This window comes from Alkalicoccobacillus murimartini (assembly GCF_030813245.1).
GTDB classification, from domain to species: Bacteria; Bacillota; Bacilli; order Bacillales; family Bacillaceae_D; genus Alkalicoccobacillus; species Alkalicoccobacillus murimartini.
Genome location: NZ_JAUSUA010000005.1, coordinates 56,946 through 172,288, shown reverse-complemented (window position 1 = coordinate 172,288; position 115,343 = coordinate 56,946). Strand labels below are relative to the sequence as shown.

Sequence of the window (115,343 nt, the reverse complement as noted above, 5' to 3'; positions counted from 1 at the left end):
AGTAGAAGACTACAAAGCACAGATTGCAAACGGCGAGATAGAAGTTCCTAAAAGTGATGAAGAATATGAAGCATTTCTTGATGCTCAATAATCAACACATGTAAAGAAGACAAAGGCTAGTATCTGCTAGCCTTTGTTTCATGTATACCATTGTGGAAGGATTGTTGATGAATGGCTACGGCCCTGTTCATCAGCGATCCTTTTAACAACCTATAGGAAGAAATAAAATGCTGCTATTCATAGCTAGGAGTGAACATAATGAGCTACGTCATTGAAATGAACGGAATCCGTAAAGAATTTCCGGGCATCGTTGCTAATGACAATATCACGCTTCAAGTGAAAAAAGGAGAGATCCATGCCTTGCTTGGTGAAAATGGAGCAGGAAAATCAACACTGATGAATGTTCTCTTTGGTTTGTATCAGCCCGAGAAGGGTGAAATCAAGGTCCGTGGTGAAAAAGTGAACATCACTGATCCAAATGCAGCAAATCGTTTAGGCATTGGTATGGTGCATCAGCATTTTATGTTAGTGGATAAATTTAATGTAACTGAAAATATCATCCTTGGCAGTGAGCCAACTAAAGGCGGACGAATTAATCTTCGCGAAGCAGCGAAAGAAGTAGCGGAGATTTCAAAGAAATACGGACTAGCCGTTGATCCTTATGCAAAAGTTGAAGATATCTCAGTAGGTATGCAACAACGCGCTGAAATACTTAAGACATTATATCGTGGTGCGGATATTTTGATTTTTGATGAACCAACAGCGGTTCTAACGCCACAAGAAATCAAAGAGCTAATGGACATTATGAAAACACTAGTGGCTGAAGGCAAATCGATTATTATGATCACACATAAGCTCAAGGAAATTAAAGCGATCTGTGACCGGTGTACGGTTATTCGTCGTGGTGTTGGAATTGGTTCTGTTGATGTTGCCGATACAGATACGCAACAGCTGGCAAACATGATGGTAGGGCGAGAGGTCAATTTTAATGTAGAAAAAGGACCAGCAGCACCTAAGGAAACCGTTCTTGATGTCGTTGATCTTACGGTGAAAGACAGCAGAGGCATTGAAATGGTTAAATCACTGAGTTTAAATATCCGTGCTGGTGAAATTGTTGGACTGGCTGGTGTAGAAGGTAATGGACAGTCTGAGCTGATAGAAGCCATAACTGGACTTAAAAAAGTGCATTCCGGTTCAATTAACCTAAATGGTAAAAAAATCACTGGCTTATCTCCTCGGAAAGTAACTGAAGCGGGAGTAGGGCATATACCTGAGGACCGTCATAAGTTAGGACTCGTACTAGATTTTTCTGTTGGGGAAAATATTGCACTACAAACGTATTATAAAAAACCTTTATCTAAATACTTTATGATGAACTATAAAGCTTTATATAAAAAAGCGGAGGAGTTAATCGAAGACTACGATGTGCGAACACCTAGTGCACATACACCTGCTAGGGCACTCTCTGGTGGGAACCAGCAAAAGGCTATTATTGCCCGGGAAGTCGACCGATCTCCAGATCTTTTAATTGCAGCCCAACCAACCCGAGGGCTGGATGTAGGTGCAATTGAAACCATTCACAAACGACTGATTAAAGAACGAGACAAAGGACGTGCTGTTTTACTCATGTCTCTAGAGTTAGATGAAGTATTAAATGTCAGTGACCGAATTGCAGTCATCTATGATGGTGAAATCGTAGATATTGTGAATGCTCATGAAACCAATGAGCAACAATTAGGGCTATTAATGGCTGGCGGAAAAGCGAAAGCAGGTGAAACAGAATGAAGTCGTTTTTCATGAGCCGTGGTCGCTTGTTTAATCTGGCCATCCCACTCATCGCCATTTTTCTAGGCATGTTAGTTGGAGGTATTATTATGCTTGTCAGCGGCTATGATCCGATTGGCGGATATAGTGCGTTGTTTAATGGAATTTTTAGTGAGTCTTTTTATATTGGTGAGACCGTTCGTGCGATGACGCCACTAATTCTCTCTGGTCTTGCGGTTGCCTTTGCTTATCGTGCAGGATTGTTAAATATCGGGGTAGAAGGACAAGTCTTAGTAGGGTGGCTTGCCGCAGTATATGTCGGTATTGTTGTAGAAGCTCCTATGATCATTCATTTACCTCTAGCGATTTTTGCTGGTGCTGCAGCTGGAGCATTATGGGCATTTGTTCCCGGGCTCCTTAAAGCTAAGTTTCATGTGAATGAAGTGATTGTCTGTATCATGATGAACTACGTTGGTTACCATGTAGTCAATTCAATTATCCGTGCCTATCTCATTGTTCCAGGCGAACGAACGGAATCGATTCAGCCAACAGCTTCTCTTCAGTCGGCTTTTCTTGAATCAATCACTGATTATTCACGATTGCACTATGGAATTATTGTTGCGATTCTTGCGTGTTTGTTTATGTGGTTCCTTTTATGGAAGACGTCGCTTGGATATGAGCTTCGTTCCGTAGGATTTAACCAACATGCATCACGTTATGCAGGCATGAGTGTAGGACGTAATGTTATGATCACAATGATTGTTTCAGGTTCATTTGCCGGACTTGCCGGAGCTATGCAAGGACTTGGTATGTATGGATATATGACGATTTTAACCGGATTTACCAACATTGGATTTGATGGAATCGCAGTGGCCCTTCTTGGTGCCAATTCTTCCATCGGTATCTTTTTATCTGCTTTCCTATTTGGTGGTCTAAAATCAGGAGCAAGTGCTATGCAGTCACAAGCAGGGGTTCCTGTCGAACTGATTGATATCGTCATTGCCCTTATTATCTTTTTTGTCGCATCTAGTTATATTATTAGATGGGTGTTACTACGAATTCAGAAGAAGAAGGAGGGGAATCAATAATGAGTATTATGGCGATTTTAGCTCTTGTTGTTCCTGCTGCGATCTTTGCGGCAGCCCCCCTTATGCTTACCGCACTTGGCGGATTGTTTAGTGAACGTTCAGGTGTCATTAACATTGGACTAGAAGGACTAATGGTTGTCGGGGCTTTTTCAGCCATTGTGACAACCTTGACCCTTGAGTCAGCCGGTATGGGAGCTGCCTCCACATGGATTGGTTTACTTGCAGCCATAGTGATTGGAGCTTTGTTCTCACTCATACACGCTGTTGCATCCATTCATTTTCGTGCCGATCAAGTTGTTAGTGGTGTAGCCATCAACCTTTTGGCAGTTGGGCTATGTGTCTTTCTTATAAAATTAATTTACAACAAAGGACAAACCGATTATATCCAAAACCGTTTCTACCGTTTTGATGTTCCATATTTGAGCGATATTCCGTTTATCGGACCTTTATTCTTCTCAAATACGTACATCATTTCATTCATCGCAATTGGTTTGGCGGTTATTGTGTACTTTGTGATCTACTTTACTCCATTCGGTTTGCGTCTTCGCTCTGTAGGGGAACACCCACAAGCAGCAGACACAATGGGAATTAACGTTACTCGTATGCGCTATATCGGTGTGATGCTCAGTGGTGCATTTGGTGGACTAGGAGGAGCAGCTCTAGCTGTAACGCTAACAGCTAACTTCTCCGGTACCACCATCGCAGGACAAGGATTTATGGCGTTAGCCGCCTTGATCTTCGGAAAATGGCATCCACTTGGTGCTATGGGAGCAGCTCTCTTCTTCGGATTTGCGCAGGCCCTCAGTGTCACTGGAGCACAGATTCCGATGCTTTCAAGCATTCCATCTGTCTTCCTATTGATTGCACCGTACGTCTTGACTATCCTCGCACTCGCTGGATTTGTCGGACGCTCAGAAGGACCAAAAGCTCTCGGATCTGCCTATCTAAAAGGATCGAGATAAATATACTACTAGATATCCCCGTCTGCCTGAGAAGGTTGGCGGGGATTTTTGTGTGGGTTGGGTGATGGGGAAGAGGGTGTGAAACGATGAGTGGTGGAGTGAAACGATGGAGGGGGAAGTGGAGCGATAGGAGGCCAAATTGAAACGATGGAGGGAGAAGTGGAACGATGGAGGGAGAAGTGAAACGATAGGAGGCCGAATTGAAACGATGGAAGGAGAAGTAGAACGATAGGACGCCAAATTGAAACGATGGAGAGTAAAGTGAAACGATAGGACTCCAAATTAAAACGATGGAGAGTAAAGTGAAACGATAGGACGCAGAATCGAAACGATAGAATAAAATAAGTAGCTCATCCGAAATTACTCTGTTTAATAACCTATTTAGAGCAATACACGAACTAAATTCTATAGAATATGTCTAGATCTATAATCTAATTATCCTTTTTTATACTTATATTTACTAATTCTCTCAGATAATGATTTACATTATATAGGAATCGGATTATGATCCTCTTAGTAACACATTTTATAAAGTAAAAGGAGTTACATTATGAAGCATAGTGTTCATATATTTTGTGTACTCATTGCTATCACTCTTGTTGGTTGTCAAACAGATTCAATGAACAATTTTGCGAATGAATCGATGGAAATGAATGAAAAGATGCCAGAACCATCTACTAAAGAATATCTGTCCATTCGAGATTTCAGAGACACGTTTAACGGACAGACCTTAAAGAACGATGCATTAGTGATTACGACTAAAGAGGATCAACTCATTCTAAGTATGGAAATAGTAGTGAAAGACGAATTATTAGCCAAACTCCAAAATACCCCTAATGATTTTTGGTTCAATTTTGCTGATATTGATGGAAATGATCAAGTGAGAGAGGCTTTACTCAATATACCAGAGCTAGTAGAGGGTCAGTTATTAATCGATGCTCTTGATCAATACAACAATCATGTAACCATTACACAAGAACTATCGCTTCAAGATGGCTTAACAGATAGCCAATTGAACTTTCTGGAACAACCAGAGAACTACAAATTTCAAATAATAGATGAAAATAGAGAACCTGTAAATGAGATCATCGGGATTGATATTAGTACATTTGACACTCTTTAAATTTTTAACGAGAAGCACCCTTTTCAGCGGTGCTTCTTTAGTATTGAACATTTACTTCAAATCACCCTCACGCATCACCACGTCACAGAAATAAAGTCATAGGTACTCTACGGACACCGAAACCCTGATTCTTCAAATACTTTTTGTTTATTTTCATAGTAAAACATCTTTAGCCCTTTGTTGCTTGCCCAGCTTTAATTTGATATAGTAAATAGTATTGTCAACATGCGATTTTGGAGGTGGAATGAGATGTCTCGAATCTCAACAGATCAAGTGAAACACGTGGCGAATTTGGCGCGTCTTGCGATTACGGAAGAGGAAGCTCAAATGTTCACAAAGCAATTGGATGACATTATTTCATTTGCTGAGCAGTTAAATGAATTAGATACAGAAGGTGTAGAACCAACTACACATGTGTTGAACATGACAAATGTTCTTCGCGAGGACAAGCCGGACGCTGGGTTACCAGTAGAGGAAGTCTTGAAAAACGCTCCTGACCATGAAGATGGTCAAGTGCGAGTGCCGTCTATAATGGAATAGCAGGGAGGATCCGGAATCATGTCTTTATTTGACCATTCAATTAAAGAGCTTCACGCGAAGCTTACTCAGAAAGAAATAAAGGTAACAGATCTTGTAGATGAATCCTACAAGCGTATTGCAGAAGTGGATGGTAAAGTTCAATCTTTCCTAACACTTGATGAAGAGAAGGCTCGTGCGTATGCAAAAGAGCTAGATGAAGTGGCTCCAGAGGGTTCACTTTTTGGTTTGCCAATTGGTGTGAAGGATAATATCGTCACAAAGGATCTGAGAACCACGTGCTCAAGCCGTATCTTAGAAAACTTTAACCCAATATATGATGCAACGGTTGTGCAAAAACTACGTGCGTCTCAAGCTGTGACAATCGGTAAGTTAAATATGGATGAATTTGCAATGGGTTCTTCAACAGAGAATGCAGCTCTTGCAAAAACAAAAAACCCATGGAATCTTGACTATGTTCCAGGTGGTTCTAGTGGTGGTTCAGCTGCGGCTGTAGCAGCTGGAGAAGTGTTATTCTCTCTTGGTTCGGATACAGGTGGCTCGATTCGTCAGCCAGCAGCATATTGTGGAGTGGTTGGATTAAAGCCTACATATGGTCGAGTATCACGTTATGGCTTAGTAGCATTTGCTTCTTCTCTTGATCAAATTGGTCCAGTTACACGCCGTGTTGAAGATAATGCTTACCTGCTTCAATCAATCTCTGGAGTAGACCCAATGGATTCAACATCTGCTCAAGTAGACGTTCCTGACTTTCTTTCTGGCCTAACAGGAGATGTAAAAGGACTTAAGATTGCTGTACCTAAGGAATACCTTGCAGAAGGTGTTCAGCCTGAAGTGAAGCAGTCTGTACTTGATGCGTTAAAGGTTCTTGAAGCACAAGGCGCAACTTGGGATGAAGTATCCCTGCCGCATTCAAAATATGCTCTTGCAACGTACTATCTAATCTCATCTTCTGAGGCTTCAGCTAACTTATCGCGTTTTGACGGGGTACGTTATGGCTATCGTACGGACAATGCAGACAACTTACTTGAAATGTACAAGCAGACTCGTGCGGAAGGCTTTGGTAACGAAGTAAAACGCCGTATCATGCTTGGAACATTTGCACTAAGTTCTGGTTACTATGATGCGTATTATAAAAAAGCCCAGCAAGTTCGTACGTTAATCAAAAAAGATTTTGAAGACGTATTTGAGAACTATGATGTGATTGTTGGACCAACTACACCTACACCAGCTTTTAAAATTGGTGAAAAGACAGATGATCCATTAACGATGTACGCGAATGATATTTTAACCATTCCAGTAAACCTTGCTGGTGTACCAGCAATCAGTGTACCGTGTGGTTTCCAAGATGGACTTCCACTTGGTCTGCAGATTATTGGAAAGCATTTTGACGAGAAGACTGTGTATCGTGTAGCCCATGCCTATGAGCAGGCAACGGATTTTGCCGATGCTAAGCCATCGTTGTAAAGGGGGTCAGTGAACATGACGAATTTTGAAACGGTAATTGGATTAGAAGTACACGTAGAATTAAAAACCGACTCTAAGATCTTTTCTGCCAGCCCAAACCATTTTGGAGCAGAGCCGAATGCCAATACAAGTGTAATTGACCTTGGTTATCCTGGAGTATTGCCGGTATTGAATAAAAAAGCAGTTGAATTTGCGATGAAGGCCTCTATGGCCCTAAACTGTGAAGTTGCAACTGACACAAAGTTTGACCGCAAAAACTACTTTTACCCAGACAATCCAAAAGCGTATCAGATCTCTCAATTTGATAAGCCAATTGGTGAGCATGGATGGATTGAGATTGAAGTAGATGGCTATAAAAAGCGTATAGGTATTACGCGACTTCACCTGGAAGAGGATGCTGGTAAATTGACGCACTCGGCTGGCGGCTATTCACTTGTCGATTATAACCGTCAAGGAACACCACTAGTTGAGATCGTATCTGAGCCAGATATCCGTACCCCAGCAGAGGCGTATGCGTATCTTGAAAAGTTAAAAGCAATCATTCAGTACACTGGTGTGTCTGATTGTAAAATGGAAGAGGGTTCTCTTCGCTGTGATGCCAACATCTCGCTTCGCCCAATTGGACAAGAGCAGTTTGGTACAAAAGCAGAGCTGAAGAACCTGAACTCCTTTAACTTTGTGCGCAAAGGTCTTGAATATGAAGAGAAGCGTCAAGAGCAAGTATTGCTTTCTGGCGGCATCATTGAGCAAGAAACACGTCGCTTTGATGAAGCTGGTGGCAAAACAATCCTGATGCGTATCAAAGAAGGATCGGATGACTACCGTTACTTCCCAGAGCCGGATCTAACTGCTCTTCATATTGATAATGAGTGGAAAGAACGCATTCGTGCTGAAATTCCTGAACTTCCAGATGCCAGAAAGCAGCGTTATGTTCAAGAATTAGGCTTACCTGTATACGATGCTATGGTTCTGACACTAACTAAGGAAATGTCTGATTTCTTTGAAGCGACGATCCAAATCGGTGCAGATTCGAAGTTAACATCAAACTGGTTGATGGGTGGCGTGTCTGAATACTTAAATGCTGAGCAGAAGGACCTTGACGAAACAGCGATTACACCTGAGTCATTAGCAGGGATGATTGCACTGATCGAAAAAGGAACCATCTCATCTAAGATCGCTAAAAAAGTATTCAAGGAATTGATTGAAAACGGTGGCGACGCAGACCAGATTGTTAAGGATAAAGGTCTTGTTCAAATTTCTGATGAAGGTGAAATTCGTAAAATGGTTGTGGACGTACTTGACCAAAACGAACAATCCATCGTCGATTACAAAAATGGAAAAGACCGCGCAATCGGCTTCCTCGTTGGACAGATTATGAAGGCAACCAAAGGAAAAGCCAACCCGCAGTTGGTGAACCAATTCCTTATGGAAGAAATAAATAAGCGTTAAAAGAAGAAGGAGCTGACCTGTTGGGTCAGCTCTTTTTTTTGATGCATACGAAGATTGTCGGAAGGGTACAGTTTAGTGTAGGAGGGGTTTGATGTGGCGTTTAGTAAAAACGAAGTGATTCTCGGGATACTAGCCATTCTCTTTTTTGTGGCTAGCCTGTTTCAGCCATGGTTTATCATTGGTATGAATGCAGTCTTTGTTCTTCTCCTAACAGTAGGAGTAATTGCTGGATTTAAGGGGAAGGAAAGCAAATATAATCGAGTGGTCTTTATTTTGATGATTGCTCTTGTGGCGAATGGTTTGATTCGTGCCGTTTTGTAAATGAAAAGCCAAATTCCTGCGTAGAGGAATTTGGCTTATTTTATATGGCTGGAATCAGTATTTTTTCATCCGACCCATCAATAATACTTGTAAATGAATAAACAGGTTGATAGAAGCCTTTTGAATCTAAGAAGTAGGTAAGCTCGACATCTTTAACTTCAATCTTGTTGATGTCCCCATATGCCCAGTCAAAAGATCCATCCATTAGTTGATTAAATGCTTGTTGCTTTGTCTTAATTGGTTTGTCTGTTACTTTGTCGTATGTAATTATGGATTGCACAATGGATTTTATCGTATCGTCTGAGAAATATTCAACAGATAATGTGCCATCAATTAATTGATCACCAGTTTTGTATAAATGTGTTCTCCACTCGTATTCACCCATCCCTAGATGATTAAGCTCAGCAGCGTCGGGGAGAGTAATGCCAAATCGATTAAGTTCATTTAATAGATTAGATTCATCTGTGTCTAGAGGTTGTATATTTTCCTCGAAAAAGTAGTTGTTTAATGTGTAGCTTCCATCCTTAAACTCAAACCAAAGAGAATAGCTTGGCTCGCCTTGGACGCTAAAAAAGCCGGTTTCAGCATCTCTGTTTACATCTATATCACTCGTATCTATATCCATCTGTTCAAAGAAAGATTCAACAAATTCTCTTGCTTCCTGCTCTGAGTACGGAGTGACTTTATAAACAGGTACGGGTAAATGATTTTCTCCCTCTAACATCACATCCAGAATCACAGTCGTTTCAATCATATCCACCTTTTTATTTGGCACAATACTAAGATTGCCAAATTCCTTTAATGAATACGTAACAAAAATAATCCCAAAAGCGAGTGAGGTAAGAAGCAATGGTGTTAGATAGCCAACTGCTTGTAGAAATCTCTTGTTCCATAATTTCATCACACTCATGGTCAATCCATATCCAATGATGGCCCCTAGAGTATTGTTAAATAAATCATCGAATTCAAAGACGCCGAAGCCAGTGAAATATTGAAAGGTTTCAATCGATAAAGTAAGGAGAATTCCCGCTGCAATGGTCCAAACAGCGTTCTTAAATCGATCATGTAACAGGGGCAATAGAATGCCTAAAGGAAGGAACATAACAATGTTTAAAATGACGTACTGCCAGTTTCTTACGCTAAAATTGTTCCAAGCCTCAATGTATGAACCGAACAAGGTAAGGTCCATGGCTTCAAATTGAGCACCTCTATTAAAGATTGTAACCCCAGATACCATAATTAAATAACCAATCAACACAAAGCTAACAATCGTTACTTTAATGGGAAGATTGGTAGTTCCTCTTAACAGCTTTTTGTAAACAAGAAAATAGAGGATAAAAAAAAGTAAAGCTAACATGATAATGAAGAATAATGCGGTAGTAAAATGATCTCTGATGATAGATAAGACTGTCTCTGCTGTCATAATTCTGGTGCGATCTTCCTTTCCTGTATGTTCAAATCAATTATCTATCAATATGGAAATAAAAGCTAGGAATGATTTTCAAGAGAGAGGCGGTTAGAACGATAGGCGCAGAGTATCGATGATTAAATGGTTTAAAATCATTTAATCAATTCTTTACATTACGTCAAATCGTCCTTAACTTTTGTAACAATTTGAGAAATAGGCAGAAAGGATTGTTTTTCGTCTTTTTTGCGATACAATACAAGAAGAGATTTTATTGCGGTATACCTTGAAGCAAAGTGGGAGAGCCAAATGAAAACAGCACGTTTAATATATAATCCAACCTCAGGACGCGAGCAGATTCGCAAGAACTTAGCCTATGTCATGGAACGACTTGAAAAAGCGGGATACGAAACCTCGGCTCACGCTACTACACCAGAAGAAGGCTGTGCCAAGCGCGCAGCTAGACGTGCAGCAGAACGTGGGTATGATTTAGTGATTGCAGCCGGTGGGGATGGTACGATTTTTGAAGTAGTAAACGGATTAGCGGAGCTTGATGATCGGCCGATGCTTGGCATCATTCCAGCAGGAACAACAAATGATTTTGCCCGTGCCCTTGGTATATCGAAGGATATTACCAAAGCGTGCGATGTGTTGTGTGGCGATCATATTGAACCAATTGATATTGGAAAAATGAACGATAAGTATTTTATTAACATCGCGGCAGCAGGAGCACTGACAGAGTTGACATACGAAGTGCCAATTAAGTTGAAGACTCTTGTAGGACAACTGGCCTATTACATTAAAGGACTGGAGAAGCTCCCACAAATTTCACCAACCTCCGTTCGTATTGAATACGATGGAAAGTTATTCGAAGGCGATATCATGATGTTCCTTATCGCCAATACGAATTCCGTTGGAGGATTTGAGAAGCTTGCTCCACGCGCTTCCTTACAAGATGGGATGTTTGACTTTTTAATCGTCAAAAAAACAACGTTCACTGAATTTATTCAAGTAGCCGGATTAGCCTTACGTGGAGAGCATATCAATCACCCAAAGGTTATGTACGCGCAAGCGAATCGAGTGAAGGTGGAAGTACTTGATGGAGAAGCAGAGATGAAGCTCAACCTTGATGGTGAACGCGGCGGTAGTCTGCCAGCCGAATTCGTTAACCTTTATCATCATTTCCAAATGCTAACACCCGTAGAACGAGATAAGAAAAAGCTTGAAAATGCAGAAACCGACCACTAAGGTGGCGGTTTTTTTGTTGAGGATGAGCTTATGTTAATTGGCCCAATAAAAAACAGCTGCAATAAGTACGACCAAAATTCCTAAAAATGTTGCATCCTTTGGCAAATCTGCACGCCATTTTTTTGCATCTAAGGATAGTGGGACATTCTGTATTCTAACGAGCTTTCGATAGAGTAGGTGAAAGTAGATGGAAGCAAGGGTCCAAAGAATAACAACAACTCCGGCATTAACTAAATGTATCGTTAGTCCTGTCATAGAGAATAAAGCAATTAGTAGAATAAAAGTAATGACAAAAACAAAAGATATATCTCTTAACCGCTTGGCTACAATACGACACCAACTGTCCTCCTGTTCCTCTTTTGTCCATCGTAGCGTCACAATAATCGGAATCAAGGCAAGTAAGATGCTTATACCAGCTACAGATTGAATGATTGGATCACTAAAGGGATGTAGCATAACTTGTATTCCCAGCAATGCTGCTGCGTTTAACACTAGTTGAAGCTTACTTGTTTCATCGTGATAAGGTATTCCTTGATCTTTTGTCATATTCAAACCTTCTTTCTAAACAATTTTGATAAAATAAAACCCTAAAATAAGAACAAACAAAATGGGGATAGTGATCCTCAACAATTTCTTATCTTTCACAGGCCATCGATCACTTGCTCTGTCAGCCTGCTGAATGTGGGCTAAGTGATGATATAGTTTTCTGAAATAGATCGCATTAATGAAAAGTAAGATTGAAGTAACAACAGCTACGCCTCCTCTTATCACATTGTGTGACATAGTATTAAATAAGCTAAAAAGGAAAATAAGCAGAACAACTGCAGCAAAAGCCGAACTAACTTCATACATGCTTTTTGCGACCAGTCTACGCTTCTTTTCTTGGCTATGTCTGTTTTGATAAGCGGATATAAAAGGGATAGAAGCAAGAATCACACCAGGAATGCTAACATAAACATACAAAAGAGGGTTGCTAACCACCCATATTTGAATGTTATAAAACAATATACCTGAAATGATTAAGACATTCAGAGTCCAGTGTTGCCGCTCTTTTACTTTTCTCCGATTTTCTACACGTTGCTCTTTAGATGGAAGGATCGACACTGTATTCATTCCTCTCTATTCAAACACTACAAAACAAGATAAAAGTACGCGCCAATTCCAACTACGGCTACACTTGTTGCGAGTCCTATTTCTGTTTTCCTTTGTTTTTTAGTTAGATTATCTTCTTTTGCGGAAACACCTTGATTGTTCACTAGCTGCTTATATACGAAACGGCAGATGAAACCAAGGATGATCCAATACGTAATAGCCAATAACCCCGCAAGTATTCTTGTAATAGATAATTCATCCATTCGAAACGAGCCTAATAAGAAGGATAGTAAGAGTATAGCTACCAATGAAAAGCTGACGGTAGTTGCATTTTTTGTCGCCAGTCTTCTTCGTATCATCTGACTTTTTCGTGCTCGCCATATGAAAAAGAGTGGAATAAGTCCTGCTATCATGCCAATTATAACGTTCCAGAAAACTACGGAATCACTTCTATCTAAAAGAAATCCATTATTCATAAAAATCCCAGTTGCTAATAAAAAAAATGAAGTCCAGTGTGATTGTTCTTTCACTCTCCTACGATTCTCCACACGTTGCTCTTTAGACGGAAACACCCGAATCAACTCCTTTTTATTCCAATACCTCAAATGACACCCAAGCAAACATTCAAAAATAACTATTGAAAATGATTCTCATTATTAATACAATGGAATAAGATTAAGTTAGTGGAGAGGATGAGACGATGTCTAAAATTGTATTGGTTTTTGCAAGCATGTCTGGTAATACCGAGGATATCGCTGATTTAATAACGAGTAAGCTTAGAGATAAAGGCTACGAGGTGGATCTAGAAGAGATGGAAGACTATGATCCAGCCGAGCTTTCAACATATGATGGTATTGTAATTGGTTCATATACATGGGGGGATGGAGATCTTCCATATGAGGCAGATGATTTCTTTGAAGCAATGGATGATGTAGATCTCTCAGGGAAAACCGCGGCTGTATTTGGCTCTGGAGATACCGTCTATCCTGAATTTTGCGAGGCGGTCCATACTTTTGAGCGTAAGCTAGAACAGTGCGGGGCAGTGCTTGCTACAAAAGGATTAAAGATTGAATTTACACCAGAATCTGAAGAAGATTTTGAAGCGTGCGATCAATTCGTTCAAGGATTTACTGAGAAGCTTAAAATCCATGCATAGCATTTTATAAAAAAGAATCTGAGAAATTACTCGTTGATTGAAATGCAACAACTACAGAGTACTAACCTGTAAGTAACCCACCTCTATTTACTATCGATTAGCTAAAACCAGCGAGTGTATGTCCGGAGCGGTAGCGGCCATCCTCAGACTTGGACAAATAACCCTAACCACTATGCTCGTTATACAGCATAATGGTTAGGGTTTTATAATCTTTTTTAATACAAATTGCTTTAAATAAACCAAATAAAAACTAGAAAGAGGAGTAATGTTATAGTGAATTGGCTTCCAACAAATTGTGCATATCCCATACGAACTTTCTCGTTTTGTAAGAACTCATTACGGTTACTAAAATTTTGCTGGTGATTTCGTTCATAATGTTTAATAACAAAAAATTCAGTCGCAAAACACGAAATGTTTACAAGAAATAAGAAAATAAGCGTAATCGCTAATCCATTCTCATATCGAATGAAAGAAGGTGAAAACATAAGAGTGGTAAAAAACAAGAAGAAGTAGGAGAAGTGAAACTTTTTTAAGACGATCATGTATGCACACCTCGTAATCTAGTAGACATTCATCTTTAGTATATCTGAGAGTAAGTTAACATGAAACATTACATTGACAGAAATGATCCTATCAAGTAATATGCAAGTAACTACTTGCATATTTAAAGGTGGGCAAACATGTCGGCAAAAGAAAAGACAAAGCAGCGTATCCTTACTGCTGCACTTGAGCTTTTGAAGGAACATGGTTACCAGGGAACAACAACTCGGCTCATTGCAGAACAGGCTGGCTGTAATGAAGTGACACTCTTTCGACACTTTGGAAATAAGCAGACCATTCTTGAAAAGGTCGTCGAAGGGTTAACGTTTGGACCAAGTTTAAAAGAAACGATTGATCAGGCTATTACGTGGGACTTAGAAAAGGATTTATATAAAATTGCTCATGGCTATTTGCATTTTATGCGTAGCATCGAGGATTTTGTGATGCTTGGCTTCAAAGAGTTTTATAAGGTCGAGGAGCTGAATGATGAGATGTCTCGTGGCCCTAAGGAATTTAAGCTATATTTGACCAATTATTTTGAAGAAATGCAGAAACGAAATTTGATGATAACGACGGATTGCGAAACCTTAGCTCTTAATTTTATTTGGATTAACTTTGGCTATTTTGTTTCCAAAGCTAGATTTGGAGATCGAGTAACAGCTATGCCTGATGAAACGTTCCTAAGAGAAAGTGTTCAGCTATTTGTGCGCGGGGTCAGGACCTAAAAGCATTCATAGGAATGCTTTTTCTTTGCTTAATAATGCAAGTAAGTACTTACTTTAATTAAAAAATGATTGGAGAAATGAATGAATACGTTTAAAGAATTGCTCAAACAACCTACTACTAAAGCAGGTATTATCATTGCCCTTGTGTTTCAAGTCGTTTTTTTCTGTGTCTGGCTAACCGCTTATGATGGCGTCCAAGAACGCATAACGGAGCTAGATGTAGCTCTTGTCAATGAAGATACACAAGCAGGGATGATGATAGCTGATCAAATAGAAGAGAATTTGCCACTTGCAATAGATACTACATTAACGGAAGCAGAGGCAGAAGAGGCGCTTCAAGATCGTACGATTCATATGATCGTGCACATCCCAAGTAACTTTACAGAAACATTAAGCTCTAATGAAAAAGCCGAAATTACGTACTCAATAAACCAAGCATCTGCAACAGTTGGTAAGCAGGCTCTAGAGCAAATAGCGACAAAGCTCACTACGACTATTAATGAACAGGTTGCTACACAACAGTTAGTAATGGGAGGGGAGCAATTTGCGAGTCAGCTCTCAGATAGCGGTCTACCAGAGCAAGCAGTTTCAACGATTCAAGAGCAGCTAACGGCGACTCTAGATCAAGTTGACCTTTCGCCAATTACTGCAGATATCAACCGCGTGAATGAAACAGAAGGCTTTGCCGCAACAATGATTCCAATGATGCTTGTGCTTGCGTCGTTTGTTGGATCGATGACCATGAACATGCAAATCCAAGTATCTGTCATGGGATTGGCTCGAAAAGGACTAAATAAATGGAACGTCTTTTGGTCACGCCAGCTACTGAATGTATTGGTTAGTGCAGGACTTGCCTTCCTCACTTATGGATTAATAGCTATCTTTGATATTAGTGTAACCTTGCCATTCTGGACAGTCTGGTTCTATCAGTTCCTGGTCTTCCTATCGTTCCTACTTGTCTCACAAACATTCTTAATTCTGCTCGGTCCAGCAGGGATGATGGGAAATATTGTGCTACTTTCTATGCAACTTGTGACTTCAGGAGTTATCGTACCAGTTGCGATGCTGTCACCTTTTTATCAAACAATCTCAAGCCTGCTACCAGCAACCTACGCGGCAGACGGATATTTCACAGTAATCTTTGGAGGAACAGGGGTCACCGAAGAATTCCTACCATTGTTACTGATTATGGCTGTTGTGCTTATCATTTGTGTGGGTCGAGTTGCGTTGCAAAAACACCCAGAAGCTCAAAAAGGTCTCATTCAACCTTCTAAATAACAGACGTCGCCCCTTTACGATATAATAAACAAAAAAGGGGCGAATCAATTGAACAAAAAAACATTGCACGATTTCTGCCTAACTATACAGGGCGCTACACATGACTACCAACCAGACTGGCAGGCGGACCGATATTTTATCGGTGGAAAGATGTTTGCCTTAATGGGTGAGAAACCAATGATTATTCTAAAATGCGACCCTATCCGTGCTGAGGAACTACGAGAGCAATACGAGGGGATTACAGCTGGATATCATATGAACAAAACCCATTGGAATTCGATTTACTTTAACTCAGATGTGGACGAGCAGATGGCCCATGCGTTAATTCAACATTCGTGTGAGCTTGTCTTAAATAAGCTGCCTAAAAAAGTTCAAAAGCAGATTAATGAGCAATGAGAGTTGAGAGAAGCAAGTATCTATTGATGCTTGCTTCTTTTTTTGAGGTGGTGGGGTTACCAAGAAGAATGAATGTGACATCAAGTTGGATAGAGATTTGTCACGAGATAGATGTCGTTGACAAGAGAGTTGTGCTTGTTAATAAGATGGATTGAGATTTACCAAAGGGAGAAGAACGACATCAAGAGGAATCGTCCTGAAACTATGAAGGATCCAATTTTACCAAGAGAGCTAGAGCCTTCTCAAGAGAGATCCCGGCTTTAGCAAGACCTCAATCCAGTTCAAAGTGACCATCACATAAAACACCCCAAAACCAATTGGGGTGCAGGGCCTCGTATTAGGTATTTTGGGATTGCGGTTGCGTAGTTTTACTTGATACAAGCTTTAACACACCAAATGAAACGGCAAAAATAAGAAAAAGCTCGATCGACTGATAAACCCAGCCAGACAAACTTGTTTGCATCGAAGTCCCTACCATAACAAGGCTAATCGTGAAGGCAGTCAAAGCTAAAAAAGTATTACTTGATAACCAAGACAAGGTGAATCCCTCCTTTAAAGAAGTATTCTTTTATTTTATAACCTAAAATAATCCATCTGAAACATAGATCCGTGTACAGTACTTTACGATCGATTAAGCTTTCGATAAGCTAAATGACTGATACAGTTGAAGACAAAAGCAATGACAAAAAACACGACTGTAGCTATTAGACTGGAATCTCCAGTTACATAACGGGGGATAGAAATGATGATTGAAAAGAGGACAGCAAACAAAAGAGCATACAAAATGATGTTCCTTGTTGACGTATCTTTCACAGTCTCACCTCAAATAGTTGAATTTGTAGTCATTCAACCATACCACCCACTAAAAATCAATTCAATAGGTTCGTCCATTGCCATGCCCAATGTATCAACGACCCATCTTTCATGGTAAAATGAACCCAGCACCCAAATTTAGACGTAAAGGAATTACCCATAGATGAGTAAAATGACACCACCCGTACACAAAAATCAAACCTTAGATGTAACGATTACGGACCTCAGCCACCAAGGAGCGGGGGTTGCTAAACATGAGGGCTATACGTTATTTATCCCAAAAGCCTTGCCTGGTGAGACCTGTGAAGTGAAGGTCACTAAAACAAGCAAAGGATACGGTTTTGCGCGCTTAATGACAATTCATAAGCCTAGTCCCGACCGCACAGAAGCACCCTGTCCCATCTACAGCCAATGCGGTGGCTGTCAGCTGCAGCATATGACCTACGACGGTCAGCTGCGCTATAAGCAAAAACAGGTTCAAGATGCATTAGAAAGACTTGGAGGCATCACGGATGTTACTGTTCAACCTACACTTGGTATGGACAACCCGTGGCGCTACCGTAACAAGTCACAGGTCCCAGTTGGCGAACGAGATGGAGAAGTGATCGCTGGATTTTATCAAGAGCGCAGTCACCGAATCGTTGATATGGAAGAATGTATCATTCAAAACGAGCATAGTGATGCAATCGTACAAAAGGTCAAAGAAATGGCTAACCAATACGGCATTCGTGGTTATGATGAAGACAAACACCGTGGCACTCTTCGCCATGTTGTTGTACGTTATGGACGCCAAAGTGGAGAGCTGATGGTTGTTTTTGTCACACGTGACGAAGCTCTACCAAATAAAAAGAATATCATTGAAGATATCCGAACAGCCTTTCCAGCTGTAAAATCGATTGTGCAAAACGTCAATCCAAAACGCACAAATGTTATTTTCGGTGACAAAACCAAGGTCCTCTGGGGCGAAGAATACATCTATGACTCAATCGGAGAGATTAAGTTTGCGATCTCAGCCCGATCCTTTTACCAAGTTAACCCAGAACAAACCAAGGTACTATACGACAAGACACTTGAATATGCCAAGCTAAGTGGCTCAGAAACTGTCATCGACGCCTACTGTGGAATTGGTACAATCTCATTATTCCTAGCCCAACAAGCCAAACACGTCTATGGAGTCGAAATCGTACCCGAAGCCATCAGTGATGCCAAGCGTAACGCCGAACTAAATGGCCTCACCAACACTGACTTTGCAGTAGGCGAAGCCGAAAACGTCATCCCATGGTGGGCAGCCCAAGGCATCCGCCCAGACGTCTTTGTTGTCGATCCACCAAGAAAAGGCTGTGACGAAAAGCTATTAATGACGATGCTTGAAATGAAGCCAAAGCGTATTGTGTATGTCAGCTGTAACCCAGCTACATTAGCAAGAGACTTGAAGGTGCTTGAAGAAGGCGGATATAAAACCAAGCAAGTGCAGCCAGTGGATATGTTTCCGCAGAGTACACATGTGGAGTGTGTGGTGGAGATGGAGTTAAACTAAACTTCTACTTGCTAGTTTGCCCCTGATTTCGTAAAATCGAAGTCGGGGTCTTTTAGATAATCCCTATGTATCAATATGTACACTTATAATAATTCAGAGCAATAAAATATATAGGCAAAACCTGAAATATGAAAGGATATGAATGTGAAAATGAGTTCTAATTTTTGGCGTGATCTACCACGACCATTTTTTATACTAGCACCAATGGAAGACGTAACAGACGTTGTTTTTCGCCATGTTGTGAGTAAAGCAGCAAGACCGGATGTTTTTTTTACGGAATTTACAAATTCAGAAAGCTACTGTCATCCAGACGGGAAGCAAAGTGTACGTGGGCGCTTAACCTTTACAGAGGATGAGCAGCCGCTTGTTGCTCACATCTGGGGGGACAAGCCTGAATTCTTCAGAGAAATGAGTATTGGCATGGCGGAGATGGGTTTTAAGGGAATCGATCTTAACATGGGCTGCCCTGTTGCGAATGTAGCTGGAAACGGAAAGGGAAGTGGTTTGATCCGTCGTCCTGACGTCGCCGCAGAACTGATTCAAGCAGCAAAAGCAGGTGGCTTACCTGTCAGTGTGAAGACAAGGCTTGGATATTCTAAAGTGGAAGAGTGGCGCGAGTGGTTAACTCACATCTTAGAACAAGACATTGCTAACCTTTCCATTCACCTGCGCACTAAAAAGGAAATGAGCAAAGTTGAGGCCCATTGGGAACTAATCCCTGAGATCAAGAAGCTTCGCGACGAGATAGCACCAGACACTCTGTTAACAATCAACGGAGACATTCCTAACCGTCAAGTCGGCATGGAACTTGTTGAAAAATATGGTGTCGATGGTGTCATGATTGGCCGTGGTATCTTCACAAATCCATTTGCTTTTGAAACAGAACCAAAAGAACATACGAGTGATGAGTTACTTGATCTCTTGCGTTTACAATTAGATCTCCATGATCACTATCATGCGATCGAATCCCGTGCCTTTAAGCCTCTCCATCGATTCTTTAAAATCTATGTCCGTGATTTCCGCGGAGCAGGCGAGTTGAGAAATCAATTGATGAATGCAAAATCAACGGATGAGGTTCGTGGGTTGTTGGATGAGTTTAGGGTAGAGGAAGAGGTAAAATAGGATAAAGAATAACAGCTTCCACTGTCTCTGATAGGATTATTGGAAGCTGTTTCTTTTAATTTTTACGTTACAATCTGATATGGGGGAATACATATGAAGTGGATAAAAGGAATCATGATCTTTCTGGGAATTATTGTCTCAGTTTTATCCGTCTCCCGTTATGTAGGCGGCATAAATCAAGCATGGTACACGATTGTAACCTATTTACTGATAGCGGTCGCTTTGAGTTTACTTTTGATTGTGTTCCAAAGGGAGCGGAAGCGAAACAGGCTTTTACTCATAGGCTGGATTCTGCCAATATGGTTTGTTGTGGATGCCATTTATGAGATGACTCAGCTTTAAAAAGAGGGGATGCGCGGAAACCTAAGATTAATGCGCGGAATATCTTCATTGTGCTCAAAAACTTTTATTATGCGCGAAAAACCATTGCTGGTGGGCGGTTAACCATGCAAACTGCTCAAAAATCTCCAGAATGCGCAAAAAAGAACCAACTGTGCGCGAAATCGCAGACAGTTGGTTGAACTGATAGTCTTAACCTGATCATTCTCCGGAAATTAGAGACGTTAAGGGGAGTAACTCGGTACTACGTATTTAAAAGGCTTGAAAACGTAATACCGAGCACCATTCCGGAAATGGAAGGTTTCCTTAATTCCCTAACCTAACATCCTTTTTTATCGAACTCCACCCATGCTCCCGCAAATGCTCCGCATATTCTTCAAACGTTATCTCTTGTAGCTCTACCACAAGAGGGGATAATGAAACCAAACATTCGTTATTTGAATAATCTAGTGTTACTTTAACCACTTCATATCCATTATGGAACTTTGAATGGAAACCTGGGTCATGAATAATGTCACCAATTATAGGGCGGATATCAGATTCGTATGTTTTACCCATGAGTTCCTGTTTTGAGTGATCACTTGAGTGAAAAAAAACTAATAATTGAATGTTCATTCATAGTCCTCCTCATTCACATCTATTCTTCTACAATAACCTTAACCTCAAGCTCCACTTCCACATTTCCCTGAATCGCGCGACTAATCATACAGGATGTTTCTGCCTTTTCCGCAAGTTTATGAGCAAGCTCAATATCTTTTTCGGATGCATCTGCTTTTAGCACAATCTCAGGACGGTGGATGATTGTTTTGTAGGTAATTACACCTTTTGTGACATCTACAATTCCCTCGGATGTCATCGTGAGCCCACTCTTATCAAGTTTACTTCGCTCCATCATCGCGGCGAGGGTAATAATATAGCAGGTGGCTGCGGCTCCAAGTAGCATTTCGTCAGGGTTGGTCCCCACACCTGGTCCGTCCATTTCTGGTGGAATGGAGATCTTAGTCACGAGATTACCTGATTCTATTTGTCCCACATCATTTCGTAATCCTGGCCAGTTGGCTTTTAAATGAAAGCTATGTTCTGCCATCGTTATTCCTCCTTACGTAGTAGGTGCTTTTATTCTATCATTTGGTCATTTTAAAAGATAATAAAAGGGAAAGCCTGTGATGTTGTCGAAACGGGTAATGATCCATCAGAGTTCGTAAACTATGGGGGAGCCATCTTAATGAAAAAAATCCTATCAATTTTAACTCTTTTGCTCATTTTAAATGGTTGTCATTTCTTCAACAAAGAATTACCGAGAGAAAAACCGGATGACTTTGCCTTTTCTTTGAAATATGGAGTGACGCTTGGGAATGAGTTAAATGCCTATAACGATACCTACACAAAGGACTTAGTATCTGATGGCAAAGCAACAACAGATATGGAACTATCAAATGAAGAATTAGTTATGATCTATGAGGAATTTCGGGAAGTTGATCTATTTACGTTATCAAGTGAAGCAGGTTCTGGTTGCTCTGAACCTAATGATAAGTACGAGCTATCAATGACAGCAGATGGGGAAGAATATCACTTATTTTGGAGCACAGCTTGTGACACAGAAAAAGTTCATGAATGGCAAGAAGCTATGAACTTTCTATATACTGAATTGATTTATCAAAGAGAGGAATATCAAAAACTCCCCGAAGCGAATGGTGGGTATGAGTGATTTTAATATTCTCAGTTCTATCCCCGCTAAGATAGTGCAATCAGTAAGCACAGTATACATAAAAGACCTGATAGTGGAGTCATGACTAGTCTTTCTTTTTTACTTCTTGATACGAGGTTAGCTAACGTGTTTAATCCTAAGAATACAGTAAAAAACCAGACTAATAGTGTAGTAGGTATAAAGGAGAAACTCGATATCACATTTGTATGGACTAAAAACACCAAACCAATAAATAACAACATAGCAGCATTAAATAGGCTTATCAAGCGCAACTTTTTAGGTAGAGTTTTATGGAAGCCTCCCATTGCAAATTCACCAAGCGGAAAGCCAAGTGCGAGGGTCAGTTGGAAACATGCGATCAGCACAAACAAACTCATAACGACGATAGCTAAGATATAGGTACTTTCCATGCTTCATTCCTCCTAAATAATAGATGTAACATATTTACTTTTTAGGTTATTATGAATATAGATAATCTAAATGCTGAGAGGAGAGCTTATGAAACATTTGTTGTTCTGGTTTTTATTTGTTTTGGTTTTGAGTGGGTGTGAATCTTCTTCGCAAGATAGTTTACCAAAACAAAAGCCAAACGATTTTGCCTTCTCTTTAAAATATGGAGTCAGGATGGGCAATGAATTAAATACATTCGATCATACGTATACAAAAGATTTAATCAATGATGGTTCGGCTACAACTATAATGGAGCTTTCTGATGAGGAACTTGATGCGATCTATGAGTTGTTCCAAAGCGCAGACCTCTTTCACTTACCAACAGAAATAGGTTCCTTATGCAGTCAGCCTTACGAAAAATATGATTTGACCATGATTGCTGATGGGGAAGAACACAACATTGAGTGGAATACCTCTTGTGATACAGAAAAACTCAATAAGTGGAATGATACGATGAATCATCTTCATAATAAGATCATTTATCCAAGAGACGAATACCAAGAGTTACCAGAGACGAACGGTGGTTATTTATAGTTACCTGCGTCTAGTGTGAGCATAAGTAGTTAGGAACGAAGGGTCGAGGTTGGGTCCTTCTAAAATCATCACAGTCATTCCTGCATCTGATCCTGATTCATGTTCCTCGCCCACTTCCCAGAATGCAGCAGTCCCTTTTTGTATATGTATTTTCTCGTTTCCAGGAGTTTTAACCCACCCCTCACCGGATACAACTAAGAACAATTGATTACTTGCTGCGGGATGCATACCTAAAACACTGTCCTCCCCCAAATACATGGTGCCAACAGAAACGGGCTTATTTCTGGATAAAGGGACAAACGTGCTATTCTTGCTGTTAAAATGAGTTACGTTTTTACCTACATCAGAGTCGAAACGGTATAATTTCATAAAAAACCCTCCTTTTGGAATGAGTATATCATGTTTATGAGACGTGATCTCTAGGCTAGACAGATATAGGAAGGGCGTGCGCGAAAAAAGAGTCCGTGTGCGCGAAAAACAGTAGAGAGTGCTCAAATACTTAAAAAATGCGCGAAAACGCCTTCCGTATGCGCGAAAAAAATGAATGATGCGTAAAATAAGGTAAAATGCGCGAAAGAGAATGGATTATGCGCAAAAATAATAAAGAGACACCAATCCTTGTTCTTTAAGCATCCATAAATTAAGCACCAGTTAAAAAACTGTCACCACCCAAAATGGAGACAGTTTTTTTTATGCGGAAATCACTTCATTTGAATCAACGTTTGCTTCGAAATTTCAAATACGTGATCAGCGACACGGTCGACAAATCTGCGATCATGAGAGACAAGAAGCACGGTTCCTTGATAAGCTGAAAGGAATGATTCTAGTGCTTCGAGACAGCTGATGTCTAAGAAGTTTGTAGGTTCGTCAAGGACTAGAACGTTGTAATTGCCAAGAAATAATTCGCATAATACGAGGCGAATGGCTTCTCCTCCACTTAAGTCTTGTACATTCTTTTTCAGATCATTACCACTTAGATCCATGGCATGTAGGATAGATCTTATTTTGCTCTCATCATAGTCACTTTTACTTTTCATAAAAGCCATAACTGTTTGTGGTTCTGTGAAATGATACGCATGTTGAGTATAGATTCCAAAAATCACTTTTGGAGAAAGAGTGATTGATTCTTTTTGTTCGGTGATATGTTTGATGAGTGAGCTTTTACCAGAGCCATTGGCCCCTTGAATAGCAATCGTTCTCCCTAATGGAAATTGAAAACGCACATCTGTTAATAGAGTTTTCTCTCCAGCAGTGACAGTCAGTTGATCAGCCATTATTGGAAATTTATTATGCAGCTTTAATGTAGGTGATTGATAGAATCGAATCTGCTTGATGACCTCTGGTGCAGGCACATCATCCAATTGTTCGACTCGTTTTTCAATTGCTTTTGCCGCACGTTGCATTAATTTTTGGCTGGTATCCTTTGATTTTGTCATGAACATTCGATTCGCTTTCGCTTTTGTTTCTTTTTTAGACATAGAAGAGTTTGCTTGAGTAATTTTTTCAGCTTTTTTCATTTTTTCTTCAGCGGCACTCAGCAAACGTTGTTTATCCTTTTGATATTTTTCGTATGTTTCCTTCTGTTGCTTTGATTCAAGTTGCTTCTGTTTCTCATAGTCTGTGTAATTCCCAACATATTCGGTTACCCGCCCATCAGCAACTTCCCAGATTTTTGTGACCAATTGATCTAATACATACCTGTCATGGCTGATAAGAACGAGAGATCCATAATAATATCTCAATTGTTCCAATAAAAAATGAGTACCCTCAGCATCTAAATGTGTCGTTGGCTCATCAATCAAAAGCCCCTCGTAATAGTGAGAAAATAAGCTAGCTAACTTAAGGCGAGTTTGCTCTCCACCACTTAAGCTGTCTACCTCTGAATCAGGGATTGATAGTCGAGCTAGTAACTCGTAATCATCCACATGGTGATCTGGCTTGGTTGTCTGTTCAAAATAACCAAAGTCAACAAATCGTTGAACGTTCCCACTTGTCGGATTAAGCCCACCCTGTAAAACGTTCAGTAACGTACTTTTTCCACTTCCATTTTTGCCTACAATGCCAATTCGATCAAACTGATAAATGGACAAGGACTGTAAGTCTAATACCTTCTGATCTAAAAATGTGACCTCAACATTGGATAGTTCTAAATTTAATTGTTCCATTAAACGTTTCCTCCCGATACTTTTCATCTTTTTTTAAAAGACATCTGGTATCAAAAAAACCACAGACCGGCGTCTGTGGTTAGCGAGTAAACAAAAAATGTATGTCAGGTAGCTATCATAAATAGTCTTACCAAAGTAAGATATATAGCCATACCTATGCATGTAATTTATAAGAAATAGTCGCACAACAAATATGCAAAATAGGTATTAAAAATGACCATACTACTCCCATGTTTACTCTGTAATGATGAACAGAGCCTTTGAACGTATTTAATTACTTGTTCAAAGTATGGAAACGTAATCTTAGTAATAAAGTCATTTTTAACAACCCTCCTAATAATTGATAGTTTTACTATACCTTATGAATTATTTGAATACAACAACCAAAGTAGGGTATAGGAAAAAAGATTGATAGTATATAGAAAAGAGGGGAAATATGTTATTTGACTATACAGCCCCTGCTATAGGGAGAACAGATAAGTCATTTATTATCGAGCATGATCAAAAAGAGATTGGACAAATGGAGAGATACTTTACGAAGCAAACAAGAAACCCTCAATATGATGTAAATATACTAGCCAAAGATTTTACTAGTGATGATGACTATAAAATTAACCAAACAGAGATTAAGTTATTCGGAGGGACGAAGTGGGATATTTATAAAAATGGAGAGATCATAGGAAGAGCAGAATATCCGAAAGGTTTCTTTAAAGCACATCAAGTAGTAGTGAGGTTAGATAATCACCCCATGTTAACGATGAAGGTCAAATTCGATCGGACAGCCTCCCTGTTGAATGAATACGAAGATGAAATCGGCAGGATGAAACGCACCACGTCTTTCAAAAGAACATATGAAGGGGAAGTGGATGATCAGTATATAGATATGCCGCTAATGCTATTTTATAGTCTTCTACATACGTTTTGGTGCTCTTCTCATATTGGGTGACATCCCTGGTACAGAAGCTGGAGTAAATTTACATATCAAAGGGTGTGAGATGTATTTTTAGAAAGTTATATTTGAGAGTATATTTAGTAGTAATTAAACATGCATTAGACATGTTTATAAGAAGAAGAAAAATAAAACCAAAACATGTAAGAGCAGTGAATAAACTAATGATTTCATTTGAAGGGGATTTAATTCGAGATCAAAGGCTGCTTAAAAATTATATGAAAGGACCCCGGCCATCTGTCCCTAAACAAGTTAATCAGATTGTAGATGCATTTGTGCAAGTAAGGCATTTAAAAGAAGAAGATGACTTCTACTTAGAAGTTGCTAAAGCGTGGGTAAAAGATCGAGCAAAAATTCCTCATCTAGTTTCCCTTGCTTCATATATTAGTTTTCTAACGTTATGGCTTGGTCTGTTGCTTATTATGTATTTCGCTGAACGAGTTTCAGGAGTGCCCTTCTTTTTGTTTCTATTTGGGTTCATATTTTTACCGATTATAGGGTTGCTCAGTGCATTACTAGGTAGAGGGTGGAGGAAGGCTATTCTTGCAATACTTAATTTGAGCAACATTGTGATAAGCGGGATGATTCTCATTCAATAAAAGAAGGGTTCCAGTTGCGCGGAAAATGAGCAGATGTGCGCAAAAAGTTCAGGTTCGTGCGCAAATAAATGGATAATGCTCAAAAATAGACTCCATGCGCGCGGGAAATTAATGTCTATGCTCGAAACGTGTCAAAATGCGCTAAAATGAATTGATGATGCGCAAAACTGAATGCCATGTGCGCAAAAATGTTGCAAATGCGCAAAAACACCTCAACAATGCTCAAAAAGGTATCCTCACTCCGCGCCTCAAGTACCACTTAAGACATTGACCCTCCCTCTCCCCACGTATTAATATGATAAACTAAAGACATAACTTGGAAGAAAGAGGGAGCGTTCATGTACATCCTGCTTGTTGAAGATGATCAAACGATTGCTGAGGGGCTTAGCTATTCACTTAAGCAAGAAGGGTTTGATATTAGGTTGTGTGCAAATGCAACGGATGCTAAAACGGTGATCAGTCAAGATCTTGACGTGTTTTCGTTATGTATTTTTGATCTGTCGTTACCTGATGGAAATGGATATGAGTTGTGTCAGCTTGTTAAAGAGAAGGCAGATACTCCTGTCATTTTTTTAACGGCGATGGATGAGGAAGTAAATGTAGTGATGGGTCTCGATATGGGGGCTGATGATTATATTACGAAGCCATTTCGGTTAAGGGAACTCATTTCGCGTATTAAAACGGTGCTCAGACGTTCGGCTAAACAGGCCTCTTCTTTTCAAAAACAGATGCTATCTATCGGTCCTATAAAAATACATACGCTCGAAGCGAAAGTCTATAAGTATGAGGAAGAGATTGTGTTAACTGCACTTGAATATCGTTTGCTGATTATCTTCGCAAACCATGTTGGTCAGGTTTTAACTCGTTCTCAATTGTTTGATTTGATTTGGGATGTTGGTGGAGGATTTGTGAATGACAATACACTTACTGTCTATATAAAACGTCTTCGAGAAAAACTTGAAGATGATCCACAGCGGCCTGTCATCATTCAAACCGTTCGTGGACTTGGATATAAAGCAGGTGAGTTCCATGCTACGCGATAAAGAAGTACAAAGATTTCTTCTCATTCTTTTAATTGTCACCTGTGCAGGTATATCAGCTGCTTATTTTGTGTCGACTGTTGCTTTATTCATTGTTCTGGCTACCTCCATTTTATTAGTGGGTGCTTTTTTTATGTTTACTATTAGAAGATATAAGCAAATAGAGCGATTGTCTGAGTATCTTAGAAGTATTGCTGCGGGAAACTATTCGCTAGATGTTCGTGATAATGAAGAGGGTGAATTAAGTATCCTGAAAAATGAGTTATATCGGGTAACGACGATGCTTTCTGAACAGAGTGCAGACTTATCTCAAGAGAAAGGTAAGCTTACAGATGCTATCTCAGATATCTCTCATCAATTAAAGACACCACTTACCTCGATGACTGTTATGGCTGACTTATTAAGTGAGTCATCAATAACGGATGAAAAGAGAGTAGAATTTGCTCGTCATATTTTAGTTCAACTTGAACGAATGGAGTGGCTGGTGACCTCCTTATTAAAACTTTCTAAGATGGATGCAGGGACCATTGAATTTAAAAAACAATCAATTAATGTTCAAGAGCTACTTGAAAAAGCGGTACAGCCGCTCCTTATCCCCATTGAATTAAAGAATCAAACGTTACAGGTCGAGCAAAACGAGCATGTGCACTTCATAGGTGACTTTCATTGGAGCATAGAAGCAATAGTGAATCTGTTAAAAAATGCGGTGGAACATACACCGAATGATGGAATCATTTCCATCAGTTTTTCAGAGAACATCTTGTATACGGAAATTAAGATTAAAGATAATGGTAATGGTATCTCAAAAGAAGATCTTCCATATATTTTTAATCGTTTCTATAAAGGAAAACAGGCGAAAGAAGGCAGTGTTGGAATCGGATTAGCATTAGTACATCGTATTATTAGTAGTCAGAATGGAGATATCGAAGTCAACAGTGATCACGGAGAAAGTACGGTCTTTTCAATTAAATTTTATAAGCGATTGTCTAAGTGACTAAATTGTCACCTGAAAAGTCACGGGAGAGTCATGTTCACCTTATACACTAAGGACATCAACAATTGGAGGTATATACAATGGAATTATTAAAGGTTGAGAACTTGTCTAAGGTGTATGGTAAGGGTGAAACAGCAGTAAAAGCGCTTGATGATGTCTCATTTTCAATTAAAAAGGGAGAGTTTGTAGCAATCATAGGCCCTTCAGGTTCGGGAAAATCAACATTGCTTCATTTATTAGGGGGCGTCGATCAACCATCAAGTGGCAATGTATTCATTAATAACACAAACATCTATGAGTTAAATGAGACGCAGCTTGCAATATTTAGACGAAGACAAATTGGGCTCATCTATCAATTTTATAATTTGATTCCAATCCTATCTGTTGAAGAGAATATTACATTACCCCTTTTACTCGATGAGCATAAAGTGGACCAGGAGCAATTCGATCAATTGGTTGAACAGTTAGGCCTTGAAAAACGATTAAATCATCTACCAAATCAACTTTCAGGTGGGCAACAGCAACGGGTATCGATTGGGCGGGCGCTTATAGGTAATCCCGCCATCATGTTAGCAGATGAACCGACGGGTAATCTGGATAGTAAGAATAGTAAGGAAATCATTGATCTACTTAAACTATTTAATAAAACGTATAAACAAACGTTAATTATCATTACACATGATGATCGCATTGCATTGCAAGCAGATCGAGTGATTACAATAGAGGATGGCCAAATCGCAAAAGATGAGGTCATTCGCCCATGAACATTGTTAATAAGTTAACGATTCGTCATCTAAAAGAGAATAAAAGGAGAACGCTAGTAACGATACTAGGTACAATTATCTCCGCTGCAATGATTTCGGCAGTAGCAACATTAGGTGTGTCTTATGCAGACCTTTTAAAGAAAGATCATATCGAAGCAAATGGAGATTGGCACGTAGTCTACAAGGACTTGTCGTTTGAGCAGACCGAGGGGATTCGAAACGATTCGGAAACAGAAATTCTTTCACTTATACAAGAAAGTGGATTCGCGAAATTAGAGGACCCTCCTACTAAGAACAAGCCATATTTATTCATTCAAAAGATGAACGAAGAAGCCTATGAACAGTTTTCTGTGGAGATTAGTGAGGGTAGGCTGCCTCAAAGTGAAGATGAGCTGATTATTAGTGAGTCTGCAGAAGACGTTCATTTAGAAATTGGCGATACCCTCACCTTGGAAGTTGGTACTAGATATTCTGATAGTACATGGGCAGTAGAACAAGGTGAATTTCTCACCAATGATAATCAAGTAGATATGGACGAAGAGGGAAACCAAATCGAAACCCTTATCGACACAGAAGAGATGACGTATACCATTGTCGGATCTTTTGAAAGACCTGGCTGGGAGCGGGGATGGTCTCCTAGTTATATGGCTTTGTCATCACTTGATCTGACTAAACCGTTGATGAGTGAGACAATGGATGCATACGTTTCCTTGAACAGCTTGAATCGATCTCTTTATGATCATGCTAGTGGACTAGCTGAAGAGCTGGATATTAGTAGTGTGAGCTTTAATGGTGGATTACTTCAACTCTCTGGTATAACCGCAAGCGACACTATGGACCGAACAAGGCTAGGATTGCTTGTTGTGATTATCTCTATCATTATTATTGGTTCAGTCGCACTAATTTTTAACGCGTTTGCTATCTCTGTATCTGAACGATCGAGGCATTTAGGCATGCTCTCAAGTGTTGGGGCAACCAAAAAACAAAAGCGTAACTCTGTATTTTTTGAAGGTTTTATTGTAGGGATCATCAGCATCCCTATAGGCATTTTGTCGGGCATTGCAGGAATTGCCGTGACCTTTGCAGTCATAAACCCAATCATTGATTCAATCGGATTAGATGAGTCTTTAAAAGTAGTTGTTACGCCATTTTCAATGGTCGCTGCAGTTTTGATTTCCGCTGCAACTATTTTTATCTCAACATGGCTTCCTGCACATCGTGCCTCACGTATTACAGCGATGGATGCGATCCGACAGACCCACGACATTAAGTTAAAGAACAAAACGGTTCGTACTTCTAATTATGTACGTAAGTGGCTTGGGTTAGAGGCAGAATTGGGATTAAAGAACTTAAAACGAAATAAAAAACGGTACCACATAACTGTTTTGTCTCTTATTGTGAGTATTGTTTTGTTCCTTAGTGTTTCATACTTTACGCAAAGTCTAAAACAGTCCTATCAATTAGCTGAGGACACTGTTAATTATGATGTTCAGGTGTATACAACGGAAGAAGAGATCCTGCCAGAACTGCTAGAGCGTATAGGGGAGCTAACGGATGTTACGGACTATCAACTGCGCAAAGAGACGAATCTAACGATGTATGTAGATGAAGACGAAATCGCACCTGAGATAAATAAGTCACATATAATGCAGGATGAGGATGGACGATATATCTATTCAGTCAATTTAACTGCACTGGATGAAAAAAGTTTACATGACTATGCAAAGCAAGCAGGCTTTGATGGCAATTTGAATGATACTGAATTAGCTGCTATTGTAGTTGATGATATTTCCTATGAAGATTATGAGTTGGGTAAATACATTGAGACTAAAGCGATTCGTACAGAGGTCGGGAGGACACTTCCTTTGTTTGAGGAAAACTGGGAAACCAACAAAAGAAAGGACCTTCCTCCTTTAACTGTTTCTGTGTTAACAGGCGAAGTGCCAATGGGTCCTAAAAATCAAGGCCCAGGGAGTCTTGAAGTGATAGTATCTGAAAGTACATTTGAATCGATCTTATCAGAAACAGAAGAGGCATTTGTGAATCAAAGTGTTTACATGACATCAGATAATCCGACAGTCACACAGATGGAGCTGGAACAACTAGAATTCTTTAACCAATTTGCTATTGATAATTTGCACGACATAAGGGAATCAGATGCACAAATGATCACGGTTATCTCTGTATTTATCTATGGATTTATTACGCTGATTACGTTAATTTCCTTAGCAAATATTTTAAATACAATCTCAACCGGAGTCGCTTTGCGCAAGCGCGAATTTGCAATGCTTCGATCCGTTGGTATGACACAAGCTTCCTTTAAGAAGATGATGATGTATGAGAGTGCTTTTTACGGAATTAAATCATTATTTTATGGCATACCTATCAGCATTGCCATTATGTATTTGATCTATTACCAGACTCAGTATGGATTCACTTACACCTTCCAAGTACCTTGGCTACACGTACTTGGAGTGATTGTTGCTATATTTGGCATTGTTTCATTAGCCATGCTGTATTCTCTTGCGAAAACAAAACAAGAGACCATTATTGAAGGACTCACTCAAGAAAATCAATAGACTACATCTATAAAGAATAACCTTCCAGGTCTGCAGACACTGGAAGGTTATTTTTTATTTGAGGAAGGTGTGCGGAAATATTGAAAATGCGCGAAACTGAATGCATAGTGCGCAAAAACGTTGAGAATGCGCGAAACTGAATGCGTAGTGCGCAAAAACGTTGAGAATGCGCGAAAAAGAATACGTAGTGCGCGAAAACAACGAGAATGCGCGAAAATCGAGGCATTGCGCGCAAAAAAGAACAACGCACAGCCCACCACCCCCCAACACAGGAGACACACCAAAAAATAGATCTACGTCTCTCACGACGTAGATCCACATGTCCTTCATAGTCTCTTTCCATCAAGTCGAAAACGAATAGAGCTTAACAACAGAAAGACAGCTGACGCGCAGCCCCATAATAGAATTGCAGTTCCGACTGTATAAACTGGTTCAGATTGTATTGCGGCTATTTCCCCATTGATCACTCTATGAATATCGATGTAACTGATAGGGTTATAGGGATGGGTAAACAAAGCTAAACTTGTAATGATCAATGAACTCATCACAATCATTGCAATGAAAGGCTTACGAACAATGCTTACAATGAACATGTAAAACGAGTGTAGGAAGATTGTAAGACCAAGTGTCATCCAGACAACGTTGATTAAGTACTCCCCTAATAAAATAAAATGAAATGAATCATCATAAAGATCCAATGATGTATGATTAACATTTTTAATAATGGGTCCATCATACACGAGGACAGGGTACTCTAAGCTGCCTAATCCACCTGAAAACAGGCTAGCTACGAGTGGGACAAGTAATAGTAAGAACGTAAATCCAATTAAACTCAATAGACTAGCGCAATATTTCGCTGCAAATCGTTTGGTCCATGAGAGCGGCAGTGATGCATTAAAGTGATATCTTCTAATCATATTGCCGAATAAAAAACAGCCAATTATAATCACAGCAGGAATGTAGAATAGCGGAATGATCTGATAAAGGTAAGAAAACCCCATTTGGCTGTAACGTTTGGTCATGGATGCCCATTCTGCTGCTGCATCTCCTGTGAAGTCTTCATAAATATTATCCAAATAAGGTGTGTAATAATATGTAGGTTGGAATAGTGGTTCTAATTTGTATTTTTGTAGATGTTTTATTTCTTCCATGGTGACTAAGTAAGTAAAATTAGACATTTCCTGGTCGACAATATACATACCATAATTTTGAGGATCATGTAACAAATCATGTAGATAAACAATTTGTCCTTGGTACAATGGTTCACTAATTGAACTTTCTTCATTAGGTAAGTGTTCGTTATAGTCAGCTGCCCATTCTTCATGCATTTCAATTTCTTCAGTTAACTGATCAGTTTGTTGGGTGTCCCCAGCTTCTTCAGCCTTCATACGTTCTAGTTTTAGTTCTTGAATATAACTTTCATTTTGTAATTCGTAATTCTCGATCCCTTGTGTTAATAGTATGTCTTGATCATGAGTTGCTCGCGAGTACGAACTTGAGTACAGCCAAACCGCACTCAACATGCATAGACAAATTGCAGCTACTATAGGTCTCTTTTTTAATAATTTTTTACATTCAAATATCAATGAAGCGAGCATTTATAGTCTCCTCCTATGCTGATAAGTAATTGTGACATAGAGTAACAAACAGGCTGTTACAAGGAGGATCACTTCACCAATGGGAGAAAATTGAAAGCTCAGCACAATACGATCAATCGTTTGAAAAGTGAATGGATAAAGAGTAGGAGTCAATATTACGTCTGTAACAATAAAATAAGAGAGAAAGATAAGAGAAATAACTAAGTATGTCTTAAAGGTTTGTCGGAAACGATACGCAATGAGTAAAAGCAGTGCACAAGTAAAAATAATCAAACTCATACTCATAAAAGCAGTATCCTTTAGATAGCTACTCACTTCAACGAGTCCTCCAGCAGCATGGATGAGAGGATAGGAGAAGATAAATTCTTTTGGTTCTGTGAATATCATTGGTAAAGCATAGGAAAGACCGAAAACGGTTACTAGCCAAGTAGTACCAGCAAGGACGAGAGCAACCATTTTTATAAGGATATTATTTGTCTCTGAGATTGGAAGTGCATGTACCATCTGTTTGGGTTGGCCCCCACATTCTTTTGTTATATAAGCCATTAATGAAATAAGAAAGACAAAATACCATAATGAGTTAAGGAAAAATGAAATCACTTTTTTCATAAAAAGAGGGGGTTGCGTTGAATAATCTAGATGTTCTTTTGCTATATTTAAGCTTATTAATTCCGAAGTTAATTCAATACCTGCTTCTATCTCATCATTACTCATACCGAACGTGCCACCAAGCTCTTCGTAGTGCATAGCTGAATAATAGATTTGTCTTTCCGTTAGCAATTCCATTGTCCAGTTACTATACTGAATTTCATTTGTAACCATCTCAAGGTTTGTTTGAAGTTCTTGACCAGTTGCGATCCGTTCTAACGTATCAGGGTCTAAACCGTTTTCTTGTATATATGCGTAGTCTTCTAAGTTTTGTTCAATGATTGACTGATAAATTGTTGATAGTGGCTCAACCTTTTTTGTTCGAGCCGTGTCTTGCATAATAACAGTGTGAATAAATAAACCGCAGATTGCTAGAATGGTCAGTAGTAGGAAGAGTGGAAAAGTCCTGGTGTACATGATTTTCTTTAATTCAAATACTAATATACTCATGTCACTGGTCCTTTTACCTCAAAGTACTCGTCGTAGAGTCTTTGCGCACCTGATATCTCTTTATGCATTTCAATGATACGAATATCGTGAGAAAGAAGTAGTTGAATTACTTTTTGTAAAGGTCGGAATTGAAGTTGAACGAACAGACCAGATTCTGTTTCTTCGACATAATAATCTTCTTGATCCAAAAGTTCTTTGGCTTTTTTTGGATCAGACAATAGAAATCGGTAGTAGACGGCCTCATGATCACGTATACTGACTTCAGTTAGCTTTCCTAAATGTAGAAATAGGATGTTTTGCGTGAGTTGATCCACATCGGATAAGGCGTGAGAAGTCATAAAAACAGTTGTACCCAATTCTTTTAGTTCAAGAAGAATCGTGCGAATATGTATGGTATCTGCAGAGTGTAAATCATGGAAAGGCTCGTCTAGGAACAATAGCTTAGGTTTGTGTATAAGGGCCATTGCTAAGAGAAGGCGCTGCTTCATTCCAAATGAATACGTTTTAATTGGTTTTTTGAGGTATTTCTCCATGCCAACGTACTGAGCGACTTCCTTTACTCTTGTTTTTCTAAGGTTATAAACTCCCCGCAGGTAGTTCAGATGGTCGTACCCTGATAAATAATCAAACAAGATAGAAGGGTCCTGAAGATAGGCCACTTCTCTGAAAACAGATTGATCACGATTTGATTTCCCGACAAGCTCGATGTCTCCTAGGTCAGCCCGAACCATATTGGTAAGTACATTCAAAAAAGTTGTTTTACCTACACCGCTTGGTCCGACTAGTGCCCATATGCCTGGAGAATCAATGGTTAGTGAGATATTGTCTAAAACATGCTTATTTTTATAGCTTTTCGAAAGGTTTTTTATAGAAAGAATCGTCAAAGCTTAGCACCTGCTTCTTGTAGGTAGTAGATAGATATAGATTTATTGTAATCGTGCGAATTTGTAAAGTAAATCAGTTTTTTTCCTTAATATAAGTGGTAAGGGTTTTTATGGTATGATGGTAGTACTAATTTCTCGGAGGTAGAAAAAATGGAGAATCAAACACTGGGAAAGCGACTTGCTCTAGCTTCAATTGCATTGATGCTGATAAGTCTGTTTTTATTTTACACGCAACTCATCGCAGATATAGGTATGTTCACGGAAACTCTATTATTCTTATTCATGTCAGTCGTTGGAATTCTACTTGCTGCTTATTCTGGTAAACTATCAAAACAGTCGAAGCTTTTTATAGTGGGTGTAGCTGGAAATTCATTTATGTTAATGATTAGTAGTTTCTTATTAATTATCTCTATAATCATTGAATCTCAATAATTAAGTAGGGTGAAAGGTGATGTGATGAAGAGTCAGTATATGGACCAATATTTTGATCAACTCATTGAGCAAAGAACTCATTTTTTTAATCAATTTGATAGCCGAGTCGTTTGGCTAAGACCCTACGAGGATAAATGGTCCATTGGAGAGACTCTGTATCATGTCTATCTGCTATTAAAAAGGTTTAGACAATTAAATATAAGCTATATACCTTTAGCCACACCATTTGCGAAGCTAAGCAGACATAAACCTTATCTGACCGCTAGTCCAAATATTTATGAGCAATACAAACAAACACACAAAAAACCTATGAAAGCACCACCCCTACTTATTCCTCCTAAACACATCCAGCGCAAAGTGACATACAGTAAAATGATTCAAACGCTTGAACTAGAGACAAAGCGTTTAAGAAATAGGGTGGCTGCGCTTGATGAGGATCTTGCTGGTCATATTCGTTACCCTGATCCACCTGCCCACTATCCAAATTTGATTCAAGGAATCCATTTGTTAGCTATTCATGAAATGCACCATTTTGCATTGTGTCAGAATTATTATGAGGCAGCAGAATTAAGATAAATGTGGAATACGTGATGTTATGTAGGAGGAGAGCCAATTGACTATGAATTCAAAGGTAATCGTATCGCCTTTACACGCTTATGTTGATGAGCAGACGACCATTCAAATAAGTGGCTGTAACCCAAAAGATAAGGTTCGCATCGAGTCTAGTATGTTGGACCAAAAAGGAAATGTATTTAAAGGATGTTCTACCTTTCAAGCAAACGAACAGGGAGAGGTTGACCTATCTAAAGCGGACACTCAGGCTGATGTAGCTGAGTTATTTTGGGCTGCAGAAAAAGAGAATACGAGACATGGAGATTATTTCTTTAAATCCGATGCATCGGAAGTTGAAATTGAGTTACAGATAAAGATAAATGATCAATTTAAAGAGACTGTACAGTTGAAAAGGTATTTTTATAAAGAAGATATTGTGAGAGAAGGTATACATGAGCAAGGGATTGTAGGGACATTATTCTATTCTGCCTCGGAACTAGCACAGCCAGCTGTCTTACTTATTGGAGGGTCTGATGGTGAGATTCAGGAACATGCAGCGGCTCTGCTTGCCTCAAAGGGATACACTGTTTTTACGTTAGCTTATTTTGGACAACAAGAGGGTGTACCAAAGGACCTTGAAAAAATTCCATTGGAGTATTTCTATGATGCGGTTCAATGGTTAAAAGCTCGAGCCAATCAGGAGAAAATCTCATTAATAGGGTATTCACGTGGAGCAGAATTAGCTTTACTACTCGCTTCTACATACGATGAATTTACTTCAGTTGTTGCTGGAGCACCAGGAGCTTATATTACATCAGGCTTAAAAAACGGTATTTATGCTCCTATTCCTTCATGGACCTTAAATCAAGAAGAATTGCCCTTTCTCAAATTTAAGTACCGTTTCGCACAGATGTTTGCGATGGTTGGAGGCATGGTCAAGAAAAAACCAGTATCGTTCCTAAGCATTTGGGAGAACAGCTTGCAGTCTCCTGAGAAAATAGAGGACTGCCGTATTCGTGTAGAGAACATAAAGGCTTCTGTCTTACTAATTGCTGGTGGACAGGATCAAATATGGCCGGCCTCACAGTTCGCCACTCAGGTAGAGGAGAAGATGAACGATCAAAATGTACATGTTCTCCATTATAAGGAGGCCGGACACTTTCTTGGTTTTCCATATGCTTTACCAGGAATGCCCGCTAACGTAAATGAGCATGTTGGGGGTCGGTTGATTATGAATTGTGGTGGATCAAAATCTGCAAATGCGGCTGCAACGAACTCTTCGTGGAATGAATTACTGAATTACTTAAGAGATTACGCGAAATAAGTTGGATGAGGCAGAGGAATTTTTTAAGACTTGTAATAGAAGTAACCCCCTGACAGCCACTGTCAGGGGGTTACTCTTTATATTTTGTCTATTTCAAATAAAAGGATTTAAAGCGAGTATATAGAATGATAAAGTGGGTGGAAACATACTATGGGGTAGTATCAATTTGAAAAAAGATTTGTCAGTTTTGTTATGGATGGCTCGTCTTAACTACGTCTAAGACTCAGTTTTGGTAAAGGGAGAGGAATAAAATGTTTGCACCTTTATACTTCATTTATGGGATCATAACGTTTTTATTGTATTGGATTGTGATGTTCCTGTTACCTTTATACGGTTTTATTGGAGACGTAATGATGACATTGATAGTTAGTTTCATTATCTGTACCCCCATCACTTTGCTATACATGATTCTATTAGAACTAAAGGCAATAAAGGAACTAAAGATAGAAGAGCTACGACAGACACAAAGAAGAATAAAAAAATCGATAAAAACCCCTAACTGATGGTAGGGATTTATGTAGTTTTTCGGATACCTTCTGAGTATACATTTAGAAAGAATACTAGGACTATACCCATCACGCTTCTAAAGGATATTCTCAAATTGTGGAATGTGACTCTCGAAAAGAGTGGGTACCTAACCACTTTGTAGCCGCTTTAATTTTTTTACTAGTAGTAGCTCAACTTGACTTTTTATTAAAAAGCCTTCAATGTTAGTCTATTCGGGTCAAAAAAGGTAGGTGTACGCTGCGATTTGCAGCACAAGATGAATGAACAATGGTCTTCTAAATTAGGTTTTATTCTTGCGTCCGCAGGAGCTGCCATAGGACTTGGCGCGTTATGGAGGTTCCCATATCTTACAGGTATGAATGGCGGAGGCGCGTTTTTTTTGCTCTTTATTTTCTTTACGTTATTAATTGGTATGCCACTTTTAATTTCTGAATTTATCATTGGACGAGGTTCTAAAAGGGAGGCTGTATCGGCTTATGCAAAGCTTCAAGCGACTGGAGTTTGGAAATGGATTGGTCGCTTTGGCTTAGTAGGATGCTTTTTACTTCTAACATTTTATGCGGTGATCGGAGGCTGGATTCTTACATACTCCATTCTTTCTCTAACTGGTTCCATTTTGCGACCAGGAGGAAATTATGAGGAATTATTCGGATACATTGTAGGGAGCCCCCTTATTAGTATTGCAGGCCTCGTTGTATTTATCGCAATAAATGTAGCAGTGCTATCCTTTGGTATTAAAAATGGAATAGAGCGAGTGAATAAATACTTAATGCCACTTCTCTTTGTCTTCCTATTCATTATTATAATACGTAGCTTAACATTAGATGGGGCAATGGAGGGTGTTCGCTTCTTTCTCGATCCTGACTTTAACAAAATTACTACAGCAGGAACATTAGAAGCATTAGGCCAATCATTCTTCTCGTTAGCAGTAGGTTTTTCATGTATGGTCACGTATAGTTCCTACTTAGGTAACAATCAAAGTTTACCAAAGTCAGCTGGATCGATTGTTATTCTTAATCTGCTTGTTTCACTTATGGCTGGGCTTGCTGTTTTTCCAGCAGTATTCGCCTTTAATTTGGAACCAGATTCGGGTCCAGCTCTGTTATTTGTCGTCTTGCCATCGGTTTTTGAACAGATTCCTTTAGGTGGCATGTTCCTAAGTTTATTTTTGCTATTATTCTTTTTTGCGACACTGACCTCATCATTTAGCTTATTGGAGATTATGATTTCTGCATTTACACAGAATAAGCGCTACAAGAGAAACCGAGTCGCGATGATTTCAGGTTTGCTTGTAACGGTAGCTGGGATACCGGCAGCCCTCTCGAATAACCTACTTAGTGATGTGTCGTTGTTTGGCAGAAGTGTATTTGATCTAACTGATTTTGTAGTATCTAATTTGATGTTGCCAATTGGTTGTCTATTTATCGCTTTGTTTGTGGGATATAAGATGAATAAAAGTATTCTCTTTGAACAGTATCAATTGGCAAGCGGAGGACTAAGTAGAACAGCGGGTCTTTGGTATTTGCTCATGCAAACGATTGTCCCGACAGTCATTGTGATTGTTTTTATATTTGGATTAATTCCTCTATAAGAGTTGTTTTGGCGTAGTGGTTATCATTTGATGACCCTGCGCTTTTTTGTAGGTCGTTCTTGGTTAAGAGGATGCTTAGCTTGGTAAGAGCTTCTGAATCACATTCCATCTTGAAGAACGCCTGATTAAGGGTGGAGTTGACTATGAGCTCTTCTTGATAATTTGATGAACGATTAACATGTAGAACGTTCTATTCCGTTTCCCAGGTTTCATCAAGATGCTCAGCATAAAATCCAAGTGCTCTTTTGTAATTCTGAATCCATTCGTCTGAAGAGGTTTCAACGAGCAAATTCAGTAATAACTGTGTAGAGTTTTGATGCGTGTTGAGATTATATTGTGTAATAGCAAGGAATGTTTTTATCGCTGCATTGTTTGGGAATTCTGTGAGTCCTTCTTGAAGAATAGCGAGTGCTTCATTGTAATTTCCTATGCAACGCAGGCTACTTCCAAGCTGGACATAGGCTCTCTGTCGAAGTTCACTCTTAAGTCCATTAGCTAAGGAAGCCTGATAATAAGGAATGGCTCCTTTTTCAAGACCAAGTGCATCAAAGGAGCTAGCCGTGTAAAAGTTGATCTCAGCATCATCTGGATTCGCTGTTGCTAAAGGCACTAAAATACTTTGAGCTTTTTTATATTCTTGGGTATCTAAATATGTTTTTGCTTCATCAAGCATAGCGCTCACTCCTTTTCAAATTGATAAAATGCAGACTTGCTTTCATTTATTTCATGAAGTTGTAAGGAAGCGTATAGTTCAGGCATCCATTCTTTTGCAGATACATGTTCAACCCATTGAATGTCTACAATGTCCTCATCAGGATCATTATTCTGCATCATTCCACCAGTAATCGTTGCATAAAAGGAGAAAATCATCGCATGTTCATTCATTTCATGAAATAACTTTTCACGTACAGAATGAATTCGTCCGATGTTTACGTGAAAACCTGTTTCTTCAAAAACCTCACGAATAGCGGCTTCTTCTAGTGTTTCCCCCGCTTCAACAGCTCCACCAGGCGGCGTCCAATACGTGACGGTTCCTTTTCTATTCTTCACTAATAACATTCGCCCATACTCATCACAGATAATCGCAGAGGCAACATCTACTCGTTTCATCATTCTCTCAACTCATTTCTTTTATGTACAAAGTTTACCATGTAGTGTGCGCGTCCTAATCTGACAAGTCTATATGAAAGAGATTGAACATGAAAAGCAAGGAGTTCGTCTACTTGTGGAAGAAGATTTATACACACTTCATGCAAGTTATTCTCACATTATTATAGACAATCTTTAAAATTTTCTCTATAATTCTCTCCTTATAGGAGGCGAATATGAAAAAACCATTTCAAGTACCTCATATTTATGTCATTTTAGTTAGTATTTTAGTTATTGCGTTTGCAACAACTTTTGTTGTTCCATCTGGATCTTTTGAGCGTGAGGAACTTGAAAGTGGAGCAAATATCTTAATGCCGGGAACGTTCTCATATGAGGACAAAACGTACTTATCTATCTTTGATTTAATGTTCGCGATCCCGAGTGGTTTAATAGAAGCGGGAGAAATTATTTTTGGAATCCTTATGATCGGTGGAATGTTCGCCGTATTAGAAAGTAGCGGATTAGTTGGCCTCGGAATTGGTAGGCTCTCATCAACCTTTAAACGTACACCCATTTTGGTGATCCCTGCATTAATGATTCCCCTTGCATTACTGACGACGTTTACCAGTGCGATTGAATTATCGTTAGTCTTTGCTCCTGTGGTCATTCCATTAATGCTGCGGCTTGGGTATGACAGGATGACAGCATTGGCTGTTGTTTTGGTGAGTACAGTGGCAGGATTTACTTCTGCTATCACAGGTCCTGCAACGGTTGGGGTCGCCCATGATGTGACGGGTATTCCATTGTACGAAGGGGTAGGGTACCGCAGTATCATCTTTGTTTTTGTACTAATAACGGGTGTTTTATTCGTTTGTCTGTATGCTAGAAAAGTGAAGAAAGATCCTTCAAAAAGTCTTTTACATAATGATCAAATGGACGCATATTTTTTAGAAGAGAAAGAAAGTGAAATGAAAGCATCTAAGCGACAGTTGTTGGCGGCGGCAGTTGTGTTTGCAGGTGTGCTACTTATGATTTACGGCCTGATCGAGTGGGGCTGGTATTTCAAAGAGCTAGGAGGACTTTATGCTACGATAGGTATTCTTGTTGGTGTAATCACAAAAATTCGCGCCAATGATTTAGCCGAGGCATTTAATAAAGGCTTCCAATCGATTTTACTTGGTGCATTGGTTGTAGGCATTGCACGCTCAATCTCCGTCATATTAGAGGAAGGCGAGATATTAGATACAGTTATACAAGGCACGAGTCAGGTTGTAAGCTCGATGCCAGAGCCAGTAACGGCTGTATTTATGATGTTTGTACAAGGAGCCTTTAACTTTCTAGTTCCATCTGGAAGTGGGCAGGCGATGATTACCATGCCAATTATGGGAGGCCTCGCAGATATAGTCGGCATAACCAGACAGACTGCCGTACTTGCGTTTCAGTTTGGAGATGGCTTTGCAAATATCTTTTATCCTACATCTGGTTATTTTATGGCGACGCTGGCGATTTCAAGAATACCATGGGATAAATGGGTAAAGTTTATATGGCCATTACTCGCTGTGTGGTATGTGATGTCGATTGTTTTTCTAATTATTGCTCAGTTAACAAACTGGGGAGCCGGATTATAAGGTAGTGAAAAGCTATCATCAAGAAGAATGCCGTTTTAAGTAAGACGCATGAAAATCTATCAAGATACAAAGGGTGTTAGCAAGAAAGAGCTTAGTCAGTCCAAGCCAGATCCGATTTTAGTAAGAGATGAAGGTCATGACTAAGAGCTACGCGATATTTAGTAAGAGGCTAGCTAACTTTACTAAGACCCTCAAACAAACAAAAGACGAAATAGACAGTGTGGTGTAGCACTTACGCCACATCATGTCCATTTCGTCTTTTTTTACATTTGGAGCAATTCCTTAATTTCATCTGCTGTGAGACTTGTTCCTTTTTGTTCGCCAGACTGAATAACTTCTTCTATTAAGTGCTTTTTCTTTTCTTGAAGTGCAAGCATTTTTTCTTCAATGGTTCCAGTTGAAATGAGCTTAACGACTTGAACATTTTTCTTTTGACCAAAACGATAGACACGGTCTGCTGCCTGTTGTTCAACTGCTGGATTCCACCATGTATCATAAAGGATGACGGTGTCTCCCCCTGTAAGGTTTAGACCCGTTCCTCCTGCTTTCATAGAGATCAAAAAGAGTTCGTGTTCTCCTTCGTTAAACCGTTCGGTAAGCTGTAATCGTTCATCGGTTGGTGTTTGGCCATCAAGATAATGATAACGCCATTCTTTTTGATCGAATGTTTCACGAATAATCGCAAGCATCGAGGTGAACTGAGAAAAGATAACCATACGCTGTCCCGCAGCTAAGCCTTCCTCAACGTATTCAACCAAACGATCTAGTTTGCCGGAAGTATAGGACTTATCCGTTGAAGTAATTAAATGTGGGTGACAGCAAATTTGCCTAAGCTTAGTCAGCCCAGCTAAGAACTGCATACGTTTTTCCTGGAACTGCCCTGTGCGAGATGCTTCTTCTACATCCTTTGTTAATTCTTTGACTTGAACAGCGTAAAGCTTTTTTTGATCATCGGTTAAATCAATATACTGTGTCTGTTCAATTTTATCCGGTAATTCCGTTAGAACATCCTTCTTCATCCGACGCAGGATAAAAGGTCTGACTCGTTTCGCTATGTCCGCACTTTCCATTTCTTTAAATCCTTTTTTGGTGCCAAGACTGCCGGGAAGTAATGTATGAAATAGTGAATATAGTTCGTCTAGACGATTCTCAATGGGTGTACCTGTTAAAGCAAAAGAACTACTTGCTTGAATGGAGCGAACCGACTTTGCTGTTTTGGACGTATCGTTTTTGATTGCTTGAGCTTCATCAAGGATCAGGACATCTAGTTGTTGATCTGAGTAAAGCTCGCTGTCCCTTTGGATTAAAGGATAGGACGTGATCCAAACAGATGCAGTGGATTCAGATTTCTTCTTACTACGTTCAGCTTTTGAACCAACCAAGAGCTCAACATCAACTCCAGGTGCAAATCGCTCGAATTCTCGTTGCCAATTATAAATGAGACTGGCAGGAGCAATGATCATGATCCTAGCATGAGAACGTTTGGCTAGAAGACCTTGAATAAACGTAATCGTCTGTAATGTTTTACCTAACCCCATATCATCTGCTAGAACGCCCCCAAGCCCCACACTCTCAAGCGTAGTCATCCATCTATACCCAGTGAGCTGATACTCTCGTAGATCTGCTGTGATCCCATCTGGCTTATCACCCTCCATATAATCCGGTCTTCCTATATTGCGCAACAGATCTCTAAGCTGAGAGGAGAGCTTCATTGCTGCAGCTGACTCTTCTTCCAAACTTAACGCCTTATATAGTGGAACAGAGAGATGTTCAGATAGGGCTGCTTTTTCTGGTCCAAACTGAGTTAGAGCATCCTTCATACTGTTAAATTGATTATCTTTAAAATTTATAAAAGCCCCACTGTTCAGTTTGTAATACGTTTGCTTGTTTCTAAGGGCTTGAAGAACCTCAGACATTTCATCCGCAGGAATGCCATCCAGTGAAAACTGAATATCAAGCCAATTAGATTGATCATTTTTAGCAATTGAAACGACAGGTGGCTTATTAAGCGGAGTAATCATTTGTCTAATGCCTGAAGTAGTGAATACCTCCATGTACTCCTGAAGCACAGGCACCTGCTCGAATAAAAATGGAGCAAACAAATCATCATCATCAAGTAGGTATATATTATCCATTCGTGTAAAAGGATAGGCATGTAACAAATCAAAGATGACAGCTTCCTTTTTAATATCCCGCACTAGAATGACCTGATTATCTGAGTTTTCTTCTTTTGATTCTAGCGGATGTATGGTGTGAGTTCCGTATTGAAACGTCAGATCAGCTGATAAAAGTCCATTTTGAGTATCTAAATGTAGCTTCGCTTGAAGAGGTTCACTTTGAATAAGAGATGCCAGTTCCTGATCAATCTCAACATTAGCTACCTGTTTAATTTGTGGAAGGATGATGGAACAGAATGCTTCCATCTCACTTTGATGGAATTCAGCCAACGTTCGATTTTCATTAAACTTTTTATTGATAACCAGTGTTTCAAGCACGCTTGCTTGATCTTTTGTTAAAAGGAATAGCGTGTTGTTGCTCATAATGGCCTGAAATTCTTTACTAAAGAAATCATAGTCTTGTAAAAGCTGCAGTGAAGCCAACTCGTCATTTTCCAATTTCGTTAGTGCGATGTCAATTGGCTTGTACTGTTCGGCTGAAAGAATGTTCAAGGGCTGTGGACGAGGACTTCTATAGCTTGTCACAACATTTCTTTGGGTAAGCAGTTCGAATAATTCATGGATAAACCATAATGGAATACTGTAATTCTTATTACGTGAGCTTTTGTACATATGTGTTGATTGCTTAGCAGTGTCTATTTTCATAATTAATTCTAAAATGGCTCTATCTTCAGGTTGAATCTCATGAATGAGTGGATCAAGTGTAAAGTTCTTCGTGAACTCTCGCCGAATGTTCAAATGAACGCTATGTACAAAAGAGGCTAGATCCTGAATAACGTAAAGTCTCTTCTCACCAACTCTCGCCCGGATGTCTACCGTTTCAATCAGTTGATTATAATAATCTGTGCTAAAAAACAACTCAAATTCTATGATGAGAGGAACTCTTTGTTGTTGATTGGACTTAGTTACTTGGAATTGCTTTTGAAAAGCTGATATGAGTTCCAATCCTGTGCTTGTTTTTGGTTGAGCTAATGGTGAAGTAGGCTTGGAAACAAAATAATTAATCTCAAGTAATGTAGCTACTAGGTGTTTGCACAATCCCTCATAACTACTAAAAGCATAGCAAGTACACTCTGGGTATTGTATGTCGCCTTCTTTTGAAAACGAGACATGTGTATTATATACCTCTGAACCAAAAACCTCCGCTTCAACAAGGAGCCGATCATCGTTCCAATCAAGCGCTCCAACATTATCTCGATTGTAATAGCTGACCCCACGCTTAAAGACTTCTTCACTGGATGCAAGGGTTTCAATGTTTTTTTCAGATACTGAATCTTTTTTTATAAAAAACATACTATTCCTCCGTAAAACAGTTTACTACTTAAATCATACCTCACTTTTACGGTGATTACACGCGCACAGAATCATTCGGAGCAGTTTCATACACTGCTCCGAATCTATTAAAAACATTGAAAGGAACGAATTTGTCTTTGTTCAATAATGTAGTTAAACCAGCCAAACCTGCTCCAACGGTATCCAATTACACTCTGCCGACCAACAAAAGTAGGGAAGAACCAAAACTGATTCCCGTTAAATAACCAGATGTAGGTGGGACGATACAAACAACGTCTAATACCGGTTGGCCCCACCTGAAAAGCAGGTAATGGTGGAGAGAAGGGTGGAGGTGCTGCTAAGCCCTGAGGCGGTGGAGCAATACGATTACTAAAAGAATACAAGGATCTCAACTCCTTTATCAGCTTTCTTTAGGGTATGTTTAGATGCCTATAGAAGTGAGTCTCATGTTCATGTAAAATTAAAACAAATCTAAGCTATATGTAGCTGGCTAGCACTCAGCTGTGATGATCTGATTATTCGAATGGATGGCTTTGAAGACGACATTTATATAACAGGAAAAGCATGTCGTATGAGGAAATTAAGGCAAAAGTATAGGGAAGCAATGGGAATGACGTATGAAATGAGGGATTTCCCTGATGTATTTTGCCGATTACACCAGTTTGAAAGGATAAAAGCGGACGGGGAGTTAGATCATAATGTCATGATGGATGTTGATACAGATTGGATATGTAGGGTTTTTTAACTGAAGAAAACAGTAACGTTCCTGGAGCATTGGATGCCTAGGAACGTTTTTATTGATTTGAAAACGTGCGTTCACTCCGGATATGCCTCTTTCAAAAAACGAATGGACTGCTTAATCAATTGTTTCAACACATCTTCATCCACGTCTGCTAGCTTGTTAATATAGACGCAGGCTTTGCCAGACGTGTGTTTGCCAAGTTTGCTCAACAGCTGTTCACGTTCTGAATCACCTGTAGCAAAATATAGACTAATTTTTGCTTTGCGAGGTGAAAACCCAACAAGTGGCGCTTCTCCTTCGTGTCCTGATTCATACCGATAATGATAGCGACCAAATCCAATGATGCTTGGGCCCCACATTTTTGCCTCATGTCCACTCGTCTCGATGAATAGATCTAAAAGCTTGTAGGCGTCCTCACGTTTCTTGGGACTTTCAACTTGTTCAATGAACTCAATGACACTATGATCCGTTTCCTTTGTTTTTTGTTTATACATACGAATTACTCCTTTCGATGTTTAAGAAAAATGCAGAGATGGTAAAGTAGAGTATATGTTCATTATGAGGGAGTGAGCGCGTGAAATCTATTTATCTTATTCGTCATTGTTCGGCAAGTGGACAGGAGCCTGATGCAGAACTTACTGGTGAAGGATCGCAGCAAGCAGAACGATTAGCGGAGTTTCTCTCACAAGAAAATATTGAACGAATCATATCAAGTCCATTTACACGGGCGGTTCAATCCATTGAGCCGTTAAGATCTCAACAAGGGATTGAATTAACCTTAGACATGCGTTTAACAGAACGAATTTTAAGCAAGCAGCCTCTAGAGGATTGGCTTGAGAAATTAGAAGCTTCTTTTTCGAATATGGATCAAGTTGTTGGAGAGGGTGAGTCTAGTCAAATTGCTCAGAATCGCATCGTTGAAGTGTTAGAAGATCTCTTAAGAGGTCCGGAGCAAAGAGTCGCTCTTGTGAGTCACGGGAACTTACTTTCATTGCTTCTAAACTATGTAGATCCTAGATTTGGATTTAGAGAGTGGCAGTCATTAAGTAATCCAGATGTTTATTTGATCACATCTGATGAAGATGGCTCATTAACGATGACTAGACTATGGAAATCATAAGGAGGTCCTGTATGGCAAAAAAACACCTAATATTTTATGATGCGGAATGTCCGCTATGCCAATCGGTGAAGTCACTTATTATCAAACTTGACTGGTTTAAGCGTTTTGAATGGCATCCAGTTCAGGGTATACATCATACAAACTATCGGTTTTTACGAAACCGAAATTTGTATGAAGAGATTCACATGATCACATCAGAAAACGAAATAAAGACCGGTTTTTATACCGTTCGAAAAATATTACTAAACGTACCGGTTACAGCGGGACTGGCTCTTCTACTATTTATGCCACTTGCAGATAAGCTAGGAGTACCGATTTATCAATTCATTTCATCCAATCGATACGAGTGGTTTGGTCGAATTCAAAAAAATCCATCATGATGATGGATTTTTTTATTTTAAACTTTGCAGAACAAGCTCGAACAGCGTATAATGTTAGAAAACTCAGAAAATAATACGGGGAGGTAAGTAGAATGACACATTTTACAAACCTAAAGAGAGAACATCAATTTTTGCAACGACCAATGGAGAATAAAGAATTAAAAGCTGATTGGTCTAATCAAAAAGTTGAGCATGCAGCGATCCATGATTTGGTGTTTCAGCATTGTGATTTAAATAACGTATCCATTGAGAATTGCAGTGTACGAGGCCTTAAGATCAATGGAATTCATCTTGAAGATCTATTTAATTCGTATTATGCAAATCAAAAAGCCCCACTTATAGATATGGCTCGTGAATTATAATTTTAATTAAAGGGTGAGTTGATGGACCTTCAGATGATTGAGGTGACAACACTCAGTGAAGCCTCCTATATATTTATTCCTCCAACTTCCACATTACAGTTGGAGGGAGTATCAAAAGGAAGGCTATATGCCTTACATGGTCAAGGAGACAACTATCATATTTTTGATGATGAGGGGAACTGGAATACCTCGATATTTTCCGACCCCTCTATTTTGTACTATCAGTTAGATAGGGAGGTATTCCTGGAGAAAGAATTAACCGATTTGATCCCCGAAATTTGTTATGTAAAGGGAGGCATCATTCCTAGGCAAGCACTTAAACGAATCCGATCATACAAACAAAAAGCTGTTCCTTATTTGCTACCTTTAGTCCAGAATGCAGAAGAACAAGATAAAAACCCTTACTATGTTGGACATGTCTATGCAATTTATTTGTTAGCAGAGCTTGGGTCAACTGACTTGTTTCCTTTTCTTATTGAATCATTTATGACAAACGAAAAAGAAGAAGAGCACCCGCTCGCGCATTTTTTACAGGAGGATGGTGCAAGAATCCTTGCCTCTGTTTTTAATGGGAACCTATCATCCATTAAGCTCATTATTGAAACGAAACAAGCGTACCCCTATGCTCGGGGTCAGGCTGTGAGATCGTTAGTGATCTTAGTACATGCAGGAGAACTCGAAAGGGACGGTGTCCTGCAATACTTTAAATACCTCTTGAAAATGGAGACAAACTGGTCCGTTACTACACAACTCGTTATGGCTTGCACTGCCCTCTACCCAGACGTTGCATATCCTGAAATTAAAGCGGCGTATCAACAAGGTAAGGTGGACGAGTGGCTAATCAAATTAGAAAATGTAACTCAAACCCTTGCTCTACAAAAGGATATCGTGCTCCACATCTCAAAGCAGGATTCGCGCTTGCAAAAAATCCAATCCGCAACGGAACGGTTTGGAGAAATGTAATGAAAACAGCAGGATCTTTCTGCTGTTTTTTTTGGGTGGAAAAGTAGGGGGAGTGCGCGGAAGGTGTGAGTAGTGCGCAGAAATCGTGAAAATGCGCGAAAAACTCTAGGTAGTGCGTGAAAAACTTGGGATGCGCAAAAAAGTGTGGGCAGTGCGCGGAAATCATGAAAAGTGCTCAAAAATCCTGAGAATGAGCGGAAAAGCGCAGTAGATGCGCGAAAAACTGTGGGTAGTGCGCAGAAATCCTAAGAATGAGCGAAAAAGCTTGGCTGATGCGCGAAAACCTCGGATAGTGCGCAAAAATCCCGGAAATGCGCAAAAAACTATGAACAGTGCGCGAAACCCAACACACACAAAAAAACCATGTCCAACAAGGACATGGTTTTTAACTTATCTAAAGGAGCCTATACTCCAACAAAACCTTATTCAAATCCGTATCTCTCTTTAAAGCTCTTCGCATAAATATCAACAGCTTTAATCGCTTGTACTACGTCATCTGCTGTGACTTTTTGAGGTAGGTTATGAATGGTTTCGCCTTCTGCTGTAGCTAGTTCAGCGATTTTTAGTAGATCTTCGTCTGATGCATCAGCTAAGTGAAGCTCTTCTAATGTTACAGGAAGACCTAGTTGAACATACAGCTCAAGGTAACGATCTAGTTCATCGATTGTTTTGTTCTCAAGCACTAGCTGAGCAATTGTACCATAAGCTACTTTTTCACCGTGAGTGAGGTTATGAATGTCACCATGGATGGCGGTGAATCCGTTATGGATGGCGTGGGCTGCAGCGAGTCCTGCTGTTTCAAAGCCAAGTCCACTTAGTAGTGTGTTTGCCTCAATAATTGATTCTAAAGCTGGAGTCACAATCTTATTTTTGTTAGCTTCCACAGCTTGTACACTGTATTCAAATAATACTTCTTCTGCTTTTTCTGCAATGGCCTGACCAGCGATGGTAGGTTGTCCACCAGACATAATTTGACCGTTAGATTGTTTAACGGCACGAGCTTCTACCCAAGTAGCTAGGGCATCGGCAATCCCTGAAACGAGAAAGCGTGGTGGTGCACCAGCAATGATTTGAGAATCAACAATTACTAGATCTGGGTTTTTATCGTAGAAGGAGTATGATTCAAATACTCCTTCATCTGAATAAATAACAGAAAGACCCGATGTTGGGGCATCTGTTGAAGCGGTTGTTGGGATGATAGCTACAGGGTACCCCAATTTATCAGCAACACCCTTCGCTGTATCTAGCGTTTTACCACCGCCTAGACCAATGACAAGGTCTACAGAGCTTTCCTTGCCGAGTTCTATAATACGATCGATTTCATTAAGGGAAGATTCTCCACCAAATGTAACCTTTTCGCTATCGATACCATCTTGCTTTAATGTGTCCACGAGCTTATTCCCGGCCATATCCCAAACAAATTCATCAGCAATAAGCAACGCGTGCTTTCCTAACTTCTGTATGTAGGAGCTTGCACCACTCTCTAAAATGTTTTTTCCTTGAACATAACGACCTGGACTAATAAATACTTTTTCCATTTTGCATCCTCCTAAAACTTCTTTCTCCTTAATGTATTCCTCGAATTTGGTAACTTAAACATAAAATTTTGCTCTATTAGCGTGTCCCTAGTTCTCATTGTTATGTGAAAACTAGATTAAATCGTAAAGAAATCTAGATTATCCATTCAAAATCTGATAAAATAATTTCGGTTAAGGAATTAAGATTAGAGTGCTTGGATCATACTGATGATTCAGCGAGCCTAAGATTTGTATCCTGCAAATATAAATGAATAGGTGGTTTAAATGATTATGAACGTAAATGAAGAAGAGTCTTTTCAGGTATTATTGTATTATCAATATGTAACGATTGAAGATCCAGAGGAATTTTCGGCTGAGCATCTTGCCTTTTGTAAGGAGCTTGGATTAAAAGGTCGTATTCTTGTGGCTAATGAAGGAATTAATGGAACGGTTTCTGGAACGATTGAGCAAACCGAGGCTTATATAAAAGCAATGCGTACTGATTCGCGTTTTGTGGATACTATATTTAAAACTGATGAGGCACCAAAGCACGCATTTAAGAAGATGCATGTTCGCCCCCGCAGTGAGCTCGTGAATCTTTCACTTGAGGATGACATTAATCCAAAAGAGCAGACGGGAACGTATTTAGAACCTAAAGAATTTTTTGAACAAATGCAGGATGAAAATACAGTGGTTATAGATGCACGTAATGATTATGAATATGAAATTGGTCACTTCCGTGGCGCGATTAAACCGGATATCCGCACTTTCCGTGAGCTTCCGGACTGGGTTCGTGATAATAAGGAAATGCTTGAGGGCAAAAAGCTACTTACGTACTGTACAGGTGGTATTCGTTGCGAGAAATTCTCAGGTTGGTTAAAGCGTGAAGGGTTTGAGGATGTATCTCAGCTTCATGGTGGGATTGTCAGTTATGGTAAAGACCCTGAAGTTCAAGGTGAGCTATGGGACGGTCAGTGCTATGTATTCGATGAGCGACTAAGCGTGCCGATCAATCGCAAAGAGCACGTAGTAGTCGGCAAAGATCACTTTGATGGAGAGCCGTGCGAACGGTATGTTAATTGTGCGAATCCTGAATGTAACAAACAAATTCTTGCTTCAGAAGAAAACGAGCACAAATATATGCGTGGCTGCACGCCGGAATGCCGTGTACACCCGCGTAATTTATATATTAACAAAGAGCATAGCCTTACTGAAGCAGAGATTGATGAGAGACTCGAAGCTATTGGTGAGAAACGAGTAGTAAATAGATAATGAATTGAAAAGCCGCAGAAGTGGATGTATTCCGCCCTCTGCGGCTTTTTTATACTTCATTTTTCTTTTCAAACAAATAGATTACATACCTTTAACGATTTTTGGGAATAAGGGTGATAGAGGGGGAGATCGAATGAAAAATATGCAGGAAGAAATGCTGAAATATCTAGAGAAAATAATAGAGGAAGAGAAACAAGTTGCTCGAAAAGGGGAAATTCCTGATTATATAGAAGCAGTTGATAATAATGATCATGGTGCTGTAACAGTATCATTAACGTCCATAGATGGTACAACGGTTAGAGCTGGTGATCACGAAGGACGATTCTCCCTTCAGAGCATTTCCAAGCTTTTCCCTTTAGCCTTATCTCTCATGGATTATGGAAGCGAAGAAGTATTTAATTATACAGGAAAAGCACCGACGGGTAATGTCTATCACTCATTAATTCAAATGGAGATGCAAGAGAAGGAAAAACCATTAAATCCAATGGTAAACTCAGGCGCCATTGTTATGTGTGGTTTAATGAAAGGCGATTCAGCAGATGAGAAATTCGAAAGAGTCTTAGCCCTTGCACGAGATTTAACAGGTAATCAAGAATTGACTTACAATGAAAACGTATATCAAGCAGAGAACCAAGACCTTAATCGATCGTTATTTTATTATAATCGCCATAATGGCTACATCGACGGAGAATTTGAGGATGTAATGCCTGTTTATTGGAAAATGACATCGATTGAGGTCACCATTGAAGAGCTATCAAACATGGCTGCTGTAATTGCTAATCACGGAAAGTGTGTGCATAGCGGAAAGGAAATTATCCCTTCTGATATTGTGACAACCTTAAAAGCCTTTATGGTTACGTGTGGAATGTATGATGAATCGGGATCGTTCGCTTTAGAAGTAGGTATTCCAGCTAAAAGCGGGGTGTCTGGGAGCATTGTTGCTGCCATACCAGGTAAGCTTGGTATTGGCGTAATGGGTCCAGACTTAAACAAATACAGTAATAGTATCGCAGGAATTCGGATGTTGAAGAAAATATCGAATAAGTGGAGATTAAGCTTATTTAGTGAAGATGGCTCTTCGTAAGGGTGGAAAGCGAAGCGCCCACACTCACTCTCTTATTCTCAATAGACAAAAACCCGAATCATTATGCTCATTAAACGGCATCATGATTCGGGTTTTCTTATCTTAGTAGCCTTTATTATAATCAACTAAATTAATAGAAGGAGATTCACCTTTTATGAACTGTTTAAGGTTAGGTATGAAAATCTCCTCGATAACTCGCTCTTGGTAATGTTCCGTAGCGCCAGCGGTGTGAGGGGTAATGATTACATTTTCCATGTCCCACAATGGGCTGTTTTCTTCAAGAGGCTCTTTTTCGAATACATCTAAGCCAGCACCTGCCAAGTTTCCTTCACGAAGCGCATCAACTAGATCTGCCTCGTGAACAATCTCCCCACGACCAATGTTAATAAAAAACGAGTCTTTTTTCATTAGTTGAAAGACTTCTTTATTAAATAGGTGGTGTGTATCTGGTGTAAGAGGCAAGGTCACCACTACATAGTCACATTGGGGAAGAACCTCTGCTAGCTGGTCTGGTGTATACATCTCATCCACATACTCTGCTTCTTTCCCGGAATGTCTTACACCAAGTACGTTCATCCCGAATGCTTTTGAGATCTTGGCTGTTTCTTTTCCAATCTCTCCAACACCAATGACTCCGATGGTTTTTTCATGAATTTCTAATTTAAGATTTTCATGCTCCCACGTTTTTGTTTGTTGGTTGCGAACATAAGCGTGAATTTTACGCGTTAGTCCAAGCATTAAGGCAAATATCGTTTCAGAAATAGGGTAGGCGTGAACCCCATTTGCACTAGTTACGGCAATGTTTCCTTTTTTCATTTCTTCAAGTGGCAGGTAGTCGACGCCAGCACTCCACGTTTGAAGCCATTGTAGTGTTTTAGGTTCAGCAAAGTTTAGATCTTGTAATTGTTTTTTCCATCCAACAATAATGGTTGACGTGTCTAGCTTCGACTCCCACTTCTCAGAATCTTTACCATGATAGAAAGACCACTCAGGGATGACTTCCTGAATTTGTTTAACGGATTCTTCTGATAGATCGTGTGTAATGACTAGTTGTTTGTTTGTAGACATGTCGATTCCTCCGGCTATGTTGTTTTTGTTTAGTGTAACAGAATAAACAGAGAAATTCGTCTATTTGAAGCTTTATGCATTAAGTCGGTGTCGACGAACATAAAAGAATACACTTGTTAACACAAGGACCTCAGCAATCGGAATAGCAAGCCAAACACCAGTTACACCGATAAAATGAGGGAGTGTAAACAAGATAATCAGCATAAATAAAATCTCACGAGCAAACGTAATCCAGGTCGCCATTCTTACGTTTCCAATGGATTGATAATACGTCATCATCACAAAGTTAGCACCCATAAAGAGATAAGCGAAAAAGAATATTCGTATGCCTGATGTAGCAAGAGATGTAACTGTTTCATCAAAGTTACCGAATATCGAAACAATTGGGCTAGCCGCAATTTGTCCGATAAGGAAAAAGACAAACCCTGCGATTCCAGCTGTCCACAAAGCAATTTTGATCGTTTGTAGCTTTCTTTCTTGTTGGTTCCCTCCATGGTAATAGCTAATTAATGGCTGAACGGCCGATCCCATTCCTAGAAACATCAGCAACATTACACCATGAACATAATTTAAGACAGAGAAAGCGGCAACACCATCAGTCCCTGCTAATCGTTCTAAGGTGACATTGTGAGAGACAGTGAACACAGAAATCCCGACTTCAGCTAAAAAGCTTGGAAAACCTAACATAATCGCTTGCAGTAGTATAGGTCGATCTAGCTTGAAGCGAACAAGCCGAAGCTGATTGTTTTTTCTGAAGAAGTGAAGACTTAACACAACTATACCTAGTGCGGCAGAAATAATTGTTCCATACGCTGCTCCAGCGACACCTAAATTTAAGATATATAAAATAATGTAATTCAAAATCACATTTGATACGGCCGTCACAATAAGGGCAGCCATTGCTAAGTTAGGATTACGATCATTTCGTACAAACACACTTGTCGCATTTTCGATCGTAAAAACAAAGCCCAATAGAAGCATGACATTTAGATAAGCGGAAGCGAATGGATAGGTTTCTTCATTTGCTCCTAACGCATAGACAAGTGGCTCTCTAAAGATAAAAGCAATCAAGCCAATAATTAAGGTTGCAGAGAAAATAAGGATAAGAGATTGGGTAAAGATAAAATGGGCTCTTTCAGGTTTTTTGGCACCCATTGCTTGAGAGAATAAAGTAGCACCACCTATGCCGATCCAAAGAGACATGGCGACAAAGACAGTATAGACGGGCCCAGCTATACCCACTCCAGCAAGAGCGACAGGACCTAAACGATTTCCAACCATAATACCGTCTACAACAAAATTCAAAGCCATTAGCAACATACCGACTAGTGAAGGTACGAGGTATTTGACAAAGGTCCGGCCAATCGGTTGAGTGTCAAGCGGGTTAAGTGATTCATTGGTAGTTTTCATTGTTCCATCTCCAAAACATTCATTTATCTTACTTTGCTATGCCTCGCCAATAAATTTTCCAAATGGCGTTCATTTTTAAGGTGGCACGTTCTGTTTTTCCATAAACTAATTCAACAAAGATCGCATCTAATATGGATAGATAAGCAAGAACAGCTGACCTCGTATCTTCAATGTGAATCGTTTGATCATTCATCGCATGGTCGAATTTCAGAATAAAAATTTCCTCACACCGACTTTCAAACGCCATAACCATCTCCATTACATCATCATAAAGATGATCGGGTGGAAAAAAAGAGATCCGTAATCCAAAACGAAAGCTGTCTTCCTCTTCAAATCGTTGACTGAGTTGTTGCAGGTAACTGAATAAAAAATCATGTAATGATTCCTCTTTATATTGCTCCGCCCAATTGGTTAAGTAGGTGAGATCATTGTTTAACGAATCTTCTAAAACAGTAAGAAATAAATCGTCTTTGCTTTTATAATGTGTGTAAATCGATTGTTTCTTAATCCCTACTTCTTCAGCGATTTTGGATAATGATGCACCATCAAAACCGTTACGGCCAAAAGAAAAGAGCGCCGCCTTTTTTATCTCATCTGAAGTCATAATCATCAATCCCTTCCGAACGTTCGTCAGGAGATCTTAACACATCTACTTTTAAGATGTCTATACTAAAATATTATTTTGTTTTAGACACAGAACTGTCACAATATAAAATGGAAAAGAAAGGTCTATAAAGCCAATTTTTTGTTTATAATAAGTAATGAGAAGAATAAGAGAATACTAGATAGAGAATCAGTAAAAAAATAGATAGAGAAGATGGTATAGGAGGGTTTGAAGTCTTGAAGGGTGGTCTTGGAATAAAAATTATTTCTGTTGTATTTCTTGTTGGAGTAGTGGGAATGGTCATTATGGCAAGTGTGCAAACATCTTCATAATGGTCGTGATGCACGTATAAATGAATAGATCGGTAGAAAAGGGAAGTGGACACATTGTTCACTTCCCTTTTGATTTGTCATGAGCTGCGTGATCAGCCAGCGGTTCCTTACACAGATGTAAGATAACTGAAAGCATAATCGATATCTAAGTGTTTATCTGGATCATATACTATGGGTATACTAAAGAACAGGAGTTGATCTCTATGAGAGGCAGCTTAGGAATTAAAGTGTTGTCTGCAACGTTTATTATTGGTGTTATTAGTATTCTGTTTGTAGCAGCAAACGTTCAAGCATAGGAGGGTTATCATGCTGACGGTTAATAATGTGTCAAAAACATATAGTGGAAAAATGGCTTATAGAGCACTAGAGGATGTATCCTTCGATGTGAAGGAAAGTGAATATGTCGGGATCATGGGGCCGTCTGGTAGTGGAAAAACAACGCTTTTAAATATCGTTGCAACGATTGATTCGCCAACGTCTGGAAGTGTCTTATTAGATGGAAAGAGCCCACACGAACTAAAGGAAAAAGAACTTTCTTCATTTCGAGCAAAACAACTAGGCTTTGTATTTCAGAATTTTCAATTGCTCGATACATTAACAGTGGCTGAGAATATTGTATTGCCGCTTACGTTAGATGGTCAGCAGTCAATCGAAGAGATGAAACAAAGCGTAGAAGAAATCTCACTGAAATTAGGCATAGATGACTTGCTTGACAAGCGTACATATGAGCTGTCAGGCGGACAGTTACAGCGCACAGCTATTGCAAGAGCGCTTATTCATCAACCGAGGTTGTTGCTGGCTGATGAGCCCACTGGCAATCTTGATTCCAAGGCATCTGGTGATGTGATGAACATGCTTAATAAAATGAACCAAGAAGAGAGAACAACCATTTTAATGGTGACACATGATCCTGTGGTTGCAAGTTATTGTGACCGTATATTATTCATTAAAGATGGAAAGTTATTTAACGAGATTTATAAAGGCGACAATCGAGAAGCCTTTTACCAAAATGTTGTCCAAGTCCTTTCCTTAATGGGGGGAGATAACCGTGACCTTTCGTCAGTTCGCCTATCGTAATATTATCAGAAACAAACGTACGTACTCAGCTTTTCTTTTAAGTTGTGCTTTTTCTGTTTTTGTTTTCTTTGTATATGCAGTTTTTCTCTATCATCCAAATGTCGAGGAAGGCTTAATCACAAATGTTGCTGTCACAGTTATGGGCGCTTCGCAGTATGTGATATTTGGGTTTTCATTTTTATTTGTGCTTTATTCAATGGGGTCCTTTTTAACGTCGAGGAAACAAGAATTTGGTATCTTGGTTCTACATGGGCTAACCAAAAGAAAACTAAGAAAGCTGTTGTTTTTTGAAAGCATCCTTATAGGGTTTGGTGCTATTCTTATTGGTGTTTTAACTGGTTTAGCTTTTGAAAAACTTTTCTTAATGGCTTTTAGTAGAGTCATTCTTCTTGAAGAAATGTCCTTTTATATGCCCTGGAAAGCTCTTGGCTTAACCGTTGGAGCGTTTGTTCTATTATTTGTTAGTATTTCGTATTTTACCTCTTTTATTGTACGTACCTCTAAGGTAGCAGAATTACTTAGGGCTTCATCGGAACCTAAGTCCTTTCCAGTTACATCTAAGCTGCTAAGTATACTAGCTCTTCTTCTGATTGGGGGCGGCTATATATTAGCCATTACAGCGAATGAAGTGCAGGTAGCCGTTCGTTTTCTCCCCGTTACGTTTATGGTTATTTTGGGTACCTATTTTTTGTTTACTCAACTTAGTGTTTTTAGTATGAAGCAGCTTCAAAAAAAACCAGAAAACAATTGGAGAGGAACGAAGCTAATTAGTCGCGCGAATCTAATGTATCGATTAAAAGATAATGCGCGAATCTTTTTTTTAGTATCCATTGTCTCAACGATTGCCATTTGTGCAACTGGTACAATTGCCACGTTTGGCAATTGGAATGAAAGGAACTATGAAACGCCGTTAGCCATATCTTATTTGTCAGAAGATAAAGAGGATGCGCAACAAGTTAATCAAACGCTATCTAGTCAGCTAAAACAGAAAGATATAGTATATAGTTCAGTAAGTCTTCACTTCAAGGAAGTAGCAGGTACCTATCAAGAAGGTAATTCTGCGTATAGTGTAAACTATCATGTTCTTTCGCAGTCTCAGTTTAATGAATTGGCTCAATTGTTAAACAATCCAATGGTGGAGTTAGAGGATCATCAAATCCAGCCTGTTCCTATTTATGATGAGCAATGGAAAAATGCAGGAGAGCTATACTCAGATTATCAAATTAATTTTCCAAATATAGAAGAATCTTTTACAGGACAACCTATGCTTCCTTACGCTGTTTTTAATCAGTCCTATTATTTAAACACAAATTCAATGGTTGTCACGGACCAAATGTTTCAGGAACTTCAATCGACGAATGACCAATTTATGATTGGATATCAGATAGATGAATGGGAACAGACAGAATTAATTGGAGCAAATATTGAAGAAAAACAACATCAAGTCGAACGTACTTATTTTAACAATGCAAGCAATAAAGCTCTTGAACCGACATTTGAGTTTCACTCTAGTGGGCTGAACTATATTCAAGCAATTAGTTTATATCAAACCATGCTTCTAATGGGATCAGTCATTGGGATTGTGTTTTTTATAGCAACAGGAAGCTTTCTCTATTATCGACTTCACAATTATCTGCCACAGGATGGAGAACGTTTCTTAATTCTTCGAAAGCTTGGCTTACCCTACAAAAAAATGAATCGAATCGTTACAACGGAGATGAGTATTTTGTTCTTTGCGCCATTTGGTTTGTCCCTTATTCATTCAAGTGTGGCGTTTGTTGCTCTTCAATCAATGTTTGTTCAAGAGACAAGGATCTTTAACTCTGTTGTGTTGGTAATCGGTGGATTTATCGTTGCTCAAATCATTTATTTCCTTCTCATGCGTAAGCAATACTTACTCGGGTTGCGACGATTAGTTGAAAAGAATTAATAGGCGTTTTATACTCGAAAAATAAGAGGCAGAGAGAGGAAGAGGCGAAATGGACGATTCGGTATTAATTGTAGAGGATGATGAGAAGCTTTCTGCGGTGTTGAAGGAAAAGCTAGAACGTTATGGGTTTAACGTACATGCCCATAATGGCGAGGCTGATCTTCTTTCATTTTTTGAGGAAGTGCAGCCAAGTATTGTTTTGCTCGATATTAATCTTCCCACCTTTGATGGATTTTATTGGTGTAGGCAGATAAGACAATTATCCACATGCCCAGTTATTTTTATCTCTGCAAGAAGTAGTGAGATTGATCAGGTTATGGCTTTAGAACATGGTGGAGATGATTATCTGCCCAAACCATTCCATACAGATGTTTTGGTCGCGAAAGTAAGAAGTCATATTAGAAGAGCATATGGGGAATATTCTTCAGCTCCTGAAGAGAAATCAATTGAGATTCATGGACTGGTTTATCACTCAGATAGAATGGAGCTAACGTTTAATGGCGAGACCCTACTGCTTTCAAAAAAGGAATGCCAGCTCATGGAACTACTAATGAAAACCTACCCTAATGTTGTTACAAGGCAAGCTATCCTCGATAAACTGTGGGATGACACGGATTTTATTGATGAAAATACGGTGAATGTGAACATGGCTAGGGTTCGTAAACAGCTTCAAAAGCTACAAATCTTTGATGCAGTTGAAACGATCCGGGGTGCTGGTTATCGTATGCACCTCACATGGGAAAGACCTTCATGACTTTATTTTGGAGAGACCATCGCCTACTAATCATTGTCCACATTCTTCAAGCCTTCATTGTAGGATCTGTTCTATTTCTGGATCCAGGAGCGCAAGGGTCGAGCTTGATCTATGCTATCTTTTTGTCCTTTCTACTATTGACAGGGTATCTGGTGTATCGTTATTTTGTCCTTGCTCCGTATTATCGAAAGCTTTCAGAAAGCAAAAGTGGCCATCATGATTTTAAGATAGAAGGCAATCATCCATTGATACTTGCTCATAATCAATTGCTTGCACATTATTACAATCAGCACCAGGCTGAGCAGCACCAATTGGAGATTCGAAAAAATAAGCAGGTACAATTTATGACCCAGTGGGTTCATCAAATGAAGACACCTGTATCAGTGATGAATTTAATTACGCAAAACGAAGCTGATTATCATGAGTACCCAGCATTACGAACGGAATTAAAACGAATTGAAAAAGGCTTGGATCTCGCTTTACATACAGCAAGATTTGAGCAATTTGAACAAGATTTTCGGATTAAGTCTGTTCACATTCAGTCTCTAGTTCAACAAGTGATTCAAGATAACAAACGACTGTTTATTTTAAAAGAACTGTATCCAAAAATTAAAATGAACAAGGAATTGTATGTTTCCACTGACCCTAAGTGGCTCCTATTCATGCTCGACCAACTCATAGTTAATGCAATCAAATATACAAAAGACAAAGGAACTCATTTATTGATTGAATCAGATCTAATAGGGGACTGTCCTACGCTACGTATTGTGGATCAAGGCGTAGGTATACAGGCTGCAGACCTACCGATGATTCAGCGTCCATTTTATACGGGCGATAATGGCCGGAAATATGGAGAATCAACCGGAATGGGACTGCACTTAGTCTACGGACTGTGTGAAAAATTAAATATTACGATTGATATCCAATCAGAAGTTGGAAAGGGTACAACAGTAACCTTACAATTCCCGAAAAGTTAAGCTGACACTACGTCGGCTTTTTTTGTTTTTAAGTCATAATCGTGTTCTCTTATAAAATAAGATATAATTAGGAAAACGAAATATGTGCCGGGGGTTTGGGTCAACTAGGAGTAGATAGAATGAAACTTGTATTCTCGTATTTAAAGCCTTATCGAATCGTTGTTGTTATCGCGTTGGTACTAATGTTGTTGGAGCTTGCAGTTGAGTTAACAGCACCGCTTATATTAGCCAAAATAATAGATGATGGCGTGGTCGCTGGAGATATTAATGTTGTTCTTTTTTGGGGAGCTATCTTAATGGCAAGTTCATTTCTTGCTTTTTTTGCAGGTATTATTAATTCTTTTTATGCTGCGCACGCGGGGCAAAGTACGGGTCTCGATCTAAGGGGAGCTATGTTTCGCAGAATTCAATTGTCCTCTTTCGCAAAGTTAGAAAGATTTACAACGTCATCACTTATCATGCGACTTACGAATGACGTGACTCAAATTCAGAATACTGTGTTTATGGGACTGAGAATTATGATGAGAGCCCCATTATTAATTTTGGGTGGAGTGGTCTTATCATTTTTTGTTAACGAGCGTCTAGCTCTTGTGTTCCTCATTGTGATTCCGCTATTGGTGATAACAATAACGATTTTGATGAAAAAAGGTGCATTATTTTTTGGTTGGGTTCAACGAAAGTTAGATCAGGTTAATCACGTAACAAGGGAAAATTTAATGGCTTTGAAGCTTATCAAGGCCTTTGTAAGACGGACTCATGAAGTCAAACGTTTTGTGGCAAATAATGAGCAACTCAAAGACAATACAATGAAGGCATTACGCCTGATGGAAGTTACGCAGCCTGTTCTGTTATTCCTAATGAATGGGTCGATTATTGCGGTTCTCTGGTTTGGCAGTTTTCAATTGAATACTGGAGGAGCTCAAGTTGGGGAGATTGTAGCCATTGTGAACTATGCATCGCGTATTACTGGAGCCTTAACAGTACTCTCCATGATCATTATGGTGCTCTCAAGAGCAAAGGCATCAGCGGGGCGTATTGAGGAAGTTCTTACTCATTGTGATGCAGATGAAGAGACGATAAATCAACAGAGCAATCAACAGCTTTCTGGACTGATTGAGTTTGATCAGGTTTCATTTTCTTACCCTGAATCGAAGCAAGAAATTTTAAGTGACGTTTCTTTTACAGTGCCTGCGTACAAAACGATCGCTGTGTTGGGAGCGACAGGCTCTGGAAAATCATCATTGTTTCAGATGATTCCGCGCTTGTATGAGCCAACAAGTGGTGCCATCCGCATTGATGGTGTGAATATTGATGACTTAGACCTCGGTGAATTAAGAGAATCGATCGGTTATGTATCACAGCAGACCATGCTATTCTCAGGCAGTATTCGTGAGAACATATCATGGGGGAAACCAGAGGCTGACATGGATGAAGTGATCAATGCGGCTCAAGCTGCGCAGATTCATCAAACCATTATGACTTTGCCGGATGGGTATGACACAAGGATTGGTCAACGTGGGGTCAATCTATCAGGTGGACAAAAGCAGCGTATTGCCATTGCAAGAGCGCTTATTCGAAAGCCTCAGATTCTTTTGCTAGATGATAGTACTAGTGCATTAGATAATCGAACAGAGGCCGCTTTTTTTACCTCATTACGACACTATCCTTGTACGACAATTATCATAACTCAGAAGCTATCTACTGCCATTTCAGCAGATTCGATCTTGCTGTTTGAGCATGGAGAATTGCTGGCTGAAGGGCAGCACGACACGTTACTAAACCATTCTGCCTTTTATCAAGAACTGTATGCATCTCAATATTGAAAGGAGGCGTAATTCATGTCTTCCCAACTTAAAGAGCCTTTTAGGTATCAGAAAATAGACATCAATCAAGCTCAAAAAGAAGGACAATCGAAAGGGAAAGGGAAAAAAGCGAAGGACTGGAAAGGGACGCTTCTCAGAATTTGGGCATTTCTTTCTATCTATCGTTTTAAGCTGTTTTTAGTTATCACAATGGTCATCTTAAGTTCTGTTCTAAGTTTGCTTGGTCCTTTCCTTGTAGGAATGGCTATTGATGATTATTTTATTGCTCAGAATCTTGAAGGGTTGCCATCGCTTTTGGTTGTGTTAGGGGGTATATACATACTCTTATCCGTAGCGACATGGTTACAAAACTATTGGATGATCGGTATTTCTCAACAGACCGTTCAAGAAATGAGAACCACACTATTCTTGCATATTCAACAGCTGCCTCTATCTTATTTCGATAAAAGGCAGCATGGGGAATTAATGAGTCGGATGACAAATGATATGGAGAATGTGAGTAATACGTTAAATAGCTCTATCATTCAACTGCTTTCGAGTATCATTACATTTATCGGAATTCTTGCTGTTATGCTTTGGTTAAGTCCACTTCTAACCGTGGTGACGTTAATGGTGATCCCACTTATGTTGTTTGGAATGAAGTGGATTACAAAAAGAACGTCTGTGTTTTTTAAAGAACAACAACGTCACTTAGGTGATTTAAATGGATATATCGAGGAAACGATTGCAGGTCAAGCTATGGTCAAAACGTTCTCAAGAGAAGAACCTATTATTGCTGAGTTTGAAGAGAAGAATCAAAAATTACGTACAGCTGGGTTTTGGGCACAAACGTATTCTGGATTTATTCCAAAATTAATGAATGTGTTAAATAACGCAAGCTTCGCTGTCATTGCCGGGGTGGGTGGACTACTTGCGTTGAATCCACAAGCAGGTGTGACTGTAGGTACAATTGTTATCTTTGCTGAGTATTCAAGACAATTCACTCGTCCATTAAATGATCTTGCGAACCAATTTAATACACTACTTTCTGCGATTGCTGGTGCAGAGAGAGTATTTGAAGTCATTGATGAGCCACTGGATACGGATCACGAAGGGGCTAAACCTATGAAACAAATTAAAGGCGATGTCCAATTTGATCAAGTTAGCTTTTCATATGATGACGAACCGATTCTGAAGAACATTTCCTTTGATGTGAAGGCAGGTGAGACGGTTGCTTTTGTAGGTCCAACCGGTGCGGGAAAAACAACCATTATTAATCTTCTCTCCTATTTTTATGAATCAAATGAAGGACGAATTATTATTGATGGTCAAGATACAACAACAGTCCAAAAGGAAAGCTTACGTTCTCAAATGGGATTTGTGCTCCAAGATTCCTTTCTTTTTCAAGGGAGCATCCGTGAGAATATTCGATATGGACGTTTAGAAGCGACCGATGAAGAAGTAGAGGAAGCAGCTAATCGGGCAAATGCCCATGATTTTATTAGTAGAATGTCTGAGGGATATGATACGTTATTAAAACAAGATGGTGGAGGAATTAGTCAGGGGCAAAAGCAGCTTCTTTCTATTGCTAGGGCGATCCTGGCAGATCCAGCTATTCTGATATTGGATGAAGCAACGTCAAGTATTGATACCATTACTGAAATGCGCATCCAAGAAGCACTTCAACGTCTAATGGAAGGACGCACAAGCTTTATGATTGCTCATCGACTGAATACGATTGAACAGGCAGATCGAATCTTTGTTTTACAGGATGGGCAAATCACAGAGAGTGGAAGTCATCATGAGCTAATGGGCATAAAAGGATTCTATTATGGGCTTCATCAGAAGCATGAGCAACAGACAGGCTAGGCTTTAACTAAACAAATGCATTCCTATTTCTCTTTTATTAGACAAAAACAGGGATTTTGTCATCTCTGTCGAATGCATAGGGAATAGGATAATTGTTTCTGTTTACTAAGTGTAGGGAGAGCCAACAACATGATCATTGAAAAGCTGTTATTACATGTTCTTATTGTGTTATCACCAATTATCATATTTCTCGTTTTATATGAAGGGAAACCTGAAAAAAGGAATAGTAGAGTGCTGATGATCTTTATGTCTATATCAGCAATGCTTTGTGTCCTGTTTCCCTTTAATGATTATGGTGTTCTCTGGGACCTGAGGTTTGTTCCGATCTTGATTGCTTTTATCTACGGCAGCCGAACAGCAGGTCTCATTGTAAGTTTAATAACGTTGATTGTGCGTATCTATGTAGGTGGAGATATGGTGTTGTATGGCATCATAGGCCTTGTTGTTAATCCATTATTTTTCTATTTTGTCGTTCGTTTTGTTAAGGAAAATAAATATAAGAATAACCGTTTAAAGCTGATCATGGTCAGTATGTCTTTTCCTGTTCTTTTGCAACTTGTATTAGTCATTTCAAAAACTATAGTAGACGGAATTTTAAATACGGAGATACTCGAATTAATTTATTCATATGTAATCTACTTTGTATTATTTATGCTGTCTGTCATTGTAGCTTCTTTGTTATATGAGATGCTTCTGAAAAGAGAACGAATGCAGGAAGAGCTTATTTATGCTGTAAAGCAACAATCAATTAGTGAGCTGTCAGCATCGATTGCCCATGAAGTTCGTAACCCGTTAACTGTTGTCAAAGGATTTCTTCAGTTAATGAAAGAGGATCAGGCTAACGTTAAATCTGAATACTACCATTTGATATTGAGTGAATTAAATCGTGCGGAGAACATTATTCATGAGTATTTAAATTTAGCTAAACCACAGTTGGGTGAGAGTTCGGTTATACCTGTGAAAGAATGCGTATCGCACATCATTACTTTGCTTAATCCTTATGCGTGTAGAGAAGGCGTGGTTTTAAAAGATCCAGAGATTGAGCAAGAGGTATATATTGAGACAAATCGTTCAAAATTTAAGCAGGCTCTTATAAATTTTATCAAAAATGCAATTGAAGCTGCCTCTCCTGATGGAAGTGTAGAGGTCAGTATTCATTCGAAGAACAGAATGGTTGAAATTCTTATTTCTGATACAGGAAAAGGGATGAACAAAGAGCAACTTGATAAAATTGGAACGGTTTATTATTCAACAAAAGAAAAAGGAACCGGGCTTGGCACGATGGTCTCTATCCGTTTAATCGAAAAAATGAATGGAAGCGTCGTGTACACAAGTAAGCCTGATGTAGGAACAACGGTGAGGATTATGCTTCCAGAAGGATATGATGCTTCCTAAAAGAAAGGGTTTACAATATAACATGAATGCGTTATATTAGACCTAAGTTTATATAGCCAAGCTGATGAGCCTATGAGAGCAGCTTTTTATTCCGTAGTGAAAATGACTATGGGATAGAAAGCTGCTCTTTTTTTGTGTTACAAAGTAAACGTATTAGGGTAAGTTATATTCAAGGGGGAGTATGGAATGTTAGCAGAGTTTTTGGCTGAAATGATTGGAACGATGGTATTAATTATTATTGGTGGCGGTGTAGTAGCTGGTCATCTATTAAAAAAATCAAAAGCTGAGGGATCGGGTTGGATTGCGATCTCAGTCGCTTGGGGTTTAGCTGTTACAATGGGTGTTTATGTATCAGGAACAGTAAGTGATGGACACTTAAATCCTGCTGTAACCATTTCTTTTGCAGCAATTGGTGAGTTTCCATGGAGCATGGCTCCAGCATATATAGCAGGTCAACTTCTTGGAGCATTTCTAGGAGCATGTGTTGTGTATTTGAATTATTTACCACATTGGAAAGAAACAAAGGACAAAGGGCTTAAGCTTGGTGTGTTTGCTACGGATCCGGCTATCCCGCATTATCCTTCAAATGTCATTAGTGAAGCTATTGGAACCGCTGTATTAATTTTTGGACTTTTAGCTATAGGGGCAAATCAATTTACTGATGGATTAAATCCATTTATCGTTGGGTTACTAATTACTGCTATTGGCTTTTCTTTAGGAGGAGCTACTGGGTATGCAATTAACCCAGCACGTGATCTAGGACCTCGAATTGCACATTTTCTACTTCCGATTCATGGAAAAGGGTCATCAAACTGGAGTTATTCGTGGGTACCGATTATTGGACCACTTCTTGGTGGGGTTATCGGTGCAGTATTCTATCAATTTGTTTTTCTAGAAAGTTCAATCATTGGTGTAATTGTAGGTGTAGTTGCGATTCTAGCGCTTGTTGTGATCTCAACCACTTTTTCAATTGCCAAATCAAATCAATCAAAAACATTAAATCAGTAAGCTTCGTTTTACAAAACCATTAAGGGGGAATTAATCATGGAGAAAAAATACATTTTATCATTGGATCAGGGGACAACTAGTACACGAGCTATTCTATTTAATAAAAAAGGGGAGATTGTGCATTCTGCTCAACGAGAATTTACACAGTACTTTCCAAAGCCAGGCTGGGTAGAGCATGATGCCAATGAAATTTGGGGGTCAGTTCTAGCTGTTATTGCTGGTGTTTTATCTGAATCCGGTGCTACCGCAAAAGAGATCGCTTCTATTGGAATAACCAACCAACGCGAAACAACGGTTGTCTGGGATAAAGAAACAAGTAAACCAATCTATCACGCACTTGTATGGCAATCACGCCAAACAGATGGAATTTGCCAAGAGCTTCGAGCTGCAGGCCATAATGATGTCATTAGAAATAAATCAGGTTTACTAATAGACGCGTACTTCTCAGGGACAAAGGTCAAATGGCTTCTCGACAACGTAGAAGGTGCACGTGAGAGAGCGGAGAAAGGCGAGTTGTTGTTCGGAACAATTGATACGTGGTTGATTTGGAAGCTGACAGGTGGAAAGAAACACATCACAGACTATACAAATGCATCGCGTACAATGATGTATAACATTTATGATTTAAAGTGGGATGACGAGCTATTAGAAATTCTAGATATTCCACATAGCATGCTTCCGGAAGTTCGTTCTTCATCTGAAGTGTATGGTGAAACAGTTGGTTATCACTTCTTTGGTGAAGCTGTACCTATTGCCGGAGTTGCAGGGGATCAGCATGCAGCACTGTTTGGTCAAGCTTGTTATGAGCCTGGAATGGTTAAAAACACGTATGGCACAGGATGCTTTATGCTAATGCAAACAGGCGAAAAAGCTGTGAAGTCTGATAATGGACTTCTGACAACGATTGCCTGGGGAATAGATGGAAAAGTAGAGTATGCGCTTGAAGGAAGTATTTTTGTTGCCGGATCAGCTATTCAATGGTTGCGAGATGGCTTACGCATGTTTAATGATGCGAAAAGTAGTGAAAAGTATGCTGAGAGGGTTTCAAGCACAGATGGAGTGTATATGGTCCCTGCATTTGTAGGACTTGGAGCACCTTATTGGGATAGCGAGGCGCGTGGAGCGATTTTCGGCTTAACTCGCGGAACGACAAAAGAACATTTTGTCCGTGCAACGCTGGAATCACTTGCTTATCAAACTCGTGATGTTATGAGAGCTATGGTAGCTGATTCAGGTATTGAAGTGAAAAAACTTCGAGCAGACGGAGGAGCCGTGAAAAATGATTTCCTCATGCAGTTCCAAAGTGATTTATTAAATATTCCGGTAGAACGTCCGGTGATTAACGAAACAACGGCTCTTGGAGCAGCTTACCTTGCTGGACTCGCAACAGGCTTCTGGGAAAGCAAAGAAGAGATCGCGAAAAATTGGCAAGTAGAAAAATCTTATGAAGCATCTATGGACGAAGAGCAGAGAGAAGCACTATATGATGGATGGAAACAGGCAGTAGAAGCAACCATGGGGTTTAAACCAAACATCAAGTAACGTTGGACATCAGGACTGTGAGTAGCCTCATCTTCATATGGAATGATTCCCTTAGGCAAATCGCTTTACGGAATCGTACATTTGGACTATACTAAAGATAAGTTAATAACGGTCTGAGATGATGAGGAGGCCACAGCATTCCAATGTTCCTAGAGATAGGACTAAGGATTTGCTGTGGTCTCCTTTTGTCATTTTATCGGATACGAATGATAGTAGGGGTGGAAAGAATGGGATTCTCATACGAACAACGGACAAAAAATGTACAGGAAATGGGAAGCAATGAACTAGATGTATTAATAATTGGTGGAGGTATCACCGGTGCAGGGATTGGATTGGATGCATCTTCACGTGGACTTAAAACAGGATTAATTGAAATGCAGGACTTTGCGGCAGGAACGTCTAGCCGATCAACAAAATTAATTCATGGTGGGTTAAGGTACCTTAAACAGTTTGAGATTAAATTAGTAGCAGATGTGGGGAAAGAACGTGCGATAGTCTATGAGAATGCGCCGCACGTAACAACGCCACTTTGGATGATGCTACCTTTTTATAAAGGCGGAACGTTTAACTACCTGACTACATCTCTTGGTTTAAAAGTGTATGATTTCCTTGCAGGAGTTAAGAGAAATGAACGTAGAAATATGCTTAAGTCTGAGAACGCAATTTCGAAAGAGCCTTTATTGAATAAAGAAGGATTAAAAGGTGCCGGTGTGTATGTTGAGTACCGTACAGACGATGCTAGATTAACGATTGAAGTGATGAAAAAAGCGGAGGAGCATGGATTGCTAGCTTCTAACTATGTAAAAGCTGACACATTCCTTTATAAGGATAAAAAAGTGGTTGGTGTACAGGTAACAGACCTATTAACCGGGGAAAAGCAAGACATCTATGCGAAGAAAATTGTGAATGCTACTGGACCTTGGGTTGATCTATTACGTGAAAAAGATAACTCGAAAAAAGGCAAAACGATTCATCTGACAAAAGGTGTTCACTTAGTTGTGAGCGGCGAACGTTTCCCACTTCGTAGTGCGCTGTATTTCGATACACCGTTTAAAGATGGACGGATGATGTTTGCTATTCCACGTGAAGGCAAAACATATATTGGGACAACCGATACAAACTACAAAGGCGATCAGGCTGATCCAGGGGTAACAAAAGAAGACGTGGACTATATCTTAAACGCGGCAAATGGAATGTTCCCTGAATTAGATCTTAGTGCAGAGGATGTTGAATCTAGTTGGTCTGGTTTACGTCCACTAATTCATGAAGAAGGGAAAGATCCTTCAGATATCTCACGAAAAGATGAAATCTTCCGTTCAGATAGTGGCCTATTCACGATTGCTGGAGGAAAACTGACTGGTTACCGGAAAATGGCTGACAGCGTTGTAAAAATGATGGTTGCAGAGCTTCCAGGAAACTACCCTGAGTGTAAAACGGAGAAGATGCTTCTATCAGGTGGAGATGTAGGTGGATCCGATCAATTTGAAACCTTTGTCAAAAAATATGTTGCTGAAGGACGCGAGCGTGGGTTGTCGGAGGACGAGGCAGTAGAACTTGTTCATCGATATGGATCGAATATCCATCAAGTATTCTCTCATCTAGAATCAGCAAAAGATAAGGCACTTCCACCTTACTTGCAGGCGACACTTGATTATGCACTTGAGAATGAAATGACAGCAACACCACTTGACTTTTTTGTTCGCCGTACCGGTTACCTTTACTTCCATATTGATAAAGTACTAAAATATAAGGAGCTAGTGATCAATGAGATGAACGATCGCCTTGGCTGGAGCCCTGAACAAAAAAGTCGCTTCACTAAAGAGTTAGATCAACAAATTGATGCGGTTTCCTTTAAGCATACCGTTCAATAGTTAATCGCTTTTTAAAAGCAAAGAGGAGAACGGTTGTTATATGTTTGAAGGACAGAAAATTCTACCTGCTATAAAAAAGATGAAGGATTTTGAAAAGGTTCTGGAAAGTGATTACACGTACATTGTGATGCTTGATCTTCATATCTCTCAGCTTGTAGGGGTTGCAAAATATGCGAAAGAACATAACAAGAAACTCCTGCTACATGCAGACATGATACAAGGACTAAAGAGCGACAAGTATGCAGCAGAATTTTTGTGTCAAAACCTTCGTCCAGCAGGATTAATCTCCACAAGAGCAGAGGTACTAAAAACGGCGAAGAAGAATGGGTTAATTGCCGTTCAGCGTTTGTTCCTACTTGATACGATTGCATTAGAAACAAGCTATAAATTAGCCGAAAAAGTTGAACCTGATTTGATTGAGGTCTTACCTGGAGTTGTTCCTGAACTGATCTCAAAGGTACAAAAGGCAACAGGTATCTCTGTGATTGCTGGTGGTTTGATTGAAAATGAACAAGATATTAAAAACGCGTTAGACGCAGGAGCTCATGCTATAACCACTTCTAGAAAGCCTTTGTGGGAATAAGAATAGAGTCACTGTTTTGGGTTTATGCAAAACGATCACTTCTTTATTTATGGGTTGTACCCATATTTAATGGACATCTCTCATATATGTAGTATGAGAGATGTATAAAGGAGTGGACGTGAGCATGAACCCTTTTTTTCGTGGAGCCCTTTTATTAAGTACGGCGGCTCTTGCAGGAGAGTCTTTGGAATTTCTTATTAATGTTGTTCTTGCTAATGAGTTAGGTGAACACAATTTTGGACTATACATGGCTATTTTGCCTACGTTAGTATTTGTTGTGGTCTTATCGAGCCTTGAGTTACAAGTATCTGTTTCAAAGATGATTGCAGAGCGAGCAAGCTCGGAGCATATAAGCTTGTTGAAGGGTGCTTTAAAGCTAGCCATCGTAGTGGCCGTTACATGTATAACCGTTGCTTTTATTGTACTTCCAAACCTACCTGTTTTGAACCAGTATCACCCTTTTGTCAAATGGCTCCTCATCCTTTTGGTTCCGGTTGTCACCTTTTCCTCGGTAGCTCGTGGGTATTTTGTAGGGGCGCAGCACACTAAAAAGATTGCGGTTATTAATTTGCTTAAACGAGGAGCGCAGTTAGGGTTTCTGTATGGTGTGTTTCAATTATTTCAATTTCAAAGTCAAACAGCTATTTTTGTTGCATTAGGTACCGTAGTCTTAAGTGAGATTCTTGTTTTATTTTATATGGGAACTGCCTTTGTCTTACAAGTTAATCGTTTACGAAGAGATGAACAAAAACCAATTGAGAATCAAGAAGTGTACCAATCGTTGTTAGCAGTATCATTACCAACTACAGGATTACGGGTCTTTCACGCCATAACCTTTGCCATCAAACCGTTTCTCATTACAACGGCCCTATCAAAAGCAGGTTTGATGGAAGGCATGGCATTAATCCAATACGGGAAACTTGCAGGCGTAGCGTTTACCATTGGTTTTTTTCCAGCCTTTATCGCACACTCTCTTTTGACGGTGATGGTGCCGCTTGTGTCTTCTGGCTACTCAAAAGGAGATATGAGCTCTCTAGCTAAGCTGTTAAGGCAAGCGATGGGAGTGACACTTGCCTACAGCTTGCCGGTTGTGATGATCTTTTATTTCCTGGCAGAACCACTAACGGACTTATTCTTTGAGCATTCTCCGGCTTCAGGTTATCTGACCATGCTTGTTCCATACTTTCTCTTTCATTATTTTGCGATTCCAATGCAAGCCTATTTGATTGGAATTGGTTTAGTACGAGAGGCATTTATGCATTCGGTGTGGTCTACAGGGGTATCTTTTTTGCTAATGTTTACTCTGGGGTCACTACCAACCTTACAAATGGATGGAATCATTATTGGCATGAATGTTGGGGCTGTTTTATTAACGTTGATGCATTATGTGACCATCACGGATAAGCTAGGCTTAACCTTAGTTCTAACTCAGTCATCTAAACATCGATTGAGTTAGAAGGGGGGCAAATGTTGAGCGGTGTGAATGAAATGATTTGCCCGCTCAAATAAATAGAAAAAGGTAGACGAATTATACTTGTCCGTATAAGATGAGAGTATAAATGAAAGCGCTTATAAAAATTGTCGCTAGGAGGAAGTGAAAATATGAGACACAAAGCTATCGTTCAATTTGATGGAGAGAAAGCACAAATTAACCGAAATATTCACGGACATTTTGCAGAGCATTTAGGAAGATGTATCTATGAAGGGATTTGGGTTGGGGAGGACTCTGATATTCCCAATACAAAAGGAATTCGAAACGATGTGCTACAGGCACTAAAAGATTTAGAGATTCCTGTCCTGCGCTGGCCAGGAGGCTGCTTTGCTGATGAATATCATTGGAAGGATGGAATTGGACCAAGAGAAGGTCGCAAACGTATGGTAAATACACACTGGGGTGGAGTGGTTGAAAATAATCACTTCGGTACACATGAGTTCTTTCTACTATGCGAATTAATTGGTGCAGAGCCTTATGTGAACGGAAATGTGGGGAGTGGAACCGTTCAAGAGATGCAGGAATGGGTTGAATATATTACATTTGATGGTGAGTCACCAATGGCTGGTTTACGACGTGAAAACGGACAAGATCAGTCATGGTCACTTACTTATTTTGGAGTAGGTAATGAAAATTGGGGTTGTGGTGGTAATATGCGCCCCGAATATTATGCGGACCTTTATCGCCAATTCCAAACATACGTCCGTAATTATGGAGAAAATAAAATCTACAAAATAGCATGTGGACCTAATGGTGACAATTACCATTGGACAGAGGTGTTAATGAGAGAGGCCACTCCTTTTATGGATGCGCTCACTTTACATCATTACACGATTCCTGGTCCGAGCTGGCAAGAGAAAGGATCTGCCACTAGATTCACCGAAGACGAATGGTATACGACAATCGAACGTGCTTTGTACATGGATGAATTGGTCACAAAGCATAGTACAATTATGGATAAATACGATCCTGAGAAAAAGGTTGGTCTCATAGTAGATGAGTGGGGAACGTGGTTTGATGTGGAGCCTGGAACAAACCCAGGATTTTTATACCAACAGAATACGATCCGTGATGCACTGGTAGCAGGTGTCACACTAAATATTTTTCATAACCATTCAGATCGCGTACAGATGGCAAACATTGCGCAAACGGTGAATGTCTTGCAGGCCATGGTATTAACAGAAGGCGATCAAATGCTACTGACGCCAACGTATCATGTATTTGATATGTATAAGGTTCACAAGGATGCAACGGCGATCCATGTCCAAGAGAACACAGACAACAAACATCTGCATCTGAGTGCGTCCAAAAATCAAGCAGGTGAAGTACATCTATCCATTTGTCATTATGGATTAGAAGAAGCAGCTGAATTTGAATTTGAGTTACGAGGATGGGAAAAAGCTGCAGCTCATGCAACAGGTACAATCCTAACGGCAGATTCAATGAACGAGCACAATACCTTTGAAAATCCCGAGGTGTTAAAACCAACAAGTCTTGACGGTATAAACCTGACAAAAGATAAACTCTCAGTCACCATTCCTCCAATGTCTGTTGCCGTTATTAAACTACACTAAGGAGCTGTCGAAATGGCTTGTAAGGGATGCTTATTAGAAGAGGATTGGAGAAAGACATCAGTCCAAACCCTAATTGATGAACAACTAGCCTTCGAGACGGATGTAGTTAGTGATGAGTATTACAGGGGACGTCTCACATTATGTGAGGCGTGTCCGTCCTTGGTTAGTAATACCACCTGCAAACATTGCGGATGCTTTGTTGGATTCAGAGCAAAGCTTTCGTATAAAGGCTGTCCATATCCAGGGACAGATAAATGGAAAGAGGCTGAGATAGAACGGATATAGTTACCTTAAAACCCAAAATCATTATGATTTTGGGTTTTTGTCATTTGAACATTAGAGAGTTGGGCTACCGCTCCGGACATACACTCCGCTTTCCATGGGTGGCTGGTGAGCCACCTTTTGCTTACGCACTGCGCAGTCTCACCCTAGCCTTTGCTCCCATTGGAGTCTCCATGTATATCCTACGCTGGTTTAAGCTTATTTGTAAGAGATTGAGTGACTGACAACTCTCTTAGTATAGATTATTCCCACTCTAGTTCGTCGATGAAATATTGAGGCATTTCCTTTGCACCAATTACACCTATTTCTTGTTTTGAGTTGGGATCAATTTGACTATAAATGAAATACCAAGAATCATTTAATCGATAGAGACTAAAATACCCAGTGGTTTGATCAGTTGGTTCATCTTCATTATATTCTTTTGGATAAAACGTAATTAATTCTTTATTATTCACGTCTATAGAGTCTGCGTCTATACCGTATGTATCTACTAAAATATCTTGAGAAAGTGTAGGGTCAAAATCTGTATCTAACTTACCAAATGAATAAAAGCTGTTGTCAGTTGGATCTTCTGAAATCCTCCACTCTGTAAATCCTTCTTGTTCAATACGATTGATGTCCGCATTTTGAGGTATATAGGTAGAAAAGTTTAATTCGTTATTTTCATATAGAGTAACGGTTTTTTGCTGGTAGTCATCAAAATCTATACTTGTCACAACTTCTTTCGTTAACGGACGACCATTTTCTGATACATCTTCACTTATATCTAAGACATAAGGTGATTCTTCTGGGAAAATGTTCGACATAAAATAATATGACTGAGCCCATTTATCCGGTTCATCTAATGGGAAATCTGCAAATAAGACGATCCTTTTACCATAGAGTTCTGAAGAGAATAAATCATAGAATCGATTCGTATTCTCATCTTTAAGAGAATAAAAGAATGATTGGTCGTTAAAAGAAAATCCAACACGATCGTGTGATAAAATTAACCGAGCATTAACCACATACCTATGAACATCATCTGTTGGTAATTGAGTTACAGAAGTATATGTATGCTTCAAAAGCAACTGATCGATCTCACGCTTAATGAGATTCTCTGAGCTACTTTCATCAAATAATAGAAACGTCAGCTCTTCCGACTCTAGACCTGAAAGAGTTGTTTTTGTACCTCCTTCAATGGACTCCTCATTAATTTTCCAATCAGGATTAAGCGTGATCCAAAACTCCTCGTTATGCATAAATTCAGGCTGTATAGGCGAAAAAACATATGGACCTCTTGGGATTAATTTATTAGCTATCTCTGAATCGACTTCAATGTCTTTAAGAGCTTCAGGCAATTGGTATTTATCCTCATTCTCTTCGTTTATGATAAGCGGGGCATCTAACTGCCCAGTAGGTGTAGGCGAATCTACGAATGAGAAGAAAAGAATAGCAGCTGCCAAACCTGCTCCTGCCAATGAAAAGCTTGCTAATAAGTACGGCTGTTTTTTTCTTTGGTTAGATTCCTCCAACCCTTCTCTAAATGCATGAAGACTTTTATGGTATGTACGATTAGACATCTCTACATACTCTTGTTTAGATGATTTCTTGTACATGTTCCTGCACCTCCACTCCAATATCGTCCTTCAACATTTTTTGTGCACGTTTTTGTAATGCCTTAATCGAATAAATTGTTTTTCCCATAACGGATGCTGTTTCTTTTAAGGTAAAATCTTCGATGTAGCGAAGATATAAGACAGTACGATAAGATAAAGGTAACTTATTTATCGCATGATGAATGAATTCAACCTGCTCATGTCTGATGGCTGTTGCATCGGCGCCCTCGTGATTACCATCATTATGTGATTGATACTCGATAAAGTGATTTCTGATATAAGCACTTTTGTAATAATCAATAATGGCGTTTCGTGCGATTTTGAAGATCCATGTTTTAAATGAAGATTTCTTTTTAAAGTGAGACAGGTTTGAAGCTGCCTTGAAAAAGATGTCCTGAATGAGTTCTTCAGAGTCATGATAATGATTGGTTTGAGAATAAATGTAATTAAATAATTTCTTAGCATACCGTTCATGTAAAGTGTTTACAGCTAATTGATCCCCTTCTAAAATACGTGTAACAAGTTCGTTGTCGTCCATAATTTCCTCCTCTCTACTTTAATAGACGATTTACTTTCAAAAAAGAGTCGCGGAAAGGTGATAAAATGAAGTTTATTTTTGTTGCAATCGCTGTTTCTTTTATTTTTAGCAGTATTGAGCAACCAGAACTCATTCAGTCCTATGAATTTTGGTTTGGAATGGGCATATTTGCTGGAATGGCTAGCAGTAGACCTTTGTGGCAATCTGTCTCTATGTTCTATAGTATACTTGCTTTTATCTACAGCTTCTTCCATTTTATTGTTTTATCGGATGGAATGGTCACACCTTATTTCATCTATAGTATTCTCGCAATCGCTGTTAGTTTTGAAGACAAGAAATCGTATAATATTCCATTGTATCTTCTAGGATTGTTCCTGACCCTTCACTCGTTTTATTTTATTGAAACGATTTCTTTTTCGATTTTAATGATTTCGCACTATATCTTATTATTATTTGCTCTCTTATCTATAAAAAAATTAACAGTACAGAATGAGGAATACATACAGGAAAAGCAAACATACCTTATCGAATATCGAACATTAAACCGTCAACTTAGGGAACAGGAATTAAACACAGCTGCAAAAGAAAGAAATCGAATCGCACGTGATCTTCATGATTCTGTAGGCCATCAGTTAACTGCATTAATGATGCAGCTTCAAGTAATCGAAATGCAGTTGGAATCTATGCCTGAACAGCAGAAATTGATTAAACAAACGAAAGACCTCGCGCGGAACAGTCTGAAGGAAATGCGTGAGTCGGTTAAAGCCCTGCAGAAAGATTCAATAAAGGGACTTGAAGCGGTTATTCAGCTCATTCGTAAATTAGAAGCTGAGAGTCATGTCCGAATTCAAATGGTCACAAAACCTGGTGCCATGTCCGTTGTTTTAAATGATGAGCAGAGTGTAGCAGTCTATCGATTTATTCAAGAGGGTTTAACGAATGCCATGCGGCACGCGTCCTCAAGAGAAGTTGAGGTTACACTTGAAATTTTAGGTGAACATAGTTATGTAATGAAGATGTCGAATCGAATACACCAATCGAGTCAAGGTGAGGGATTTGGGTTACGTAATCTTCGCACTCGGTTTATCTCCTTAGATGGGAGATTTAGTTCAGGGGTACGTGGTGATCAATTTGTGATTGAAGGTGTATTCCCTCTTATAAAAAGGGAGATTGGAGGTAGTTAAATGGCATCGATCCTTTTAGTAGAAGATCAAGTACTTGTTCGACAAGGATTAAAAATGATGATTGAATCAGATTCAAATTTAGACGTACTGTTTGAGGCAACCAACGGGGAGGAAGCTGTACAAGCGTATAAACAGCATCCGGTTGATCTAGTACTCATGGATATCCGAATGCCCGTCATGACAGGACTAGAGGCAACTAAAAAAATAAGAGAGTGGGACACAAATGCGCGTATTCTTATTCTGACTACATTCTCTGATGATGAGTATGCATTAGAGGCGTTAAAGCTAGGTGCGGTCGGTTATCTGCTTAAGGACGCAGATAGCGAAAAGCTTATTAACTCCATACATAGTGCCCTTCGCGGTGGAATGAGTCTCGATGAACAGGTAGCTGCTTCTGTGGTGCCAAAACTACTCAAAATGAAAGGAGAAAGTGAAATTTCGATTGATTTAACGGAGCGAGAGGTGTCGATCCTAAAATTAATTGGAGAAGGCAAAAGCAATCAAGAAATTTCAGAAACTCTCTATCTAACCGTAGGTACCGTTAAAAATTATGTCAGTCAGTTATTAACGAAGCTGGATGCGAGAGATCGAACTCAGCTAGCGATTTTTGCTATACGTCATCATTTGGTTTAAGTCGATAAGCACAAGCGTCATCACTAAAGATGACGCTTGTGCTTTTTTGTTATGACTTAAGTCATAACACTAACGCATGTTTTTATGACTTTTAGGAATACGCAGGGAACAAGATCTAACGTACACTAGAGAAAGAGATGAGGAGGCGGTTACATGCTTGAAGTAGTTAGCTTGTCAAAACGGTTTAAGCAACTAGAGGCAGTAAAGGGAGTAAGTCTGTATTTAGAAAAAGGTGAGTCTGTTGGTTTACTAGGGCCAAATGGAGCGGGTAAATCTACAGCAATCTCCATGATATCAACGCTTATTAAACCGACAGAGGGAAATGTTCTTTTTCTTGGTGAGAGCATGATTAAGCACCCAAAAAAGCTTAGGGAGGCAATTGGACTTGTGCCTCAGGATTTGGCTGTTTTTCCTCAACTAACAGCAGAGGATAATTTGTTATTCTTCGGAAAGATGTATGCCATTCCAACCAAACAATTAAAGCAAAGAGTGAATGAGCTGTTAATAGAGGTAGGGTTAGAGGAACGAAAAAAGGATAAAGTAAAAACGTTTTCTGGAGGGATGAAAAGAAGGCTAAACATTGCGATTGCACTTATTCATCGACCTGAGATCTTAATTATGGATGAACCAACAGTTGGTATAGATCCGCAATCTCGCAATTTTATTTTAAAGATGGTCCGTCGTCTTCAAAAGGAAGAGCAAATGACGGTTTTGTACACGAGTCATTACATGGAGGAAGTAGAGTATGTTTGTGATCGAGTCTACATCATGGATCGAGGCTCTATGATTGCAGCCGGTACAAAGGATGAGGTAAAGGGAATTCTTCGATCAGAGGAAACGATAGAAATTCATGTTAATGAAATGAGCCAACATCTTGAACAAACACTACGTAGTCATCCAAATATATCGTCAGTGGTAGCAGAACAACCCACGTATACAATCGTCACCAATCAAGCAGATATGTTTGATGAGGTTATTGAGATGGCAACGGAAGCAAAAGTTAAGTTGATAGGCATTCAAGCAAAGCCACCAACCCTTGAAGATGTCTTTCTTCATTTGACTGGCAGAAAGCTAAGAGATTAAGGAGGTGAGACCATGCTGTGGGCTCTAATTAAAAAAGATCTACAACATCTTCTAAAAGAAAAATCAGTCTTAATTCTATTATTTATCATGCCAATTGGTCTCATTTGTATCCTTGGGTTTGCCCAATCAAATAATGAACTTGAACCATTTTCAATTGCTGTGGTGAATGCAGAAACACAAACAGAAGAACTTAATCGGTTTCTAGATAAAGCAGAAAATAACGGAATTCCACGTGAAGCGGCAAATCAATTTGCGACAGAATTTAATCTGAAAAATATTTTAATAGAAGACGTACTTGAATCCGGATTAGATACACAAATTTTGCTAGAAACGTCTGTACCATTAGACGAGGCTCTAGCAAACAAAGAGTATGCTGCTATTATAGAATTTCCTGATGGGTATCAGGAAAGTATTTGGAAGTCTATTTTTCTTAATGAAGGCGATCAAAAAGAAGTCATTCTGCATCTGAATGAAGAAAAATCTATCTATTCTCAAATGGTAGAGGGCATTATTCACTCATTTTATGAAATGATTCGTATGCAGAGTTTGGCTGGAGAGACAGAAGGAATGGCTATTTTACAACCGGGGGAAGTGGACCATAAAATTATTGAAAGTCAGACTCGTCCAATTGATATATTTGATTATGTAGCCGTTGGCATGGCTTGTATGTTTGTTTTATATACAGCGGGTTTAGTATCTCGTTATGCAACGGATGAAAAGAGAACAAAAGTGTTTGATCGGATGATTCTTTCCAGTGCGCCTGCTTATATATATGGCATTAGTAAATGGATAACAGGAACAATAACAGCAGCATTTCAGTTATTTATTATCTTTCTTATTTCGTATATTGCATTTGATGTAGCATGGGGAAGCCTCCTGCAGTTTAGTATAATTACGTTAGCTATTAGTATGACCGTAGGTGGTTTGTCTGTATTATTAACTTCCTTCAACTTTCGATTTGATTCTTACAAAGCATCCACCTTGTTTACAAATATCATCGTAACAATGTTTGCGTTTATAGGAGGCAGCTTTATCCAAACGGATATGCTCCCACCTCTTATTAGTAAGCTTGGAGAGTTTACACCAAATGGAACAACCATGACGGCTTATTTTCAGGCATTTCAAGGTGGTACATTCTCCTCTATTTTACCGAGCGTGGGTATTCTAACTACCTATAGTGTAATTCTTGTAGCCATAGCCATTATGTTGTTTCCGAAAAGGAGGGGACAATAATGAAAGGAATCATTTGGGGTTTGATAAGAGAAACAATCAGAAATCCGTGGGCCCTCATTGCGATGTATGCCCTCACCATATTATTTGTGTTTATGATTGGTCAAACAGATATGAGCGGTTCCATAAGTATTCCTGTGTATTCAGAGGAATTAAGTGAATCAGAAGTTGATGATGCAGTAGCTATTTTAAATGCTGATCAAACAATTGATTTTTATTCAATTAATCAAGGTGAGGTACAGGATGTATTAAACAGACAATCTGCGGAAGTAGCTGTTCATTTGCAGTCTAACCGGTACGATTTATTAGTAGCCAGAGAATCGTTTGCTACTGATATTGTGGAGTCTGCAGTGAATACTTATTATGTGAAAGAACAATTTGTGAACGAGGCTGTTGCGGCAGGTGTGGGCAGTGCGTCAGAAATAAGAGATGAGATTGGCAATACCTCTGAAGCATATCCAATCTCAACAACAAGCTTTACAGTTCAACATACAGAGAATTGGACCTATGATCAATCTTTACAAGCTGTATTTGGTTTTAGTTTATTCTTTGTTATTTATACAATCACGTTTTCTGTGACCTCGATCATCGAACAAAAACAAAATGGAGTCTGGGACCGATTGATTTTATCACCCGCTTCAAAAACGAGCATTTATTTAGGAAATCTTATCTATAGCTTTTTAGTTGGTTACTTACAAATTTTTATTATCTTTATCTTATTTGCCACCGTCTTTCAATTTGATTTTCAGGGAGGGTTTTTACTTAGTTTGATTGTTGTCATCCCATTCATATTTTCATTAGTTTCTCTTGGCATTCTTCTAAGTGGAATTGTTACTTCAATGAGACAATTGGATGCGATTGTCCCATTCATTGCTGTGAGCTTCGCAATGCTTGGAGGAGCTTTCTGGCCAATCGAAATCGTCTCTTCAAAGGCAATCTTAATCCTTTCAAAAATAAGCCCCATTACGTACGGGATGGAGATGCTAAAAGGAGCTACTCTATATAATTGGAGTTTTGAACAATTTTTATTGCCAGCGTCTATACTCTTTTTCATTGGTGCCCTTTGTATGGGCGTAGGGTTGAATTTGATAGAGCGACGTAGTACTACGTAAGCATTACCTGCCCGAAAAGAAGATGACAATTGTCATCTTCTTTTTTAAAATGATGTATACCATCATTATCTCTGATCTGCTATGAGCTCTTTTTCTCTTGAAAGTATTGGCAATACTGACTAATAACGCACTCAATACATTTTGGGTTCTTTGCCATACATATCTTCATCCCGTGCTGAATTAACCATTCATGTGCATGAATTTTATATAGATTTGGTGTGACTTCATTTAAAACGTCTGCTGTTTTTTCTCTATCTGTGGTGTCAACAATTCCTAAACGATTTGCTAGACGATGAACATGAGTATCAACCGCAATTGAAGGTGTATCGAACATGAAATGCATCATAATATCGGTGCATTTTCTTCCTATTCCTGTTAGTTTCATCAATTCCTCTCTTGTGTTAGGAACCTCGCCGTCATGTCGTTCAATGAGTTCACTGCACATCTTCTTTAAATTTTTTGTTTTTCTATTGTAATGAGCTACGGGTTTAATACATTCCCTTAATTCCTCATCATTCAGTTCTAATAATTCTTGTGGTGTTGAAATTCGTTCATAGAGAGCTATACACGCTTTTACTACTCTTTTATCATGAGTCATGGCCGATAAAGCTACCGACGTTAGCGTTTTAAACGGGGTTGCGTTTAATCCGTTGTTACTCCAAGGATCGTCTGATTCCTCGAAAGTGGGATACGTTTCACTCAGAATCTGATAGATTTTCTTTAAATGCTTGTTGCCCATTTATAAAGTCATCCTCTCCGCTAAAAATTTTGTGCCTTTTTCATTTTGTCCTTCAATTGGAAACCAATCTGCTTCCAGTATGTTATTCCATAATGGCTTAGGAATTGTTCATTCAAAAAGCATCTCCTTTTAAGACATAAGTATTACAATTAATTGTTCCTAAAATAAAATTGGATGAAAATCCCAATATATTCATTGAAAGCGGTTAATATATTGATTTATAAACGTTTTATTTATTACTATACGAGATATTCGACGACAAGCTCGTCAAGGTAGAGATTTATTTTTGTCACCACTAGTTTTCCTCTTTCATCTCCTAAAACTGTACCTTAGATTAGTTGCTGAATCTATGTCATCTGAAAGCAAAAAAAATTTTTTCAGAATTTTTTTTGTCATTTTTATGAATCTTTTAAAGCCTTATACTAAAGGGTTTTCCTAATTAAAATACGAAATATCACAACTGAAATTGTTAATTTGTTTGCGGTTTCATGTGCGTAAAAGACTTGACAGGAGGATGATATAATAATTATTAGAATGAAATGAGGTGAACGAATGCTAAAGAAAGGGGACCAAGTAGTTTACCCTTCAAATGGTATCGGAGTTGTACAAGATATTGAAAAAATCTTGTTAAACAATGAGAATAATTTATGTTACCTGATCTTTATTCCTAAACAAAATTTAAAGATTTCAGTACCAATTGATCATGCTTTAAAAATAGGAGTTCGTTTGGTAACAACAAAAAGTTCTTTGAAAGACTTACTCAAAGAGTCGTATGATCCGTCTAAAAACTTTGATTTAAACTCTAATCGGAAATATGCATACAATCTTAAATCTAATTCAGGAGAAATTAAAAACTTACTTGAATTAACACGTGATTTAGAATGTGCCTCCTTATTTAAAGTCCGGTTGAAACCTGTTGAGTTAATTTTCATGCGTTCTGCGAGAGAAGAGTTAATTAAAGAGCTTATGGCTACCCTAGACTGTTCAAAAAAGGAAGCTGAAGCCTTATTACAAAAAGACATACAAACAAAAATAAAAGAATTGAATATAAAACCGTCGAGAGATGCCCAATAAGATTGGAGATCTTACAATGAGTAATTTAATAAAAATAGTTGGTGCTTCAGAGAACAATTTAAAAGAAGTGAACGTAGATATTCCTAGGGATCAGCTTGTCGTTTTAACTGGAGTCAGTGGATCTGGAAAATCAAGCATAGCTTTTAATACCTTATACGCCGAGGGGCAAATGAGATATGTGGAGTCACTCTCTTCCTATGCTCGTCAATTTTTAGACCAAACAAGTAAACCCAATGTCTACTCGATAGAGGGTCTTTCACCAACTATCTCAATAAGTCAAAAAACGACGTCAAATAATCCTAGATCTACTGTAGGTACACTCACAGAAATCTATGACCATTTACGCTTGCTTTGGTCTCGAACTGGTGTTCCTTATTGTGTGCAATGTGGAACGGAAATTAAGCGACAATCAGTAGATGAAATGATAGATGTAATTGAGAACCTCCCACTAGGCACAAAAATTGAAGTCCTCGCACCTCTGATTGATAAAGCTAGGGGAGATTTCACAAAAGAGATCAGTAAGCTAAAAAGAGAAGGGTTTCATCGAGTGCGAGTAAATGAGACCTTATATAACGTCACAGAAGATGAGATTGTGTTTGATATTGAAAAGCTAACTAATATTGATGTTGTCGTTGATCGAATGCAGGTAAAGCCTGAGAATAGAAATCGACTTGCAGATTCTATAGAAATGGCGCTAGGTCTTTCAACGAAAGGGAACAACGTAGCAATATACAAACATGATACACATGAGAAAATAACATTCACAGAAGATTTTTCTTGCCCAAATTGTGAGGGGGTAATTCCTGAATTATCGCCTAGGATGTTCTCTTTTAACAATGCTTATGGCGCTTGCTCTACATGTACTGGGCTTGGGTTTCATTTAGATATCGATCCTCATAAGATCATACCCAATTTGAATTTATCTTTTGAACAAGATGCTATTAATGCAAATGGTTGGAGCAGCAACAGCGAAAGCGCCCGAGCAATTTTCCAAGCACTATGCAAAGAATTCTCATTATCTCTTACGACTCCTTTAGCGAAGTACTCACAAGAAGCTTTAAACGGTCTATTATACGGATGTGATTTAAAAACTAAGGTTAGCTTTTCAGGTGTGATTGGTGATTTAAGAGATCGCTACAAACAAACACATTCTGAAAAAGTAAAGCACCAGATTGAGTCATTAATGAGCCCTTTAGAGTGTAGCAGCTGTCAAGGTAAGCGCTTAAAACCATTCATTCTAGCAGTTAAGCTTAACCAATTAAGTATTTCTGATTTCTGTTTATTACCTATAAACCAAGCGATCGTATTTGTACAAGATCTAAAAAAGGATCGACGAATTGTAAGCATTGCCAAAGACCTCTTAGTTGAATTAGAAAATAAACTACGCTTTCTCATTGGAGTAGGATTAGATTATCTTACGATTTCTAGAGGAGCAGCCTCATTATCTGGAGGAGAAAGTCAGAGGATTCGTCTGGCGAGTCAATTAGGATCAGCTTTGACTGGCGTCATCTACGTATTGGATGAACCTTCCATTGGACTTCACCAAAAAGATAACGACAGATTATTACGTACATTAAATGAATTGAAAGAAGCCGGGAATTCCCTCATTATCGTAGAGCACGATGAGGATACGATAAGGGCGGCGGATTACATTATAGATGTAGGACCAGGAGCGGGGAATCATGGTGGGGAAATTGTCGCTACAGGTAATGTGAATGACATTATTTCAGTTCCATCTTCAATAACGGGTCAGTATTTATCTGGTCGAAAAGAAATACCTACACCCATCGAAAGAAGAAAAGGAAATGGACACACGTTACTAATAGAAGGTTGTAATGAAAATAACTTAAAAGGAATGGACGTAGCAATTCCACTTGGAACATTCACTTGTGTGACGGGTGTATCTGGTTCGGGTAAATCAAGTCTTGTCAATGAAATTGTATACAAGAGGTTAGCTGCTGATTTGAATAGAGCAAATTTAAAAGCAGGCAAACACGATAAAATGCATGGTATAAAACATTTAGATAAGGTTATAAATGTCGATCAAAGTCCAATTGGAAAAACACCTCGATCAAATCCATCAACGTATACAGGTGTTTTTGATGATATAAGGAAACTTTTTGCCTTAACTCCTGAATCAAAATTAAGAGGGTACAACCCTGGAAGATTCTCATTTAACATTCTAGGCGGACGTTGTGAAGCTTGTGCTGGTGAAGGATTAATGCGGGTTGAAATGCATTTCTTACCTGATATATTTGTTAACTGTGACATTTGCCAAGGAACAAGGTATAACCGTGAAACTCTAGAGATTACCTATAAAGGCAAAAATATATCGGAAGTTCTTAACCTTTCAGTTGAAGAAGCTCTTTTATTTTTTGAAAACCATAAGAAAATTAAAAGAAAGATCAATGCTCTATATGATGCTGGTTTAGGCTATGTGAAATTAGGCCAATCATCGACTACGTTATCCGGAGGAGAATCTCAACGAGTAAAGCTCGCATCTGAATTATTAAAGCCATCGACAGGCTCAACGATTTATATACTTGATGAACCAACAACTGGCTTACATTTCGCAGATGCTCACCAATTAATAAATGTCTTACAAAAACTTGTTAATGAAGGGAATACAGTACTGGTTATCGAACATAACTTGGATTTAATTAAAAATGCGGATTACCTTATCGATCTAGGACCCGAAGGCGGAGAAAATGGAGGATACATTCTATCTGTTGGAACACCTGAAGAAGTAATGCTATGTGAAGAAAGTTTTACAGGAGAGTATCTGAAAAGGGCTTTAGAGATACAAGTAAAAAGTTAGGTGACTAGATGACCAATTTAAATAGCCGAGTTACACAAATAAATCAGCTAAATGAGAAAGATGCTAAAGCAATTTTAAAAGTAGTTTTTAGTCAACTAGAAATCTATAAAAAAGATAAAGATCGTTTTACATTAGATCGTTTTCTTGATGATGTTGGAGAGTTACTAGATGAATTTAAACTAGGGTAAATATTTGTAGAATCATTTAGATTTCTATTAATCAGTTGAAGCATTTAATATAGACCTCTGACTAAAGCTGTCAGGGGTCTATATTAATTAGAATCGAGTCCGGCTACGTGCTAATCCTCTAAAAATAAGTTAGCCTTCTCTCATCATCTTATCATTGATTAATTAAAGGAATTTTCTATAGGCTCAATTCAACTAATTTAGGATTAAACACACCTTTTCTTAGCATCGCAATCTCTTTTTTATCTAGTGGTTTCCCATTCACAAAAGGTGTTTCTAGAATTTTAGGTATGTCTTTTAATTGCTTATGAGATGCTACGTAGTGAAGACTTTTAAAACCAATTAAACCAAATCCAATATTTTCATGTCTATCTTTACGAGAGCCTTTTTCATTTTTACTGTCATTCAGGTGAATCACTTTTAATTTATCAAAACCAATAACTTTGTCGAAGTTGTTAAGTACGTCGTCAAAATCATCTTTTACATTATATCCACCATCGTGTAAGTGACAAGTATCTAAACAGACAGAAAGTCTACTATTATTATGGACCCCTTCTATCATCCTTGCTAGTTCTTCAAATGTCCTTCCACACTCTGTTCCTTTTCCAGCCATCACTTCAAGACAAATTTGCACGTTATTTCTTTCATGTAGCACTTCATTTAATCCAGAAACGATGTTCTGTATTCCAGCGTCATAACCAGCACCAACATGGGAACCAGGATGTAAAATTAATTGCCTTGCCCCAATAGTTTGAGTCCGACTTAATTCAGCGTGGAGAAATTCAATAGAATAACTAAAGAGTTCTTTATTAGAAGTATTCGCTAAGTTTAGAATATAAGGCGCATGTACTACGACGTCATCAGGTTTTATATCTTTTGTTTCTAATAAAGCAGTGGCTTCATTCACTCGAAACTCTTCTATGGGTTTACGTCTCGAGTTTTGAGGTGAACCAGTATACACCATCATAGTATTTGCTCCGTTTGAAATAGTTTCTTTGGATGCGCCTAAAAGCATTTCTTTGCCTTTCATGGGTACTTGTGAACCTAATTTCAAGAAGATCATGTCCTTTCATCATTCGTTTTCATTAAATATGTTCCATCTACAGTATACTTAATTCTGTTTTCAAGCTAGCACATCACCTCTTATCTATAATGTTTTAATAAAATAAACACAGGGTATCGTTTCATTGAGAAAAAATTCAAGTTCGCATTTATAGTAAAAATTATTACAACACATTTGTACAAGAACACAAAGTCTGAAATCAAAGTGAGAGAGGAGAATTACATGAAATTTTTGAAGAAGATTGGATTTTCGTTTCTATTTGGCTCCTTGTTGGTCTTTGTTCTTGTTACTGGAAATGTGTTGGCAACAGCAGGAGAAGAGGGAAGTATTGAAAGTGAAGAAGTAGAGATGAACTTGGAATTACCTGATCTATATGAAAACACCATTATCTACAATGGCACAGTTAATCCAGAGTTATTGCTGGCAATACGTATGCCTGATGAAGATATTGTTGATTATCCATATGTTAATGAAGATGGCCAGTTTTCAATTAATTTCACTCATGAGGAATTTGTAGCTGGCGATGAAATTTCGTTTCTTTTAGGGAAAGAGAGTTATGAAAATGAGGAAATTGGGATTACGATTCAGCCAAAGGAAGAAGACATGGAAGTCGTCCAAAGCAGTGCTGATACAAGTGCGGTAGAGGAAGTTATCATAGACGGCACCGAAATAACTTGGCCAGAAGGTGTTGGTTCTGTAAGAATGAATGTGAGTACGATTGGGGACTTAGATGGGGCCCCCTATTATGCTCGAGAAGGAATGACTATTAATGAAAATACTCAATTAGAGTATGTAGGTGAAACAGGTTTTACAGCCTTACTTAATATTGCAGAGAATTATGAAGAAGCAAATGATCCTGATTTCCCACAACCCGGTGAAAAAGTGACGGTGTATATTACTGCTTTAGGAGTAACTGCAGAAGTAGAATCTGAAATCTCAGAGAAACTAGATGCTTGGTACGTTGATGAAGCTAATGCTGAAGATAGCCAATCAAATAATGATGATAATGGAGAAGGTTCAATAGAAAATAACCAGAGTGAGTCAGATCATACCGACTCTGTGGATGAGCCAACAACAGATCATACGGATCCTAGTGATTCTGAAGATAATGAAGTAGTTGAAAACGCCGCAACAAGTTCGAATGTTAGCAATGCTAATGGAGGAACCACATCGCCAATTACCTGGATTTTAATTGGAATCTTGGTGTTAGCAATCCTTTTTGTAGGAATATTTATTGTAAGAAAGCGACGCAAAGCCTAAGCGGAAAAGCTAAAATAGTGTTTAGTTATTAAGTGTTATTTAATACTATTAAGTTATCAGGATCTTTACGGAATAAAAATTGATCACATACTAAAACACAAAAGGAGAAAATAGTGACCATATCTATAGCTTATGGAAAATCAGAAAATGTAATCAACTATTTAAGTGGGTTGAATATAAAACTGAACAAAGGTGAATTGGAAAACTACAATCGAATGGTGTTTCCTGATATTCGGAGAGATTACCTTGCCGCACATTTACTCTCTCGTTACTGTATAAACAATCTTACAAGTGTAGATATCCATGAAATAGAATTGAACCAGCATTGTGCTTCCTGTGGTGGGAAACATGGCAAACCTGAAGTGATATATCCTGTAAACACTTTTGTATCTTGGTCACACACAAGAGGCTATGTGGCATGTATTTCAGCCTATAAACCAGTAGGCATAGATATCGAAAAAATGGATGAAGCATTAGATGTAAAATTTGGAGAATCGTTCTTATCAAAATTGGAGATAGAGAAGATTTCTTTAACAGATAATAAAGAAGTAAGCACTAATTTGTACAAGATGTGGGTTAAGAAAGAAAGCCTTATCAAGCTAGGATTATATGAAATCGATCAAATGAGAGAAATTTGTTTGACTTCTAATAACAATTTTTATTTTCATGATAGAAAAAAATACGCTTTTATAGATATAGACATGAATTCAAATTATTTTATTGGATCTGCTGTATACGAAATCGAAAAAGATGTTATAGAAAAGGTATTGTTAGCTCATCTATAAAAAATAAACTATTCTTTCTACTGGTGTTAATTATATAGTTTCTGGACTCTTGTCCCTTAATCGAGCTCTTTTTTGAATGGCCCCTTGTAGTGATTGGTAGATTAGACTTTTCCCAATATTGACCTTGCATATTAAGAGGTATACTTGTTAAAAGGACTATAAGTATAGAATTAATATCATAACAGGGAAATGTATCTATTAAAAAACTAAAAGGGGATATATTATGATGAAGCAAAGTCTAAAGGATATTTTCTCAATGCAGGTATACGAGAGACCGGAGCATATCGCGTTAACTTTTGGTCATACACAAATGACTTATGAAGAGCTAGACAAATCTAGTAATCGCCTCGCTAATTATCTTCTTGAACACGGTGTGAAAAAGGGCCAATTAATCGGGTTTTCCCTAGATAGATCTCCCCAGCTGATTGTAGCAATATTAGCTACAGTAAAGATTGGTTGTATTTACGTCCCCATCGATTCAAAATACCCTCAAGAACGTATTGAATTTATGAGCGATGACTCAGGCATCACTATTCTTATAACAACATCTTCCACTCTAGAGCAAATGCCTTACCTTCAAATCGCTACAGTCTTACTTGACCGAGAAGCAAATCAAATTAATTTAACTAAAGCAACGCCTCCAAATATTAATATTGAACCACTTGATTTGGCTTATATTATGTATACTTCTGGTTCGACCGGAACTCCAAAGGGTGTAGCGATACCAAATCAAGCCATTATACGACTAGTGAAAGAAACAAATTATTTTCAAATTGATCACCATCAAACCGTGGGTCATTTTGCGACAACTTCTTTTGATGCATCCACCTTTGAAATCTGGGGAGCATTATTAAATGGTGCAAAATTAGCGATTAGTAAACCTGGGCCAATTACACCTGAAAGTGTCGGTGAGATAGTACGTGATAATAACGTATCAATTATGTTTTTAACTACGGGTTTATTTAACCTTATGATTGATGAACAAATTGACGATTTAACAGATGTTAAATACTTAATCAGTGGTGGTGAAGTGATGGCCCCCCATATTGCCAAAAAAGCAGTGGAAATATTGCATAATACACAGATATTTAATGCTTATGGTCCAACGGAAAACTGTGTCTTCAGTACGGCATTTGAATTGACAGATAACATGAATTTCAGTGATAGTATCCCTATTGGAAAGGTTATTAATGGAACCTCAATGATTATCGTGAATGAGCAGTTGAACATAGTAGATGATGGTCAATTAGGCGAGCTTCTTTTAGGTGGTAAAGGTCTTGCGAGTGGGTATTGGAATCGAGAAAATTTAACAAAGGAAAAGTTTATTTCTCTAGAAAGTGAGACTTTTTATAGAACGGGGGACCTTGTTCGTAAGCTTCCAGATGGAAACATTGAGTATTTAGGTAGGATGGATCAACAAGTTAAAATTCGTGGTTTTCGAATAGAACTTACTGAGATCGAAAATCACATTATGCAAAATGGTGACATTAAACGTTGTTCAGTTAATGTTCAAGAAAGTATTCCAGGAGATAAACGCCTCGTCTCGTATTTAGTACCATTTGATCAAAAAACTTTTGATCTAAAAAAATTAAAGTTCTATTTGAAACAAAAAATGCCCGACTATATGATTCCCTCTAATTATGTAATACTAGATAGCTTGCCCCTGACGAATAATGGTAAAGTGGATCGCGATGCGTTGTCGAATATACTATTTACTCGTCCCAACTTTGAAGTACCCTATAAAGCTCCACATACAGAAATGGAGCAACATTTGGTTCAAATATGGCAAGATATATTAAAGATAGATAAAGTCGGGGTTGACGATGATTTTTTTGAACTTGGAGGAAATTCTCTTCTTGCAGCTCGAGCGACTATTAGTATGAAAGAAGTACTCCACACAACTCTCCCTTCAAGCGTGTTATATAAGCATTCTACAATTTGTAAAATATCCAGCTTCATAAATAATCGATCTACAGAAACCTATTTAGAAACACTGAATTTGAACAATGAAATACAATTGGAAAAACGAATTTCACCACCAACTGAATTTATCCCTACATTATACACACAAAAAGCCATCTTCTTGACGGGAGCAACTGGATTTTTAGGAGCATTTTTAATTAAAGAATTTCTGGAGCATAACGAGGATACGGATATTTATTGTTTAGTACGTGCATCTAGTGCAGAAGAAGGTCTACGACGCATTAAAAATAATATGGAGAAGTATGGTATTTGGTTGGATACTTACGAGCCGAAGATCATACCGATTGCTGGCCATTTAGATCGACCAATGTTCGGCCTAACGCGAGAAGGTTTTGATCAATTAGCGAAAACAATCGACGTGATTTATCATAATGGGGCAAAAGTAAACTATGTTCATACATACGATTTGCATAAGAGTGCAAACGTTACCGGTACACAAACGATCCTAGAACTTGCGTGCACGTCAATTCTCAAACCGGTTCACTATTTATCAACGATTTCTGTATTTGGTCCTATTGGTTATTTTACGGATGTTAAAGAATTGAAAGAGGACAGTGATTTGGAGATAAGTGAACCATTCATTTATAAAGACATGGGGTATGCGCAGAGCAAATGGGTTGCTGAAAACGTGATGTGGGAGGCAAATAAAAGGGGTATACCGATGACAGTATTTCGTCCAGGCTTTATCATGGGTGATAGTAATACAGGTGTAAATAACACCGAAGATTACGTTGCTAGAATGATAAAAGGCTGCATCCAATTAGGCACTTACCCTCATTTACCTAGACAAAGAAAAGAGTTTGTACCTGTAAATTTCGTGGCCAAAGCTATAAGAGAAATCTGTCTTAATCCAAATAACTTTGGAAAAGCATATCATCTTACTCCACCAGCACAAAGTATCGATCTTGAAGATTTTTTTATTGAAATTAACTCCACATTTGGTTATTCGCTTAAGGAAGTTTCCTATAAGGAGTGGGTGAGCCAACTTATTCAAGATACTAAGAACTCTAGTGATAATGCTCTGACTCCGTTTCTTACACTTCTATCTGAAGAACTTTATAAAGGAAAAACTGCCTTTGAGCTTTATGAAAATATGCCCTCATATAATTCAATTAATACGATAAAGGCTCTTAGTGAGAGTGGGATGACTTTACCAGTAATGGACAAAAAGTTGTTAATTACTTACTTTAATTACATGAAAAAAATAGGATTTATTTCATCGCCACTTTTACGAGTATAAAGAAAATAGGGTTTTATGAAATCAAATTTTATACAAAAATATAGAATCATATTAAGCTCACAGGTGCGCAAGACGTACTATCGAAGCTAGAAACCTATCTACAAAAGGAAGGGGCTGTTTAAGCCTCTCCTTTTGCCTATTATGATTAATTTCATGTACCTTATTTTAATAAAGATTCTAATTCACCAACAGTCGAATTATCTAACTATTTTTACAAAAATCAATCTTTAATAACCAACGGAAACGTTGAAATAATACTTTCCGTTTCATTCACAATTTTAAGTTCATCTACTTGAAAGTCCATCGCAGCTAATTGAAGAACTTGTTCGAAGTCTTTTCGTTCTTGTTCTGGTGCCTCTATTCCATCTTTAGTAGTATATCTAACAGTCGCCTGATCTGATTCTATTGTTGCTTCTTCAATTTCCAAACCTTCATAGATTCCAGAGTAATAAGAGGCTTCATCATTCTCGACTGTAGCCATGGCTTCTACCGTCTCACTAAAATCCATTAGTTCTCCTTCTGCCGTGTATATCTCTTCTTCTACTGTAACGACACCAATATAAGTATTTTCACCACGTTCAGTCTTTTCAGGAGACATTACATAGTAACCACGATTTGGTTCTTGCTCAATATTAATTGGTTCTTCCCAATCATTCTCAGCAAATATAAGACCTCTCTCTCCGTCTTGATTAAAGAGGTTCACTTCATCAATATCATATCGAAAACCAATTTCATCAACTACATCCCAGAATTGTGATGATTCTGTCGATGCCGTACTTAACGTATCATCTTCATTGTAATATAAATTGGCTACGTTTCCTTTGACCTCAAAATCAGTTACTGCAGAAAAAAGTTCATTCTGAGATGGGTCACTTTCAATAAATGATTGATGTAAAAGCTGTTCGCGTGTCATATCATCTGTTGTACGAGTGAAATGGTACATAATATCAATGCCATCCAATCGTTCTATATAAATTAAATAGTCACCTGAGACTTTTTCTTCACTATAGTCAGTCTGCTCATCCTGATCTTCCTCATTGTCTGTGTTCACTGCATCACTATTAGAGGAAGGTTCTTCTTCAATGTTCTGTTCATTCTGATCATTAGTTACTTCATCTTCTTCCTCAGCTATTTCTACCTCATCATTATTTTCATTCTGAGTTGATTCAGAAGGAGCAGTTGGTTCATTCGTATTATTACAAGCTAACAGTGTCAAGCTAAATAAAGAAAGCGCCACCATCAAACCTACATTCTTCATAATAAAAATCCCTCCATAACCAAAAACTGTTTTAAAACTCGTTCCCTGGTTCTAAAAAATTAAAACCTTAGAATGTGCTTCAAAGGCTTCAATACCAATAGATAGGGTATAGATAGCAGAGCTCATGAGCATAGCTACTTACACACGTTTTTTAACATCTTACATTCCGGACAAACGAAATCTATCACTTTTTGTCGAAACTTATGTTTTTCAGTTGACTAATTTGTATATACAAGTTATGATGAAACCGTAATCATTTGTATATACATGTTGAGAGTACGAAATGAATATAAGTAAATGATTTGATAACGATCACAGGAGGGTATAACAATGAGTGATAACCGCAAGACGGCAAAGGATATCCTTGAAGCCATTGGTGGAAAAGAGAATATTTCTTCTGCTACACACTGTGTCACAAGATTACGACTTGTGCTACATGATGAAAGCAAGGTAGATAAAGAAACACTAGAGAACATTGACCCAGTAAAAGGCTCGTTCTCAGCTAACAATCAATTCCAAGTAATTCTTGGTCAGGGACTTGTAGATAAGGTGTACGCAGAATTTATTTCTGAGGCAGGTATTTCTGAGTCAACGAAGGAAGAGACGAAAAACGAGTCTACAAAGAAAATGAATCCGTTACAAAAAGCTGTAAAAGGGTTATCAGACATTTTTATTCCTATTTTACCAGCCATCATTACAGCAGGTTTACTACTAGGTTTAAATAACGTTTTAACAAATGCAATTTTTACAGATCAACCAATTATTGAAATGTATCCACAATGGGCAGGTCTTGCTGAAATTATAAATACGATTGCAAGTACAGCCTTTGTCTTCTTACCAGCTTTAATTGGGTGGTCAGCGGTTAGGAAATTCGGAGGAAGTCCGCTTCTTGGGATTGTCCTTGGACTGATTCTTTGTCACCCTGATCTTTTAAATGCTAACGATTATGCTGCTGCTGTTGAAGGTGGAACACTTCCATTTTGGAATTTGTTTGGATTTGATATAGCTGCAATGGGTTATCAGGGTCAGGTATTACCAGTTTTACTCGCATCTTATGTGTTAGCTAAAATAGAAAACTTTATGAAAAAGATTACACCAGATTCGTTCCAACTATTAGTTGTAGCTCCAGTAGCTCTTCTAATTACTGGTTTCCTTGCATTTATCTTAATTGGTCCAGTAACATTTGCGATCGGTAATAGCATTACTGGAGTATTTGTTTCCTTATTTGATCAATTTGCAATTGTAGGTGGAGCGGTTTATGGTTTGTTCTATGCCCCACTTGTTATTACAGGTATGCACCACACGTTCTTGGCTGTAGATTTCCAGTTGATTGCTAGTCAAGGTGGAACATTCCTATGGCCGATACTTGTTATGTCCAACGTGGCACAAGGTTCTGCTGCACTAGCAATGTATTTCATTCTCAAGAATCAGAAAATGAAAGGTCTATCTCTTACTTCTTCTATCTCAGCTTATCTAGGTATCACGGAACCAGCACTATTTGGGGTGAATCTGCGTTATCGTTTCCCTTTCATCTGTGCAATTATCGGTGCTTCGATTGCTGGTGCTTGGGTCGCTGTGAATGGAATTGTTGCTAAAGTAGGTGTTGGTGGTCTACCTGGGATCGTCTCCATTGTTGGTGAGCGACCTGATTATATAAACTTCGCCATCGGAATGGTCATTGCAATCATCATTCCTGTTGTAGCAACAATTATTGCTTCTCGTTTCCAAAAAGATTTCCAAGACAGATAATTAAAAACTTCAAAGAGCCGCTTAGCAGAATTCCTCTGTGTAGGCGGCTTTCCTACTTGAAAGGGTGCTTATAAATGAATGAATGGTGGAGAAAGTCCGTTGTGTATCAGATTTATCCAAAGAGCTTTAATGATACAACAGGTAATGGTGTAGGAGATATTCAAGGTATTATTCAGAAGCTGGATTACCTTAAAAAGCTAGGAGTAGATGTGATTTGGCTCACTCCCGTTTATTCGTCACCTCAACGTGATAATGGCTATGATATTAGTGATTACTACAACATTCATGACGAATATGGAACGATGGAAGATTTTCAGGAGCTATTAGATGAAACGCATAATAGAGGCATGAAGCTCATCATGGACCTTGTGGTGAATCACTCCTCAACTGAACATGAGTGGTTCAAGCAAGCATCATCCTCAAAGGATAATGAGTACCGCGATTTTTATATTTGGAAGGATGCTGTTGATGGACAGGAACCGACAAATTGGCTATCTAAATTTGGCGGATCAGCATGGAAATGGAGTGAGGAGACGGAGCAGTATTATCTTCATTTATTTGATGAAACACAAGGTGATTTGAACTGGGAAAATGAAAAGCTGCGTAATAAAGTCTACGAACTGATGCGATTCTGGTTTGAAAAGGGTATTGATGGATTCCGGTTAGATGTAATTAATCTGATTTCGAAGGATCAAAACTTCCCGAATGATGATGGATCAGTGGCACCGGGAGATGGACGTAAGTTTTATACAGATGGTCCTCGTGTCCACGAGTTCTTACAAGAAATGAATAAAGAAGTGCTGGCACCTTACGAAGCAATGACAGTTGGAGAAATGTCATCCACTACGTTGGACCACTGTGTGCAGTATTCGCATCCAGATAGCAATGAGCTCAGTATGACGTTTAACTTCCATCATTTAAAAGTAGATTATCCAAATGGAGAGAAGTGGGCATTAGGTGAAGTAGATTTCTATGCATTAAAACAAATTCTCTCAAAATGGCAGGTTGGTATGCATCAAGGCGGAGGCTGGAACGCATTGTTCTGGTGTAACCATGATCAGCCAAGGGTTGTCAGTCGCTACGGAAATGACGGAGTCTACCACCAGGAATCGGCAAAAATGCTGGCTACTGTTATGCACATGATGCAAGGTACACCGTACATTTACCAAGGTGAAGAATTTGGAATGACCAATCCTAAGTTCGAAACAATCGAAGAATATCGTGATGTTGAGACCTTAAATATTCATCAGGAGTTACGTGAAAAGAACATGGAAGAAGAGGAAATCATGGAGATTATTAAGCAAAAATCTCGTGACAATTCCAGAACTCCGGTACAATGGAATGCTGAGCCTCATAGTGGATTTACGACAGGCACTCCATGGATTCCTACAGCGCGTAATTACGAGCACATTAATGCTCAGAATGCGTTAGAGGATTCGAACTCTATTTTCTATTTTTATCAAAAGTTGATTGAACTAAGAAAAAGTCATGATATTATAACCTTTGGAGACTACCAGCTGTTGCTTGAAGATGATCAGCATCTCTTTGCCTATGTTCGTGAATGGCAAGGTGAAAAACTATTGGTTGTAGCAAACTTCTCTGAACAGAATTCACAATTTGCTGCGCCAGCATTTTTAACTGAGAACCATGCTGATGTATTGGTATCAAATTATGAGCAAACAAACAATCCTACAGCGGAACTGACACTTCGACCTTATGAAGCGGTTGTGTATCATGTTCCTGTGTCTTCATAATAAGTAGAATAAGTACAGGCGGTGTATTTGTTGAAAAGCAAATTCCAATTGGTGTATGAAGAGCTGGCTAATCAGATTCAAAAGGGAGAATGGCGGCCAGAAGAGCTACTTCCTTCAGAGTTAGAGCTCGTGAAAACCTATCAGGCTTCACGAGAGACGATTCGAAAAGCACTCAAGCTTTTATCAGAGCGTGGGTATATACAGAAGATCCAAGGAAAAGGGTCTGTTGTGCTTGATCGATCAAAAATTGATTTTCCTTTCTCAGGTGTATCGAGCTTTAAAGAATTAAGTGAACGAATGAATATGAAAGTTGAAACAGATGTTGTCGCGTTTGATGAAGTGATACCGGATTTGGATCTGCAGGATAAGCTGCAACTAACGAGTGAGCAACATGCCCTTCGTATTAAACGAGTGCGTAAGGTGGATGGGGAACGGGTCATTTTGGATAAAGATGATTTGGTTAGCGCAGTTGTTCCTGGATTAACAGCGAAGATCAGTCAAAATTCAATTTATGAGTATCTTGAGAAAGAATTAGGACTCATCATTAGTTTTGCCAAAAAGGAAATCGTCGTTGAGGAACCAACAGTAGAAGATCGAGCACTGCTTGATCTTGATAGCTTTACAAATGTCGTTGTGGTAAGAGGTAGAACCTATTTGGATGATGCGAGAATCTTTCAGTATACAGAATCGAGACATCGTCCTGATAAGTTTCGTTTTGTGAACTTTGCTAGAAGAGAACAGCTATAGGCAAATCACTAGTAGATGGGATGAAGACGCGGTATAATGCAGACAGATGCTTGATAATAGGAGGTTTGCTTATGTCTGTTTATGATTTTACGGTGAAATCTTCTAAAGGCGAAGAGATCCCATTGTCGAAGTATGAAGGAAAAGCCTTACTCATAGTGAATACAGCAACAAAGTGTGGATTTGCTCCGCAATTTGATGGTCTGGAAAAGCTTCATCAAGAGTATGCGGACAGGGGATTTGAAGTCCTTGGTTTCCCTTGTAATCAATTTATGAATCAAGAGCCAGTAGAAGATGATGAGATGGAAAATGTATGTAAAGTGAATTTTGGAGTGAGCTTTCCATTGTTTGCGAAGGTAGATGTGAATGGTGGCAATGCCCATCCTCTTTACCAATATCTCAAAAAAGAAAAAAAAGGAACCATCGGGTCTGATGTGAAATGGAATTTCACTAAATTCCTAGTCAATCAACATGGTGAGGTCATCGAGCGTTTTGCTCCAACGACAAAACCTGAGAAGATTGAACCTGAGATCCAAAAACTACTTTAGTAAGATGTTTATAGGTTAATGGCTGTGCGGACACCCTAGGTGAAAGCACAGCTTTTTCGAGATAGAAGAGAGAATATATCGGAGGATCAAGATGAGTGAAGCAAATGAAATCTACGAACAAGCAGAAGAATTTCTCATTCAGTGTTATAGTGAGTTAGAGAAATCAAGAGAGGAACTCATTAATCGTTTAGCAAAAGTGAAACAAGAGATTAGTGAAACAAGAACCTATACACATACATACGAAGAATTAGTCCATGGAGCGAGAATGGCTTGGCGCAATAGCAACCGTTGTATCGGTCGTTTTTTCTGGGAGACGTTAAAGGTGATAGATGCAAGACACCTTCAAGATGAAGATTCAATAGCAAACGTGCTATTTGATCATATTCAGAAGGCTACAAATGGGGGGAACGTGGTCCCTTATTTAACGGCCCTTAATCCAAATCATAATGATGGAGACATACGGATATGGAATCATCAGCTGATTCGTTACGCGGGATATGAGGAGAACGATGGAACCGTAATCGGAGATCCAGCTTCTTTAACCTTTACAAAGGCATGTGAAACCTTAGGGTGGAAAGGCAAAGGCGGACAGTTTGATATACTTCCACTAGTCATTCAAATAGGTGAGAATACGCCAAAATTATTCCCTATCCCTCATGATCTTATTGTAGAAGTGCCATTAACTCATCCAACTGAATCAGCTTTTGAAGCTTTAAATCTCAAGTGGTATGCTGTGCCTATTATTTCCGATATGAAGCTTGTTATAGGTGGAGTAGAGTATTTGGCCGCTCCTTTTAATGGGTGGTATATGGGGACGGAAATTGGTGCTAGAAACCTTGCTGATAGTGATCGTTATAACATGTTACCTAAGGTTGCTGATGTATTTAACTTGAATACAACAAGAGAGTATACGTTATGGCGTGATGAATCGTTAATTGAACTGAATAAAGCCGTTCTGTATTCATTTAAGGAAGCGGGGGTCAGTATCGTGGACCATCATACCGCAGCAAAGCAATTTGAACGATTTGAAAAGAGAGAACAAGACGCTAATCGAGATGTGACGGGCAAATGGTCTTGGCTTATTCCTCCCATTAGTCCAGCCACGACTCATATTTTTAGAAAAAGCTATAAAGATCAAAAGGTGCTGCCTAATTATTTGTACCAACAAGCACCCTACGAGTAACTACAAGGAGGCAGGAGCACATGAGTATGTTAAGGGTTGAAAACCTGCGTAAGACATTTGGAGAGAAGACATTATTTGATGGTCTCTCTTTTACAATAGAAGATAAAGAAAGAATTGGCTTAATCGGCGTCAATGGAACGGGAAAGTCGACCCTTTTGAAGGTGCTAGCTGGTATTGAGGGAGCAGAGGAAGTGAAGCTTTTTCATGCCAATGACTTTTCCGTGACTTATCTTCCTCAGCAGCCAGAATTAACAGAGGATCGAACGGTTCTTGAACAGATTTATCATGGTGAGTCTACCATCATGAAAACGATGCGGGCATATGAGCAAGCTCTTATTGACTTGGAACTGAAACCTGAGAATGAGAATGTACAGAATCGTTATATGAAGGTGCAACAAAAAATGGACGAGGAATCTGCCTGGGAAGCCAATACTACAGCTAAAACCATCCTATCTAAGCTAGGTATTCAGGATGTGAGTCAGCAAATTGGTGCGCTTTCAGGTGGTCAGAAAAAAAGAGTGGCCATTGCAGAGGCTTTAATACGTCCCGCTGATTTACTTTTACTTGATGAGCCTACCAACCACCTTGATCATGAGACGGTAGAGTGGCTGGAAGGATATTTAGCGAATTATAAGGGTGCGCTTATTGTCATTACCCATGACCGTTACTTTCTTAACAGAGTCACAAATCAAATGTATGAGCTCGATCAAGGGAAGCTTTTTCAATACGAAGGGAATTTTGAGACGTATTTGCAAAAGCGAGCAGAGCGTGAAGAACTGGAACAACAAACAGAAAGTAAGAGACAGAATTTGCTTAAACGTGAGCTAGAATGGCTTAGACGCGGAGCAAAGGCTCGCACCACGAAACAGAAGGCACGTGTTCAAAGAGCTGAAGGGTTACGAGACGAGGAAGGTCTTGCTCAGAAAAAGAATCTTGATTTTTCAATTGGGTCACAACGACTAGGTAATGACGTCTTGGAGTTAAAAGATGTTAGTAAGTCCTATAAAGGCAAAACTCTATTTGAACAGGTGAATTATTTAGTGATTCCTCACCAACGCCTTGGAATTATTGGGTCAAACGGAACAGGAAAAACAACGCTGCTTAATATCCTCGCGGGTAGAATTACACCTGATGCAGGAGAGGTTAGCAAAGGGTCGACGGTTAAGATTGGGTACTACACTCAGGATGACCAAGAAATTGATGGTAATTTGAAGGTCATTGAGTACATAAAAGAAATTGCTGAAGTAGTCTATACAGCCGATGGACAAACGGTTACTGCAGAACAAATGCTTGAGAGATTTCTTTTTCCAAGAAGCATGCAATGGACGTTTATTAGAAGACTATCTGGTGGAGAGAAACGTCGTTTGTATCTATTAAAGGTTTTAATGGGTGAACCAAATGTTCTCTTTTTAGATGAGCCAACAAATGATCTTGATATTCAAACCTTATCTGTATTAGAAGATTACATTGATCAATTCCCAGGCGTTGTCATTACCGTCTCACATGATCGATATTTCCTAGATAAAGTGGTGGATCATCTGCTGTATCTTAGTGGTAGTGGTGGTGTCGAACGTTTCCAAGGAGATTATAGCGAATTTCTTGAGCAGAAGCAGCTGCAAGATGCCAAGCAGCAAACCGTTCAATCTGAGAGCGCAAAAGGAAAAGTCAAAACTCAGCAAGATCGAAAGTTGACCTATAAGGAAAAGCAAGAATGGGAAAACATCGAAGAGAAGATGGAGCAAATTGAGCAGCAATTAACGGATATCGCTCAATCCATTGATCAAGCTGGCAGTGATTACACACAAATCGAGAAGCTTTTAGCTGAGAAAGAGCAGCAAGAAAAAGAATTAGAGGCGACAATGGAACGCTGGACGGAGCTATCTGACATTGTAGAAGCAATGAAGGAATAAGTTTCATTCTCCTGTAAACAAAGTGGGCAGTAACGTGCTCACTTTGTTTTTTGTAGTGTTTGATGCTTAAAGGTCTTGGTAGATGAGTGACCTTTCTTGAAGAAGAAGCGGATTTCTTGATAACAGGGGTTCGGTCTTAATAAATTCGATACAGTCTTGCTACTTTGGAGGGTTCTCTTGGTTAACGTACCTGCTACTTGATGAAATCTGAAGTGTCTTGATTATGCTCATATTCCTCTTGGAAACACTCCCTAAAAGGATTTGATAAGTTACAAGGATCTAATTATTTTGTTCGGATGAATGTTTTTGATTATTTATGATTGATTATGATTGTTTAAAGAGGTATACTATGTTCGACGAGAGATAGAGGTGATGAAATGCTTACTGTGGAACGTCAAGAAATGATTGTTCATTTAATTAAAGAACGAAATATAGTAAAGCTTCATGAATTAATTGAAGCGACTGGAGCATCTGAATCAACGATCCGCCGAGATTTAACGGAGCTTGAAGATGCAAAGAAATTAAAGCGCATTCATGGAGGGGCTACACTTTTTCAAAAGAAACGAACAGAGCCTACTGTCGTTGAGAAATCATTCAAAAACAGTCAGGAAAAACGTAAAATCGCTCAGTTCGCGTCAACATTTGTTGAAAAGGGGGACTGTATCTTCTTAGATGCTGGAACAACTACTGTAGAAATGATCCCTTTTCTAAAAGAAAAACAAGTAGTCGTTGTAACAAACGGATTAACAAATGTTGTAGAACTCGTTGATGCAGGTATTGAAACACATGTGATAGGTGGTCAGGTCAAACCAGGCACACGGGCTTTTGTTGGCAGAAGTGCCATTGAGACGCTTGAAACGTTTCGTTTTGATTTAGCATTTCTCGGAACAAACGGGATTACACCTGAAGATGGCTGTACAACACCTGATCCACAAGAAGCTTTTGTTAAAGCGTATGCGAAAAGGCGTTCAAGACAAAGCTATGTGCTAGCAGACCATACGAAGTTCGGTGAGCTTTCTTTTGCAAAATTTGCTGAGTTACACGAAGTAACATTGCTTACAAGCTCATTTCTTGATGAGCAACTGCAGGAAAAATACAGAGAAATAACAGATATAAAGGTGGTTTCTATATGATATACACGGTCACACTTAACCCGGCTGTTGATTATTTTGTGGAGCTGGATGACCTGAAACCAGGTCAGGTGAACCGATCCAGGAAAGAGCACAAAGCTCCTGGAGGTAAAGGAATTAATGTATCACGCGTGTTAAAAAGACTTGGTCATTCTAGTCAAACTCTAGGCTTTATTGGTGGATTTACAGGTGACTATATTATTCATACGTTACAGGAAGAAGATATTAAAACAAGCTTTGTAGAGGTTGATGGAGATACACGAATCAACATTAAAATGAAAGGCACGGAAGAAACTGAGCTAAATGGTACATCACCAGAAATTACGCAAAGTCATTTATCTCAATTAAATGAGCAGCTTGACCGATTAACAGAATCGGACATTCTTGTCCTTGCAGGCAGTGTGCCTGGCTCTTTGGAAAAAAACATTTACACAGAATGGATTCATCGAGTGAAGAAAAATGGTGTGAAGGTATTTCTTGATACGAGCGGACATCCTTTGATTGACGCTGTTGAAGCGGCACCTACATTCATTAAACCAAACCATCATGAGCTTTCGGAACTAGTAGGTGCAGAAATTAACACACCAGAAGAATCTCTTCCCTATGTGAAGGAACTAACTGCTAAAGGAATTGACTATGTATTTGTCACTTTTGCTGGTGATGGAGCAGTTCTTGGAACAAAGGAACAGGTATTATTTGCAACAACGCCAAAAGGAACGGTACAAAATTCTGTAGGTGCTGGTGATTCAACTTTAGCTGGCTTTCTAGCTGCAAGTCATAAGGATGTCTCGTTAGAAGAAGCATTTCGCTTCGCAGTAGCTTCAGGTAGCTCGACTGCTTTTTCTAAAGGATTTTGTGAGTTGTCGCATGTTGAAGAGCTGATGGAACAAGTAAAAATAACTGTGCTCAAATAAAACGAATGAACATAAACGGGGGAAAGGGGGATCTTTTATGAAGATCTCAGAACTACTAAAAAAAGATACAATGATTTTAAATCTAAAAGCGTCAACTAAGGATGCAGTGATTGATGAATTAGTTAATAAGCTGAGTCAAGCGGGGCGTCTGAATGACAAACAAGCATATAAAGAAGCCATTTTGGCGCGAGAAGCGCAAAGTACAACAGGGTTAGGCGAGGGTATTGCCATTCCACATGCTAAAACATCTGCAGTACGGACACCAGCGATTGGGTTTGGTCGTTCAAAAGCAGGAATCGATTACGAAGCATTGGATGGTCAGCCAAGTCAGTTATTCTTTATGATCGCAGCAAGTGAAGGGGCAAACAACGAGCATTTAGCGACTCTTTCACGTTTAACTACTTTTTTGATGGATGACGAGTTCCGCCAAACAATCCTTCATGCATCAACAGAAGAAGAAATCTTATCAGCTATTGATCAGAAGGATGCTGAGAAGGAAGCGGAAGAAGCGGCTGAGGCTGAAGCGGAGGCGGCGAAACAAAGCGAAAAGGCTTCAACTGGCTCTACATCATCAGATAGCCCTCGTATTTTAGGGGTGACAGGCTGTCCTACTGGAATCGCGCATACGTATATGGCAGCAGATGCATTAAAGAGTAAAGCTGCAGAGCTGGGTATCTCAATTAAAGTTGAGACAAACGGATCTGGTGGAGTCAAAAATAAATTAACAGCTGCCGAGATTGAAGCAGCAGATGCAATCATTGTTGCAGCGGATACAAAAATTGAGATGGACCGCTTTGCAGGCAAAAAAGTCATTCAAGCACCTGTTGCAGACGGTGTACGTAAACCAAAGGACTTGATTGACAGAGCCTTATCAGAAAATGCACCGATCTATAAAGGATCTGGAAATGCAGGTGGAGGATCAGATTCATCTGATTCAGGTAAAAAAGGTCTAGGAATTTACAAACACATTATGAATGGTGTATCCAATATGCTTCCATTTGTTATTGGTGGCGGGATATTAATTGCCCTTTCGTTCTTGTTTGGTGGTATTAATGCTGAAGGTACATTTGCAGAGATGCTAGATACAATCGGAGGAGGTACTGCTTTTAAACTATTAGTACCTGTTCTGGCTGCTTTTATCGCGATGAGTATTGCAGACCGTCCTGGATTTGCTCCTGGTTTAGTGGCTGGTATGATTGCAATGAATGGGGAGGCTGGATTTCTTGGTGGTTTGATTGCAGGTTTTCTTGCAGGGTATATCGCCTTACTTGTTCGTAAATTAATTAATGCTTTACCACAGATTCTTCAAGGAATCGGAAATATATTATTTACACCTGTGCTTAACTTATTTGTATCAGGTATGCTGATGCTTTTACTTGTTGCACCGCTTGCAAGTATTAACCTGGGGTTACAGAACTGGTTAAGCGGATTAGGTACCGCAAACATGATTATTTTAGGTGTGATTCTTGGTGGGATGATGGCCGTGGATATGGGCGGACCTGTAAACAAGGCTGCATTTACATTTGGTATTGCGATGATTGAAGCCGGAAATCTTGCACCTCATGCTGCAGTAATGGCTGGCGGAATGGCGCCTCCTATCGGAATTGCACTTGCAACAACGTTTTTCCGTAGTAAGTTCTCTAAAAAGGATCGTCAATCTGGTTTAACGAATTATCTACTAGGACTTTCATTTATAACAGAAGGAGCAATTCCTTTTGCGGCGGCTGATCCTCTTCGTGTAATTCCGGCGGCAATTGCTGGTTCGGCTTTAGCAGGTGGACTAACAGCATTCTTTGGAATCCTTCTTCCTGCTCCACATGGTGGTATATTCGTAATGGGACTTGTAAATAGTCCTCCAGTTTGGTCGCACTATGCTTTTCTATACCTACTAGCAGTAGTACTAGGTGCAATTCTCACAGCTATTCTGCTTGGTATTCTCAAAAAGAAAGTAGTAGAAGAATAATATATAAAACAAGAAAAACGATCCTAAATATAGGGTCGTTTTTTGTTGTTTTTTAATTAGATCCTTTTTAGCAAAAGGAGGAGCCATTAGCTCATCCACTTTTCATAAAAAAATTTTTACCGCCATGAGCGTACTTACAGCATAATTTGTCAGAAAAGCATGTTTACTATTAATTGTGAAAGGGTTCTGTATACAGTGTAGTTGAAATAAGGGAGGGATTGCACAATGAACATGTGTTGGTGCTGCTATTTATTTTAGTGGTGACGACAGCATTTTTACTGTCGAATAGTGTATTTCTACAACCGAGATATCCACATAAAATTTGCATGAACAAAATAACCAACTCGGGCGTTTACTAGGAGGTAAGTAAGATGGACATGAACATTGATTTGTATCCTTCAAGGGTAAGTAGTGCAGCAAGTATTAAAGAAAGAAAAGATCCAATTATTCATTCGAACGGTGAAGGACCCCTTAATCAACTAGAGCTTCAGTCATATGAAGAGAACGGATATTTGATGAAGGAAAAGTTATTCACGGATGAAGAAGTGAAGCTGATGACAGAAGAGCTTGAAAAAACGATGAAAGACAATCAATCTAAAGATACGGCTGATGTTATTAAAGAACCAGGCAGTAACGAGATTCGTTCTGTATTTGAGATTCACAAAGATAGTGGTTTCTTTGAAATGCTAGCGAAAAATGAGCGTATTGTAAAAATTGCTGAGCAACTGTTAGGCAGTCAAGTGTATATAAATCAATCAAGAATTAACTTTAAACCTGGCTTTAAAGGGAAAGAATTTTATTGGCACTCAGATTTTGAGACGTGGCATGTTGAAGATGGGATGCAGCATATGCGGGCTGTGAGCTGCTCTATTATCCTAACAGATAATTATGAGTTCAATGGACCACTTATGTTGATCCCAGGCTCACATAAATGGTATGTTTCCTGCGCTGGGGCCACACCTGATGATAACTTCAAATCTTCTCTGCAAAAACAGGAAGCAGGCACACCAGATAATGAAAGTCTAAGTTGGTTAACAGAAAAAGCAGGAGGGCGTATTGATCGGGCGACAGGACCAGCAGGGTCTGTACTATTCTTTGAAAGCAACACGATGCACGGATCAAACGGGAATTTGTCCCCATATCCACGAAGTAATGTATTTTTTGTGTTTAACTCGATTAAGAACAAAATTGGTAAACCTTATTCAGGTCAGAAACCAAGACCAGAGTTTTTAGCAAATCGTGATAACAACAAAGCCATTGAAGCTGTACCTTCAAACTCTTTAGTGGGTAAGCAAGAAGTTAATTAACTTTTATTGAGATAACAGGAAGCATCGACCAGATGCTCCTGTTTTTTATTGTTGCCCGGGAAATAGATTTTGCTGTAATTTAGGTTACATTAGCGAATATTTAGGGAAAGGAAAAACAAGTGGAGGAATGATTATGAAACTTATTTCCTATTCCTATCAGAAAAAAGGAAAGATGAAAGCAATCTATGATCGGTTTTCTGAATCTCCAGTTATTTTTTGTAAAATAAATGGATACTACTTTGTGTATTTCGTTCGATGGTCTGAAAATGATCCGATCGTAGTGACTCAAGATTTAGTGGAAATGGAGATTCAGTTAAATGAAGAAATGGATACCATTGAAGCTTATCAAAATAGAAAAAGAAGTCATTAAAAAAACCACCGCAATGACGCGGTGGTTATAACCTTATACAGTTGCTTTTTGAAGTTTGTCGATAAATTTTAGAGAGCGTCCAGTACCAATGGCCACTGATTCAAGTGGGTTTGGCGCAATGTGAACGGGAACAGAGATTTCAAGTGATAACCATTCCTGAATACCATTAAGTAGTGCACCACCGCCTGTAATTAATACACCACGATCCACAATATCTCCACTTAGCTCTGGAGGGCAGTCTTCTAATGTTGAGCGAACAGCTTCAAGAATTTGAAGCATATGTTCACTAATGGCGTGACGAATTTCATCAGATTGAAGGGCCACTGTTTTAGGAAGACCATTCACAAGGTCACGACCTCTAACTTCCATACTTAATACTTCATGATCAATAGGTGCATAGCCTATTTCCATTTTAATTGACTCTGCTGTGCGCTCACCAATTAGGACATTGTAATGTTTACGCACATGTTGAATGATGGCTTCATCAAGCTTATCTCCACCAATACGAACGGAATTACAAGATACCACTCCACCAAAAGAAATGATGGCTACTTCTGTAGTTCCGCCTCCGATATCTACTACAACATTGGCAGTCGGCTCTTCCACTGGAAGGTCTGCTCCAATTGCTGCAGCAACAGGCTCTTCAATCACATGAACATTTTTGGCTCCACAGCTACGAACCGCATCAAGAATTGCGCGGCGTTCAACAGATGTTGAACCAGATGGCGCACAGACAACAACATTTGGTTTACGTAGTGATAGACCAAGTTGCTTGCTCGCTTTTTTCATAATGGCTTTTAACATACTGCTTGTTACATCAAAGTCCGCAATAACCCCGTCTCTAAGAGGTCTAACAGCTACAATATGAGAGGGCGTTTTACCTACCATATTTTTAGCTTCAGTTCCTACTGCAAGTACATCACGCGATTCTGTATTTAGTGCTACAACAGAAGGCTCATTTAGAATAATCCCTTTATCTTTACTATATACAAGAATATTTGCAGTTCCTAAATCAATACCAATCTCTGCATTTGAAAACATATAGGTTCACCAACTTTTCTTAGAAATACTCATTAGGCTTCATTCTATCAATTTCTAGTCTGTAAAAAAAGGGTCGGAACGCTTATCTACTATGTAAGAATGTGAGATTAGCTGAGGATAAGTTCATAGGACTGTGTAGGTAGATAAAGCATTTGATTAGATAATCATAGGATTTTGGGAGGAGATTCATTTTTGTTATAATAAACTAATAAGAATATAAGAGTAGGAGGGTGAGTTCATTGAAGGATCAGCGAGGAATTATTTTATTTGATGGAGTGTGTAATTTGTGTAACAAAGGCGTAGATTTTATTATTAAGCGAGATCAGAATAAATATTACTACTTCTGCTCCATTCAATCGGAAAAAGGTCAGAAGTTGATGGAAACGTATGCAATCGGGGATGTCGATTCTATGATCGTGATTGAGAATGACCAAGCTTATACACACTCAGATGCTGTATTAAAAATCGTTCGGAAACTTCCTTTGAGGTGGAGAGTATTATTACTCGCATATGTGATTCCACGTTCATGGAGAGAAAAGCTGTACCAACTGATTGCCAAACACCGGTATCGATTCTTTGGCAAAGCAAGTGCCTGCCGCTTGCCAACTGCAGAGGAAAGAGCTCAGTTTCTATAATACTGTGAAAATTTATGATTTCGTTAAACAGGATATTTAAGCTTATTGCCTAATCGTGATATAATAGTGAAAAGATGTAGCTTGGTTTGACCAAGTATAAGCATCATCAGGAGGGGACAAGAATGGAAATCAACAACATGCAAGTGTACTTCGAAGAGAAGCTGGTTAATTCCAAAATCCAATTTGAGCGCACGATTGATTGCAAGCATACGGAGTTTGATGACCTTTACCCTTATATGACGGAACAGCCACAGTTCTTTTGGTATAAGCGCTATGTGGCATGGCAGGAGCTTTTAACACTTGTTCAAGTTGCAGAAGACTTTGAGTACGATTGGGTGAAGGCTTTCACTGAAAAACAAAAAGCGTATATTCAATCACGCATTTTGGATGCGAAAGTGTTGGATGATTGGTATGAAGAACAAGAGCTTGAAGCAGAGCAGGAGCAATCTCAATAAACATCAATAAATAATTCAAAGGATGGTCCGGTCAGTTTTCGGACCATCCTTTAATGTTATTAGGAGAGATATTGACCGTTATGCAATGGTGATTTTAGAATATTTGTGATGATGAACACTTTCTATCTCATCCTCAATATCGATGCTGATCTCCTCATTGGTTGGCAAATCATCGTAATATTGCACGATTTCTAAGTTTGTTAAACAGAGTAGTAGATAGGGATAGCGTTCATCAAGATCCTCAATTAATGCAAAAAGCTTTTTGCTTTTTGAAAATAGTAATTCTCCAGCTTGTCTTTTCTCTTCTTTACGATTCATGAGAACATCCACTTTGTACATCTCCTTTCAAGGTTTCATAGAAAAAGATCGGGCGAATCTTATTCGCCGGAAGATTTTTGGTTCTTTGATTGTTTGTGATTTGCTTTGTTCTCGCCATTGTCTATCATTTCGCTAGACACTTCTTCATTAAACAATGTTTCAGTGGGGGTCTGATTATTCGTTAACGCTTTATTTTTTTGTTTGTTGCGTTTGGTCATGAAGGTAGCCTCCTCAAAAAGTAAAAGTACGTAGGTAATAGTATCGGTTTATAGCCGTCATTTCATACAAAGAAGGTGGATTTTTTGGCAAAGAGTAAATTTTATGTCGTTTGGAAAGGGATTCAACCTGGCATTTATACAAGCTGGGCAGAATGTGAAGCACAAGTAAAAGGGTTTCCTGGTGCAAGATTTAAATCGTTTCCGACAAAAACCGAGGCAGAACAGGCTTTTCACTCAAAGCCAGGATCAAAGACAAGTCCTAAAAAATCAGGAAGTTCAAAGCCTAAAACAGATAAAGTAATAAGCCAGGATCAAATTATTTGGGAAAGTGTCTCTGTTGATGTTGGATCACGTGGAAATCCGGGTATAGTGGAGTATAAAGGTGTAGATACAAAAACAGGAGAAATTCTATTCTCACATGGAGAAATACATATTGGCACAAATAATATGGGGGAATTCCTCGCTATTGTCCATGCTCTTGCTTATCTAAAAGAACGAAATGACACAACCACACCTGTCTATTCAGATTCACGAACAGCGTTAAAGTGGGTCAAGGACAAAAAGGCCAACTCAAGTTTAGAACGCTCGCTTAAAACAGAAGAAATGTGGTTATTAATGGATCGTGCGGAGAAATGGTTGCAGACGAATACGTATTCAAATCCCATTCTGAAATGGGAAACGAAGCATTGGGGAGAAATTAAAGCTGATTACGGTAGAAAATAAAGGAGGACTAAGATGTATCAAACATTACGCACGGCTCAAAAACAATATTTTTATAGCGGGATCACCCGATCGTTAGAGTTCCGACTTAACCAGTTGGATAAACTGAGAAAAGTAATCAAACAAAACGAAAATAGGATTTTGCACGCTTTAAAATTAGATTTGAATAAGTCCAAAGAAGAAGCCTTTACAACTGAAATTGGCTTTTTATATGCTGAAATCACTCATTTTGAAGCATCCTTAAAAGAGTGGATGAGTCCTCAAAAAGTTAAGTCACCCGCTTCTCATACAGGGGCTAAAAGTTATGTTATCCATGAGCCGCGTGGGTCAGTTTTAATCATTGCACCATGGAATTACCCATTTCAATTAGCCATGGCGCCACTAGTGGGTGCTATGGCAGCAGGGAATTGTGCGGTTGTGAAGCCATCTGAGCTGACACCACATACATCAGCTGTCATTGCTGAATTATTAGGAGATACTTTTTCTGATGACTATATTGCGGTCGTCGAAGGTGCAGTGGAGACTAGTACGGAGCTTCTAAATGAACCATTTGATTATATCTTTTTCACAGGTAGTGTAGGTGTCGGTAAAGTAGTCATGGAAGCAGCGGCAAAGCACCTAACTCCGCATACGCTTGAATTAGGTGGGAAAAGCCCAGCAATCGTTCATCATGATGCAAAGCTTGATCTTGCGGCTAAGCGTATTGCGTGGGGGAAATTTCTTAATGCCGGTCAAACCTGTATAGCACCTGATTATGTGTTAGTGGATGAGCAGGTTAAAGATGAATTTCTGAAGAAACTTGAGAAGCATACAAATGATTTATATAAGAAACCCTGGAAAAAAGGTCAATACCCACGAATCGTCAGTGATAGACATTTCGACAGATTAGTTAAGTTTCTTGAGGACGGTAGAGTATTGGTTGGTGGTCAATACAAACGGGATGACTTAGCTCTTTCCCCAACAGTATTAGATGATGTGGAGTGGGACTCACCAATTATGCAGGATGAAATTTTTGGTCCAATCCTACCGATTCTTACGTATTCTTCTACTTCTGAAGCACAATCATTGATTCGAGATCGTCCAAACCCACTTGCGTTGTATGTGTTTACTGAAAGCAAAGAGGTGGAGGCGCAATTTGTTGAAGAACTCTCCTTTGGTGGTGGGTGTGTAAATGATACGATCATGCACGTGGCAAATCCGTATCTTCCATTTGGTGGCGCAGGGACAAGCGGTATTGGAGCGTATCATGGATATGATAGCTTCCTTACGTTCTCTCACAAAAAAGGCATGGTTAAGCAATCAACCGCATTTGACCTGCCTGTACGTTATAAGCAGGGCCCAATCACTCACAAACTAGTACGTAAGTTGATGAAATAGGAGGAACCACTGTGCACATCAAGGAACATGTTGACCTTCTTGGAGTAGGTATCGGCCCTTTTAATCTAGGATTAGCCGCTTTGCTCGAAGAAGGTACGAATTTAACCTGTCGTTTTTTTGATCAGCAGACTAGCCTTCGATGGCATCCAGGCATGCTGATTGATCAAACGGACTTACAGGTGCCTTTTTTGGCTGATTTAGTGACATTTGCTAATCCCAAAAGCTCTTTCACATTTTTGAATTATTTGCATGAACAAGAGCGTTTATATGCGTTTTATTTTTTTAAGCGTTTTGATATTCCTAGAAAGGAATATAATGCGTATTTGCAGTGGGCGGCTGCTAAACTTACTAGCTGCCAATTTGGTGTGCGAGTCGATGATGTGGAATATGATGAAACAAAAAAGCATTATCTGGTTACCTGTACAAATAATCAAAATGAGACGAAGTTTGCTGTTACCTGTAAGCACATTGTGATGGGAACTGGAAGTGTTCCTCTCATTCCAGGCTCTCTGAAGGATACGGTATCAGGTGAAGACTTAGTTCATTCAAGTGAATATCTGCAGAATAGTGAAGAGTTAAAACGCTCCAAATCAATTACAATTGTCGGTTCTGGACAAAGTGCAGCTGAGATTTTTTATGAATTGTTAGAGGATCAGGATCAATTTGGCTATGAGCTTAGTTGGTTTACTCGTTCGGCTGGTTTTTTTCAAATGGAAGAAGGCAAACTTGGTTTGGAGATGTTTTCACCTGAATATGTTGAGTACTTCCATGAGCTTCCCTTTTCTAAGAGAAAAGAAGCACTTCCGATGTTAGGCGGGATACGAAATGGGGTACAGGTGAAGACGCTGAAAAATATATATGATCTACTTTATCATCGTTCTATTGGTCTTGGGCACTCACCTGCGCGTATTCAAGCCATGTCTGAGCTAGATGACATTAAGAGATTTGACGCGACAACCTATGAGCTATCATTCACCCAGTCGCAGACTGAATCAAGCTTTACGCATCATTCTGAGAAGATTGTGATGGCGACGGGATACGAACCAAATGTACCAAAATGGTTTCACAAAATGAAAGAGGACATCATTTGGGAGAGTGATACTGAGTTTGCAGTAGAGCTTGATGGACGTGTCCAATTTAAAGAACCGAGAGAAGCAAATCTATTTGCTTTAACAAATGTGGTTCACGCACATGCAACAAGTGCAACGAATTTGCAATTAGCCGTACAGCGGAATCAACGTATTATTAATCAAGTGACGGGCGAAGAAACGTATCCAATTAGCAGAGGGAATACCTTTCAACAATTCTTCTAGAAAGCAATCACTAGTGATTGACAGTCTAAGAAAGAATGGATAAAATGAAAGTAGTTAACGATAATGATTATTATGAGATAATTATTATCGATTGATTTTTTATACTTTTTATTAGAGAGGGGAATACCGATGAAAAAGCTTACGACAAACCAAGGTCAACCGATATATGATAATCAGAATTCCCGAACGGCGGGACAACGTGGACCCACTTTACTTGAAGACTATCAACTGATTGAAAAGCTAGCTCATTTTGATCGTGAACGTATACCTGAACGTGTTGTGCATGCACGTGGCGCAGGGGCGCACGGAGTTTTTAAGCTTTCTAACAGTATGAAACGATATACAAAAGCAGGTTTTTTGCAGGATGAGGGAACAGAGACTCCGGTTTTTGTGCGATTTTCAACGGTTATACACGGACAACATTCACCTGAAACCCTTCGTGATCCGCGGGGATTCTCTGTTAAATTTTATACAGAAGAAGGTAACTGGGATTTTGTAGGGAATAACCTTCCTGTCTTTTTCATTCGTGACTCGATTAAATTCCCTGATATGGTCCACTCTCTAAAACCAGACCCACGTACAAA

The 115,343-nt window shown here is 39.0% G+C and carries 109 protein-coding genes (2 of these 109 cut by a window edge); 78 read left to right on the top strand and 31 right to left on the bottom strand.

The window, feature by feature from the left end; all coding sequences use genetic code 11:
* The 9 genes from J2S05_RS15810 to J2S05_RS15770 all read left to right on the top strand — a co-directional run.
* Positions 1 to 91: the final stretch of a BMP family lipoprotein gene (locus tag J2S05_RS15810; protein WP_306984474.1), read on the top strand. It extends 1,022 nt beyond the left edge of the window; 91 of the gene's 1,113 nt are visible here — the last part of the coding sequence; the start codon falls outside the window, past its left edge; its stop codon occupies positions 89 to 91.
* 167 nt (positions 92 to 258) lie between these two features.
* Positions 259 to 1,785 (top strand): ABC transporter ATP-binding protein, encoded by a 1,527-nt coding sequence (locus J2S05_RS15805; protein WP_306984473.1) that lies wholly within the window; start codon positions 259 to 261, stop codon positions 1,783 to 1,785.
* Between the two features lie 11 nt (positions 1,786 to 1,796).
* A complete protein-coding gene (locus tag J2S05_RS15800) occupies positions 1,797 to 2,852 on the top strand; it encodes an ABC transporter permease (protein WP_306984702.1) in 1,056 nt (351 codons plus the stop codon).
* Positions 2,852 to 3,814: an ABC transporter permease gene (locus tag J2S05_RS15795; protein WP_306984472.1), complete on the top strand. Its 963-nt coding sequence runs from the start codon at positions 2,852 to 2,854 to the stop codon at positions 3,812 to 3,814. The genes J2S05_RS15800 and J2S05_RS15795 overlap by 1 nt, the downstream gene beginning before the upstream one ends.
* 550 nt (positions 3,815 to 4,364) lie before the next feature.
* The gene (locus tag J2S05_RS15790) at positions 4,365 to 4,937 is read left to right on the top strand and encodes a hypothetical protein (protein WP_306984470.1); all 573 of its coding nucleotides are present in this window, start codon (positions 4,365 to 4,367) and stop codon (positions 4,935 to 4,937) included.
* A 249-nt stretch (positions 4,938 to 5,186) separates the two neighbouring features.
* On the top strand, positions 5,187 to 5,477 hold the full coding sequence (gatC, locus tag J2S05_RS15785; protein ID WP_306984469.1) for an Asp-tRNA(Asn)/Glu-tRNA(Gln) amidotransferase subunit GatC: 291 nt from the start codon (positions 5,187 to 5,189) through the stop codon (positions 5,475 to 5,477).
* Positions 5,478 to 5,495: 18 nt separating this feature from the next.
* Positions 5,496 to 6,941 (top strand): Asp-tRNA(Asn)/Glu-tRNA(Gln) amidotransferase subunit GatA, encoded by a 1,446-nt coding sequence (gatA, locus tag J2S05_RS15780; protein ID WP_306984468.1) that lies wholly within the window; start codon positions 5,496 to 5,498, stop codon positions 6,939 to 6,941.
* 15 nt (positions 6,942 to 6,956) lie between these two features.
* Positions 6,957 to 8,390, top strand: coding sequence for an Asp-tRNA(Asn)/Glu-tRNA(Gln) amidotransferase subunit GatB (gatB, locus tag J2S05_RS15775; protein ID WP_306984467.1), 1,434 nt, complete (start codon positions 6,957 to 6,959; stop codon positions 8,388 to 8,390).
* Between the two features lie 93 nt (positions 8,391 to 8,483).
* Positions 8,484 to 8,711, top strand: a complete 228-nt coding sequence (locus J2S05_RS15770; RefSeq protein ID WP_306984466.1) for a hypothetical protein — start codon at positions 8,484 to 8,486, stop codon at positions 8,709 to 8,711.
* A 40-nt stretch (positions 8,712 to 8,751) separates the two neighbouring features.
* Here the strand turns inward: J2S05_RS15770 and J2S05_RS15765 are convergent, their stop codons facing one another.
* On the bottom strand, positions 8,752 to 10,134 hold the full coding sequence (locus tag J2S05_RS15765; RefSeq protein ID WP_306984465.1) for a VanZ family protein: 1,383 nt from the start codon (positions 10,132 to 10,134) through the stop codon (positions 8,752 to 8,754).
* Positions 10,135 to 10,425: 291 nt separating this feature from the next.
* On the opposite strand from J2S05_RS15765, the gene J2S05_RS15760 reads away from it, so the two are divergent.
* Complete coding sequence (locus J2S05_RS15760) at positions 10,426 to 11,364, top strand: diacylglycerol kinase (RefSeq protein ID WP_306984464.1); 939 nt, start codon at positions 10,426 to 10,428, stop codon at positions 11,362 to 11,364.
* Between the two features lie 33 nt (positions 11,365 to 11,397).
* On the opposite strand, the gene J2S05_RS15755 is transcribed toward J2S05_RS15760, so the two are convergent.
* From J2S05_RS15755 to J2S05_RS15745, 3 genes are read right to left on the bottom strand one after another with little or no spacing between them, the layout of a single operon-like run.
* Positions 11,398 to 11,910, bottom strand: coding sequence for a hypothetical protein (locus tag J2S05_RS15755; protein ID WP_306984463.1), 513 nt, complete (start codon positions 11,908 to 11,910; stop codon positions 11,398 to 11,400).
* Between the two features lie 15 nt (positions 11,911 to 11,925).
* Positions 11,926 to 12,477: a hypothetical protein gene (locus J2S05_RS15750; RefSeq protein WP_306984462.1), complete on the bottom strand. Its 552-nt coding sequence runs from the start codon at positions 12,475 to 12,477 to the stop codon at positions 11,926 to 11,928.
* Positions 12,478 to 12,494: 17 nt separating this feature from the next.
* Complete coding sequence (locus tag J2S05_RS15745; protein ID WP_306984461.1) at positions 12,495 to 13,028, bottom strand: hypothetical protein; 534 nt, start codon at positions 13,026 to 13,028, stop codon at positions 12,495 to 12,497.
* A gap of 128 nt (positions 13,029 to 13,156) precedes the next feature.
* Here J2S05_RS15745 and J2S05_RS15740 point away from each other — a divergent pair, with 128 nt between their 5' ends.
* The 4 genes from J2S05_RS15740 (at position 13,157) to J2S05_RS15725 (ending at position 16,551) form a co-directional block, all read left to right on the top strand.
* Positions 13,157 to 13,612 (top strand): flavodoxin, encoded by a 456-nt coding sequence (locus J2S05_RS15740; protein ID WP_306984460.1) that lies wholly within the window; start codon positions 13,157 to 13,159, stop codon positions 13,610 to 13,612.
* Positions 13,613 to 14,292: 680 nt separating this feature from the next.
* Entirely contained in the window at positions 14,293 to 14,877 is a 585-nt protein-coding gene (locus tag J2S05_RS15735) for a TetR/AcrR family transcriptional regulator (RefSeq protein ID WP_306984459.1), read from the top strand.
* A gap of 81 nt (positions 14,878 to 14,958) precedes the next feature.
* Entirely contained in the window at positions 14,959 to 16,155 is a 1,197-nt protein-coding gene (locus J2S05_RS15730) for a YhgE/Pip domain-containing protein (protein ID WP_306984457.1), read from the top strand.
* 48 nt (positions 16,156 to 16,203) lie between these two features.
* The gene (locus J2S05_RS15725; protein WP_306984455.1) at positions 16,204 to 16,551 is read left to right on the top strand and encodes an MmcQ/YjbR family DNA-binding protein; all 348 of its coding nucleotides are present in this window, start codon (positions 16,204 to 16,206) and stop codon (positions 16,549 to 16,551) included.
* A gap of 337 nt (positions 16,552 to 16,888) precedes the next feature.
* Here the strand turns inward: J2S05_RS15725 and J2S05_RS15720 are convergent, their stop codons facing one another.
* Together J2S05_RS15720 and J2S05_RS15715 are read right to left on the bottom strand one after the other, a co-directional pair.
* Positions 16,889 to 17,089 carry a hypothetical protein gene (locus tag J2S05_RS15720; protein ID WP_306984453.1) on the bottom strand — a complete coding sequence of 67 codons (201 nt, stop codon included), beginning with the start codon at positions 17,087 to 17,089 and terminating at the stop codon, positions 16,889 to 16,891.
* An 83-nt stretch (positions 17,090 to 17,172) separates the two neighbouring features.
* The gene (locus J2S05_RS15715; protein WP_306984451.1) at positions 17,173 to 17,364 is read right to left on the bottom strand and encodes a hypothetical protein; all 192 of its coding nucleotides are present in this window, start codon (positions 17,362 to 17,364) and stop codon (positions 17,173 to 17,175) included.
* Positions 17,365 to 17,527: 163 nt separating this feature from the next.
* Here J2S05_RS15715 and rlmD point away from each other — a divergent pair, with 163 nt between their 5' ends.
* The 3 genes from rlmD (at position 17,528) to J2S05_RS15700 (ending at position 20,365) form a co-directional block, all read left to right on the top strand.
* A complete protein-coding gene (gene rlmD, locus J2S05_RS15710) occupies positions 17,528 to 18,901 on the top strand; it encodes a 23S rRNA (uracil(1939)-C(5))-methyltransferase RlmD (protein ID WP_306984449.1) in 1,374 nt (457 codons plus the stop codon).
* A 150-nt stretch (positions 18,902 to 19,051) separates the two neighbouring features.
* Positions 19,052 to 20,023 (top strand): tRNA dihydrouridine synthase, encoded by a 972-nt coding sequence (locus tag J2S05_RS15705; protein ID WP_306984448.1) that lies wholly within the window; start codon positions 19,052 to 19,054, stop codon positions 20,021 to 20,023.
* Between the two features lie 93 nt (positions 20,024 to 20,116).
* Positions 20,117 to 20,365, top strand: coding sequence for a hypothetical protein (locus J2S05_RS15700; protein WP_306984447.1), 249 nt, complete (start codon positions 20,117 to 20,119; stop codon positions 20,363 to 20,365).
* A gap of 303 nt (positions 20,366 to 20,668) precedes the next feature.
* Here J2S05_RS15700 and J2S05_RS15695 read toward each other — a convergent pair whose 3' ends face one another.
* Together J2S05_RS15695 and J2S05_RS15690 are read right to left on the bottom strand one after the other, a co-directional pair.
* Positions 20,669 to 20,977 carry a hypothetical protein gene (locus J2S05_RS15695; RefSeq protein WP_306984444.1) on the bottom strand — a complete coding sequence of 103 codons (309 nt, stop codon included), beginning with the start codon at positions 20,975 to 20,977 and terminating at the stop codon, positions 20,669 to 20,671.
* Positions 20,978 to 20,999: 22 nt separating this feature from the next.
* Entirely contained in the window at positions 21,000 to 21,449 is a 450-nt protein-coding gene (locus J2S05_RS15690) for an OsmC family protein (protein ID WP_306984442.1), read from the bottom strand.
* 138 nt (positions 21,450 to 21,587) lie between these two features.
* On the opposite strand from J2S05_RS15690, the gene J2S05_RS15685 reads away from it, so the two are divergent.
* A complete protein-coding gene (locus tag J2S05_RS15685; RefSeq protein ID WP_306984440.1) occupies positions 21,588 to 22,070 on the top strand; it encodes a hypothetical protein in 483 nt (160 codons plus the stop codon).
* Between the two features lie 26 nt (positions 22,071 to 22,096).
* On the opposite strand, the gene J2S05_RS15680 is transcribed toward J2S05_RS15685, so the two are convergent.
* Positions 22,097 to 22,480, bottom strand: coding sequence for a hypothetical protein (locus J2S05_RS15680; RefSeq protein ID WP_306984439.1), 384 nt, complete (start codon positions 22,478 to 22,480; stop codon positions 22,097 to 22,099).
* An 88-nt stretch (positions 22,481 to 22,568) separates the two neighbouring features.
* On the opposite strand from J2S05_RS15680, the gene J2S05_RS15675 reads away from it, so the two are divergent.
* On the top strand, positions 22,569 to 23,054 hold the full coding sequence (locus tag J2S05_RS15675; RefSeq protein WP_306984437.1) for a putative periplasmic lipoprotein: 486 nt from the start codon (positions 22,569 to 22,571) through the stop codon (positions 23,052 to 23,054).
* Here J2S05_RS15675 and J2S05_RS15670 read toward each other — a convergent pair whose 3' ends face one another.
* Together J2S05_RS15670 and J2S05_RS15665 are read right to left on the bottom strand one after the other, a co-directional pair.
* Entirely contained in the window at positions 23,055 to 23,423 is a 369-nt protein-coding gene (locus J2S05_RS15670; RefSeq protein ID WP_306984435.1) for a cupin domain-containing protein, read from the bottom strand.
* Positions 23,424 to 23,755: 332 nt separating this feature from the next.
* Positions 23,756 to 25,219: an Msr family ABC-F type ribosomal protection protein gene (locus J2S05_RS15665; RefSeq protein WP_306984433.1), complete on the bottom strand. Its 1,464-nt coding sequence runs from the start codon at positions 25,217 to 25,219 to the stop codon at positions 23,756 to 23,758.
* Positions 25,220 to 25,655: 436 nt separating this feature from the next.
* Here J2S05_RS15665 and J2S05_RS15660 point away from each other — a divergent pair, with 436 nt between their 5' ends.
* The 6 genes from J2S05_RS15660 (at position 25,656) to J2S05_RS15635 (ending at position 32,144) form a co-directional block, all read left to right on the top strand.
* Positions 25,656 to 26,165, top strand: a complete 510-nt coding sequence (locus J2S05_RS15660) for a hypothetical protein (protein WP_306984431.1) — start codon at positions 25,656 to 25,658, stop codon at positions 26,163 to 26,165.
* 71 nt (positions 26,166 to 26,236) lie between these two features.
* The gene (locus J2S05_RS15655) at positions 26,237 to 26,767 is read left to right on the top strand and encodes a hypothetical protein (protein WP_306984429.1); all 531 of its coding nucleotides are present in this window, start codon (positions 26,237 to 26,239) and stop codon (positions 26,765 to 26,767) included.
* Positions 26,768 to 27,105: 338 nt separating this feature from the next.
* Positions 27,106 to 27,810: a response regulator transcription factor gene (locus J2S05_RS15650; protein WP_306984426.1), complete on the top strand. Its 705-nt coding sequence runs from the start codon at positions 27,106 to 27,108 to the stop codon at positions 27,808 to 27,810.
* Positions 27,797 to 28,801 (top strand): sensor histidine kinase, encoded by a 1,005-nt coding sequence (locus tag J2S05_RS15645; protein ID WP_306984424.1) that lies wholly within the window; start codon positions 27,797 to 27,799, stop codon positions 28,799 to 28,801. Before J2S05_RS15650 ends, J2S05_RS15645 begins: the two co-directional genes overlap by 14 nt.
* 80 nt (positions 28,802 to 28,881) lie before the next feature.
* Entirely contained in the window at positions 28,882 to 29,565 is a 684-nt protein-coding gene (locus J2S05_RS15640) for an ABC transporter ATP-binding protein (protein ID WP_306984423.1), read from the top strand.
* The gene (locus J2S05_RS15635) at positions 29,562 to 32,144 is read left to right on the top strand and encodes an ABC transporter permease (RefSeq protein WP_306984422.1); all 2,583 of its coding nucleotides are present in this window, start codon (positions 29,562 to 29,564) and stop codon (positions 32,142 to 32,144) included. The genes J2S05_RS15640 and J2S05_RS15635 overlap by 4 nt, the downstream gene beginning before the upstream one ends.
* 326 nt (positions 32,145 to 32,470) lie before the next feature.
* On the opposite strand, the gene J2S05_RS15630 is transcribed toward J2S05_RS15635, so the two are convergent.
* Genes J2S05_RS15630 through J2S05_RS15620 form a run of 3 tightly spaced genes read right to left on the bottom strand, consistent with a single transcriptional unit; the run spans position 32,471 to position 35,724 of the window.
* Positions 32,471 to 33,742: a hypothetical protein gene (locus J2S05_RS15630; RefSeq protein ID WP_306984420.1), complete on the bottom strand. Its 1,272-nt coding sequence runs from the start codon at positions 33,740 to 33,742 to the stop codon at positions 32,471 to 32,473.
* Positions 33,743 to 34,840 (bottom strand): hypothetical protein, encoded by a 1,098-nt coding sequence (locus tag J2S05_RS15625; protein ID WP_306984419.1) that lies wholly within the window; start codon positions 34,838 to 34,840, stop codon positions 33,743 to 33,745.
* Positions 34,837 to 35,724 (bottom strand): ABC transporter ATP-binding protein, encoded by an 888-nt coding sequence (locus tag J2S05_RS15620; protein ID WP_306984417.1) that lies wholly within the window; start codon positions 35,722 to 35,724, stop codon positions 34,837 to 34,839. Before J2S05_RS15620 ends, J2S05_RS15625 begins: the two co-directional genes overlap by 4 nt.
* A 150-nt stretch (positions 35,725 to 35,874) precedes the next feature.
* Between J2S05_RS15620 and J2S05_RS15615 the strand changes: the two genes are divergently transcribed.
* The 4 genes from J2S05_RS15615 to J2S05_RS15600 all read left to right on the top strand — a co-directional run bounded on the left by J2S05_RS15615 (position 35,875) and on the right by J2S05_RS15600 (position 40,130).
* Positions 35,875 to 36,156 carry a hypothetical protein gene (locus J2S05_RS15615; RefSeq protein WP_306984415.1) on the top strand — a complete coding sequence of 94 codons (282 nt, stop codon included), beginning with the start codon at positions 35,875 to 35,877 and terminating at the stop codon, positions 36,154 to 36,156.
* A gap of 24 nt (positions 36,157 to 36,180) precedes the next feature.
* Positions 36,181 to 36,732 (top strand): DinB family protein, encoded by a 552-nt coding sequence (locus J2S05_RS15610; RefSeq protein WP_306984701.1) that lies wholly within the window; start codon positions 36,181 to 36,183, stop codon positions 36,730 to 36,732.
* Positions 36,733 to 36,775: 43 nt separating this feature from the next.
* Positions 36,776 to 38,032 carry an alpha/beta fold hydrolase gene (locus J2S05_RS15605; RefSeq protein ID WP_306984700.1) on the top strand — a complete coding sequence of 419 codons (1,257 nt, stop codon included), beginning with the start codon at positions 36,776 to 36,778 and terminating at the stop codon, positions 38,030 to 38,032.
* 763 nt (positions 38,033 to 38,795) lie between these two features.
* Positions 38,796 to 40,130, top strand: a complete 1,335-nt coding sequence (locus J2S05_RS15600; protein WP_306984699.1) for a sodium-dependent transporter — start codon at positions 38,796 to 38,798, stop codon at positions 40,128 to 40,130.
* Between the two features lie 190 nt (positions 40,131 to 40,320).
* Here the strand turns inward: J2S05_RS15600 and J2S05_RS15595 are convergent, their stop codons facing one another.
* On the bottom strand, positions 40,321 to 40,803 hold the full coding sequence (locus tag J2S05_RS15595; protein ID WP_306984412.1) for a tetratricopeptide repeat protein: 483 nt from the start codon (positions 40,801 to 40,803) through the stop codon (positions 40,321 to 40,323).
* Between the two features lie 5 nt (positions 40,804 to 40,808).
* The gene (locus J2S05_RS15590; RefSeq protein WP_306984410.1) at positions 40,809 to 41,243 is read right to left on the bottom strand and encodes an NUDIX domain-containing protein; all 435 of its coding nucleotides are present in this window, start codon (positions 41,241 to 41,243) and stop codon (positions 40,809 to 40,811) included.
* Between the two features lie 212 nt (positions 41,244 to 41,455).
* Between J2S05_RS15590 and J2S05_RS15585 the strand changes: the two genes are divergently transcribed.
* Positions 41,456 to 42,847, top strand: a complete 1,392-nt coding sequence (locus J2S05_RS15585) for a YfcC family protein (protein ID WP_306984408.1) — start codon at positions 41,456 to 41,458, stop codon at positions 42,845 to 42,847.
* A 263-nt stretch (positions 42,848 to 43,110) separates the two neighbouring features.
* Here J2S05_RS15585 and J2S05_RS15580 read toward each other — a convergent pair whose 3' ends face one another.
* The 3 genes from J2S05_RS15580 to J2S05_RS15570 all read right to left on the bottom strand — a co-directional run bounded on the left by J2S05_RS15580 (position 43,111) and on the right by J2S05_RS15570 (position 47,553).
* Entirely contained in the window at positions 43,111 to 46,317 is a 3,207-nt protein-coding gene (locus J2S05_RS15580) for a DEAD/DEAH box helicase (RefSeq protein WP_306984406.1), read from the bottom strand.
* A gap of 107 nt (positions 46,318 to 46,424) precedes the next feature.
* Positions 46,425 to 46,700 (bottom strand): hypothetical protein, encoded by a 276-nt coding sequence (locus J2S05_RS15575; protein ID WP_306984404.1) that lies wholly within the window; start codon positions 46,698 to 46,700, stop codon positions 46,425 to 46,427.
* 433 nt (positions 46,701 to 47,133) lie between these two features.
* Positions 47,134 to 47,553 (bottom strand): DUF1801 domain-containing protein, encoded by a 420-nt coding sequence (locus J2S05_RS15570; protein WP_306984403.1) that lies wholly within the window; start codon positions 47,551 to 47,553, stop codon positions 47,134 to 47,136.
* A gap of 80 nt (positions 47,554 to 47,633) precedes the next feature.
* Here J2S05_RS15570 and J2S05_RS15565 point away from each other — a divergent pair, with 80 nt between their 5' ends.
* The 4 genes from J2S05_RS15565 (at position 47,634) to J2S05_RS15550 (ending at position 49,884) form a co-directional block, all read left to right on the top strand.
* Entirely contained in the window at positions 47,634 to 48,179 is a 546-nt protein-coding gene (locus J2S05_RS15565; protein WP_306984401.1) for a histidine phosphatase family protein, read from the top strand.
* 11 nt (positions 48,180 to 48,190) lie between these two features.
* A complete protein-coding gene (locus J2S05_RS15560; RefSeq protein WP_306984399.1) occupies positions 48,191 to 48,559 on the top strand; it encodes a thiol-disulfide oxidoreductase DCC family protein in 369 nt (122 codons plus the stop codon).
* Between the two features lie 92 nt (positions 48,560 to 48,651).
* Positions 48,652 to 48,921 (top strand): hypothetical protein, encoded by a 270-nt coding sequence (locus tag J2S05_RS15555; RefSeq protein ID WP_306984398.1) that lies wholly within the window; start codon positions 48,652 to 48,654, stop codon positions 48,919 to 48,921.
* 21 nt (positions 48,922 to 48,942) lie between these two features.
* A complete protein-coding gene (locus J2S05_RS15550; protein WP_306984397.1) occupies positions 48,943 to 49,884 on the top strand; it encodes a DUF1186 domain-containing protein in 942 nt (313 codons plus the stop codon).
* Positions 49,885 to 50,306: 422 nt separating this feature from the next.
* Here J2S05_RS15550 and J2S05_RS15545 read toward each other — a convergent pair whose 3' ends face one another.
* Positions 50,307 to 51,422, bottom strand: a complete 1,116-nt coding sequence (locus J2S05_RS15545; protein ID WP_306984395.1) for a glycerol dehydrogenase — start codon at positions 51,420 to 51,422, stop codon at positions 50,307 to 50,309.
* A gap of 264 nt (positions 51,423 to 51,686) precedes the next feature.
* On the opposite strand from J2S05_RS15545, the gene trhO reads away from it, so the two are divergent.
* A complete protein-coding gene (trhO, locus tag J2S05_RS15540) occupies positions 51,687 to 52,673 on the top strand; it encodes an oxygen-dependent tRNA uridine(34) hydroxylase TrhO (protein ID WP_370873655.1) in 987 nt (328 codons plus the stop codon).
* Positions 52,674 to 52,806: 133 nt separating this feature from the next.
* Positions 52,807 to 53,757: a glutaminase A gene (gene glsA / locus J2S05_RS15535; RefSeq protein WP_306984393.1), complete on the top strand. Its 951-nt coding sequence runs from the start codon at positions 52,807 to 52,809 to the stop codon at positions 53,755 to 53,757.
* 102 nt (positions 53,758 to 53,859) lie between these two features.
* Here glsA and J2S05_RS15530 read toward each other — a convergent pair whose 3' ends face one another.
* From J2S05_RS15530 to J2S05_RS15520, 3 genes are all read right to left on the bottom strand, one after another.
* Positions 53,860 to 54,825: a D-2-hydroxyacid dehydrogenase gene (locus tag J2S05_RS15530; protein WP_306984391.1), complete on the bottom strand. Its 966-nt coding sequence runs from the start codon at positions 54,823 to 54,825 to the stop codon at positions 53,860 to 53,862.
* A gap of 72 nt (positions 54,826 to 54,897) precedes the next feature.
* Positions 54,898 to 56,235 (bottom strand): MATE family efflux transporter, encoded by a 1,338-nt coding sequence (locus tag J2S05_RS15525; RefSeq protein ID WP_306984389.1) that lies wholly within the window; start codon positions 56,233 to 56,235, stop codon positions 54,898 to 54,900.
* A gap of 28 nt (positions 56,236 to 56,263) precedes the next feature.
* Entirely contained in the window at positions 56,264 to 56,845 is a 582-nt protein-coding gene (locus J2S05_RS15520) for a TetR/AcrR family transcriptional regulator (RefSeq protein ID WP_306984387.1), read from the bottom strand.
* Between the two features lie 632 nt (positions 56,846 to 57,477).
* Between J2S05_RS15520 and J2S05_RS15515 the strand changes: the two genes are divergently transcribed.
* The 14 genes from J2S05_RS15515 (at position 57,478) to J2S05_RS15450 (ending at position 75,330) form a co-directional block, all read left to right on the top strand.
* Positions 57,478 to 58,248: an ABC transporter ATP-binding protein gene (locus J2S05_RS15515; RefSeq protein ID WP_306984385.1), complete on the top strand. Its 771-nt coding sequence runs from the start codon at positions 57,478 to 57,480 to the stop codon at positions 58,246 to 58,248.
* Positions 58,220 to 60,178 (top strand): ABC transporter permease, encoded by a 1,959-nt coding sequence (locus J2S05_RS15510; protein ID WP_306984383.1) that lies wholly within the window; start codon positions 58,220 to 58,222, stop codon positions 60,176 to 60,178. The genes J2S05_RS15515 and J2S05_RS15510 overlap by 29 nt, the downstream gene beginning before the upstream one ends.
* A gap of 49 nt (positions 60,179 to 60,227) precedes the next feature.
* Positions 60,228 to 60,932 (top strand): response regulator transcription factor, encoded by a 705-nt coding sequence (locus J2S05_RS15505; RefSeq protein ID WP_306984382.1) that lies wholly within the window; start codon positions 60,228 to 60,230, stop codon positions 60,930 to 60,932.
* Positions 60,929 to 61,909: a sensor histidine kinase gene (locus tag J2S05_RS15500; protein ID WP_306984379.1), complete on the top strand. Its 981-nt coding sequence runs from the start codon at positions 60,929 to 60,931 to the stop codon at positions 61,907 to 61,909. The genes J2S05_RS15505 and J2S05_RS15500 overlap by 4 nt, the downstream gene beginning before the upstream one ends.
* A gap of 119 nt (positions 61,910 to 62,028) precedes the next feature.
* A complete protein-coding gene (locus tag J2S05_RS15495; RefSeq protein WP_306984377.1) occupies positions 62,029 to 63,732 on the top strand; it encodes an ABC transporter ATP-binding protein in 1,704 nt (567 codons plus the stop codon).
* Positions 63,733 to 63,747: 15 nt separating this feature from the next.
* Positions 63,748 to 65,580, top strand: a complete 1,833-nt coding sequence (locus J2S05_RS15490) for an ABC transporter ATP-binding protein (RefSeq protein WP_306984374.1) — start codon at positions 63,748 to 63,750, stop codon at positions 65,578 to 65,580.
* 129 nt (positions 65,581 to 65,709) lie between these two features.
* Positions 65,710 to 66,975: an ATP-binding protein gene (locus J2S05_RS15485; protein ID WP_306984373.1), complete on the top strand. Its 1,266-nt coding sequence runs from the start codon at positions 65,710 to 65,712 to the stop codon at positions 66,973 to 66,975.
* A 186-nt stretch (positions 66,976 to 67,161) separates the two neighbouring features.
* The gene (locus J2S05_RS15480) at positions 67,162 to 67,983 is read left to right on the top strand and encodes an MIP/aquaporin family protein (RefSeq protein ID WP_306984371.1); all 822 of its coding nucleotides are present in this window, start codon (positions 67,162 to 67,164) and stop codon (positions 67,981 to 67,983) included.
* Positions 67,984 to 68,019: 36 nt separating this feature from the next.
* Positions 68,020 to 69,525 carry a glycerol kinase GlpK gene (gene glpK, locus J2S05_RS15475; RefSeq protein WP_306984370.1) on the top strand — a complete coding sequence of 502 codons (1,506 nt, stop codon included), beginning with the start codon at positions 68,020 to 68,022 and terminating at the stop codon, positions 69,523 to 69,525.
* Between the two features lie 227 nt (positions 69,526 to 69,752).
* Positions 69,753 to 71,396 (top strand): glycerol-3-phosphate dehydrogenase/oxidase, encoded by a 1,644-nt coding sequence (locus tag J2S05_RS15470; RefSeq protein WP_306984368.1) that lies wholly within the window; start codon positions 69,753 to 69,755, stop codon positions 71,394 to 71,396.
* Positions 71,397 to 71,436: 40 nt separating this feature from the next.
* Positions 71,437 to 71,979, top strand: coding sequence for a glycerol-3-phosphate responsive antiterminator (locus J2S05_RS15465; RefSeq protein WP_306984366.1), 543 nt, complete (start codon positions 71,437 to 71,439; stop codon positions 71,977 to 71,979).
* Between the two features lie 124 nt (positions 71,980 to 72,103).
* Positions 72,104 to 73,435 (top strand): oligosaccharide flippase family protein, encoded by a 1,332-nt coding sequence (locus J2S05_RS15460; protein WP_306984365.1) that lies wholly within the window; start codon positions 72,104 to 72,106, stop codon positions 73,433 to 73,435.
* Between the two features lie 146 nt (positions 73,436 to 73,581).
* Positions 73,582 to 75,045, top strand: coding sequence for an alpha-N-arabinofuranosidase (locus tag J2S05_RS15455; RefSeq protein WP_306984363.1), 1,464 nt, complete (start codon positions 73,582 to 73,584; stop codon positions 75,043 to 75,045).
* Between the two features lie 12 nt (positions 75,046 to 75,057).
* Entirely contained in the window at positions 75,058 to 75,330 is a 273-nt protein-coding gene (locus J2S05_RS15450) for a DUF6171 family protein (RefSeq protein ID WP_306984361.1), read from the top strand.
* A 239-nt stretch (positions 75,331 to 75,569) separates the two neighbouring features.
* On the opposite strand, the gene J2S05_RS15445 is transcribed toward J2S05_RS15450, so the two are convergent.
* Together J2S05_RS15445 and J2S05_RS15440 are read right to left on the bottom strand one after the other, a co-directional pair.
* Positions 75,570 to 76,925: a hypothetical protein gene (locus J2S05_RS15445; RefSeq protein WP_306984359.1), complete on the bottom strand. Its 1,356-nt coding sequence runs from the start codon at positions 76,923 to 76,925 to the stop codon at positions 75,570 to 75,572.
* Positions 76,906 to 77,463 (bottom strand): RNA polymerase sigma factor, encoded by a 558-nt coding sequence (locus J2S05_RS15440; protein WP_306984357.1) that lies wholly within the window; start codon positions 77,461 to 77,463, stop codon positions 76,906 to 76,908. The genes J2S05_RS15445 and J2S05_RS15440 overlap by 20 nt, the downstream gene beginning before the upstream one ends.
* A gap of 65 nt (positions 77,464 to 77,528) precedes the next feature.
* Between J2S05_RS15440 and J2S05_RS15435 the strand changes: the two genes are divergently transcribed.
* The 5 genes from J2S05_RS15435 to J2S05_RS15415 all read left to right on the top strand — a co-directional run bounded on the left by J2S05_RS15435 (position 77,529) and on the right by J2S05_RS15415 (position 82,705).
* Positions 77,529 to 78,647 (top strand): sensor histidine kinase, encoded by a 1,119-nt coding sequence (locus J2S05_RS15435; RefSeq protein WP_306984356.1) that lies wholly within the window; start codon positions 77,529 to 77,531, stop codon positions 78,645 to 78,647.
* Positions 78,648 to 79,280, top strand: a complete 633-nt coding sequence (locus J2S05_RS15430; protein ID WP_306984354.1) for a response regulator — start codon at positions 78,648 to 78,650, stop codon at positions 79,278 to 79,280.
* A gap of 153 nt (positions 79,281 to 79,433) precedes the next feature.
* Positions 79,434 to 80,363 carry an ABC transporter ATP-binding protein gene (locus J2S05_RS15425; RefSeq protein ID WP_306984352.1) on the top strand — a complete coding sequence of 310 codons (930 nt, stop codon included), beginning with the start codon at positions 79,434 to 79,436 and terminating at the stop codon, positions 80,361 to 80,363.
* Between the two features lie 12 nt (positions 80,364 to 80,375).
* Entirely contained in the window at positions 80,376 to 81,596 is a 1,221-nt protein-coding gene (locus J2S05_RS15420) for an ABC transporter permease (protein ID WP_306984351.1), read from the top strand.
* Positions 81,596 to 82,705, top strand: a complete 1,110-nt coding sequence (locus J2S05_RS15415; RefSeq protein WP_306984347.1) for an ABC transporter permease — start codon at positions 81,596 to 81,598, stop codon at positions 82,703 to 82,705. The genes J2S05_RS15420 and J2S05_RS15415 overlap by 1 nt, the downstream gene beginning before the upstream one ends.
* 79 nt (positions 82,706 to 82,784) lie before the next feature.
* Here the strand turns inward: J2S05_RS15415 and J2S05_RS15410 are convergent, their stop codons facing one another.
* Positions 82,785 to 83,444, bottom strand: a complete 660-nt coding sequence (locus tag J2S05_RS15410; protein ID WP_306984345.1) for an endonuclease III domain-containing protein — start codon at positions 83,442 to 83,444, stop codon at positions 82,785 to 82,787.
* A 552-nt stretch (positions 83,445 to 83,996) separates the two neighbouring features.
* Between J2S05_RS15410 and J2S05_RS15405 the strand changes: the two genes are divergently transcribed.
* The 3 genes from J2S05_RS15405 to J2S05_RS15395 are packed head-to-tail and all read left to right on the top strand — an operon-like array spanning position 83,997 to position 87,524.
* The gene (locus tag J2S05_RS15405) at positions 83,997 to 84,518 is read left to right on the top strand and encodes a CarD family transcriptional regulator (protein WP_306984343.1); all 522 of its coding nucleotides are present in this window, start codon (positions 83,997 to 83,999) and stop codon (positions 84,516 to 84,518) included.
* 16 nt (positions 84,519 to 84,534) lie between these two features.
* On the top strand, positions 84,535 to 87,336 hold the full coding sequence (gene uvrA, locus J2S05_RS15400) for an excinuclease ABC subunit UvrA (protein WP_306984341.1): 2,802 nt from the start codon (positions 84,535 to 84,537) through the stop codon (positions 87,334 to 87,336).
* 8 nt (positions 87,337 to 87,344) lie between these two features.
* On the top strand, positions 87,345 to 87,524 hold the full coding sequence (locus J2S05_RS15395) for a hypothetical protein (protein ID WP_306984339.1): 180 nt from the start codon (positions 87,345 to 87,347) through the stop codon (positions 87,522 to 87,524).
* 175 nt (positions 87,525 to 87,699) lie between these two features.
* On the opposite strand, the gene J2S05_RS15390 is transcribed toward J2S05_RS15395, so the two are convergent.
* Positions 87,700 to 88,584: a deoxyribonuclease IV gene (locus tag J2S05_RS15390; RefSeq protein WP_306984337.1), complete on the bottom strand. Its 885-nt coding sequence runs from the start codon at positions 88,582 to 88,584 to the stop codon at positions 87,700 to 87,702.
* Positions 88,585 to 88,806: 222 nt separating this feature from the next.
* On the opposite strand from J2S05_RS15390, the gene J2S05_RS15385 reads away from it, so the two are divergent.
* The 3 genes from J2S05_RS15385 (at position 88,807) to J2S05_RS15375 (ending at position 93,852) form a co-directional block, all read left to right on the top strand.
* Positions 88,807 to 89,844, top strand: a complete 1,038-nt coding sequence (locus J2S05_RS15385; RefSeq protein ID WP_306984335.1) for a hypothetical protein — start codon at positions 88,807 to 88,809, stop codon at positions 89,842 to 89,844.
* A 113-nt stretch (positions 89,845 to 89,957) separates the two neighbouring features.
* Complete coding sequence (locus J2S05_RS15380) at positions 89,958 to 90,629, top strand: 4'-phosphopantetheinyl transferase family protein (RefSeq protein WP_306984333.1); 672 nt, start codon at positions 89,958 to 89,960, stop codon at positions 90,627 to 90,629.
* A gap of 223 nt (positions 90,630 to 90,852) precedes the next feature.
* Positions 90,853 to 93,852 carry an amino acid adenylation domain-containing protein gene (locus J2S05_RS15375; RefSeq protein ID WP_306984331.1) on the top strand — a complete coding sequence of 1,000 codons (3,000 nt, stop codon included), beginning with the start codon at positions 90,853 to 90,855 and terminating at the stop codon, positions 93,850 to 93,852.
* Between the two features lie 220 nt (positions 93,853 to 94,072).
* Here J2S05_RS15375 and J2S05_RS15370 read toward each other — a convergent pair whose 3' ends face one another.
* Positions 94,073 to 95,110 (bottom strand): hypothetical protein, encoded by a 1,038-nt coding sequence (locus tag J2S05_RS15370; protein ID WP_306984329.1) that lies wholly within the window; start codon positions 95,108 to 95,110, stop codon positions 94,073 to 94,075.
* A 330-nt stretch (positions 95,111 to 95,440) separates the two neighbouring features.
* On the opposite strand from J2S05_RS15370, the gene treP reads away from it, so the two are divergent.
* The 11 genes from treP (at position 95,441) to J2S05_RS15315 (ending at position 108,682) form a co-directional block, all read left to right on the top strand.
* Positions 95,441 to 96,859: a PTS system trehalose-specific EIIBC component gene (gene treP, locus J2S05_RS15365; RefSeq protein WP_306984327.1), complete on the top strand. Its 1,419-nt coding sequence runs from the start codon at positions 95,441 to 95,443 to the stop codon at positions 96,857 to 96,859.
* Positions 96,860 to 96,933: 74 nt separating this feature from the next.
* The gene (gene treC / locus J2S05_RS15360; protein ID WP_306984325.1) at positions 96,934 to 98,613 is read left to right on the top strand and encodes an alpha,alpha-phosphotrehalase; all 1,680 of its coding nucleotides are present in this window, start codon (positions 96,934 to 96,936) and stop codon (positions 98,611 to 98,613) included.
* Positions 98,614 to 98,634: 21 nt separating this feature from the next.
* Positions 98,635 to 99,360: a trehalose operon repressor gene (gene treR / locus J2S05_RS15355; RefSeq protein WP_306984323.1), complete on the top strand. Its 726-nt coding sequence runs from the start codon at positions 98,635 to 98,637 to the stop codon at positions 99,358 to 99,360.
* A 71-nt stretch (positions 99,361 to 99,431) separates the two neighbouring features.
* On the top strand, positions 99,432 to 99,905 hold the full coding sequence (locus J2S05_RS15350) for a glutathione peroxidase (protein WP_306984321.1): 474 nt from the start codon (positions 99,432 to 99,434) through the stop codon (positions 99,903 to 99,905).
* Between the two features lie 91 nt (positions 99,906 to 99,996).
* A complete protein-coding gene (locus J2S05_RS15345; RefSeq protein ID WP_306984320.1) occupies positions 99,997 to 101,088 on the top strand; it encodes a nitric oxide synthase oxygenase in 1,092 nt (363 codons plus the stop codon).
* A 20-nt stretch (positions 101,089 to 101,108) separates the two neighbouring features.
* The gene (locus tag J2S05_RS15340) at positions 101,109 to 102,998 is read left to right on the top strand and encodes an ABC-F family ATP-binding cassette domain-containing protein (RefSeq protein ID WP_306984318.1); all 1,890 of its coding nucleotides are present in this window, start codon (positions 101,109 to 101,111) and stop codon (positions 102,996 to 102,998) included.
* A 377-nt stretch (positions 102,999 to 103,375) separates the two neighbouring features.
* Positions 103,376 to 104,131, top strand: coding sequence for a DeoR/GlpR family DNA-binding transcription regulator (locus J2S05_RS15335; RefSeq protein WP_306984317.1), 756 nt, complete (start codon positions 103,376 to 103,378; stop codon positions 104,129 to 104,131).
* Entirely contained in the window at positions 104,128 to 105,042 is a 915-nt protein-coding gene (gene pfkB / locus J2S05_RS15330) for a 1-phosphofructokinase (protein ID WP_306984316.1), read from the top strand. The genes J2S05_RS15335 and pfkB overlap by 4 nt, the downstream gene beginning before the upstream one ends.
* A gap of 37 nt (positions 105,043 to 105,079) precedes the next feature.
* Complete coding sequence (locus J2S05_RS15325; RefSeq protein WP_306984314.1) at positions 105,080 to 107,005, top strand: PTS fructose transporter subunit IIABC; 1,926 nt, start codon at positions 105,080 to 105,082, stop codon at positions 107,003 to 107,005.
* A gap of 377 nt (positions 107,006 to 107,382) precedes the next feature.
* Entirely contained in the window at positions 107,383 to 108,312 is a 930-nt protein-coding gene (gene thpD, locus J2S05_RS15320; RefSeq protein WP_306984696.1) for an ectoine hydroxylase, read from the top strand.
* 133 nt (positions 108,313 to 108,445) lie between these two features.
* Complete coding sequence (locus tag J2S05_RS15315; RefSeq protein ID WP_306984311.1) at positions 108,446 to 108,682, top strand: hypothetical protein; 237 nt, start codon at positions 108,446 to 108,448, stop codon at positions 108,680 to 108,682.
* Positions 108,683 to 108,715: 33 nt separating this feature from the next.
* Here the strand turns inward: J2S05_RS15315 and mreBH are convergent, their stop codons facing one another.
* On the bottom strand, positions 108,716 to 109,723 hold the full coding sequence (mreBH, locus tag J2S05_RS15310) for a rod-share determining protein MreBH (protein WP_306984309.1): 1,008 nt from the start codon (positions 109,721 to 109,723) through the stop codon (positions 108,716 to 108,718).
* A gap of 239 nt (positions 109,724 to 109,962) precedes the next feature.
* Between mreBH and J2S05_RS15305 the strand changes: the two genes are divergently transcribed.
* Both J2S05_RS15305 and J2S05_RS15300 read left to right on the top strand, forming a co-directional pair.
* The gene (locus tag J2S05_RS15305; protein ID WP_306984307.1) at positions 109,963 to 110,358 is read left to right on the top strand and encodes a thiol-disulfide oxidoreductase DCC family protein; all 396 of its coding nucleotides are present in this window, start codon (positions 109,963 to 109,965) and stop codon (positions 110,356 to 110,358) included.
* A 122-nt stretch (positions 110,359 to 110,480) separates the two neighbouring features.
* Complete coding sequence (locus J2S05_RS15300) at positions 110,481 to 110,813, top strand: hypothetical protein (protein ID WP_306984305.1); 333 nt, start codon at positions 110,481 to 110,483, stop codon at positions 110,811 to 110,813.
* Positions 110,814 to 110,891: 78 nt separating this feature from the next.
* On the opposite strand, the gene J2S05_RS15295 is transcribed toward J2S05_RS15300, so the two are convergent.
* A complete protein-coding gene (locus J2S05_RS15295; RefSeq protein WP_306984303.1) occupies positions 110,892 to 111,131 on the bottom strand; it encodes a hypothetical protein in 240 nt (79 codons plus the stop codon).
* A gap of 59 nt (positions 111,132 to 111,190) precedes the next feature.
* The gene (locus tag J2S05_RS15290; RefSeq protein WP_306984301.1) at positions 111,191 to 111,349 is read right to left on the bottom strand and encodes a hypothetical protein; all 159 of its coding nucleotides are present in this window, start codon (positions 111,347 to 111,349) and stop codon (positions 111,191 to 111,193) included.
* Between the two features lie 84 nt (positions 111,350 to 111,433).
* Between J2S05_RS15290 and rnhA the strand changes: the two genes are divergently transcribed.
* From rnhA to J2S05_RS15270, 4 genes are all read left to right on the top strand, one after another.
* The gene (rnhA, locus tag J2S05_RS15285) at positions 111,434 to 112,072 is read left to right on the top strand and encodes a ribonuclease H (RefSeq protein ID WP_306984298.1); all 639 of its coding nucleotides are present in this window, start codon (positions 111,434 to 111,436) and stop codon (positions 112,070 to 112,072) included.
* Between the two features lie 12 nt (positions 112,073 to 112,084).
* Positions 112,085 to 113,446, top strand: coding sequence for an aldehyde dehydrogenase (locus J2S05_RS15280; RefSeq protein WP_306984296.1), 1,362 nt, complete (start codon positions 112,085 to 112,087; stop codon positions 113,444 to 113,446).
* A gap of 11 nt (positions 113,447 to 113,457) precedes the next feature.
* Positions 113,458 to 114,759, top strand: a complete 1,302-nt coding sequence (locus J2S05_RS15275) for a lysine N(6)-hydroxylase/L-ornithine N(5)-oxygenase family protein (RefSeq protein WP_306984294.1) — start codon at positions 113,458 to 113,460, stop codon at positions 114,757 to 114,759.
* Between the two features lie 129 nt (positions 114,760 to 114,888).
* Positions 114,889 to 115,343, top strand: the 5' end (the start) of a protein-coding gene (locus tag J2S05_RS15270) for a catalase (protein ID WP_306984293.1). It continues 1,009 nt past the right edge of the window; only the first 455 of its 1,464 coding nucleotides appear in the window; the start codon lies at positions 114,889 to 114,891; the stop codon falls past the right edge of the window.

What these genes read in the sequence shown, in the direction of transcription:
- J2S05_RS15805 (WP_306984473.1), top strand. Translation starts at nt 259, where the DNA reads ATGAGCTACGTCATTGAAATGAACGGAATCCGTAAAGAATTTCCGGGC.
- J2S05_RS15800 (WP_306984702.1), top strand. Translation starts at nt 1,797, where the DNA reads ATGAGCCGTGGTCGCTTGTTTAATCTGGCCATCCCACTCATCGCCATT.
- J2S05_RS15795 (WP_306984472.1), top strand. Translation starts at nt 2,852, where the DNA reads ATGAGTATTATGGCGATTTTAGCTCTTGTTGTTCCTGCTGCGATCTTT.
- J2S05_RS15790 (WP_306984470.1), top strand. Translation starts at nt 4,365, where the DNA reads ATGAAGCATAGTGTTCATATATTTTGTGTACTCATTGCTATCACTCTT.
- gatC (WP_306984469.1), top strand. Translation starts at nt 5,187, where the DNA reads ATGTCTCGAATCTCAACAGATCAAGTGAAACACGTGGCGAATTTGGCG.
- gatA (WP_306984468.1), top strand. Translation starts at nt 5,496, where the DNA reads ATGTCTTTATTTGACCATTCAATTAAAGAGCTTCACGCGAAGCTTACT.
- gatB (WP_306984467.1), top strand. Translation starts at nt 6,957, where the DNA reads ATGACGAATTTTGAAACGGTAATTGGATTAGAAGTACACGTAGAATTA.
- J2S05_RS15765 (WP_306984465.1), bottom strand. Translation starts at nt 10,134, where the DNA reads ATGACAGCAGAGACAGTCTTATCTATCATCAGAGATCATTTTACTACC.
- J2S05_RS15760 (WP_306984464.1), top strand. Translation starts at nt 10,426, where the DNA reads ATGAAAACAGCACGTTTAATATATAATCCAACCTCAGGACGCGAGCAG.
- J2S05_RS15755 (WP_306984463.1), bottom strand. Translation starts at nt 11,910, where the DNA reads ATGACAAAAGATCAAGGAATACCTTATCACGATGAAACAAGTAAGCTT.
- J2S05_RS15750 (WP_306984462.1), bottom strand. Translation starts at nt 12,477, where the DNA reads ATGAATACAGTGTCGATCCTTCCATCTAAAGAGCAACGTGTAGAAAAT.
- J2S05_RS15740 (WP_306984460.1), top strand. Translation starts at nt 13,157, where the DNA reads ATGTCTAAAATTGTATTGGTTTTTGCAAGCATGTCTGGTAATACCGAG.
- J2S05_RS15735 (WP_306984459.1), top strand. Translation starts at nt 14,293, where the DNA reads ATGTCGGCAAAAGAAAAGACAAAGCAGCGTATCCTTACTGCTGCACTT.
- J2S05_RS15730 (WP_306984457.1), top strand. Translation starts at nt 14,959, where the DNA reads ATGAATACGTTTAAAGAATTGCTCAAACAACCTACTACTAAAGCAGGT.
- rlmD (WP_306984449.1), top strand. Translation starts at nt 17,528, where the DNA reads ATGAGTAAAATGACACCACCCGTACACAAAAATCAAACCTTAGATGTA.
- J2S05_RS15705 (WP_306984448.1), top strand. Translation starts at nt 19,052, where the DNA reads ATGAGTTCTAATTTTTGGCGTGATCTACCACGACCATTTTTTATACTA.
- J2S05_RS15700 (WP_306984447.1), top strand. Translation starts at nt 20,117, where the DNA reads ATGAAGTGGATAAAAGGAATCATGATCTTTCTGGGAATTATTGTCTCA.
- J2S05_RS15695 (WP_306984444.1), bottom strand. Translation starts at nt 20,977, where the DNA reads ATGAACATTCAATTATTAGTTTTTTTTCACTCAAGTGATCACTCAAAA.
- J2S05_RS15690 (WP_306984442.1), bottom strand. Translation starts at nt 21,449, where the DNA reads ATGGCAGAACATAGCTTTCATTTAAAAGCCAACTGGCCAGGATTACGA.
- J2S05_RS15685 (WP_306984440.1), top strand. Translation starts at nt 21,588, where the DNA reads ATGAAAAAAATCCTATCAATTTTAACTCTTTTGCTCATTTTAAATGGT.
- J2S05_RS15680 (WP_306984439.1), bottom strand. Translation starts at nt 22,480, where the DNA reads ATGGAAAGTACCTATATCTTAGCTATCGTCGTTATGAGTTTGTTTGTG.
- J2S05_RS15675 (WP_306984437.1), top strand. Translation starts at nt 22,569, where the DNA reads ATGAAACATTTGTTGTTCTGGTTTTTATTTGTTTTGGTTTTGAGTGGG.
- J2S05_RS15670 (WP_306984435.1), bottom strand. Translation starts at nt 23,423, where the DNA reads ATGAAATTATACCGTTTCGACTCTGATGTAGGTAAAAACGTAACTCAT.
- J2S05_RS15665 (WP_306984433.1), bottom strand. Translation starts at nt 25,219, where the DNA reads ATGGAACAATTAAATTTAGAACTATCCAATGTTGAGGTCACATTTTTA.
- J2S05_RS15660 (WP_306984431.1), top strand. Translation starts at nt 25,656, where the DNA reads ATGTTATTTGACTATACAGCCCCTGCTATAGGGAGAACAGATAAGTCA.
- J2S05_RS15650 (WP_306984426.1), top strand. Translation starts at nt 27,106, where the DNA reads ATGTACATCCTGCTTGTTGAAGATGATCAAACGATTGCTGAGGGGCTT.
- J2S05_RS15645 (WP_306984424.1), top strand. Translation starts at nt 27,797, where the DNA reads ATGCTACGCGATAAAGAAGTACAAAGATTTCTTCTCATTCTTTTAATT.
- J2S05_RS15640 (WP_306984423.1), top strand. Translation starts at nt 28,882, where the DNA reads ATGGAATTATTAAAGGTTGAGAACTTGTCTAAGGTGTATGGTAAGGGT.
- J2S05_RS15635 (WP_306984422.1), top strand. Translation starts at nt 29,562, where the DNA reads ATGAACATTGTTAATAAGTTAACGATTCGTCATCTAAAAGAGAATAAA.
- J2S05_RS15630 (WP_306984420.1), bottom strand. Translation starts at nt 33,742, where the DNA reads ATGCTCGCTTCATTGATATTTGAATGTAAAAAATTATTAAAAAAGAGA.
- J2S05_RS15625 (WP_306984419.1), bottom strand. Translation starts at nt 34,840, where the DNA reads ATGAGTATATTAGTATTTGAATTAAAGAAAATCATGTACACCAGGACT.
- J2S05_RS15615 (WP_306984415.1), top strand. Translation starts at nt 35,875, where the DNA reads ATGGAGAATCAAACACTGGGAAAGCGACTTGCTCTAGCTTCAATTGCA.
- J2S05_RS15610 (WP_306984701.1), top strand. Translation starts at nt 36,181, where the DNA reads ATGAAGAGTCAGTATATGGACCAATATTTTGATCAACTCATTGAGCAA.
- J2S05_RS15605 (WP_306984700.1), top strand. Translation starts at nt 36,776, where the DNA reads ATGAATTCAAAGGTAATCGTATCGCCTTTACACGCTTATGTTGATGAG.
- J2S05_RS15600 (WP_306984699.1), top strand. Translation starts at nt 38,796, where the DNA reads ATGAATGAACAATGGTCTTCTAAATTAGGTTTTATTCTTGCGTCCGCA.
- J2S05_RS15595 (WP_306984412.1), bottom strand. Translation starts at nt 40,803, where the DNA reads ATGCTTGATGAAGCAAAAACATATTTAGATACCCAAGAATATAAAAAA.
- J2S05_RS15590 (WP_306984410.1), bottom strand. Translation starts at nt 41,243, where the DNA reads ATGATGAAACGAGTAGATGTTGCCTCTGCGATTATCTGTGATGAGTAT.
- J2S05_RS15585 (WP_306984408.1), top strand. Translation starts at nt 41,456, where the DNA reads ATGAAAAAACCATTTCAAGTACCTCATATTTATGTCATTTTAGTTAGT.
- J2S05_RS15580 (WP_306984406.1), bottom strand. Translation starts at nt 46,317, where the DNA reads ATGTTTTTTATAAAAAAAGATTCAGTATCTGAAAAAAACATTGAAACC.
- J2S05_RS15570 (WP_306984403.1), bottom strand. Translation starts at nt 47,553, where the DNA reads ATGTATAAACAAAAAACAAAGGAAACGGATCATAGTGTCATTGAGTTC.
- J2S05_RS15560 (WP_306984399.1), top strand. Translation starts at nt 48,191, where the DNA reads ATGGCAAAAAAACACCTAATATTTTATGATGCGGAATGTCCGCTATGC.
- J2S05_RS15555 (WP_306984398.1), top strand. Translation starts at nt 48,652, where the DNA reads ATGACACATTTTACAAACCTAAAGAGAGAACATCAATTTTTGCAACGA.
- J2S05_RS15550 (WP_306984397.1), top strand. Translation starts at nt 48,943, where the DNA reads ATGGACCTTCAGATGATTGAGGTGACAACACTCAGTGAAGCCTCCTAT.
- J2S05_RS15545 (WP_306984395.1), bottom strand. Translation starts at nt 51,422, where the DNA reads ATGGAAAAAGTATTTATTAGTCCAGGTCGTTATGTTCAAGGAAAAAAC.
- trhO (WP_370873655.1), top strand. Translation starts at nt 51,687, where the DNA reads ATGATTATGAACGTAAATGAAGAAGAGTCTTTTCAGGTATTATTGTAT.
- glsA (WP_306984393.1), top strand. Translation starts at nt 52,807, where the DNA reads ATGAAAAATATGCAGGAAGAAATGCTGAAATATCTAGAGAAAATAATA.
- J2S05_RS15530 (WP_306984391.1), bottom strand. Translation starts at nt 54,825, where the DNA reads ATGTCTACAAACAAACAACTAGTCATTACACACGATCTATCAGAAGAA.
- J2S05_RS15525 (WP_306984389.1), bottom strand. Translation starts at nt 56,235, where the DNA reads ATGAAAACTACCAATGAATCACTTAACCCGCTTGACACTCAACCGATT.
- J2S05_RS15520 (WP_306984387.1), bottom strand. Translation starts at nt 56,845, where the DNA reads ATGATTATGACTTCAGATGAGATAAAAAAGGCGGCGCTCTTTTCTTTT.
- J2S05_RS15515 (WP_306984385.1), top strand. Translation starts at nt 57,478, where the DNA reads ATGCTGACGGTTAATAATGTGTCAAAAACATATAGTGGAAAAATGGCT.
- J2S05_RS15505 (WP_306984382.1), top strand. Translation starts at nt 60,228, where the DNA reads ATGGACGATTCGGTATTAATTGTAGAGGATGATGAGAAGCTTTCTGCG.
- J2S05_RS15500 (WP_306984379.1), top strand. Translation starts at nt 60,929, where the DNA reads ATGACTTTATTTTGGAGAGACCATCGCCTACTAATCATTGTCCACATT.
- J2S05_RS15495 (WP_306984377.1), top strand. Translation starts at nt 62,029, where the DNA reads ATGAAACTTGTATTCTCGTATTTAAAGCCTTATCGAATCGTTGTTGTT.
- J2S05_RS15490 (WP_306984374.1), top strand. Translation starts at nt 63,748, where the DNA reads ATGTCTTCCCAACTTAAAGAGCCTTTTAGGTATCAGAAAATAGACATC.
- J2S05_RS15485 (WP_306984373.1), top strand. Translation starts at nt 65,710, where the DNA reads ATGATCATTGAAAAGCTGTTATTACATGTTCTTATTGTGTTATCACCA.
- J2S05_RS15480 (WP_306984371.1), top strand. Translation starts at nt 67,162, where the DNA reads ATGTTAGCAGAGTTTTTGGCTGAAATGATTGGAACGATGGTATTAATT.
- glpK (WP_306984370.1), top strand. Translation starts at nt 68,020, where the DNA reads ATGGAGAAAAAATACATTTTATCATTGGATCAGGGGACAACTAGTACA.
- J2S05_RS15470 (WP_306984368.1), top strand. Translation starts at nt 69,753, where the DNA reads ATGGGATTCTCATACGAACAACGGACAAAAAATGTACAGGAAATGGGA.
- J2S05_RS15465 (WP_306984366.1), top strand. Translation starts at nt 71,437, where the DNA reads ATGTTTGAAGGACAGAAAATTCTACCTGCTATAAAAAAGATGAAGGAT.
- J2S05_RS15460 (WP_306984365.1), top strand. Translation starts at nt 72,104, where the DNA reads ATGAACCCTTTTTTTCGTGGAGCCCTTTTATTAAGTACGGCGGCTCTT.
- J2S05_RS15455 (WP_306984363.1), top strand. Translation starts at nt 73,582, where the DNA reads ATGAGACACAAAGCTATCGTTCAATTTGATGGAGAGAAAGCACAAATT.
- J2S05_RS15450 (WP_306984361.1), top strand. Translation starts at nt 75,058, where the DNA reads ATGGCTTGTAAGGGATGCTTATTAGAAGAGGATTGGAGAAAGACATCA.
- J2S05_RS15445 (WP_306984359.1), bottom strand. Translation starts at nt 76,925, where the DNA reads ATGTACAAGAAATCATCTAAACAAGAGTATGTAGAGATGTCTAATCGT.
- J2S05_RS15440 (WP_306984357.1), bottom strand. Translation starts at nt 77,463, where the DNA reads ATGGACGACAACGAACTTGTTACACGTATTTTAGAAGGGGATCAATTA.
- J2S05_RS15435 (WP_306984356.1), top strand. Translation starts at nt 77,529, where the DNA reads ATGAAGTTTATTTTTGTTGCAATCGCTGTTTCTTTTATTTTTAGCAGT.
- J2S05_RS15430 (WP_306984354.1), top strand. Translation starts at nt 78,648, where the DNA reads ATGGCATCGATCCTTTTAGTAGAAGATCAAGTACTTGTTCGACAAGGA.
- J2S05_RS15425 (WP_306984352.1), top strand. Translation starts at nt 79,434, where the DNA reads ATGCTTGAAGTAGTTAGCTTGTCAAAACGGTTTAAGCAACTAGAGGCA.
- J2S05_RS15420 (WP_306984351.1), top strand. Translation starts at nt 80,376, where the DNA reads ATGCTGTGGGCTCTAATTAAAAAAGATCTACAACATCTTCTAAAAGAA.
- J2S05_RS15415 (WP_306984347.1), top strand. Translation starts at nt 81,596, where the DNA reads ATGAAAGGAATCATTTGGGGTTTGATAAGAGAAACAATCAGAAATCCG.
- J2S05_RS15410 (WP_306984345.1), bottom strand. Translation starts at nt 83,444, where the DNA reads ATGGGCAACAAGCATTTAAAGAAAATCTATCAGATTCTGAGTGAAACG.
- J2S05_RS15405 (WP_306984343.1), top strand. Translation starts at nt 83,997, where the DNA reads ATGCTAAAGAAAGGGGACCAAGTAGTTTACCCTTCAAATGGTATCGGA.
- uvrA (WP_306984341.1), top strand. Translation starts at nt 84,535, where the DNA reads ATGAGTAATTTAATAAAAATAGTTGGTGCTTCAGAGAACAATTTAAAA.
- J2S05_RS15395 (WP_306984339.1), top strand. Translation starts at nt 87,345, where the DNA reads ATGACCAATTTAAATAGCCGAGTTACACAAATAAATCAGCTAAATGAG.
- J2S05_RS15390 (WP_306984337.1), bottom strand. Translation starts at nt 88,584, where the DNA reads ATGATCTTCTTGAAATTAGGTTCACAAGTACCCATGAAAGGCAAAGAA.
- J2S05_RS15385 (WP_306984335.1), top strand. Translation starts at nt 88,807, where the DNA reads ATGAAATTTTTGAAGAAGATTGGATTTTCGTTTCTATTTGGCTCCTTG.
- J2S05_RS15375 (WP_306984331.1), top strand. Translation starts at nt 90,853, where the DNA reads ATGATGAAGCAAAGTCTAAAGGATATTTTCTCAATGCAGGTATACGAG.
- J2S05_RS15370 (WP_306984329.1), bottom strand. Translation starts at nt 95,110, where the DNA reads ATGAAGAATGTAGGTTTGATGGTGGCGCTTTCTTTATTTAGCTTGACA.
- treP (WP_306984327.1), top strand. Translation starts at nt 95,441, where the DNA reads ATGAGTGATAACCGCAAGACGGCAAAGGATATCCTTGAAGCCATTGGT.
- treC (WP_306984325.1), top strand. Translation starts at nt 96,934, where the DNA reads ATGAATGAATGGTGGAGAAAGTCCGTTGTGTATCAGATTTATCCAAAG.
- J2S05_RS15350 (WP_306984321.1), top strand. Translation starts at nt 99,432, where the DNA reads ATGTCTGTTTATGATTTTACGGTGAAATCTTCTAAAGGCGAAGAGATC.
- J2S05_RS15345 (WP_306984320.1), top strand. Translation starts at nt 99,997, where the DNA reads ATGAGTGAAGCAAATGAAATCTACGAACAAGCAGAAGAATTTCTCATT.
- J2S05_RS15340 (WP_306984318.1), top strand. Translation starts at nt 101,109, where the DNA reads ATGAGTATGTTAAGGGTTGAAAACCTGCGTAAGACATTTGGAGAGAAG.
- J2S05_RS15335 (WP_306984317.1), top strand. Translation starts at nt 103,376, where the DNA reads ATGCTTACTGTGGAACGTCAAGAAATGATTGTTCATTTAATTAAAGAA.
- pfkB (WP_306984316.1), top strand. Translation starts at nt 104,128, where the DNA reads ATGATATACACGGTCACACTTAACCCGGCTGTTGATTATTTTGTGGAG.
- J2S05_RS15325 (WP_306984314.1), top strand. Translation starts at nt 105,080, where the DNA reads ATGAAGATCTCAGAACTACTAAAAAAAGATACAATGATTTTAAATCTA.
- thpD (WP_306984696.1), top strand. Translation starts at nt 107,383, where the DNA reads ATGAACATTGATTTGTATCCTTCAAGGGTAAGTAGTGCAGCAAGTATT.
- J2S05_RS15315 (WP_306984311.1), top strand. Translation starts at nt 108,446, where the DNA reads ATGAAACTTATTTCCTATTCCTATCAGAAAAAAGGAAAGATGAAAGCA.
- mreBH (WP_306984309.1), bottom strand. Translation starts at nt 109,723, where the DNA reads ATGTTTTCAAATGCAGAGATTGGTATTGATTTAGGAACTGCAAATATT.
- J2S05_RS15300 (WP_306984305.1), top strand. Translation starts at nt 110,481, where the DNA reads ATGGAAATCAACAACATGCAAGTGTACTTCGAAGAGAAGCTGGTTAAT.
- J2S05_RS15295 (WP_306984303.1), bottom strand. Translation starts at nt 111,131, where the DNA reads ATGAATCGTAAAGAAGAGAAAAGACAAGCTGGAGAATTACTATTTTCA.
- J2S05_RS15290 (WP_306984301.1), bottom strand. Translation starts at nt 111,349, where the DNA reads ATGACCAAACGCAACAAACAAAAAAATAAAGCGTTAACGAATAATCAG.
- J2S05_RS15280 (WP_306984296.1), top strand. Translation starts at nt 112,085, where the DNA reads ATGTATCAAACATTACGCACGGCTCAAAAACAATATTTTTATAGCGGG.